Below are 88,792 nucleotides of genomic sequence, written 5' to 3' on the forward strand. Positions count from 1 at the left end.
CCTTTGGGCACGGCGGAGAATGCACTGCATCGTGTGCCGGCTTTATGGCGGGCGATGTGGGGGATCCCTGATCCGCCGGTTTTTTGGTTCTGTAGCCCGGTATGGCAACCCGCATCGCCCGCCACCTAGCGCCCTAGCGCAGGTGGCCTCAAGCCTTGTGAGGTACGCCGATGGATCCACACTACCCCCTCAGCGCAAAGCGTCTGTATGCCTTGATGGGCGACCGGATGATCGACTTCCCGCCGCATTTCATCGAGCGCCTGGAGCGCAGACTCGAGGAGTTCGAGACGTCACGCACCAACGCGCACCGCGTGATGCACCTGCGCGTGGTGCGGGACACCGAATCTGATGTGCCGCTGACCGCCTGCGGCTGCCCTGCCGAGCCTCAGCGGAAGGCTGATGTGGCCGTGTCCATCCGCACGCTGCAGGCGCTAGCCTCCATCTTTGAAGTGCTGCACTCGGTGCATATGGGGCAGCAGGACGGTCAGCAGGATAACGGGCTCGGCCGCTTGCTGATCGAAGAGCTGAGCGTCTGCGGACGAGAACTGGTCCGCACCTCGGCAGATGCCATGTGGGGCCAGCCATGAACGGGCCGGACAACAGATTCGCCAACGCACGCGTCACCAACCTGCGTGCAGCGGAAATGGCCGAGTACCTGGATGGCCGCCTGCATATGATCAACTACGATGAATCGACTTTCGCGCGATCCCTCCTGCTGGCGTCCGAACTGTACGGAATGAGCCACGTCGCGTACGAGTGCGGCCTGAGCAGCGACGCCATGCGCCGGCAGCTGAGCGGTACCCGCCCGCTCTACTTCGACAGCGTGCTGGGTGCCATGCGGGCGCTGGGTATCCGGTTGCGGATAGAGGTGGTTTGAGTGTCTGCTACAGCGACCACGCAGCCGACGTGTCTGGCTGCGTTTTGATGCAACGCTGGTGCTCTGTTCTACCAGCGGACAGTGGGTGGCCCCCTTCGTTACCTCGGCCCTCGTGACGTTCAAACTACGTTGATGAGATCATCCGGGCAGTCCACTCCGCCAGAAATCCATGCCGACGTACTTCCAACCCCGTTGCCTGCGCGAGCCCGCTGATGATCGAAGTATCCGCATTCTTCTGATGAGGGTGCAGGCTCCGCTGCCGGACGGAAGTGATCCTGCCCAGTACGAATTTCTTCTTTACCGCGGAGAGGACGAGTTCGGCTGCATGGGATTGAGCGGCGGCTCAAACTGGCTTGTGCGGGAGAACGACAAGCGCGAGTGGGTCTATACGATCGACATGTCTCATCCGGCGAGGCTGAAGCGCATACTCACCTTCAAGAAGGATCTCCATAGCGACGAAGACGATCTCTCGTTCCTGCGCAGGTTCTCGCTGGCCGTGCTGCACGCGGTCACCGAAAGGTCCCGCAGCGATGAAGACACGCGAGAGATCATCTTTACCTCTCAGGCAGCGCTCACCGAGATCGGCATATCGCCTGCCGATCAAGCCCTGTTGCCCGGCGGTGACGCGCCGATACTGGCAGATCTGCTGATCCCCGGAAGCACCGACTGACCTCGGCCAGGCACCGCTGGGCCGCGATCAGAATGACGCGGCACCATTGTTCGCAGCCTTCCGCGGACTTGTCCCCGTTGGATGGACACGGGACATCGACGCTGCAGTCATGTACCCAGCAGAAGGGCTGCATGGTCTCTCCAAGTGGCGGTCTGGTTCCGACCGCGTTGGTGAGTCAGATATCAGTCACATCCACGAAGGAGATGCCACTCACTCCTGCGTCCAACGAGATACCAGCAGCTTGGACAGCACTTCGGAAGGTTCTGTCGCAGAATGCGGAAGGGTTGAAAGGCGTCAAGAACACATGCGCGCCGGCCAGGATGTCGCGTTTGAACACGAGCCTCGCCCCGCCTCCCAAGGAGTAGAACTTGCCCCGGACGTAGTCATCATCGACCTTGATCCTGAGCTGGGAAGCCTCTTCGTCGAGTGCGTCCACCTCCCGCACGACATCGCACAAAAAACGGCGCGGTCCGGCTGATCCGTCGGCCAGGCGGACTTCGCATTCAACGAAAGCGAACGCTTCAGGATCCACTACTGACATCGCCCGCTGAAGCCGCTCGGACACCAGCCAGTAGCCGCCGAAGCCGCCTTCCAGGTCTCGAGGCGCAGGACCTTCAGATGGATCGAATACCACACGCGGCACTCCGTTGAGTGGCGGAAATCCTCCCGCATCTGGCCGCAGGATCAGTCGTTGGGCCACCTGAGGTTGCTGGATGTTTTCAAGGTGCGCACCGCGAAACCGCCTATTGCTCTCTGATTCCGGGCCAAACATGAAGAACACGCCTTCAGCAAACGGGTGCGTGCCTTTTCGCTTCATGCGGTCGGTCTCCTCTACTGGCGTATGGACCTTGCTACAGCCTGGACTCTGCGACTTCAAATATCTGCCGCATCGGTAAACCATACGCCATATGTTTCCTTTTCTGTCCCCATGCCTGCGTCCATGATGGCATCGCGCAGATGGCGATCACAGAAGACGAGGCGACCCGAGTACGGGGTCCTGAACACATGTGCCGCGCCCACGGCATCTCTCCGAAATATCAGACTGCTGCCGCCGGTCAGGTCATAAAACTTGCCAGCAGGGAACTCGTCGCTCAGTTCTATAGTCAGCTTCGAAGACGCTTCATCCAGCGCATCAAGCTCGCGGATGACGTCACACAAGTAGTAGGGCGGCCCCTTCTTATCGTCACTGAGGCGATAGTCAGCCGCAACGAACGCGAAGCCATCTGGATCTACCTGCGAGAGGACCCGCTGGAGTCTTTCCGAAACCATCCAGTAGCCGCTGATCCCACCCTCAAGGTCTTGCGGCGGGTCACCCTGTTCTGGCGAGTGCACGAGTCGCGGTGCTTCGCTCAATGTCGGGAAGCCGCCGCTGGCCGGGCGTAGGATCATTCGCGGTAGTGTCCGCAGCGTCTTGACGTTCTCGAAGACTACTCCGTGACCGCGACCACCACGGGTCGTGTCAGGTTGCAACAGGAAGAATTGCCCGCGTTGCGGCTGAGCCTGGTTCATTGTCTATTCTCCATCAGTGAGCCGAGACACGTACCAGTCGCCCTCAAAGGCCGGGTTGCGGACCGGCGTCTTACCGTACGCGTCCTCATACTTTCTGGCGTAGGCGGCCATCTTTGATTCGTCGATGGCGTACGGGATGAGTCCCATCACCTCAGCACCCGCCCTGCGCAGATCGAGGCGATCCCGGGGATCCCCTTCTTCTACGGAGCCGCCCTCGGTGACGGAATCATTGAAGAAAGTCGTTCCAGCATGCGCTCAATGGGCGCCCGATCAACGTAGTTGATGAGCACCGAAATCTCCTTCCGGAAATCATTGGTCCGCGGATTCGCCCGGGCACCTGGCGCCGTCGGCTTCATGTCCGGCCACTCGATCACCAGCGACACGCCCTCGCCCGGCCAAGGTGCAATCTGGCTGTCGAGGTAGTTGGCCGGAATACGGAAGGTGTTCGGGCCCAGCTTCACGTCCACGGGAGCATCAGTGTAGGTGTGGCCGTTGATGGTGCGACCGGTCTGGGGGGCGTCCGACATGGCGGGATTCTTACTGTTTTCGGTGGACGGCGGCCGGGCACAGGCGCCCGCGCTCAGTGCGACGGCGAGTGCACATGCCAGCAGGCGGCAGTAAGACATCAGGTGCATTCTTGTGCGGATCCATTGCGGGGATTGTGGGTGGAGACAGGCAACCGCGCTCAGCTCGTTCGCATATTTGCCGCATCCCGTGTCACCAGTTCTTGCTGATATCCATCGTGCGTTTATAGAGGGGCTTCTGGGACTGCTCTGCATCGGAGTCTTGGGTCTTGCCGGGCCCGGCGATGATGCCGTGCTCTACGGGCGCAAAGCCGAAGCTCTTGCGGTCTGTTTCGCGTGTTATGTCGTAGTAGACATGGCCAGCAGCTGAGGTTCCGCCATCCAGCAGAGGTGTACCCGGAGCTGCCACGTAAACGGAGAGGGTGTACCTGCCGTCCATAGGCGCTCCTACTTCGACCTGTGCCTGTAGGCCACCAGCAGCTCTGAATTCACGTCCGAAAAGTCAGCAGATGCCTCGCCGATGCGTACGCTGATTCTGTATCTGCCTGGCGCAAGGTCCTGTGCCGATGCAAAGGAAAGGTATCTCGAGTGCCCAGCGGTACTGGCACGACCCACTTGCTCGATCGAAATATCGTCCACATCATCTCGCCGCACACCACGCACATGGCCTTCGGGTCCTACGGGGACAAGCGTGGCAGGGGCGTTTCCGCTTGAAATGACGCGAACCAGCGGTACGTCCACCGGCGCTGTGTTATCGATTCGTACGAGACTCACATCCGCCTCCAGCCCCGCCGCGATGACTTTTTCGGCGACCTCAGCCGACTGGATGGCGCTCTCTGCATTCACGCGAAGACCGAGAAACAACGTGCCAGTTGCGCTTGGCCCCGGCGGGCGCAGTTCGAAATCGACGACAAGCGGCGCCTCCATTTCTACGAGCTGGAGGGGACGGACCAGAGGAGCCACGTGTCCTTCCGGGGCAGGCGACATGGCCTTTGTATCGGCGAGAATATCAAGCCTCTTGGGATCCTGAGCCGCCCCAGTGCATGCCGTCAGAGCCAGGCATATAGAGAGCGTCGCCCTTCTCCACTTCCCCGCCAGTAGCGGCCTTTGGCGGGCGCCCCGCAAAGGCACATCGGTGTATCGGTTTAGCAAGGTCACCATCATCTCCTTGGCTGAGTCGTGCACTACCGGCCTTGACCCAATGTATCAAGTGAGCAATCGATCAGCGCACGGAGGCGGATGGAGAGTATCCCGGAAAGCCCGTTGCTTTATCCCATGATGCTCTTGAAACAAAGGACCATTGCGCCGCGTGCGACCTCTCCTTGTCTCGGAGCGCGCGCTCAGTAATCAGCTGCGTCTTCAAACCAAAGTCCCGCAGAATCGTCTTCACGAGCAATTCCAGCGGCCTCCACGGCAGAGCGCATCACACTGTCGCAGATCACGTAATTACCGGAATAAGGTGTGCGAAACACATGCGCGTCTCCGACGACGTCGGTGCGGAACACCAGACTGATTCCGCCTGCGAAGTTGTAATATTTTCCACCCACGAAGTCATCGCTCACTTCGATCAGGAACTTCGATTTTTGCTCATCCAACGCATCCAAAACGCGCACAACATCGCACAGGAAGAATCGCGGCCCTGGGCTACCGTCTTGAAGTCTGTAGTCACATTCAGCGAAGGCGAACGCACTGGCATCTACTTGCTCGAACGCGTCCTTCAGTCGTTCTGAAACCAACCAATAGCCGCTGAGTCCACCTTCAAGATCCTGAGGCGGATCGCCCACGGCCGGGTCGTGGTAGAGCTTCGGCTTCTCTCTCAGCTCAGGGAATCCACCCGTGACAGGCCTTAGGACACGCCTTGGAGAACTGAGCAACCGGTCCAGGTTTTCGAAGACAACCCCATGCCCCTTGCCAGGGCGCCGCATGTCTGGGGCAAGAATGAAATACTCACCTTTCCGTGCACGTTGAAGTGTCGTCATGCCCTGATCATAGAGCCGATTTTCGCTCATGGGACACCTCTCCAGCGCCGCGCGAGCGCCCGTAACTGCAGCCCCCTCCCTGCAAAGGAGTGGCAGTGTCCAGCAATCGCCCACGCCATCCTTCGTCTTGGGCAGTCCTCGGGGCGCCGCGCAGCACCCGCCCTACCCGCTCCATGGCCAATCATTATCGCGAGGATCGGCGTGCTGATCGACTAAGTGGACGGAGTTCCAATCACAGGGCTGCTGGAGATGGCCTCGTACCGCCAAGACTATCTGAAGGAGTTCCGTAGCAAGCATCTGGACCGGCGGTGACGCCCCGATATTGGCTGAGCTGGTGATCAGGTGAGCCCCTGCAGGGTGATCCTTCGAGGCCTCAGCAACGCGCCATTTACGACGTGGCTGGCTATCGTCAACTGGACGTGCATCGGTCTCACTCCCTATAGGCCACGACCAGATCTCCATTGATCAACGCCACTTTTACCGTATCACGCAGCCGCCTTATGGCATTCACGGTCCGAACAGTAGAACCCAGGTCGCCTGCAAGCGCTCCCTGCCCGTCTGGCGAAGCCTCCAAAGCAGACAATTGCTGGAGCATGCCCTCCGTGTAAGGACCAATCGGTTCCTTTGCATAGCGTGAGCAACCTAGTTTGTCTGCAAAGGCCTGGTCGATGGGCAGGTAGAGCACATTTTCTTGGTCGTCGATGTCAAATTCGCCCGCCGCATGCAGGTGGCGAAGCAGCGGACTCCCAGCAACGATGGTCGGACCGATGATCAGCTGAGAATCGAACAGTGCGTCAGTTTCATCTTTGTCATTCATGGATGTCCTTTCCTGTGGCCAGACCTAACGAGTCTTGCTTGTTTTAACCCAGTTCTTTTCCAATAGGCAACCAGGTCACTTGCCGATTCGGTGCAGCGTCGGATCAAGCTCCACTCCGCACAAGCGGCCATGGACCATCTGCCGGTTCCTCACGCGTCTGCACTAGCCCAATGGATACCGAGGAGTCTGTTGGGTGCCGCGTCCAAGCCCAGTCTGCGAGTCTGTACTCCACGATTGAGTGAGACCGTTGTTTAATTGGGGATGTCGCGGAGGCTTTGCGGGAGCTCCTTGGTCGGGCGCTTGGCGTAGAAGCGTGACCGCTTACCGGGATGTTGACGGACCTGCTCTTATAGTTGGGCCGATCAAATGCACGGGAATGGCTTCATGTGCGTCATGCCACCGAGCCGATGCCTCGCCTTGGCAATGACCGCGGCCCTCAGCGCTACGGCCTGCGCCAAGGCCCCCACCACTGGGAAGGGTGAAAAGGAAGCTGCCATATCAGAGAACACTGCCGAAAGCCGCACCTTGGATGGTTACACGTATACAACCAAGCCCGTGGAGGCACGCATTGGACCGCACCGGTTCGCGTTCCCCGCGAATTATTACGATGACCAGATCGGCCCTGCCATCGGCGGTGGCGTTGGACTTACCCTCATGTGGCCACGCCTGCAGGCGGCACCACCGGGCACGCGCCCTACCCGCTCCATGGCGGATCACTACCGCGCTATCAGCGTTTCGATCGACTACGTGCGCAAGGTTCCGATATCTGGGCTGCTGCAGCGCATGGCCAGTAACGAGGCGACGACTGAAGACGGCGCGATCGAGCGGACAGACCCCCGACGGCGGCTGGATCTACGGACTCCCGGTACTCCGCGGTTCGGCCTCATCCCATACGCTATTGATGAAACGAGAATGGAAGCCTACGCCCAGGCGTACTCGAAGCAACGTGGCGAGGCGCCAGCGCGGAATCCGCGGACGGAGAAGGACTGGTATGTCGCCCGCTCCGGGGATGATGAGCTGACCACGTTCATCCGGTGCGACCAACCGCTCAACGGTCTGAACGGCCTAGTTATCGAGGGTGAACTGCTGGTCCCCGACGATGCACCCGAGGTCGCCAGCTGTACCCACAACGTGGTCGATGCCCCTGACAGACTCTCGATGACGATCCGCTATCCGCGCGTGGTGCTCAAGGACTGGAAGGCCATTGAGGATGCTGTGCGGGTGGTCTTGCTTAGATACATAGTTCGCTGATTCAGTCAGTCCATCATGCGGTTGGCGACGATAACGATACGAAGACAAACATTTCTGAAGTTGCCAAGCGCTGACGTGAGCTGCCCCTCGAGCGTGAGGTGCGAAGCGTGACCGCTTACCGAATCGTTGACGGAGCGGGCTCTACAATCCGGCCGATGAGCCACAAAGGATTGGTCCCATGAGTGTCCTGTCACCCAGTCGGTGCATTGCCCTGGCATTGGCCGCGGCCCTCAATACGGCGTGCGCCCAGGGACCGTCGTCTGACAAGGCTGAAAAGGAAGCTGCCATGACCGAAAATTCCGCTGAGAGCCGTACCGTTGACGGATACACCTACACGACACATCCCGTAGAGACGCGCATTGGCCCGCACCGATTCGCGTTTCCTGCGAACTACTACGATGACCAGATCGGCCCCGCGGTTGGGGGCGGCGTCGGACTGACCTTCCTGTGGCCATCAATGGAGGCCGCGCAGCCGGGATCGCGCACTGATCGCTCTATGGAGGATCAGTATCGCAGCGTCGTCGTATCGATCGATCATGTCGATAAGACTCCCATCGGAGAGTTCCTTGAGCGGTTGACGACCACGGACCCCACGACCGCTGAGGGCTCCCTTTCGCAACGGGATCCGCTGCGTCGATTGGATCAACGAGTGGCAGGTGAGCCGACCATGGGCCTTACACCGTACCTGATTGATGAAGCAAAGATCCCGACCTTCGCCGCGGCCTTCGAGCAGGAGACGGGGATGCCTTACAAAGGCGATTCGCTGAACTCCGACGACTGGTACATCTCACAAACGGCAGGCGATCCCGTTGAGACGTTCATCAAATGCGACAGCAGAAAGCGCATTGACGATGGACTCACTATTGAGGGTAATCGGTTGGTCTCGCAGCAGACCGGCAGAGTCGCCGCATGCACTCATTATTTCGTGGATGTGCCGGACAGCCTTGCCGTCCGGATGAACTACAGCAGGGCCGTGCTGGCTGATTGGAAGCGAATGCAGAGCGACGTGCGCGCCGTGTTGGCACGCTACAAGGTGAGTTGACGCGGCGTGGATGCCGATGGCCCTTACGATACAAACCGTGATCGCTTACCGCGTCATTGACACTGCGGCCCCTACAATTCCGCCGATGATCCAAAAAGGATTGGCCCCATGAGTGTCCTGTCACCCAGTCGATGCCTTGCCGTGGCACTGGTCGCAGCTCTCAACACAACGGCGTGTGCCCAGCGACCATCGTTTGACACAGCGGAAAAGGACGCTGTCCTGACTGAAGATCCGGCCGAGAGCCGCACCGTTGGCGGGTACACCTACACCACCAAGCCCGTTGCAGCGAAGATCGGCCCGCACCGGTTCGCGTTTCCAGCCAACTATTACGATGACCAGATCGGCCCTGCTATAGGCGGTGGGGTGGGGTTGACGTTGATGTGGCCGGACCTTGATGCTGCGCCTCCTGGGACGCGCTCGACGCGCTCAATGTCCGATCATCACCGTGCGATCAGTATGTCCATCGACCACGTAGATGCAGTACCCATCGGCAATTTACTGCAACGGATAACCAGTACCGAATCCAAGACCGAAGATGGCTCAATCGAGCGGCAAGACCCACGTAATCGACTGGACATGCGTAGGCCTTCGCCTGAGCAGTTCGGGCTTACCCCGTACGTCATCGATGAGGAGCGGATGGCAGCCTATTCCAAGAATTACTTGGACCAGCGAGGCAGTCCACCTGTCCGTAACGTCAGGACCGAGGATGACTGGTACGTCGCCCGCTCCAGCGACGACACACTGTCGACTTTCATCAAGTGTGACCAGCCCCAGAACGGTCGCCAAGGTCTGGAGATCAAAGGCACAGCGCTGGTATCCGATGGTGCAGATATAGTTGCCAGTTGTTCTCACTATCTTGTGGACCAAGCTGACAACCTATCGGTGACCCTTTTCTATCCCAGCGTGCTGCTCAAGGACTGGAAATCCATCGAAGATGCGGCGCGGAGCGTACTTTCCCGTTACAAGGTTCATTAACCCAGCTATGAGCGGATGCGCTGTTATGCGTTCAAGCCGCAATCGAACTTCGAAGATGAACGATGAGCAGACTGACCCCAATGGACATTGATGAAGGAGTGGCCATCGAAATGGACGCACTTGTGTACGTTGGACGTTCTTGGGCTAATGCCCTGCCTACCCTGCTCTTCGCGCGGCTCACGTAGATGGCCCACCGCATAGCGCCGCGATCAGCTCACGCCCTAATGGCCGTAGGATTGTCGTCCCTGCTCGCGGTGCTGCCCGCATGTGCTCCAGCGTCCGACGTGATTGCCATCAGCGCACCGCCTCAGCCAGAGGCGGGCGCGCCATCAAACGGCCCGGCAGCTGTGCGCACGCTCAGTGCAAGCAACTTGCAGCAACGTCTTGTCGCCTACGCGGCCTCCTTGCATGAGCCCTCTGATGCCTCGGAAGGAAAGTTTTCCCGAGCCATGGAGATCACTCTGACACCAGTCGAAGAAGGAAGGGGTGGCGGGGAAGCCAAGGATCAGCCCATGGCGGATGGCTACGCGTTCTATGCCAGCTACGGGAGCCCTACGCGAGGCATGAAGGCGCCCTACCATGGCGTTTCCATTTACAGGCCCGGCAAGAAGGCGCTCACGGAGGACCCGCAAGCTCCCTGCTTCTGGGCTGCATCGACTGCAGGAGAGGCCCTGGCAGCGAGCGGATATGAGCGTGGCGGCGAGCGTGGTTACCAGAGAGGCCGCCTGCAGCAGTACCGCCGCACCTCTTCCGATGGCAGCACAGTGTTCTACGCCGACCTGCTGACCTACACCACGGGCGCCCCGTCGCCGAAAGTCTGCGTTTACGAGGTGCGATTTTCAGGAGATGTACCATGAAGGACATGGATGCGCGTGTAGAGGCGCTGCTTTCTCAACTGCCCCAAGACCCTCGACTTCCCAAGGGCGCTGAGCACGTTATTCGGCAGGCCATAGCGGAATCTCCGTATCTGCATGCACTTCTGGGCAACGCTGCCTCTGAAAAGCAGATTGGTGCGATCGGAGTCTCCTATGGCGAACATAACGGCGGGCACTTCGAAGCCGGTCAGAACGGCCAGCCAGGCACTGTGTACGTCAGCGCCACCAACTTCACCGAGTGGAGCGGGAACGCGCGCCTTGGCCTGATTACGGAAGTGCTGGGCCACGAAGGCATGCATGGTGTGCTGACCTCTTTCCGGCAGGATGCGCTGGCTGACTTCAACCTTGCCTACGGCAAGGCAATGACGCAGGCCTACCGGGACTATGACGAGCGTGTTGACTTGACCGAGCCGGTACGAAAGTACCTCGATGGCGGGCGCAGAGAAGAGGCTTTGGCTGAGATCAGCGGGCTGCGAGCTCTCAACAGTCGCAACAGGAACCTATCGCCTGATGCATCAGAGGCCGAACTCGAACGGCTGCTTGCCCAGGACTCCACCTCGCGATGCATCGACCGATCTGGTCACGCCCCTCAACTGGCAGCGGGAATTGGTTACGAAGATCTGACGACGGGACCCTACCAAGATGGCCCAAGACTGACGCCCGCAGTAGAAAGATGCTTCTACGATGGCTCGGGGACGCTGGGCCGCAACGGCGATTCGGATTACCGGAACTACTACGGTACCTCACCAATTTCCTCTATCGCACAAGGCTACGAAGGGCTCTGGCGCGGCAGGCCCCCTGCGGAGATCCGGGTGGACCTGCACGAGCTGGGCTTGGACCCTCGCCAGCTTGAACGCAATGGATTGGACCTCGGCAACGCCAGGGTGTTTCCCATCATCGATCTCGGCAAGGAAGGGTACGGTCGAATCGAGCTGAACAACACTGCCGATCTCACGCAGAAGCCGCGGGACAAGTCAGACCGTGCCGTGGGCGACGCGCCCCCCACGGCATCAGGACTGAGCCCAAGCGATCAAACATTACTTGACGAGATCCGCAGCAAGGTCGAAATTCTTGACAAGGCCAACGGCCGCACCTTCGACGAAACCAGCGAGCGTATGTCGGCCAGCCTGCTGGCCAGTGCCAAGGATGCGGGCATCACCCGCGCAGACCATGTGGTGCTGAGCAAGCAAACTGCAAATTCGCCTGCAGCGCAGAACATCTTCGTGGTTCAGGGTGACATGTCCGACCCCGCCGCACTGCGTACGCATATGGCAGCGGCGGACGCAGCCCAGCGCCCGGTACAGGAGAGTCTGAGCCAGGTGGAGGCAATTGGGCAGCGCCAAGCGCACGAGCAGGCGGCAGAAGTGCAGCGCACGCAGGACCAACAGCAGCGTGCTTCTTCGCCGTCGATCTAAATAGTTGCCACCACTAGATCGACTGCCCTGACAATGAAGCCACCTCGATGGCGCGACGTTTTTCTTCGTCCAACAAAAGACACCCGGCATACGTCTCGTTGAGCCGCAGCACCTCCTTCTGCAGATCCGGGATGCCGGTGAGGATGGCGAGGTGCTGCCCCGCCATCATCGACATATTGTTGCTCATGCGGACGACATTGATCACCAAGGGCGTCGGGAAACCATCCCGGCTCCGGCTCAATGCGTGTACACCCGCGTGCACGAAGGAGTTCAGTGATGACCAAGCATGCGCCTTCAGTTCGATGAGGTGTGGCAGCAGGTTGGCCAGAAAAGGGGCCTGCGCGAGTGCCTCCAGCATCTTCGACAGCATCGGCAGTCTTTTCTCGCTCGTTCCGACTTCCGGCGGACAGGACAGCAACTCGACCTGCTCCTCGGTTGCACAGTGCAGAATCCAGATGGACCGCGCGAAGGCCTCGTACTGGCAGCGCATCAATGCCACAGAGGAGGACGCCATGCCTCCCGCCATCAGCGTGCGAAGGGCGTCTGCGTGTTCGAGGCTGAGCAACGCTGCATCCGCAGAGGCCAGTAGCCTAGGGGAGTCATCCGCAGGAGGATGATCCACCGTGGAGAGGAGCGCCTGGCTGAGCAGCGCGGATCGATTGAGCAGGTCGTCCATGACGGTGACTCCTGATATCTGCGGGGGGAGCTTAACGAGAGAGCGGTGCCGTGCGCCAGAGTCGACCCCCTGCCCGGCAACATCTTCTGAGACCTGCCGCGACCATCTTCACTCCTTCCGCTGGGAGATGACCATGACGGCCTCGACCGGCCTGCAATCAGGTAGTGCGGCTCGATCAGCGCCAACAGTCGCTGCCATGGCACCACCTGATCCATCTCGTTGAGGAACAGCTCGCGGCGCGTTCTCGTTCGCTGGCCCAAGCCTTCCGCATCATCGAATGTCAGCTGGATGGAGGTCCTTCAACTTGATCTGACGGACGTCAAGCTTGCGGATTAGCGGCCGGCACCACCCTAAATTTTCGCTTAGATATGTTATGAGCGTTCCTAAGGGTTGATCTCGCAGCCATTGAGAAAAGCTCGATTAGGCATCACCATCAGATGGCAGCCCCTCCGCACTCAATCCCGACGATGAGTGTCCTTAACTCAAGTATTTTCACAAGGAATTGAAGATGAAGGATCCGGGCTCCGTGTCCGAAGCTCACAGTCATGACTGGACTAACGAGTTGCGATCTATACAAGCATGGATACAGGCACACCCGGTGCTCTTGGCTACGCTGGGAATATTTCTTCCAAGTGCCGCTTTGTTCAATTATTCGATCTTCGGACGAGCACCGCTGAACCTGGCCTCAACTGATGTAATTTCCTCGTTACCAACATTGTTGGCAGCTATCGCGCTGTTGTCAGTATGCTGCAGCGTTCTGATGGTAGCGCCCGTCCTCGTCCTAATTGAGGGCGCGCCACGTGATGAGAAGGGCGAGCTCGTAATTTTCCCACTGGAAAGGAAAGCGCGCAAAAGATCGGCTTTGCAGTGGATCGCTCTGCTCCTGATGCCAGCCGCAGTCATCGCAGGCACTATAATAGTTTCGGCCCTGAGTGATGCCGTAAGCGATTGGATGTACCTTCCAATTATTTGTCTCACAGCTCTACTCTACGGAATCTGCGGCGCGTTCATACGTAGTGCTGATCGAGGGGTTGTATTTTCAGAGTCGACACTTAGAACAACGTTCGCTGGTGTCGCGCAGATGCTTATCAGCGTTTTTGTAATGCAGTCAATTCTGAGCGCGTTGCGTGACGACAGCCCCTCAAGAATTTTATTGATAGTCATCTGCGCTATGATCCTACTCGCCCTTCTGCAGGTAGGGTGCGTGATGGCTATACAGTTGACGAGCAGATACGCCGGGCCTGCGCGTCAAGCATTCTTGGCAGCCATGGGGATTGTGACGTTTGTGTGCATTTTTCCGCCGACAGGAGCTTGGCTGGCCGGCGCGGTGCTCGGCTCGAGCGCCACCGGAGGAAACTCCTGCGCGCGACTTTTTCTGTCACCTGACACGAGCTTCGCTCAACTACTGCTGGAGGCCCCAACCTCTGAACGCCACACGAGCGACTTAAGGGTGCTAGCGAAGGTAGATGGAATTTACTTGGTGAGAAAATATGGCGCGGCCGAAGGAAGCGTCTATCTAATTCCAGAACTTCAGGTTTTAGCACTCACTCCATGCACATCGACGCGGAAGAGTGGAAGTTAATCTATCTCCTGGCACGCCAGTTTTCCCAAGCCATGCTCCGGCCATACAACCTGACCAAATTTAGTTTAGCTTACGGAGACGACTTTAGCCTATACTGTCGCGTTGAACACGCCGAGCATGGCAGCCAAGATTCAGAGACCTGCTTGGAACAAAGTTAATGCTGCGCCCACTGTCGCGGCGCGACGCTAGGGATCAATCGGCCTGATCTTTCTCAACGCCCTCCCCAGCGTCCAATTTTCTGATTGATCAGGACCAGAACGCGAAAGCGCTGCGCAGCGCTATCTCAGGCGAGCTAGGGGTTGCCGAGGCCACCAATGCGCGCTAATGCGTAAGCAGCATGCCTCGCTAGTCCAGCCGCCCCCGGCCGCTGTTCGGCACTTTCAGGAAGGCGTAGTTCCTTCCCTTCAAAAGCGCAGTAATCTCCGCCCTGGAGGGGCAAAGCGAACCTCACGTGGAAGTCCGCGTCTATCCACAGGTAGCCAAGGTCGAATAATGTATGAAGGTCCGAACGGAGAAGTAGGCCATTGTCAGCACGGTTGGTATGCTCGCCTTTGTAGGGCGAAATGTGAGCAGCCTCGAGGACTGACTCGGTGGCACAATCTGAAATTGCGCACCTTCCTTTATACGCAGTAAGCAGTTCCTTCCGAAAGGCACCCTGCCCCTTTCGCATGGCCACAGCCTTCATGATCCAGAGACGCGCATCATCCTCATCGGTGAGCGGCGATGGATGCCGCTCGATCTCCGAGGCTCCCTGTGCCTCGGCCGCACCAAGTACGTCCTTGCTCAAAGCCACTGCGTACCAGCTCTTATCCTCGCCCTGCCTCAGATCGTAATGGCCGTGTAGAGCTGGATCGAAGCTCTGGTATCGAATAGGACTTCCTTCCAATCTGACTAAGCGGTCCCGTGGATGCCTGGGTACGGCATCGCTCCGCCAGTCTCGCCGAACTCGGTCATAGTGGACTCGGCTGGGAGAATTGACTGTCAGATGCGCGAGGTTCTCCCTCAAATCAGTTTGCATGTCTTCTGGATAACGCGAAGACAGCCAGCCCCCTATTTCGGCAATGGTGGGCGTGCCGAGCTCATCAACTGCATCGGCCACGTGCCAATACTTTGCACTCCTCCGATTGACAGAGGTGCCGCTGCTCTTAGCAGCACTCAGTCGCCCTCGTCTTGCCACAAAAGCCTGCGGCTCATGCGAAGGTCTCCATTCGTAGAGTTCCGCAAGCTGACCCGTGGGCGACTCTTGGAAGTCCAATTGCTCAAACAGACACGTTACGGGCTTCTCCCCCTCCATCAGGGGAACGCCAAGCCGTCCGCAGTACACAAAGGGCTGTCGGTCACGGACGCGGGCGAATAGATGCGGAACAAGCTCTCCGGCGCCCATCTTTTGGATCACCGGACTCTGTTGACGCTGACTGCGCTGGCTTTCCCAGTAGAAGATGTCACCGTCGAATTCATCGAGGTAGTCATCTTCACTACTCTTCTGCAGGGTGACGAACAACAGGACAGCGTTCTGCAGTTCGAGCACCCCCGTCCCCCACTGGCTGGTCCGGATGCTCTCCGGTACCGGTAACCCGCCCAACTTTGCTATCTCTTGGCGCGTGTACTCGGCTCCAACCTCAAAGCCACTGAGTTCGATTTCTGCGTCGAGCTTTGCCATTGCCATTGCCATCCCTAGCTTCCGATTGAGGAAGTCTATTGCAGCAATGGTCGATTGCGCTAATGCGAGACGCTTTTGTCCTGCGAGTGCTGCGCGTGGGATGCAACCGGGCGTACCATAGAGTTAGCTGAAGCTGTGCCATGCCCTTCCGTCAGTGGACCCTCAGCAAGCATTGCCGGTGCCTGCATTAGCTTCTTGTGGTTCGCGCCGTTCAGCTTTACCGAAATCGCGTGAAAGCCGTTCCCCGGGCCGATCATGTCCAGGAACCGTTAACGACTTAGCTACAACGTTACGGGGTAGCAAAAGGCAAAGACAGGCACTATCACAAGAGCTCCGAAACACTCGACTTTAGCGTCGTCGATTAAAACTTAAGCAGCTACTAACGCCTCTTCTTTCGGCGCGGGGTTGAGTCTGAGCGCCTAACGTCAGACTGGCCCGAGGCATAAAGCCTAACGTACGGGTCTAAGAGACGCTCCAGAGCCAAATCACCTGCATCGACATGCGCGATGTAGCGCTGGTCAGCTACGAAGAACCGACGCAGGTTCTCACGCGTATCCGAACGACCGAAGCCATCCGTACGCAGCACCGTGTAGTGCGCCGAGATGAACGCACGGATCTGGTCCGCATACGCACGCACATAGTCTGTCGCCGCAAACAAGGGGTACTGGCGTCCTTTCAGCAGCGCGGTCACGTAAGCCTTGCGCTGTTGGCCTTACGGGGCTTGCAGTTGTAACGCTCCGCATCGAAACCATCGCGACGCAGTTCGTGAAGCTTGGGCAGCTCCAGATATCGCCGGTCACGCCGAAGTCCTTGTCCAGCACCTCGGCCGCGGCAATCGCTTCGCGCAGAGCCCGTCCGAACCCAGCAGCTGCACGTGCGGCTCGTTCTTCTCCGGCTTGCCGGCGTCGGCCTGCAGGTGCGCTACTCAATCTGGGGGGCGTAGACAGAAGGAGAAGTAACAGCCAAGCCACTCACTGAACCCGAAGCGCCCCGTTCTCTGCCGCGGCAAACCAAGCACTGTAAGCGCCAGCATCATGGAACGAGGCCGACTCAACCTCTTTCAGCGGGATCACCTTCACCCAGTCCTGGACGTCGAAGTCGCGTCCGTTGAGCATGCCCCCGATCTGGGCTTCGAGCTCATTGATCTCGTCCTTCAGGCCGCTCTCGTACTTGCGGACAGCCGCCATATGCGCCTCAATCATCGGACCTGCCTTGCGTAACGCGAACTGCGCAAACGTTCCGCGAAACAGCCCCAGTTTTTCCTTCAAGGAGTACACACGCTGCGTGGCCACCCAAAGATCGATGATCGGGTACTCGGTGCGCTCGTCCCCCATCTTGAGGGTGTCTTTGTCCCGATAGGCGGAGAAGGATGGCAGGATCTCCAGGCACGCCTCAGCCGAGTCGATATCCGGCGACACTTCAAAGATCCGGCCGCAGTAGATCTTGCGCGACTTCAGCGTCAGCATGACCAGCTTCTGCTGGTCTGCCGCTCTGCGAAGCAGCTGCGCCATTGGCGTTCCGTGCCGCTCGGTCAACGTGTCGTACACGCACTGGGCGGATGACTTTGCCTTGCCCCCTGAACTGAGCAGGTGGCTGGCATGCTTGCCGCGAACCATGCGGACCGAAGCAAGGTTCAGCACGTAGGCCAGCAGCGCGGCTACGGCAAGCGTCAGGAAAAGCTTGTTGGCATGCGGGACTGGCACTGCAGAAGCGAAGGCGTGTGCGAGCAGCATCGGCCAGCTGTCGGCTGGCAGGAGATGTTTCAGGACTGCCGCGGCCGGAAATACCAGTGCTGCCAACGCTATCCCGGAACCGGCCGACATGAAGAACAATCGCTGCCCTTCAGCGCGCCGGGTAAAGAACCGGAACGGGTGGAAGATGAAGTTGAAGAGATAGCCACTGGTGAGCAACGACATCAGTACGATCGCCGAGCCACCGGGTCCCATCGCGGCTTACTTCCTTACGGCAGAGAATCGGCGGAGGTTTTCCAGAGACCGTGTCGCCTCTCCCGCATCGATATACACCTTCGTCGGGTCAACCTTCAGGGATCCATCCGGGCGCTGGGTGGCCTGTCGCCCCCGCAGCTCATGCGCAACCAGTTGCTCGAACTCTTCCAGAACGGCGTAAAACGCAGCGTCATGGTTCGGGTCGGACATGGTGAGTGTTCCTGTCATAAGGGCGAGTCTAGCCTTCCCAGGTCTCACCAACGGAGACGCGGAGCTCACTCCGCGCCTCCATCGGATCAATCAATCAAACCCCAACAGGGTTCGACTTCTCCACATCAATCTTGTACTGCTTGATCGCCCGGGCCACATCCTTGCCCGTCATCTTCCCTTCCTTGGCCAGCGCCGCAATCGCAGCATGCGCGATGTAGTACCGGTCAACCTCGAAGAACCGGCGCAGGTTCGCACGCGTGTCCGAACGGCCGAAGCCATCCGTACCCAGCACGGTGTAGTGCCCCGGGATGAACGCACGGATCTGGTCCGCATACGCCCGCACATAGTCGGTCGCGGCAATCACCGGGCCCTGACGGCCTTCCAGCAGCTCGGTCACGTACGCCTTGCGCTGCTCGCCTTCCGGGTGCATGCGGTTGTAACGCTCCACGTCGAAACCATCGCGACGCAGTTCGTTGAAGCTCGGGCAGCTCCAGATGTCGGCGGTCACGCCGAAGTCCTTGTCCAGCAGCTCGGCCGCGGCAATCGCTTCACGCAGGATCGTGCCCGAACCCAGCAGCTGCACGCGCAGCTCGTTCTTCTTCGGCTTGCCGGCGTCGGTCAGCAGGTACATGCCCTTGACGATGCCTTCGGCCGCACCTTCCGGCATTTCCGGGTGGGTGTAGTTTTCGTTCATCAGGGTGATGTAGTAGTACTCATCCACCTGGTCTTCCATCATCGCCTTGGTGCCGTGCTGCAGGATCACCGTCACTTCGAAGCCGAAGGTCGGGTCATAGCTGCGCACGTTCGGGATGCCACCAGCAGCCAGGTGGCTGTGGCCATCTTCGTGCTGCAGGCCTTCACCGTTCAGCGTGGTGCGGCCGGCGGTGCCACCCAGCAGGAAGCCGCGGGTACGCATGTCGGCGGCCTGCCAGGCGATGTCGCCCACGCGCTGGAAGCCGAACATCGAGTAATAGATGTAGAACGGCAGCATCGGCACGTTGGAAACCGAATAGCTGGTACCGGCGGCCATCCACGATGCAATCGCACCCGGCTCGCTGATGCCCTGCTGCAGCACCTGGCCGCTCTGGTCTTCGCGGTAGAACATCAGCTGGTCCGCATCCACCGGCTTGTACTTCTGGCCGAACGGGGCGTAGATGCCGATCTGCCGGAACAGGCCTTCCATGCCGAAGGTACGCGCCTCGTCGGCCACGATCGGCACGATGTGCGGGCCCAGTTCCTTGTCACGCAGGGTGATGTTCAGGCTCTGCACGAAGGCCATCGTGGTGGAGTACGAACGTTCGCCGCTGCTCTTCAGCAGGCGCTCGTAGGTTTCCAGCTTCGGTGCGTTGAAGCTCTTGCTGGCCTTGCGGCGACGCTGCGGCAGGTAGCCGCCCAGCGCGGCACGACGTTCCTGCAGGTACTTCACTTCCGGCGAATCCGGGCCGGGGTGGTAGAACGGCACCTGGCCATCCTTCAGCTGCTCGTCGGTCACCGGAATGTTGAAACGGTCGCGGAAGTGGCGCACCGCTTCGTCGTCCAGCTTCTTGGTCTGGTGGGTCGGGTTCAGTGCCTCGCCGGCGCTGCCCATGCCGTAGCCCTTGACCGTCTTGGCCAGGATCACCGTCGGCATGCCCTTGGTGTTCACGGCCTGGTGGTAGGCGGCGAACACCTTGTGCGGGTCGTGGCCACCACGGTTCAGGCGCCAGATGTCGTCGTCGGAAAGGCCCGAAACCATCGCTGCGGTTTCCGGGTACTTGCCGAAGAAATGCTCGCGGGTATACGCGCCGCCGAAGGCCTTGCAGTTCTGGTATTCGCCGTCGACGGTTTCCATCATCAGCTTCTTCAGGACGCCATCGGTGTCCTTGGCCAGCAGGGCATCCCAGTAACCGCCCCACAGCAGCTTGATCACGTTCCAGCCGCCGCCACGGAACACGCCTTCCAGTTCCTGGATGATCTTGCCGTTGCCGCGCACCGGGCCATCAAGGCGCTGCAGGTTGCAGTTCACCACGAAGATCAGGTTGTCCAGGCCTTCGCGGCCGGCCAGCGCGATGGCGCCCAGGGTTTCCGGCTCGTCGCTCTCGCCATCGCCGATGAAGCACCACACCTTGCGGTCGGACTTTTCGATCAGGCCACGGTTTTCCAGGTAACGCAGGAACTGCGCCTGGTAGATCGCGGCGAGCGGGCCCAGGCCCATGGAAACGGTCGGGGTCTGCCAGTAATCCGGCATCAGCCACGGGTGCGGGTAGCTGGAAAGGCCACCGCCGTCGACTTCCATGCGGAACTTGTCCAGCTGCGCTTCGTCGATGCGGCCTTCCAGGTAGGAACGCGCATAGATGCCCGGGGCGCTGTGGCCCTGGATGAACAGCAGGTCGCCGGGGTGGTTGTCACTCGGCGCGCGCCAGAAGTGATTGAAGCCGACGTCATACAGCGTGGCGCCCGATGCGAAGCTGGCGATGTGGCCGCCCAGGTCGCCCGGCTTGCGGTTGGCGCGCACCACGGTGGCCATCGCATTCCAGCGGATGATCGAACGGATGCGCCATTCCAGGTCGGCGTCGCCCGGGCTCTTGGCCTCCAGGTTCGGCGCGATGGTGTTCACGTATTCGGTGGTGGGAGAGAACGGCAGGTACGCACCCGAACGACGGGTCAGCTCCACCATGCCTTCCAACAGTTGATGCGCGCGCTCGGGGCCCTCGACATCAATCACGGCCTTCAACGACTCGATCCACTCCTGGCTTTCCACCGGGTTCGGGTCGTTGTTCAGCAGCTCGTTCAACCAGTTCATTAGCGCTCCCATTACCGCACGCACGCGCGCGACTGTTATTGATTTCTAGACCGCAAAGTGTAGCGCACCAGTGGCTTCCATCACTTGGCTACGCCTGCGTATGGTCGTAAATGGCCTGTGTCCCTGCGGACTGTCCGAAGTTGTCCCGGCCAATGTTTCCAAGGTGTTACGCGCGCGGCGGAACCTGTTCCTTGCCCGGCCGGCCCCGGCCATGCCATTGATCCGGGACGGAAAACCAAGGATCACGCCGTGGTTGGTCGCCCTACGCCGCTTGCCCCCACCCGACCCGCTGGCCGCAGCCTGCGCACGCGGCTGATGCTGTGGTCAAGCCTTGTGCAGGCCGCATTGTTGCTGCTGCTGGTGACACTGTTCTATCTGGGTGCGCGAACGCTCGTGCACCAGCAGGCCACCGAACAGCTGCGCTCGCTGGCCGACCAGACCGCCCGCAGCCTGGGCAATTCGCTGCGTTCGGCGGAGATTACCGGCGATATGCTGCTGTCCCCGCTGGGCCGCCAGGCCTTCGATGCCATCCAGCTGGATGGCCTGCTGCGCGCGGCGGTGGTGGCCGACCCCAACGTGGACGGGGCCACGGTGATCATCGAACCGGACCGCGTGGCCGGCCTGCCCGATGGCTACGCGTGCAATGACATGCTGCACGATGGCAGCGTGCACCAGTCCTGCAGCGGCCAGCTGGGCTTTGATACGCACCAGCGCAGTTGGTACCGCGACGCGCTGCGCGCCAGTGGCCCGTGGTGGTCGGCGCCGTACACCAACCCGCAGGCCGAGGGGCGCCTGTTCATCACTTACAGCAATCCGCTGCGGCTGGCTGGCGAGCTGCTGCCGGCCGGGCTGGTCAGCGTGGACGTGCCACTGGCACGGCTGCAGCAGGATCTGGGCGAACTGCCGCGCAGCGTCGGCCTGCGCGCCACCCTGCTCGGCCCGGACCACCGCGTGGTGCTCAGTTCGGTGCCGGAAATCGAGCCGGGCATGTCCTTGCAGCAGTACCTGCAGCTGCGTCCGGACCTGGCACCGCTGTTCGACCTGCGCCGCCCCCTGCTCCAGCCGGAGCGCGGCCTGGAACACCGCGGCAGCGACGGCACGCGCTTCCTCAGCCGGGTCGCCCCGTTGCAGCAGCCCGGCTGGCAGGTGGTGCTGTCGGCGGACCGTGCGCTGTTGCTGGCCGACCTGCGCCGCGTGGCGCATTGGGCAATCGGGCTGGGCTTGCTGGGCGTGGTGGTGTGGCTGCTGCTGGTGCGCCGCCATGCGCTGCGGCTGCTGCAGCCGATGGAAGCGCTCACCGCCGCCGCGCGCCGTTTCAGTGCCGGCCAGTTCCACGAACCGCTGCCGGTACCACGCCACGATGATGAGGTTGGCGAGATGGCCCGTTCATTCGAAAGCGCGCGCCGTTCCATCCTGCAGCAGATGGACACCATCGCGCGGATGGCCAGCGCGCGCGAACGCACCGAAAGCGAAATGCGCATCGCCCATGGCATCCAGCAGGGCATGCTGGCGCCACCGCCGCGCCTGCAGGCCGATGGCTTCCAGCTGCGCAGTGCGGCGCTGCTGGTGCCCGCGCGTGAGGTCGGCGGGGATTTCCAGCATATCGCCCAGCTGGACCGCACCACGCTGTGCTTCGTCATCGGCGATGTGTCCGGCAACGGCGTGCCGGCGGCGTTGTTCATGACCCGCGTACTGACCGTGCTGGAAGCTTCAATGCTGCGCCATCGCCATCCGCCGACCATCCTGGCCGAAGCCGGCCGCCATATCGCTGAGCGCAACCAGGCCTGCATGTTCGCCACGGTGTTGTGCGGGGTGGTGGATGTAGCCAGTGGCCGCTTCGAACTGGCCAGTGCCGGGCATGAATCGCCGCTGCTGCGCCAGGCCGATGGCCGCGTGCGGGTGCAGGCGATGCACAGCGGCCCGGCGCTGGGCATCAGCGCTGATGCCTCCTACCCGTGCGCGCGCGGCCTGCTGGCACCGGGCGATTACCTGCTGGCCTACACCGATGGCATCAGCGAGGCGCAGTGTCCGCGCGAGCGCTGGTTCGGGCTGGAGCGACTGCGCGAGGTACTGGCGGCCGAACCCGACGACCGCCGCGTCTGCGCCCGCGTGGTGGATGCCCTGCACGCGTTCTGCGAAGGCGCCGGCAACCCGGACGACCTGGCGCTGGTCAGCGTGGGGCGGCAGGCGCTGGCGGCACCGCTGCGGCTGCGCGCGGCGGCTACCCCCGATGGGCTGGCCTACCTGCTGCAGCGGCTGGTGGCGGGATTGCACGGGATGCACCTGGACAGCACGCGCATCAGCGTGGCGCGGCTGATCGTGGAAGAGCTGGGCACCAATGCCATGGCGTATCAGCGCGTTGTGTCGGATGTGACTCTCGACGTCCTCGCGACCCTGGATGAGGATGGCCTCGCACTGGACGTGCGCGATGACGGGCAGGCATTCGACCCCACCGTTGCGCCCGTGCCAGACCTGGACGAGGCGATGGAACGCCGCGCCATCGGGGGCTGGGGCCTGCACCTGGTGCGCTCGCTGAGCGACCACATCGAGTACTGCCGTCGCGATGGCAGCAATCACGTCCATCTTCTGCTGCTGCCACCGGCAGCGCGTACGGAGTAGTTGCCCATGTCCCGCCTGACCCTGCGAATCGATCCCGGTGACAGCCCGTACCAGCGCGTGTTCGTGGCCGGCTGGCTCGATGGCAGCACCCATGCCGAACTGGACGCTGCACTGGCGCCGCTGCTGCACGATGGCACCCACATCCTGGAACTCAACCTGGCCGGGCTGGAGTACATATCCAGCGCCGGGCTGCGATCCATCTTCCGTGCCCGCAAGGCCCTGCACCCGCACGCCGGCCGCGTACTGGTGATGCAGCCCCGCCCGGGCGTGCGCAAGGTCTTCGAGCTGGTCAAAGCCGTCCCGGTGGAAGAAGTCTTCGCCTCCCAGGAAGAACTGGACAACTACCTGTCCGTCATCCAGCACAAAGTAGCCAACGGCGAACTTTAAGCCAGCACACCCGATAGTGACGACCGCATGTCGTCAGCTGCCCCGGTGGGTGACGACCCCCCACTCCGGTGGGTGACGACCCCCCACTCCGGTGGGTGACGACCCCACACTTCGGTGGGTGGCGACCCCACACCCCGGTGGGTGACGACCGTTGGTCGTCACAGCCCCACCCCTTGCACCCAACCCCCTATCGATATATCGTTTCGCAACCCGATACCGATATATCGAAATGACCCCGCCGCGCCCCACCGCCGCCACCACCCGCCTGCTCAGCCGCGGTGACCTGCGCCTGCTGGTGCTGGCGCTGCTAGGCGACCAGCCGCGCCACGGCTACGAGCTCATCCAGCACGTCAGTGAGCTGTTCGTGCGCGCCTACACGCCCAGCGCCGGCACCATGTATCCCTTGTTGGCCAGCTTCGAACAGGCCGGCTGGGTGCTCGCCGAAGACGACGCCGGGCGCCGCCGCTTCCGAATCACCGAAAGCGGCCGCGCCGAACTGCTGGCCCGCCGCGATGAAGTGAAAGCCGCCCAGCACCGCGCCTGGCACCGTGCCCGCGAGATCGCCAAGGCCGACATGCCGCCGGACCTGCGCGATGCCCTGCGCCAGTTCAAGAGTGCGCTGGTGCGCCACCACGGACGCTGGCAGGAAGGCGAAACCACCCAGGTATCCGCCCTGCTGCTGCAGGCGGCCGCGCTGTTGAACGGCCAGCCGCCTGCGCCGGCCGAATCCCCCGAACCTGCGACCCCGCCCGCCTGAGCCAGCCCGGTCGCCCCGCGCCTGTCGCGCCCCCTCCCTCTTCAGGAATCCCCTATGTCTTCCCATGAAAACAAGCGCCTGCGCCTGGATGTCCGCTTCCGCGAACTGACCGTGCTGCGCACCGAAGAAGTCACCCCGAACATGCGCCGCGTGGTGCTGGGTAGCGCCGACCTGGCTGGCTTCGATTCACCCGGCCCGGATGACCACATCAAGCTGTTCTTCCCCAACCGCAGCGGCGAGATGGTGCTGCCGACCATGACCCCCGAGGGCCCGCGCTACCCGGAGGGCAAGGAACCTTCGCCCGCCCGCGATTACACCCCGCGCGGCTGGGACCACGAGGCCGGCGAGCTGGCCATCGACTTCGTGCTGCACGGCGACCACGGCGTGGCCGGGCCGTGGGCCGCACGCGCGCAGCCGGGCGACACGCTGGCGGTCGGCGGTCCGCGTGGTTCCTTCCAGGTGGCCGATGATTACGATGGCTATGTGCTGATCGGCGATGAAACCGCGCTGCCGGCGATTGCCCGCTGGCTGGAGATCCTGCCGGAGGAGGCGGAAGTGCAGGTGCTGATCGAAGTGGCCGACGAGGCCGAGCGCCAGGACCTGCCGCAGGGTGACAACGTGCGCATCCAGTGGCTGGAACGCAATGGCTTCCCGGCCGCAAGCAGTTCGCTGCTGGAAGATGCGCTGGTGGACTTCGAGGCGCCGGAGGGCGATGTGTTTTATTGGATCGCCACCGAATCACGCCGAGCGCGGATGATGCGCAAGTTCTTCGAAGGTCACCATGCGGTGCCGCGCGACTGGATCCGGTCCACCGGGTACTGGAAAGCGCACGCGGACGAGACTGACGGCGACTGAAACTGCAAAGCAAAGGCGTGACGACCAACGGTCGTCACCCACCAGGGGCAGCAATCGTCGCCCACCAGGGGCGGCACTAGTCGCACGCCAGGAGCGGCAATAGTCGGTCCGGTAATGACGGCCAGCGGCCGTCACTACCGAATTGACGCGATAATGGCCGCATGACCGACCTCTTTGCTGCCACCGTCGCCGCGGCGCTTTCGCGCCTGCAGACCGACCCCTCCGCCTTTGACACCGTGCTCGCCCCCCATGGCGAGGCCGGCGCACTGCGCCCCACGCTGCTCGAGCTGCTGGCAACCCGCCAGCTGGCGCTGAAGGCCGATGCCGATGTCGGCCTGGTCGCCGACATGCTGCGCCGCGACCAGAAATTCGCCCCGCCGGGCCGTCCTTCCATCCACCTGGTGCAGCTGCGCAAGCAGCAGGCCAGTGCCAAACAGGCGGCGTTGATCGCGCGCCAGGCGTACGGCCGCGCCGCGCAGGATTTCGTGCGGGCGCTGTCGTTGAAGATCACCCCGCGGCTGACCCCGATCGCCGTGGCCGACCGCTGGATGCAGACGCAGTTGGGGTGATTCGCCGCCGCTGCGCTCGCCGAGCATGGCTCGGCGCTACCCCGGTACCAAAGCCGCAAAAAAAAACCCGCCGTCGCCGGCGGGTTTTTTCATTCAACACACCTTGGATCAGGCAGCCGGCTTTTCGCCGGTGGCTTCGGTGGTGATGCGGATCTTCACTTCATCGCTGACGTTCGGGGCGTACGCGCCGACGCCGAAATCGCTGCGCTTGATGGTGGTGGTGGCATCGAAGCCCGCCGCCGGCACCTTGGCCATCGGGTGCTCGCCGCCGCCATTGATGGTGACGTCCAGGGTGACCGGCTTGGTCTGGTCCTTGATGGTCAGGTCGCCAGTCACGGTCAGCTTGTTGGTGCCGGCCGATTCCACCTTGGTGCTCTTGAACGAAGCAGCCGGGAACTTGGCGGCATCGAAGAAGTCGGCGCTCTTCAGGTGCTCGTCGAACTTGGCGGTGAAGCTGTTCAGGCCGGTCAGCGGCAGCTTCACTTCCACGGTGGACTTGGTCACGTCGGCCGCGTCATACACCAGGGTGCCTTCGGCGCTGCCGAAGTGCGCGGTCGGGTTGGAGAAGCCGAAGTGGCTCCACTGCGCCAGCACGTCGGTGTGGCTCGGGTCCAGCTTGTAGGTGCCCGAAGCGATCTGGATCGCCTCGGCAGCCGGAGCGGCAGCGGCGGCGTCAGCAGCCGGGGTGGCGGCCGGTTCGGTCGCGGCCGGGGTCGCGGCGGCATCGGCGGCCGGGGTGGCTTCGTCGGCCGGCTTGGAGCAGGCGGCGATCGCCAGGGTCAGGGCCAGCGGCAGCAGCAGCTTGGTGGTCTTGGTCATGTTCAGGACTCTCTCTCGATTGTTTCGCTAAGGGAATGGACTGCAAACATCGACCCGTCCACGGGACCGGCCGATTCAAACATAAACACGGTTCAGACGATGCGAGCGGCTTCGTCGAAGGACAGGCGCGGCGAACGCGGGAACAGGCCGGCGGTGTCGCCGTAGCCCAGGTTGACCAGGAAGTTGCTGCGCAGCGAGGTGCCGGCGAAGAACGCCTCATCCACCTTGGCCGGATCGAAACCGGTCATCGGGCCGGCGTCCAGGCCCAGCGCGCGCGCGGCCAGGATCAGGTACGCGCCCTGCAGGCTGCCGTTGAGGAAGGCCGGCTTCTGGCGGTTTTCCTGCGGGCCGTCGAACCACGCCTTGGCATCGGTGTGCGGGAACAGGTAGGGCAGCTTTTCGTGGAAGTCCAGGTCGTGGGCGATGATCACCGTGACCGGGGCGGCCATCGTCTTGGCCAGGTTGCCTTCGGACAGCGCCGGGGCCAGCTTGGCCTTGCCTTCCTTCGAGGTGACGAACACGAAGCGGGCCGGGCTGGAATTGGCCGAGGTCGGGCCGAACTTCACCAGGTCGTACAGCGCGCGCAGCGTGGATTCGTCCACCGGCTTGTCGTGGAAGTCATTCGCGGTGCGGGCAGTGCGGAACAACTGGTCAAGCGCGGCAGCGTCGAGTTCGTGCGACATGCATCCTCCAGGTAAAGAGCGTCAGCCCGGTGCTGCCTGCCAACAGGCCTGCAGCCGGGTCCATGCGGGGCAGTGTAGAGTGTCGCGTCTGTTGCAACACCCAGCAGGGCTGAAACGAATTAATGCCAATCGTGAAACGATCGAGTGCGCCCTCGACGATTACCGATGGCCGCGCCGGCAACGTCCGGCAGGCCGTGGCGCTGGCCGGCGCGCTGCGTCGGGGCACCCACCAACCCCTGATGCTGGTGCCGCAGGCGCCCTGGCGCTGGCTGTCGCCCCGGCGCCTGCCCGGTGACATCCGGCACGGGTACGGCGAGGCATTCGCGGCGCTGGCCGAGACTCCCCCGACACTGGCGATAGGCTGTGGCCGACAGGCCGCCGGCGCATTACGGGTGCTGCGTGCGCGGGGAAGCCGGGTGGTGCAGATCCTGGATCCGCGCATCAGCGCGCGCCACTGGGATCTGGTGATCGTGCCCGAACACGACCGCCTGCGTGGCGGTAACGTGCTGACGCTGCTCGGCAGCCTGAACCCGGTGGATGATGACTGGCTGTCGCTGGGGCGGGCCGCCTTTGCCGATTTCCGCAGCCTGCCCGGCCCGCGCACCGCGCTGCTGGTGGGCGGGCCGACCGCCCATGCGGCATGGGACGAACAGGACATGCGCGGGGTGTTCGCGCAGCTCGCCGCGCAGATCCGCGCAGAGGGTGGCAGCCTGCTGGCGACCACTTCGCGGCGCACGCCGCCGGCACTGGCCGATGCGCTGCGTGACACCTTCGCCGACATCCCCAACGTGATCTGGGGCGATGGCGGCGACGGGGTGAATCCGTATGCCGGGCTGCTGGGCTGGGCCGACCGGGTGGTGGTATCACCGGATTCGGTGAACCTGCTGTCCGAAGCCAGCGCCACGCGCGCGCCGGTGATGGTGGCGCTGGCGGCCAGCGCGCAGGGCCGCATGCGTCACTTCCAGCAGGCGCTGCACGAACGCGGCCGGCTGCAGCCGCGCTGGCTGGACTGGGGCCACGGGCCCATCGAACCGCTGCGTGAGACCACGCGCGTAGCCGCCGAAGTGAAGCAGCGCCTGGGCCTGTGATGTTGGTAGCGCCGAGCCACGCTCGGCGAGCGCAGCGCAGCGCAGCGCAGCGCAGCGCGAACAGCGTGACGACCAACGGTCGTCACCCACCACAGCCGCCACTGTCGGGGACCCGGTGGGCGGCGACCGTTGGTCGTCACCCACCACAGCCGTCACTGCCGGGGACCCGGTGGGCGGCGACCGTTGGTCGTCACCCACCACAGCCGTCACTGCCGGGGACCCGGTGGGTGACGACCGTTGGTCGTCACGCTGTTCGCGCTGCACCCACCGAGCACGGCTCGGCGCTACCGGCTTCAGTCTATGATGCCCTCGACATGGACCGTCCTTTCTTATCCCTCGCCCTGCTCCTGCTGCTCGCTCCGGCCACCGCCCGGGCCGACAGCGGCACCTGCCGCGAACGCTATCCCACCCCCGCCGCCGAAGCGGCGATGTTCGACGTGGCCTGGACCACCGCCGAGCGCCTGGACACCCTGCCCGACGTGGAGGTGGTGATCGCCGCGCGCGGCGGACAGGACCTGAGCCGTTACGGCCTGCGCCACAGCCACCTGGCCTTCCTGCTGCGCGAGGACGACGGACGCTGGCGCGCCGTGCACCTGCTCAACCGCTGCAAGACCGACCGCTCGCTTCTGTATTACGAAGGCCTGGCCAACTTCATCGGTGAAACCGGCGGTCATACCGACCTGCGCATCGGCCTGCTCGAGCCCGCCCTGGCGGCCCGCCTGAAGGCGATGCTGCAGTCACCGGCCACCGCCGCGCACGCCTTGCACGAACCACGCTACAACGTGATCGCCTACCCGTACCGCACCGATTTCCAGAACTCCAACGGTTGGGTGCTGGAAGTGCTGGCCGCCGCGATGGCCAGCGCCGATGGCGCCGCGCCGCTGCAGGATCGCGCCGGGGTACAGGAGTGGCTGCGCGCCAACGGCTACCTGCCCAGCGTGCTGCATATCAGTCTGGGCAAACGCGTAGGCGCGCGCGTGGCGGTGGCCAATGCCACTACCACCGACCATCCGCTGGCCGAGCGCGTGTCCGGCAACTATTCGGTGGTGACCGTGGAATCGGTGTTCGACTTCCTGCGCGCACGCCAGCAGCTGCCGCAGGAACTTTCCATTCCGCATGTTCCCGTGGCCGGTGCCACGGCCGCTACGCCCTGACCCCATTTCCGCAGGAGACACGCATGTCCCGTTCCTTTGCCACGCCGGCCCTTGCCCTGATCCTCGCCTCATCGCTGCTGGCCCCGCCTGCACGCGCCGGCGACCTCAACAGCAGCGAAACCACGATGCTGATCTCCATCGTGTTCACCGTATCGGTGCCATTCGCCGCTTCGGTGGGCCTGGCCGAACTGTCCGCCGCCCCGTTCAAGGCCAGCGCGAAGCGCAACGCCGCCAAGCGGGTGCCGGCCAAGCCGCTGCCGGAAATGGAAGTCAAAGCGGTGACCACCAACACCGAAGGCGGCCGTACCGTGCAGCTGCAGGTGCCGGGCAAGGACGACCAGACCGCCACGCTGGAATGGCCGGCACGCGCGGATGATCCCGGTGCGGGCTTCGTGGTCGGGCAGACGGTGGCCTTCGTTCCGACCCCGGCCGGCGCCGGCTGGAACGTCCACGATGCCGCCGGCCGCCAGCTGGCCTACGTACCCACTGCCTACGCCGCGGCAGACAGCGCCAGCACCACCTGGTAATGGCTGCCGGCTGAACGCTACCGGTTGGCCGCGTGCCCTGCCGGGGCGGATAATGCGCGTCTTCCTTTGAATCCGTGGCTCGCCATGCCTGTGCGTCCTGCCCCTGTGTTTGCCCCGATGACCCTGCGCGCGCTGCTGCTGGCGGTGCTGGCGATGGGCGCGGTGGTGCTGGGTTCGAACGTGCTGGTGCAGTACCCGATCAACGACTGGCTGACCTGGGGTGCCTTCAGCTATCCGGTCGCGTTCTTGGTGAGCAACCTGATCAACCGCCGCTTCGGCCCGGGCCCGGCCCGCCGGGTGGCGTGGGCCGGCTTCGCGCTGGCGGTGGTGCTGTCGTTCTGGGTGGCCACGCCGCGCATCGCGGTGGCGTCCTGTTCGGCGTTCATCGTGGCGCAATTGCTGGACATCACTGTGTTCGATCGGCTGCGTCGGGGCAGCTGGTGGCGCGCGCCGATGGTGGCCACCACCTGCAGTGCCACGGTGGATACCGCGATCTTCTGGAGCATCGCGTTTGCCGGTTCGACGCTGCCGTGGATGAGCTGGGCACTGGGCGACCTGGCGGTGAAGCTGGCGATCGGCGTGTGCCTGCTGGCGCCGTTCCGCGCGTTGTTGTGGAAGATGGCGCCGGTGCACGGCGCGAGGTAACCCGGTAGCGCCGAGCCGTGCTCGGCGAGCGCAGCGGCAACGCAACAGCGTGACGACCAACGGTCGTCACCCACCAGAGCCGGGCAACGGCGTGACGACCAACGGTGGTCACTACCGGAGCAACAGCGGTAGCGCCGAGCCGTGCTCGGCGAGCGCAGCGGCAACGCAACAGCGTGACGACCAACGGTCGTCACCCTCCAGAGCCGGGCAACGGCGTGACGACCAACGGTCGTCACTACCGGAGCAACAGCGGTAGCGCCGAGCCGTGCTCGGCGAGCGCAGCGGCAACGCAACAGCGTGACGACCAACGGTCGTCACCCACTAGAGCCTGGCCTCCCCCCCTACGGCAACGGCCGTCATTACCCCGGCATCAGGCGTCGAACGGGAGGCCTGCTTCCACGCACGCGGCGCTGATGCTCGCGCGTGCCTGTTCCAGCGCATCACTCGGCGCGGCCATGCGCGGGCGGCGGTCCAGCGTGCAGGCCAGTCCCAACTCCAGCAGGGTGGCGTGCGCGGCCTGCAGTGCAGTGGCGCGTTCGCACGGCAGCCAGCCGCTGGCAGCCAGTGCGTCGATCAGCCCCCGCGTATCACGGGGTGCAAGCAGCGCCGGATGCGCGGACGCTGCCCCCAACACGCCGGCCTGCAGCAGGAACTCCAGGTCCACCACCCCGCCTGCGCCCTGCTTGAGGTCCATCCGCGCGGCATCGCTGCGGTCCAGTTCGGCGCGCATGCGCTGGCGCATCTTGATGATGTCTGCGTACAGCACCTCGCGGTCACGCGCGCGGCCCACCGTCTGCGCGCGTACGTCTTCAAAGGCTTCCAGCAGGCCGGCATCACCGGCCACGCCGCGCGCGCGCACCAGCGCCTGGTGTTCCCAGGTCCATGCGCGTTCGCGCTGGTATTCGCGATAGCTCGCCAGCGATGACACCAGCGCGCCCTTTCCACCATCCGGGCGCAGCCGCACGTCGATGTCATACAGCCGTCCGCCGGCGGTCACCGCGCCCAGCAGGGCCATTACTTTCTGCGCAAGGCGTGCATACCAGCGCCCGGGCTCCAGCGGACGGGCGCCATCGCTGGCCTCCACGTCGGCGGGATTGTCGTGCAGGAACACCAGATCCAGGTCCGACCCGAACCCCAGTTCCAGCCCGCCCAGGCTGCCGTAACCGATGATCGCAAAGCGCCCGCCGGGGATGTCACCGTGCGCGCGGCGCATGTCCGCCTGTGCCAGCTGCAGCACGACATCCACCACCACCTGCGCCAGTTCGGCCAGCTGGCGGGTGCTGTCCACCGCGCCCTGGCGGCCATCCAGGCTGGCCATCGCCATGCGGAAGCTCAGTGCCAAGCGGATCTCGTTGAGCCAGCGCAGCGCCGATTCGGGGTCTTCCACCGCCAGCACCTGCGCGCACTCGGCCTGCATTTCTTCGCGGCTGGGCAACGGCCCGGACACGCGCACGTCCAGCAGTTCGTCCAGCAGCAGCGGGTAGGCTTCCAGCCGTTCGGCCAGCAGCGCGCTGCGTGCCAGCACGTCCACCAGCCGCGCCATCGAACTGGGTTGTTCGTCCAGCAGCGCCAGGTAGCTGGTGCGGCGCAGGATCGCCTGCAGCAGGCCCAGCACGCGCTTGAGCGCGGCATCGGGCTGCGGTGACCGGGTAGCGGCATGCAGCAGCGCCGGCAGCACCCGGTCCAGTCGCGTGCGCGCCCCATCGGACAGCGACTTCACCCCGGATGACTGCGCGAAATCACGCAGCATCTGGTCGGCGCCGTGGGCATCGGCGAAGCCGGCTTCCACCAGCAGTTGCGCGTCGCCGTGTTCGGGCAGGCCGCGCCAGTAGCTGGCCACCGCATCCGGCGCGGCCTTGCCCTTGCGCGGGGCCAGCAGCGCACCGAATTCGGTACTGACGCGCTGCTGCTGCACGGCCAACGCATCGCGCAGGCTGTCGAAGTCCGGGTAACCCAGCCCGATCGCAATCCGCAGCCGGTCCAGCGGATCGGCCGGCAGGGTGTGGGTCTGCGCGTCGCGCAGCATCTGCAGCCGGTTTTCCAGCCGGCGCAGGAACAGGTAAGCCTCGTGCAGCGCCGCCCCGTCTTCGGCGGCGATCTGCCCCGCGTCCACCAACGCGGCCAGGGCATGCAGCAGCCGCCGCTCGCGCAGCACGGGTTCACGGCCGGCACGGATCAACTGCAGCGACTGGCACAGGAACTCTATTTCGCGGATGCCACCGGCACCGCGCTTTATGTCTTCGTGCATGTCACGCCGCGCCACTTCGGCGGTGATCGCCGCCTTCATGTCGCGCAGTCCATCCAGCGCGGTGAAGTCCAGGTAGCGCCGGTATACGAAGGGACGCAGCGACGCCAGCCACTCTTCGCCCGCGTCGATGTCACCGGCCACGGTGCGTGCCTTCAGCCAGGCATAGCGTTCCCAGTCGCGGCCTTCGCGCTGGAAATACTGGTCCATCGCTGCGAACGACATCGCCACCCGGCCGGCCCGGCCGAACGGGCGCAGGCGCAGGTCCACGCGATGGCTGAAGCCATCGGCGGTGGTGTCATCGAGCAGTTTGGCCAGCCGCTGGCCGAGCCGGGCGAAGTATTCATCGGCATCCAGCGGGCGCGCGCCATCGGATTCACCGCGCTGCGCGAAGGCGTACACCAGGTCCACGTCGGAACTGAAATTCAGTTCGCCGCCGCCTAGTTTGCCCAGCCCGAACACCACCAGCCGTTGCGCTTTGCCGGCGTCATCGCGGACCACGCCGTGGCGGCTGGCGAACTCGATTTCCAGCGCGCCCAGCGCCAGCTGCAGGCACTGTTCGGCCAGTCCGGTGGACCCGGCCAGGGTCTGCTGCACGCTGTCCATCCCGGCCAGGTCACGCCACACCAGACGGGTGGACATCGCCGCGCGGTAGCGTCGCAGCAGGCCCGGCCAGTCGGCCGGCTGCTGCGGTTCCAGCACCGGCGGAGCCAGCGGCGGGCAGCCGTCTTGGGCCAGATGCGACAGCAAGGCAGGTTGCCGGCACAGGGTGTCGATGGCGAAATCGCTGGCGACGGCCAGTTGGCACAGGAAGGGTTGCAGGCCGGGGTCCGGCGCGGTGCCCAGTGCGACGGCCACGCGCGCAAGGGCACGGTCAGCCAATGGGACAAGGTCGTCGGGGAGCGGCGCGAAGGGATGGGTCATGGGAGGATTGTAGGGCGCTGCGGCCTGTTGACGGCCAGCGGCCGTCACTACCGAAGGCGGCAGCGGTAGCGCCGAGCCGTGCTCGGCGAGCGCAGCGGCAAGCAACAGCGTGACGACCAACGGTCGTCACCCACCCAAGGCGACAGCGTGACGACCAACCGTCGTCACCCACGAGCGGTCGTCACTACCGAAGGCGGGAGCGGTAGCGCCGAGCCGTGCTCGGCGAGCGCAGCGGCAAGCAACAGCGTGACGACCAACGGTCGTCACCCACCAGCGGCCGTCACTACCGGCGCGTATTCAGCTGTACGCTGCAGACGTAAAAAAGCCCGCTTGCAGCGAACTGCCAGCGGGCTCTGCTCCCTCCCCCACGTCGGGATGCAGGTCCATCGTGCCGACTGCAAAACCACATTGCACGCTGCACTGCAAAACAATACCGGAGGGTACAGAAGCCTTCACGCCGGAAGCGCCATCCCACCAAGGTCGCAGGTCCCGTACGGGTAGGTTTGGCCGATAATCAGGGTTTCCCCCACGAAACATCGTCGTCATGCCTGCAGATCGCATCGCCAACGCGCGTCTCCGTGACCGCGTGGTCTCCGCCGAGGCCGCAGCCGCGCTCATCCAGCCGGGTGAAACCGTCGCCATGAGCGGCTTCACCGGCTCCGGTTACCCCAAGGCGGTGCCGGTGGAACTGGCCCGCCGCATCGAGGCGGTGCACGCGCAGGGGCTGCCGTTCCAGATCAGCCTGATGACCGGCGCCTCCACCGCCCCGGAACTGGACGGGGCGCTGGCCAAGGCCGATGGCATCGCCATGCGCATGCCGTTCCAGAGCGATCCGGATGCGCGCAACCGCATCAACGAAGGCAAGCTGGATTACATCGACATCCACCTCAGTCACGTCGCCCAGCATGTGTGGTTCGGCTTTTACGGTGATATCGATACGGCGGTGGTGGAAGTGTCGGCGATCCGCGAGGACGGCTCGCTGGTGCCGTCCACCTCGGTCGGCAACAACAAGACCTGGCTGGACCTGGCCAAGAAGGTGATCATCGAGGTCAACGAGTGGCAGCCGGCCGGCGTGGACGGCATGCATGACATCTACTACGGCACCGCGCTGCCGCCACACCGCAAGCCGATCCCACTGGTGCAGGCCAACGACCGCATCGGTGAGACCACGCTGCGCTGCGACCCGGACAAGATCGTGGCGGTGGTGCGCACCAACGGGCCGGACCGCAACAGTCCGTTCAGTCCGATCGACGCCACCAGCGAACAGATCGCCGCGCACCTGATCGAATTCCTCAAGCACGAAGTGGCCAAGGGGCGCCTGCCGGCGAACCTGCTGCCGCTGCAGAGCGGCGTGGGCAACATCCCCAACGCGGTGCTGGCCGGGCTGGCCAAGAGCGGCTTCCGCGACCTGGCCGCGTTCACCGAAGTGATCCAGGATGGCATGCTCGACCTGCTGCGTGATGGCGTGCTGAGCTACGCCTCGTGCACCGGTTTCGCGCTGAGCCCGCAGGCCAACGAGACCTTCAAGAAGAACATCGACTTCTACCGCGAGCGCATCATCATGCGCACGCAGGAAATCTCCAACCATCCGGAACTTGTGCGACGCCTCGGCTGCATCGGCATGAACGGCATGATCGAGGTGGACCTGTACGGCAACGTCAATTCGACCCACGTGATGGGCACGCGGATCATGAACGGCATCGGCGGTTCTGGTGACTTCGCGCGCAACGGTTTCCTGTCGGCCTTCCTCAGCCCGTCCACCGCGAAGAACGGCAGCATTTCGGCCATCGTGCCGATGGTCAGCCATGTCGACCACACCGAGCACGATGTATCGGTGATCGTCACCGAACAGGGCCTGGCCGACCTGCGTGGGCTGACTCCGCGCAAGCGCGCGCAGGTGGTGATCGACAACTGCGCGCACCCGGATTTCCGCGCGCAGCTGCAGGATTACTTTGATCGCGCCAGCCGCGAAAGCTACGGCAAGCACACCCCGCACCTGCTGCCGGAGGCGCTGAGCTGGCACCAGCGCTGGCTGGATACCGGCACGATGAAGGCCTGAGTCTGCGGCGGGATGGTCAACCGCGCGAGCGCAATCTGGAAGCAACCAGGCCGGTCCGGGGGCGTAATGCCCCTATGCCTATCTCGCTCTCCACTTCGCCGCTCCCCGCGCTGCCGATTGCCCCGCCGGCGACGGTAACCGATGCCCCCCGACGCTCTGCGTTTGCCCAGGTGGAGCCGCGCAATGCGCCCGCCTCCACGGCGCGCACCGGCCCGGCGGGGAGCAGCAGCCTCCTCGATTCACTCCGCCTGCGCTGCATGCAGCGAGGTGCGCCTGCCACCATCGATAGATGTCTGCAGATCACATCGCAGCAGCCGTGCGCCACGCATCGCGCCCTGCTGCTGCAGCGACTGACGCTGGCGCTGGCCGATGACCGTCGCATCGACTCGCCTGCGGGCCCGGTCAATCCGCGCGCAGATGCCGGCGACACCTACAGGCTGGCGGCTTTCCCGGAGCCGCCCAGCTATGCAGGCTATCAGACCGCATTGACCAGGCTGCACGAAGCGGTACGCGCCTGCAAGGTGGTGCTGCCGGGAACCTATGGCTTCCTGCAGCGGTCCATCGCCTGCGAATCTGCGCTACGCACAGCCGTGAATGCAGACCAGGTACGTCGGGCAATGAGCGGTTGGCTGAACTGGCAGTGGGGCGCGTTGGCTGCCTATACCTCAGACCCGAACCTGCGTGCACTTGTCGGCCACACTCCACTGCGGCCGACCCATCTGGCCTATGCACTGGATGATGGCAGCGCGCTGTGCACCGAGGTCCGGCTGGCGCTGCTTGCTGCACCCGCCCCGCCCGCCGCAGCGGGCGACCCAGCGCCAGGCTCAACTCCGCAGCGCGACCAGTGAGTCCTGCTGCAGCTGTTCGTACAACGCGAACTCGTCGTGCACCCGCGCCCCCAGTGCGGCTTCAAATGCTTCGCGGTTGGCATGCGCTGCATACGCGCGCTGCTCGCCGCCGCCCAGGTTGGACTGGAAGATGCCCGCCGCGCTGACCGGCAGGAAGTCTTCGTAGATGATCGGATCGGCGGTGGCCAGGCCTTCGGCGATCAGCACTTCGGCCGGCAGTTCGGCCACGCGCGGCTGCGCTGCACGGCCGGCGTCGGTCAGCTGGTAACGGTAGTAGCCAAGCCCTTCGCTGCGCAGCGTGGCATCGTCGTCCGGGAAGCCGGCGAAGGCCGCTTGCAAGCGTTGGCCATAGTCGCCGCCGGTGCTGCCGGCCCCTTCGGTTTCGCGTGCCTGCGCCAGCAACTGGTCGTACAACGCGCGGCCTTTCGGGGTCAGCGCCAGGCCGCGCTGCTCGATCTCGCCGAAGCGCGCGGTGTGGGTACCGGTATCGCCGCCACCGTCCTTGGGGAAATGCACGGCCTCTTCCAGCGCCTTGAAGCTGGTCTGCCGCAGCAGGATCGGGCAGGCGCGGCGTGGCGGGCCTTCGATGACCGCCTTGGCGGCCATGCCGCGTTCGATCATCGCCGCCTGCGCCGCATCGATGTCCAGCGTGCGCGGGGTGAGATGGTTGATGTGCGGACCACGGAAGCTGACCACGTCGGCGATCAGCCGGTGCGCATTGCCCAGCGCGTGGTAAGTGTCCAGCGCCACCGTGGCATCGCTGTGCCAGCGGAAGGTTTCCAGCGCCTGCGCGACGAAGTGCTCGGCAGCGGTTGCCTGCAGCCCCCCTTCCCGCTCGGCCTGGTCGATCAGCGCCAGCGCGTCATCGGTGAAAATGCGGCGCTTGGACAGGATGTCTGCCGCCTGGGCACGCAGTGCCTCATCTTCGATCAGTTCCAGCCGCAGCAGCGAGGTGAACACGCGGAACGGATTGGCGGCCAGCGCCGCTGCGTCGATCGGGCGGAACGCGGTGGAATGCACCGGCACACCGGCCACGCTGAGGTCGTAGTAGGCGACCGGATACATGCCCATCACCGCGAACAGGCGGCGCAGGGTCGACAGTTCTTCAGCGGTGCCGACACGGATGGCGCCGTGGCGCTCTTCATCCAGCCGGCCGCGGCCGTCGTTGCGCTGCAGTTGCTCGGCAAGCGCGGTGTCTTCGGCCAGCACCTGCGCGTTGATCTGCGCGACCAGGTCGACCAGATCGCCGTACAGCGGCACTTCGCTGCGGTACATGCGGGACATCGCCTGGGCGAACAGGCGGCGGATGGCATCGGGCGAAACGAATTCAGCAGCGCTCATGGGATACCCAGCAAGGAACACGGAACATGCGTTGGCTGGCATTGTCGCCGGGCCCTGCCCGCTTTGGTAGCGGCTGAGGCAGCGACTCCCGCCGGCGCCTTCGGCGCTACTGCTCCGCGCCCAGCTGGCGGCGCAGCGTGGCATCCAACGTGATCGGCCGATCCCAATGCCGGTAACTGGCCACGATGGCGTGGCGCAGCGCGCGCTTGTGCAGGTTGTCCGGCGGCACCGGCAAGGCCTCCACGGCCGCTTGCCAGCCGCCTTCGCGGTGCGCGCTGAACGCCCTCACCACCTCGCGGCAGCTGACCTTGATGGCCTTCGCCCAGAAACAGGCGAAGTACACATCGGCGGCATGCCAGCCGTGGTTATTGACCAGCGCGGCGATATAGCCGCGATCCACGCCGCTGTAGCGCGCTACCTCGTCCAGGAAACTGTCCGGATAGCGCTCCGCGTAGTGGTTGATGTCCGCCAGCCAGGTATCGATCCACGCATCGCCGGTATCCACCGCGTAGGTGGCTGATTTCTCCGCCGTCTGCTGGGCCGGCGCGATCGCAGGCACCAGCAGCAGGGACAGCAACAGCAGCGTTGTCAGCAGGCGGTTCATGCCGGGATTGTGACGCAGCGGGGCCGTCGTGTCAGGTCACGCACCGCGCGCGGCCGCCGCCTTGGCTTCGATGGCCTGCAGCGCGGCCGGCCAGTCCCACGCGGTATCGGCGGTGACCATGCGCGGCTCATCGTCGGCCACGCCATGTTCGGTTTCGTGGGCCCAGGTGACCGCATACGGCGTATGCACGCCCCAGCCGCCCAGCGTGACCACCGGCTCGATGTCCGAGCGCAGCGAATTGCCCACCATGACGAACTCGTTGATCGGCAGATCGAACTCGGCCAGCACGCGGGCATAGGTTTCCGGATCCTTCTCCGACACGATTTCGATGCGCGGGAACAGATCGTGCAGCTGCGCCACCTTGATCTTGGCTTCCTGGTGGAACAGGTCACCCTTGGTGATCAGCACCACCGGATGATCCTGGGCGATCCTGGCGACCGATTCGCGCACACCGTCGATCAGCTCCACGGGATGGCGCAGGGTGTCATGGCCGATGTCCAGCATGCGCTGGATGTGCGCTGCACTGACACGGCTGTCGGTGATCTCGATGGCCGCTTCGATCATCGACAAGGTCATCGCCTTGACTCCGTAGCCGAACACCGCAAGGTTGCGCCGCTGCACATCCAGCAGGTGGCGGGCGGTCCGGGTGTCGTGCACGTCGATGTAGTGCGAGAGCAGGTCGAGGTAATCCTGTTCGGCCTTGCGGTAGTAATCCTCGCTCTTCCACAGCGTATCGTCACCGTCAAAACCAACCAGGCCGATGGCGCTGCCGCGCCCGGGCGTGGATATTTTCATGCGTGAAGAATAACAGGGCGGCCCACGCACTGGCCTGCGTGGTCCGCCCTGGGTGCTGCACCTACGGTAGCGCCGAGCCATGCTCGGCGGCTTCTGATGGTGCCGCGCGGTGCGCTAGCCGAGCACGGCTCGGCGCTACCGCGCCACCATCGCGGAACTCAGTTTCCCTGTGCGCCGGCGGCGCCCTGCTGGGCCTGCACGAAGGCCTTGTACTCATCGGCGGACAGCTCGCCGTCCTTGTTGGTATCGGCCTGGTCGAACACCTGCGCCAGGCCGGCATTGACCTGTGCCTCGGTCTTGCTGATGGTGCCGTTGCCATCGGTATCGATGCTGGCCCAGGTCTGGCCGCCGCCGCCGTTGGCCTGCGCTGCAGCCTGGCCAGCAGCATGCGTGGCCTGGTCTGCCGCATTGCCAGCTTCAGCAGCCTGGTTGCCGGCCGCAGCTGCAGCCTGCTGTGCCTGCACCGCCTGCGCCTGTGCAGCAGCGGCCTGATCCTGTGCGGCGCTCTGCGCCATGGCCGGAAGGGTGAACACACTGCCGGCGGCAACGAGGAGGGCGATCAGCGGCTTGCGGTTACGAAGAGTCATTGGGTGGTCTCCTTGGATGTGATGTTGCACGGCCATGTATTCCGTACGGGGCCTACGTTGGCAGCGTGCCGATGAACACAAATTGGGGCGCGGGCGGCCCTCACACGCGGCATTAACCACTCCACGGCGGCCATCGGCTACCGGCTTGGTTAGAAGCCGGTGAGCGCAACGTAAGGTGCCCATTCAGCGGGCTGGATTTTAACCCTCCCCAAACGAAAATCAGTCCGCGCCGCCCTGCTCCGCCGCTGACCGCGAACTGAACAAAAGCCATCCAAGCGCGACACCGGACAACGCGCCGATGATCTCCAGCACCACCCGGCTGCCCAGTTCGTTGGGATCGTGGATGGTGGAAAGATAGAGACGCGCGTAGAACGGCGATTCCATCCGCACGATGCCCATGTAGAACAGCTTCCACATGTCGATGCCGGCGGAGATGACCACCGCGATCCCACTGGCCCAGCCCAGTGCGTGGCCGTGCGCCCAGCGCAGCGCGCGGGCGAGATGATGGAACAGGAAATACACCAGCAGGCCGACCAGAAGGGCGATGCCAGCCGCTTCCAGGGTGCCCAGCAGGCCGAAATGGAGAGGAAGGTTCATGGCCACAGTGTAAAGGCCGGGCACCCCGCGCGAATCAGTCCACCGGGACGTCGTAGGCGGTGTGCGGATCCGGCTCGGGCTGGAAGGTGTAATGCCACCATTCCTGCGGATAGTTGACGAAGCCTGCGGCGGCCATCGCCTGCAACAGGCGCTGCCGGTTGGCCTGCTGCAACGGGGTGAGCCCATCGGCAGCGGTATGCGCACGCGTGCCGAAGAAGTCGAAGTCGGTGCCCATGTCCAGCGGCGTGCAGCGCCCGGCCCCGCACTGCATCAGGCCCACGTCCACGGTGGCCGCGCGACTATGGCCGGAGCGCTCGGCGATGTAGCCTTCGGCGAACAGGCGGGACTTGTCCACGTCCGGGTACTGGGTGGCCTTGCGCGAGGTTTCGTGTGGATCCCGTGCCCATGCCACGAAGGCCTGCACCGAACGCACCGGGCGGTAGCAGTCATGCACCTGCAACGCATGGCCCTGGCTGCGCAGCGTGCGTTCCACCCTGGCCAGCGCGCTGGCTGCCGGCGGCAGCAGATAGCAGGCAGGTGCCGCGTAGCCGGGCACCGGGCGGCCGGTGAAGTTGTTGGCAGTGGCATAGCGGACATCCAGCGCGATGCCGGGCGACAGCGTGCGGATCTCCACCAGCCCGGCCTCGGCAGCGCTGCGCGCGGGCGAAACGCTGGGCGCTTCAGCGGCGCGCGCGCTCGTTGCCAGGGCAATCGCCAGTACGAGTGAAGTGCAGGTCCTGGTAGTCATAGCTGAAGTCGATATCCGGGTCGATGGCGCGCAGGTCCAGCGTAGGTACGGGTGCCGCAGTGGGCTGCAGCCACGCTTGGGCGGCTGGTTCCAGCGTATCCCAGCGCAACACCCAGCGCGCCCCTTCCTGCAGCACGTCGGCCTGCAGGCGCGGCGATTTGTCCACGCTGAAACGCAGCCGGCCCTGCACCGGGCAAAGCGAGGCCTCGCCCAGCCACGGGTCGCGGTAGCGGCCCTGCAGGGCCACCAGCGCGGTTGCCGGCGCGGGCGCTGTGGTGCGGGTATCCGGCAGCGGACCGGCCTCTGTCGGTGATGGCGCGCGTGCCTGCGCGAGTTCGTCCAGCCAGCCATCGACACCTTGCGTGCCGCCGGGGGCGGTGTAGTGTTTCAACGCAGCCTGCATCAGCGCGGTGCGTGCGTCTTCGCCTTCCCCGTTGATCAGCAGCACCACACCGATCTTGCGCTCCGGCAGCAGCGCCAGCGAGGAGTACATGCCGGACAGCGTGCCGGTATGGGCCACCTTCCATTGCCCGTCCAGGTCGGACAGGCGCCAGCCGTAGCCGTAGCCGGCGAAGTGCGCGTTGTCCCAGCGCCGTTGGCGCTCGCCCAGGGGCATCGGCATCTGCAGCGTCCACAGTTGCCGGCGCTGCTCGGTGTCCAGCCAGCCCGGCGCACGCGACGGATCCAGCAGCACCTGCATCCAGCGCAGCATGTCGTTCAATGAACAGCGGATGCCGCCGGCTGCCATCGACGGTGAATCCGGGCTGGTATCGCCGTCCGCGGCGACGACCACGTTGCGCCCCTCCCGGCGCACGTGAGGCTGGGCGATGTTGCCGACCGCTACGGTGGACCATTCGCCTACCTGGCAGCGCGACAACCCGAGCGGGATGAACACCTGTTCGCGCATCAGCTGGTCGTACGGCTTTCCGCCTGCCGCCGCCGCCACTTCGCCGGCCACCACGTACATCAGGTTGTCGTAGGCATAGCCGCTGCGGAAGCTGGTGACCGGCTTGAGGTGCGCCAGCCCGGCAATGATGTCGGCGCGGGTGAAGTGGTTTGGCTCAGGCCACAGCATCAGGTCGCCGGCACCCAGGCCGAGTCCGCTGTTGTGGATCAGCAGGTCGCGTACCTGCATCTGTTCGCCCACCCAGGGGTCGAACATGGTGAACGAAGGCAGGTGGCGGCGGACCGGGTCATCCCAGCGCAGCTTTCCCTGTTCCACCAGGCGGGCGAGCAGGGCGGCGGTCATTGCCTTGCTGTTGGAGGCGATCTTGAACAGGGTTTCGTCGTCGATGCGCGCGTCCGGGGTGTCGCCGCGGCGGCCCTCGGCGCGGCGGTAAACCACCTTGCCGTCTTCCACCACGCCCATGGCGATGCCGGGCAACTGCTCGCGCTGCACCGTGCGTTCGAGCATGGCATCGAACGGGGACGCGGCCAGGGCGAACAGCAGCAGGGGCGCGTACATGGCGATCAACCTTTGAACGTGGGGAGGTGCCGGTCAGGACGACCGGCATAGCCATGCTCGGCGAGCGCAGCGGGAACAGCAACAGCGTGACGACCAACGGTCGTCACCCACCAGGGCAACAGCGTGACGGCCAGCGGTCGTCACCCACCACGGCAACAGCGTGACGGCCAGCGGCCGTCACTACCGGGTCAGAAGTTCCAGGCCACCACCAGTTGTGCGTAGCGCGGTGCCTGCCAGCGGGTGCCGGTTTTGAACGTGGCTTCGCGATAGACACCCGGTTGGCTTTCGTAGCGCTGGTGCACGTTGATCACGGTCTGGTTGTTGAACAGGTTGTAGACCGACAGCCGCGCGCTCAGGTCGATGCCATCCACCGGCAGGCGCCAGGTGACGTTGGCGCCCATGGTCCACGTCCACGGCAGGTTCCCGAACGCACCGCGGGCGGTGGGCTCGAACACGCGCTGGTCGTAGGTGCCGGTGCAGTTGGCCACGCACAGCCAGCCGGTGCCGCCACCGCTGCCCTCGCTGGAGGTGCTGCCGCCGGCCACGGTGTCGCCTGGCCACATCACGCCGAAGGCGGTGACCGGGCCACCAGACTGCACCTGCAGCGTGCTGCCGAACGACCACTGCTCGTTCAACGCATAGGCCGCGCGGAACTTGAACTGGTGGCGGAAGTCGTTGAACAGCGCGCCGTAGCGCTCGTTGTTGGAAGGGTGGTCCCAGTGCTGGACCATGCCGGTATCGCCGTAGTTGGTGTCCGAGTTCACCGGGCCTTCGAAATTGCCCTCGCTCTTGGACCACAGGTAGGACGCGTTGAACATCCACTTCTCGTCCCACGCGCGGTCCAGCTGGAACTCCAGCGCCTTGTAGGTGCGCTTGGGCTTGGAGTAGCCCACCACTTCGCCGCTGCCGCCCTTGCGGTAGCCGCTGTTGGCGGTGTCGATGGTGATCCAGCCTTCCTCGGCGCAGCCGATGCTGGAATCGCCCCAGATGGTCAGGCTTTCGCCGGGATTGGCGATCGGCCACAGCGTGCTGCCGGTCGGGCCGCACGGCGTATGGTTCAGGCGCATGTCATCCAGCGCGCGGGTCATCCGGCGGTAGGTGCCGTTGACGCCCCACGACCAGGCCTGGTTGATCATGGACTGGAAGCCGAGGATGTACTCGTCCTGGTAGACCGCCTTCAGGTCCTTGTCCACGCTCTGCCGCAGATCGGCCGCGCCGGTGTTCATGCGGGTATCGGTGGGACCGACCTGCTGGCCGATGACCGGCGCCATGTACGGCGCACCGGTGACCGGATTGCTCTGCTGCTGCCAGCCGTTGAGCACGTAGTAGCTGTATTCGTCGGTGAGCCCACCGGCGAAGTTGACGTTGATGTTGTTGGTCACCGGCAGGTAGTAGCGGCCCGCATTGCCGAACAGCTTGGTGCTGCCGTCGCCCTTGATGTCCCAGGCAAAGCCCACGCGCGGGGCGATCAGGTCGTCCATCTTGATGAAGGCATCGCCATCGGCGGTGCGGTTTTCGAAGCGGTCCCAGCGCACGCCCAGGTTCAACATCAGGGTAGAGGTGATGTTCCAGATGTCTTCCAGGTAGAAGGCGTTTGCTTCGGTTTCGAAGTTGCCGCCCGACACGCGGTTGCGCGCGCGCAGCATCTGGTTGACCCCCGCCGGTACGTAGGCGTTGGCGCCGTCCCAGACTTCATCGCCGGGCCGTGCCGCGTACGCGGTGTAGGTCATCTGGCTCGGCCCGGGATAGCGCGTGGACTGATCGGTGGTCATCAGTTCGCGATCCACGCCGAAGCGCAGCAGGTGCCTTCCAAGCGCCCATTCGAAGTCCAGGCGCGCGGCATCGCGGGTGTCGTCGCGTTCGGCGATGGCGGTGCCGGTGGGATGGCAGCCGGCGCGCAGGCCGTTCAACTGGCCCAGGTACGGCGCATAGGTGGCATCGGTGAACACCGCATCGCAGTACAGGTCCAGCGTGGAGTTGGAGAATGCACGCTGGTTGTTCTGGCCGACCATCGCCTTGGCGGTGAAGCTTTCGCCGAAGCGGCCGGTATAGGTCGCCGACCAGTTCTTGCCGCCGCCATCGGTCAGCGTGTCACCGCCCCACTGGCCCAGGGTCTGCGTGTCCCAGTTGTAACCGGACGAGGCCTGGGTGGTTTCGGTTTCGTCGGAGAATGCCAGCAGTTCCAGGGTGTGGTTGTCGGTGATGTTCCAGTCCAGCTTTGCCCCCCAGAAATCATCGTCGCCGGTGTTGTCGAACCAGGTGCGGCCATCTGAAGAGGTGTTGTTGCCGTCTGTATCGCGCTTTTCATACATCGCGAAAAGGAACAGCTTGTCCTTCACCAGCGCACCGGAACCCCAGACGTTGGTCTTGGTGAACGAGGTGGCATCGGTGCTGGCGTAGGAGTGCGGCGAGCCATCGCGGTGGAAATGATCGCGGGCGGCCGAGCGCCAGGCATTCGGTTCGAAGGTGACTTCCGCACCGCCTTCGAACTCGTTGCTGCCCGAGCGGGTGACGGCGTTGATCACACCGCCGGTGGAGCGGCCGAACTCCACTGAATAACCGCCGGTCTTGACCTGGAATTCCTGGAAGAAGCCGAACGGTGCGCTGGAGAAGCCACGCCGGGTGTACATGTCGGTGACGTTGAGGCCGTTGATGTAGACCGCGTTCTCGGCCACCGACGAGCCGGCGAAGGACAGCCCGCCGAACGAGGAATTGCCGCCCACCACGCCCGGTGCCAGCAGGGCCACCGCGGACAGGTCCTGCGCCACCGGCAGCCGCGAGATTTCCTGGCGGTTGACGTTGAAGGAGGTCTCGGTGGAATAGACGTCCACCCGGTTGATCACCCGCGAACCAACCACCTGCAGCGCATCCAGGTTGACCACCCCGCCGCCGCTGGCCAGGTTCACCGTGGTGGTGCCACCGACGGCCACGCTGACGCTGACCGGCTCGCCCAGGGCGGCACCGTCGCGGCTCAGCTGCAGGGTGTAGTCACCGACCGGCAGCTGGCCGAGCCGATAGCTGCCATCGCTGCCGGCAGTGGCCGAGCGGGTCAGCCCGGTACCGCGGTTGACCACGGTGACCAGGTCACCGGCGGTGGCCCGGCCGGCGACCGCGCCGGAAACGTTCTGTGCCGTTGCGACGCTGGGCACGATCATGCCCAGGCACGCGCCCAGGGCGACGGTCAACGCCGCCCGCTTGATGCTGATTGCCTTCATCCCCTGCTCTCTCCTGCAGAAATTGAACGGTGTGGTTGACTAGGGTGTCGCGCTGGGTTTGCCGCCTGCAGGCCGTACCGTCCACTGGAACCGGTCGTCCCACTGGTCGAAATACAGGTTGCCGCCTGCCCACTCGGCCTCGCCGCGCTGCGAGTCCACCGTTTCCGAGCGGAAGTGCTGTTTGGCCGGCACGAGGGCCTGGCCGAAATCATCGTTGAAGGCGATCCGGTAGCCGTCGATGCCACCGAGATAGAAGTCGCGCAGTGCTGGCTGATCGCTGTCCAGCGCGCCGGTGGTGACGTCCATCGGCAGCCAGCCGTAGGGCGCCAGATACACCGCGCCCCAGTCATGCAGGTTGCTGTAGCCGATCGCGTTGTCAGAGAACACGCGGCCGGACTGCCAGCGTGCGGGAATGCCGTTCATGCGCAGCAGGGAGATCAGCAGCAGGGTCTGCTGGCCGCAGTCGGCGTGGCCGGCCTGCAGCGCGTACTCGCTGATGTTGCTGATCGTGGAATATTCGCGCGCGCCGGCCCAAGGAATCTGGTCGACCGCATTGAACAGCCGCCGCACCACTTCATACGGCCGCCTCTCACCCTGCAGCGCCCGTTCGGAAAACGCGCGCAGTGCCGGGCTGAAGCGCACATGCGGTGGCTGCTCGGCCAGGTACGGTGCCAGCGCCGACTCGTCGGGCGTGGGCTGCACTGCGGCGGGATCAATCGCGGTATGGCGGGCGCTGATGGTCAGGGCATAGCGGATCTGGAAACGGGTCGGCTGCCCGGCCACGGCCGGCGCTTCCAGATAGGCCGTGCGCTGCAGCGTGCTGGCCGGGGCCAGCTGCGCGCCGGACGGTGAACTGCCGATCCACTGCAGCTGCTCCTGCTGGCCGGGAATCTCGCGCGGGTAGGGAATCCAGGCACGCACGGTTTCGCCGGCCGGCACCGCATCAGCCTTCACCACAAGTGACTGGGTGACCTCCACGCGTTGTGGCAGCACCGAATCCTTGCCACTGTGTCCGGCGGCGGCCACTACCTGCGCGTGGTACGGCGTCAGCGTTTCGTACGGGCCATCGGCCGGCATCGGGGCATCGGCACGGCGGCGTGCGCGGGCTTCGCTGCTGAGCCGGAACAGGTTGGACGGCGCACGGTTGAAGTACCGCCGCTCGCCATCGATATCCAGATGTTCCAACAGTCCCTGCGCGTCCCAGCGCGCGAACTCGTCATCGCGCAGGTCGGGGATCCAGTGGCGCAGTTTTTCCTTGGCCGCGGTTTCATCAAGGCTGAAGTCCAGGCGGATGCGCCGCATGCGCTCCTTCTGGAAGGCGGATGCTGCTTGGCGTGCCGCGCCCGGATCGCCTGCGAGCCAAGCATCCAGATGGGTGCCCGCTTCGGCGAATCGCCCCTGGTCGATCATTGCAATGACCGCGTCATCGGACACCGAACCGGGTATCGGCGTGCTCGCATCCGCTGCCGGCTGCGCCCACGCCACCGCCGCGCACAGGCAGGCAGCAGCAGGCAGCAACAGTTTGCGAACGACGGTATCCACAGCGACACTTCCCCAGCGCAGGTGGTAACAGCTGTGTAACACGCGGGGGATACCCGGTCAATAATTTATTCTTGCGTTTCGCGACGAAAGGAATAACTATTCCAACAGCTTTCAATGAGGGTAATCGCCGCATGATCCTGGCTTCCCGCCCCACACGCACTGCCCTGATGCTGGCCGTGTGCCTGGCCTTCGGCAGCAGCGCGGCGTCGGCGCTCACGCGCGCGCCGGCAGCCACGCCGGATCCCGGCCCCGCCCTGCCCTATGTCGTCGGCCTGCACGAGTCCTACCTGACGCCGCAGTACTGGGTCGCGCGGCTGCCTGATGCCGATGCGCTGATCCTGGACCGCGCGCAGATCGCCGTACAGAACGCGCGCATGCGCGCCGAAGACCCGCACATCCAGGACATCGCGGCATTGCCCGCATCGCTGCCCGCCGCTGCGCTGCGCGAATCGATCACCGCGCTGTCGCGCTGGCCGACGCGGACGCTGTACGACGCCCACGGCACCGCGATCCCCGCCGGCCAGCGCGCCGATATCGAAGCCAACCTGGCATTGGACGCACTGCCCGCCGCCACCACGCCGCAGTACGGGCTGGTGGTGCATCGCGCGGCGCTGCGCACCTTCCCGACCCGGCAGCGTGTTTTCAGCAGCCCCGAAAACGCCGATATCGACCGTTTCCAGGAATCTGCGCTGTTCCCCGGCGACAAGGTCGCGGTGGTCCACCGCAGCGCCGACGGGGCATGGCTGTTCGTGCACAGCGAGCGCTACAGCGCGTGGATCGAAGCGCAGTACGTGGCCACCGGTTCCAGGCAGACGGTGCTGGGTTACGGCGCAACGGGTCCGTACCGGGTGATCACCGGGGCGGTGGCGCATACCGCGTTCACGCCCGAAGAACCCCGCGTTTCGCGCCTGCAACTGGACATGGGCGTGCGCCTGCCGGTGCTGGCGCAGTGGTCGCCGGCACAGGCGGTCAACGGCCAGCAGGCGCATGCCAGCTGGGTGGTGCAGCTGCCCGTGCGCGAAGCCGATGGTGCGCTGAAGCTGGTGCCGGCGCTGTTGCCGCGTTCGCAGGACAGCAGCGCCGATTACCTGCCGCTGACCCCGCGCACCCTGCTGACCCAGGCCTACAAGTTCCTTGGCGAGCGCTACGGTTGGGGCCATGACTACGACACCCGCGACTGCAGCGGCTTCGTTTCGGAGATCTACCGCAGTGCCGGGGTGCTGCTGCCGCGCAATACCAGCGCGCAGGGCATCAGCCCGGCGCTGGACCGCATCGCCTTCACCGACAAGGACACCGCCGCCCGTCGCGACCGCGCCGTGGCTGAGTTGCAGGTGGGCGACCTGGTCTACATTCCGGGCCACGTGATGATGGCCATCGGCCATGTAGACGGCCGCACCTGGGTGATCCATGACACCGCCGGAGGCAGCTGGAAAGGTGAGGACGGCGCCCGCATCCAGGCGCACCTCAACGGCGTGTCGGTCACTCCGCTGGAGCCGATGATGGCCAGCGATGACCTGCGCTACATCGACCGCATCACCAACATCCAGCGGGTCCGCCCGCAGCGCACGCCCCGGACGCCTTGATGAAGATCACCGATATCGAACTGGGCATGCTGCGCGTGCCCTTGAAGACCCCGTTCAAGACCGCGCTGCGCACCGTCGACACCGTCGAGGACGTGGTGGTGATGGTCCGCACCGACACCGGCCACACCGGCTACGGCGAGGCGGCGGCGACTGCGGTGATCACCGGCGATACGCACGGATCGATCATCGAAGCGATCCGCCACTTCATCAAACCGCGGCTGGTCGGCCAGGACGTGGCCAACCTCAACCGACTGTGCGGGCTGGTGCAGTCCTCGATGGAGCGCAACAGCAGCGCCAAGGCGGCGGTGGAAATCGCCCTGTACGACCTGTGGGCGCAGCTGCACGGCGCACCCCTGTACCAGATGCTGGGCGGCGGCGATCCGGTGATCACCACCGACATCACCATCAGCGTGGACTACATCGACAAGATGGTGGCCGATTCGCTGTCCGCGCTGGACCGCGGATTCGAGTCGCTGAAGATCAAGGTCGGCAAGGACATCGGCCTGGACATCGAACGGGTCAAGGCCATCCACGCGGCGGTGGAAGGCCGCGCGCTGCTGCGGCTGGACGCCAACCAGGGCTGGACCGCCAAGCAGGCGGTGCATGCGATGCGTGCGCTGGAGGAGGCCGGGGTGGTGCTGGAGCTGCTGGAGCAGCCGGTCAAGGCCGCCGACATCGCCGGCCTGAAGTACGTCACCGACCGGGTCAACACGCCGGTGATGGCCGATGAAAGCGTGTTCAATCCCAGCCAGGTGATCGACCTGATCCAGCAGCGCGCCGCGGACATCGTCAACATCAAACTGATGAAGACCGGCGGGCTGTCCAATGCGATCCGCATCGCCGACATCGCCGCCATCCATGGCGTGCCGTGCATGATCGGCTGCATGATCGAATCCAGCATCAGCGTTGCCGCGGCCGTACATCTGGCCGTTGCCAAGAGCGATGTGATCACCAAGGTAGACCTGGATGGGCCGTCGCTGGGCCAGTTCGACCCGGTCAGCGGGGGGGTGACGTTCAACGAATCGGAAATCAGCATCAGCGACGCGCCGGGGCTGGGCATCACCGAGGTGCGTGGGCTGGAGATGCTCGCTTGAGTGCTACCCGCGCGTCCGCCGAGCATGGCTATGCCGGTCGTCCTGACCGGCACCCTGCGGGCCGTCGCAAGCGACGGTGGCAGCGGCTCCTGCCGCTGCCTTCGGCGCTACCACGCATGCCGGATGCTGCTGCATGCCGCCGCTGCTGAAGATCCGCGCCGAGCGCGGGCAGATGTCGGCGATCGAGCGCCGCATCGCCGATTTCATCCTTGAAAACGCCCACCTGCTGCGCGATTACTCGTCCCAGCAGTTGGCCAGCGCGCTGGGTATCAGCCAGTCCAGCGTGGTCAAGTTCGCGCAGAAGCTGGGTTTCAAGGGCTATCCGGACCTGAAGTTCTCCATCGGCCAGGACGTGGCGCGCAGCGGCGCCGCACCGTCCTCAGCGCCCGCGGTCGCCGAAGGGCGGGATGGTTACCTGCACATTGCCCAGGCCCTGCAGGCCAGCAAGGCAGCTGCCGAGGACGAAACGCGTGCGGCCAATCCGCAGGCCGACGTGGAGCGGATTGTCGCTCTGGTCGATGCTGCGCCGAAGCTGTTCGTGTACGGGCTGGGCGACGATGGCCTGTACGCGCGCGAGTTCGCGATGCGGCTGTCCCTGCTGGGCATGCTGGTGGTGCACCATGCAGACCCGATCCTGATGCTGGCCAACCTGTCGGCCGCACGCCCCGGTGACGTGATGCTGGTGTTCTCCGAGTTCGGCAAGCTGCCACAGCTGTCGATGCTGTCGCGGCAGTTCCAGGACCTCGGCGGCAAGGTGGTCTCCATTACCCGCCACACCGCCAACCCGCTGCGCGCGCATGCCGATGCCGCGCTGGCGGTATGCGCCGAGGACCGTGCGCCGCACATGGCGCAGGTGCTGTACCGTGCTTCCTTGCAGTCCCTGCTGGATTTTGTTTTCGTGCTGTTGTGCGACGCCAACCCGGATCGCAACCGCCAACTGGCGGTGAACCTGGAACGCATCGAACACCTGCTGGATACCTGACCGGAGCCGCCCATGAAGTCGCTGTTGCGTTGCCTTGCCGTTTCAGCTCTGTCGCTGGCCGGTCCGGTGTGGGCGGCCAGCCCGCTGGACGGTGCCGGGCAGGTGGTGGTGGTCACCAGTGAAGGCTGGGACAGCACGCACGGACGCCTGCAGGCGTTCACCCGCACCGACCGTGGCTGGAAGCCGGAAGGCGCCGCGTTCGATGTCGCCCTGGGCCGCAGCGGCAGCGCCTGGGGCATCGGCCTGCATCCGGCTGTCGCCGCAGATGCCGCTTCGGTGGGTGATGCCGCTTCGGTGGGTGACGACCGTTGGTCGTCACGCTCTTCGGCCAGCACCCGTGACGACCAACGGTCGTCACCCACCGATGCGACCGCGTCACCCACCGACGCCGCCGAGTCACCCACCGATGCAGCTGCGGCACGCGCCCCGGTCCAGGCCATCGGCGGCCCGCGCAAGCGCGAAGGCGATGGCCGCAGCCCGGCCGGGGTGTTCGCGCTGGGCACCGCGTTCGGCTACGCCGCGGAGGCCGACACCGCCCTGCCGTGGCAGCCGATGCAGGAAAGCAGCTACTGCATGGACGTACCGGATTCGCCGTACTACAACCGCATCGTCGATGCCGAACGGGTCGGTGCGGAGGCGGTGGAGGGCTCCACCGAACCGATGCGGCTGGACCTGCACAACAAGGGCGATGTGCGCTACCAGCAGGGCTTCGTCATCAACCACAATCCGCGCAATGTGCCGGGCCAGGGCAGCTGCATCTTCGCCCACCTGTGGCGCAGGGAAGGTGAGGCCACCGCCGGCTGCACCGCGATGACCGCCGCGCACATGCAGCAGCTGCTGGCCTGGCTGGATCCGCGCCAAGGCCCGTTGTTCGTGCTGCTGCCACGCGCCGAGTACGCGCGCCTGCAGCAGGCATGGCAGCTGCCGGCCCTGGCCGCCGCCCACGGCCCCTCGCCGTGAGCGCGCCGGACACCCAACCCACGCCCAGCCTGCAGCGTGCGGTCAGCCGCTGGCAGATCGTCGGCCTGTCCATCAACGATGTGATCGGCAGCGGGATCTACCTGCTGCCGGCCGCGACGGTGATGCTGCTTGGCCCCTTCAGCCTGTGGGGCGTGCTTGCTGCCGGCATCGTGGTCGCGCTGCTGGTGCTGTGCTACGCCCAGGCCGCCAGTTACTTCGACGAACCCGGCGGCAGCTACCTGTATGCCCGCGAGGCATTCGGCCGCTTCGCCGGGTTCGAGATCGGCTGGATGATCTGGCTGACCCGCATCAGTTCGGCAGCGGCACTGAGCAACGCGCTGGCCGATGCGGTGGCGCGCTTCTGGCCGCTGGCCGGCAGCGGCGGCGGGCGGATCGCAGTGATCGTGTTGTCGCTCGCCTTCCTGACCGGTGTGAACATCATCGGCGTGCGCTCGGCGGCGCGTACCGGCGTGGTGCTGGTGATCGGCAAGCTGGTGCCGCTGCTGCTGTTCGTGGCCATCGGCGCGTTGTACATCGATCCGCAGCTGGCCTTCTCCGGGCAGCGTCCGGATCCGCATGACCTGCAGCGCATGGGCGAGGCGGCGTTGTTGCTGCTTTATGCCTACGCCGGCTTCGAGAACATCCCGGCCGCGGCGGGCGAGTACCGCAATCCACGGCGTGACATCCCGTTCGCGCTGATCACCATGATCATCACCGTCACCGTGATCTACGCTGCGGTGCAGATCGTGGCGCAGGGCACCCTGCCCGGCCTGGCCGGCTCGGCCACGCCACTGGCCGATGCCGCCGCAGGCTTCGGCGGCGAGGCGCTGGCGCTGATCCTCACCGTGGGCGCGACGATCTCCATCCTGGGCACCAACAGCAACACGATGATGATGGGACCCCGCTTCCTGTACGCACTGGCCGCCGATGGCTACGGCCCGAAAGTGCTGGCACACGTGCACCCCCGCTTCCGCACCCCGGCCGCAGCGATCCTGTGCCAGGGGATCATCTCGCTGCTGCTGGCGCTGAGTGGTTCGTTCGTGCAGTTGGCGCTGCTGTCGATGACCACGCGGCTGTTCGCTTACATCGGCACGGCTGCGGCGGTGCTGGTGTTGGCCAAGCGCTATGCCGACCGCCCAGGCGCATTGAAGCTGCCCGGCGGCCCGCTGATCCCGGTGCTGGCGCTGGTGCTGTGCCTGGCGCTGTTTGCCAGCGCCAGCTGGGCCAACATCCTGGCTGCGCTGGCCGCATTCGCGGTGGGCGCGGTGATCTACCTGTTCCCGCGCAAGGGCGGTTGATGGAGCGCTCGCCGGCGTAGTGTCGGCTCTACGCTGCGCTCACGCGCCGGGCCCGGGCCGTTAACCGGCAGCTCGTCATGATGGAACCTCGAACAACGACGACACGGAGCCGACGAATGAGCCCTGATTACCAGATCCCCGGCCGCGTGCCCGAAGATGGTGTACAGCGCGATGCGTTCGCCGATTATTGGCGCGAACGTTACCCGAGCGAGCCCTACTACGACGCCAGCTCGTCCTTCGAGGACTATGAACCGGCGTACCGGCTGGGGCACCAGTCGCGTGCGCAGGATGTGATCCGCGCTTACGAGGAAGTGGAGCGCGAGCTGCAGACGCGCTGGGCGGCCGAGCGCGGCGAGAGCCGCCTGGAATGGCTGCAGGCACAGCATGCCGTCAAGCGCGGCTGGGAAGATGCGCTGCTCGCCGATCCGCGGCTGGACAAGGGTCCGACGCGCGGCATCTGATCCTTGCCCATGCTGCAGCGTCCCCTCATCCAGGGGGGACGCTGCGACATGCACGGTCGCAATGGTATACAGAGGGGGTTGGCCATCCGCATCCCCGCCTGGAGATACCCATGACCCGTAAGTTGCTTCTCACCCTGGCCATCGGCCTGACCCCGATGCTTGCCACCACTGCCTGCGGCGCCGCCAGTCCAGAGGCTGCCGCGCCCGCCGCCGCCGCTCCGGCGCAGAAATCCTTCAGCGCGTTCAACGCCACCGAGTTCGCCACGTTCGACGAGCCCTGGGCGATGACCTTCCTGCCCGACGGCAGCGTGCTGGTCACCGAGAAGGCCGGCAGATTGCAGCACCTGGACCTCACCAGCAGGGCCAAACATGAAATCACCGGCGGGCCGAAGGTTGCCTACGGCGGCCAGGGTGGTTTCGGTGACGTGGTGCTGCACCCGGACTTTGCCAGCAATCAGCTGGTGTACCTGAGCTACGCCGAAGAAGGCAGCAACAACACCCGCGGCGCCGCCGTGGCGCGCGCAAAGCTGGTGCTCGATGCCGATGGTGCCGGCGCGCTGCAGGATCTTTCAGTGATCTGGCGGCAGGACGCGAAAGTCAGCGGCAACGGCCACTACGGCCACCGCATCGCCTTCGGTCCCGACGGCAAGTTGTGGATCACCTCCAGCGAGCGGCAGAAGTTCGACCCGGCCCAGGACATGGCCAGCAACCTGGGCAAACTGATCCGCCTGAACGACAATGGCTCGGTGCCAGCCGACAATCCGTTCGCTTCGCAGGGTGGCGTGGCGGCGCAGGTATGGTCGCTGGGCCACCGCAACATGCTGGGCATCGCCTTCGATGCCAACAACAAGCTGTGGGTACACGAGATGGGCCCGGCTGGCGGCGATGAGTTGAACCTGATCACCCGCGGCGGGAACTACGGCTACCCGATCGTCTCCAATGGCGATCATTACGATGGTCGGTCGATACCCGACCATTCCACCCGCCCCGAATTCGCCGCGCCCAAGGTGACCTGGAACCCGGTAATTTCGCCGGCCGGCTTCATCATCTACAGCGGCGAGCTGTTCCCGCAGTGGAAGGGCAGTGGCTTCATCGGCGGCCTGTCATCGCAGGCGCTGGTACGGGTGAGCTTCGACGGCGACAGCGCGCGCGAAGCCGAACGCTTCGACATGGGCGCACGCATCCGCGAAGTCGAACAGGGCCCCGATGGCGCGGTGTGGGTCCTGGAAGACGGCAAGAACGGCAAGCTGCTGAAGCTGACCCCGAAGGGTTGACCCCGGTAGTGACGGCCGCTGGCCGTCATGCTGCTCCGCTTCCCGCTGCGCTCGCCGAGCATGGCTCGGCGCTACCCTCGGTGGGTGACGACCGTTGGTCGTCATGCTGCTCCGCCTCCCGCTGCGCTCGCCGAGCATGGCTCGGCGCTACCCTCGGTGGGTGACGACCGTTGGTCGTCACGCTCATCCCCTTCCCGCTGCGCTCGCCGAGCATGGCTCGGCGCTACCCTTGGTGGGTGACGACCGCTGGCCGTCATGCTGCTCCGCTTCCCGCTGCGCTCGCCGAGCATGGCTCGGCGCTACCCTTGGTGGGTGACGACCGTTGGTCGTCACGCTCACCCCCTTCCCGCTGCGCTCGCCGAGCATGGCTCGGCGCTACCCTTGGTGGGTGACGACCGTTGGTCGTCACGCTCATCCCCTTCCCGCTGCGCTCGCCGAGCATGGCTATGCGCTACCGGCATACGGGTCATTCCTGCAGGGCGACGACCTTGACCTCGGTGCGGCTGCAGGCTTTGTCCAGGCACGAACCATTCAACCAGGCCTGGCCGTTGCCGATCATCACGCCCTGCTGGTTGGCAAACACGGTATCGAAGGACTGCGCGCTGATCGCACGCGCCACCGGCGCGGTGACGATGCGCTCGTAATCGCGCTGGAAGGTCGCCGCGTCGGGCACCTCGCGCTTGCTGCCGCCGGTATCCACGCGCAGTGGATACCGCATCAGCGCGGCCACGGCGGCGCGGTCATCGCCAGCGATCCCCTGCTGCAACGCCTTGAACACGGTTTCGTACTGATCGGCATCGCCAAGCACGCGCTCGATCCGCCCGCGCGCATCGCCAGCGGCCGCTGCGGCGGTATCGGCCGGTGCGTTCGGACCGGATTCGGCCGGCGCTGCCTGGTCGGCATCGGCCGGCACGGACGGCGCGCTCGACCCGTTCGGCGACGGTGCCATGATCGGGTCATCCGGCGTGTCGGTCGGGCCCGCAGCGGCTGACATCGGCGCAGGTGCCGCCTCGGCAGGCGCGGCAGGCGCATCGGCCTGCGAACAAGCAACCAGCCAGAACGGGCTCGCCAGCAACAGCGGCAACTTCAATGAACGGGACAGGCGCATGCACGACTCCGGCAGGAACGAAGGCATCCAGCCTAGCCCGGCCAACGTGAGCCGGGCATGCATGACGCGTGCAGGGACGCTGCGCCAAGCCGTGGCGGCGACGACCCGCACGTCCGGACAGGCCGGACGCGTCACTCACTCAGCCAGCCAGCAGCTCGAACTGCACCGGGGAACCACTGATCGCCGATGCACACACCCACAGGTCGAACAGGCCCGCTTCAGCGCGCAGCACGCCATCGCGCCCGGTGAACGCCAGCTGCGAACGGTGCAGCGTGAAGCTCACTTCGGTGGATTCACCCGGCTGCAGCATCACCTTGCGGAAGTCCTTGAGCTCGCGCACCGGCCGCACGCGGCTGGCCACGCGGTCATGGATGTACAGCTGCACCACTTCTTCGCCGGCCACGCTGCCGGTGTTGGTCAGCGTGGTGGTGATGGTGAGGGTGTCATCCCAGCCCAGCTTGGCACTGCTCAGCTGCGGCACGCCGTAGGCGAAGCTGGTGTAGCTGATGCCGTGGCCGAAGGCGTACAGCGGCTCGTTGGGAATCTCGCGCCAGCGCGCCTTGAACTCGGACATGGTCGGCAGCTCCGGACGCCCGGTGCGCGGATGATTGTAGAAGTACGGCTGCTGCCCGGACACCTGCGGGAAACTCACCGGCAGGCGTGCGGACGGGTTGTAATCGCCGAACAGCACATCGGCCACGGCATGCCCGGTCTGGGTGCCCAGGTACCAGGTGATCGCCACGGCCTGCGCATTGCGCACCGCGCCCTGCAGGGCCAGCGCGCGACCATTGCGCAGCAGCACCACCATCGGTTTGCCGGCCATCGCGACCGCTTCGGCCAGCGCCTGCTGGGCCGGCGGCAAGGTGATTTCCACGCGCGACTGGGCCTCGCCGCTGTAACGCTGCGGTTCGCCCAGCGCCAGCACCACCACATCGGCGCGCAGCGCGGCGGCCACGGCCGCCTCGATGCCACCGGTGATGCCGCTTTCCAGATCGCAACCCGGCACCACTTCCAGCAACGCTTGATCGCTGATGGCCGCGCGCACGCCGGTTTCCAGGTCCACGTAACGGCTCTTGTCGCCGAATAGCGTCCAGCAGCCTTCGATGTTCTCGCGGTCCTGCACGAACGGACCGATCAGCGCGATCTTCTGGCCGTCACGGCGCAGCGGCAGCGCCGACTGTTCGTTCTTCAGCAGCACGATGGAGCGCCGTGCCGCGTCGCGCGACAGCTCGTCATGCGCGGCGATATGCGAGTCGTCGGCTTCGCGTGCCGGGTCCAGCGAGCGGTACGGATCATCGAACAGGCCGATGGTTTCCTTCAGCCACAGGATGCGGCGCACGCCTTCGTCCAGCACCGCCATCGGCACTTCGCCACTTTCCACCAGGCCCGGCAGGTGTTCGGCATAGAAGCCGCTCTGCATGCTCAGGTCCAGGCCGGCGGTGAACGCCTTGGCGGTGGCATCGCGGTCATCGGCGGCATAGCCGTGGGCGACCAGTTCCATGTCCGCGGTGTAATCGGAAATGACAACGCCGGGGAAGTTCCACTCACCGCGCAGGATGTCGGTCAGCAGTTCGGCGTTGGCACTGGCCGGCACGCCGTTGATGTCGTTGAAGGAGGACATCACGGTGACCGCGCCGGCATCGAAGGCGGCCTTGAACGGCGGCAGGTGCACATCGCGCAGGGTCTGCGGGGAGATGTCCACCATGTTGTATTCCATGCCGGCCATCACTGCGCCGTAGGCGGCGAAATGCTTGGGCGTGGCCAGCAGCGCGTCGTGCGCACGCAGGTCATCGCCCTGGAAGCCGCGCACGCGGGCGGCCGCGAACGCACAGCCCAGCACCACGTCTTCGCCGGCGCCTTCCGCGCCACGGCCCCAGCGCTGGTCGCGGGCGATATCCACGGCCGGCGCGTAGGTCCAGTGCAGGCCGGCCGCGGTGGCTTCCACGGCGGTGGCACGTGCGGTGCGGCGCGCCAGTTCGGGTTCGAAGCTGGCCGCTTCGCCCAGCGGGATCGGGAACACGGTACGCATGCCATGGATGACATCGGCGGCCAGGATCACCGGGATGCCGAGGCGGCTTTCTTCGATCGCCACCTGCTGGATGCGACGGCCGAGCTCTGCGCCGACGCCGTTGAACAGCGAGCCGACCTTGCCGTCACGCACCTGCTGCAGCACCTGGTCGGCGTTGCTGACGTTGGCTTCCGGGTTCACGTCCGGGGCAAAGGGACGAACCATGTCGGCGAACACGCCCAGCTGACCGACCTTTTCTTCCACGGTCATCTGCGCAATGAGGGATTCGATACGTTCGGAAGCCACCGGGTGTCCTTGATGTAAACGTTTTCAGTGCCGGCATTCTAAAGGTACCGGGCACAAAAGTGCGCATCTTCTGCGTTCATGTTTTCCGTCCGCGCGGATTGCGACGGCGCGGTCGGGGTCAGCTTAAAGCATGCCGGGGCTGGGGGTGGCAGGCGGTTGCTGGGCACGTTCGGCCCGCGCCTCCATCAGCATGGCGTCGCTGGAGGCCTGGAACACGCGCAGACCGAACGCCGGCAGGATCGCCAACAGGTGGTCGAAGATGTCCGACTGCACGCCTTCGTACTCGCCCCAGGCGGTGCTGCGGGTGAAGCAGTACAGCTCCAGCGGCAGGCCTTCGGTGGTGGGCTGCAGCTGGCGTACCAGCAGGGTCATGTCGGGGTTGATGCCGGGGTGGCTGCCCAGGTAGCGCTCCACGTACGCCCGGAAGGTGCCCAGGTTGGTGACGCGCCGGCTGTTGATGTCGCCCGCTCCGCGGGCGCGCAGTTCGGCGTTCCACTGCCCCAGTTCGGTGTCCTTGTCGCGCAGGTAATCAGCCAGCAGGGCGAACTGGCCGACCTGTGCCCGTGCCTGGTCATCCATGAAACCGACGCTGTGCTGGTCCAGGAACAGCGCGCGCTTGATCCGGCGGCCGCCGGACTCCTGCATGCCGCGCCAGTTCTTGAACGATTCGGTGACCAGCTTCTTGGTCGGGATGGTGGTGATGGTCTTGTCGAAGTTCTGCACGGTGACGGTGTGCAGGGCGATGTCGATGACATCGCCGTCGGCGTTCTGGCTGGGCATTTCGATCCAGTCGCCCAGGCGGATCCGGCCATCCCCGCTGATCTGCACGCTGGCCACCAGCGACAGGATGGTGTCCTGGAAAATCAACATCAGCACCGCCGTGGCCGCGCCCAGCCCGGTCACCAGGTAACGCAGTTCCACGCCGGCGAGTGTCGCCACGATCGCCAGCCCGGCAATCGCGAAAATGACGATCTTGGCGACCTGCAGGTAGCCCTTGATCGGCTTGTTGCGCGCGTCCGGCCGACGCTCGTACAGATCGTTGGCGGCATCCAGTGCGTGCGACAGCGCCATCGAGACGGTCAGGATGGCCCAGGCCTGGCAGGCCGCGACGACGAACGCCACCAGCCCGACCGGCAGGTCCGGAACGTAGGCGATGCCGGAGGCGATGACCTGGCTGGGCACCACGTTGGACAACCGGGAGATCACCCGCATCACATTGCTGCCACGGCCGGAGTCGGCCCCCGGCAGGCGGGCGAGCAGGCGGCGCAGGCCACGCAGCAGGATGCGCTTGGTGACCCAGTTGGCCAGCCCGGCGGCGATCACCAGCGCCGACAGCATCAGCGCGAGATAGGCACCGGGATACGGCGCCAGAGATTCCTGCAGGCTGTCCAGCCAGTTCACCACCACTACCGCATCCACCACCAGGTTGCCTCCTTCTTGTAGGTCGTTCATCGGGTTCCGGTTGCCGACCGCGGCCGGCGCGACCGGATTACCGGGTCCGTTCGCGTTCGATGATCACGCCGACGGCGCGCGCGCCGCGCACGGCACCGGGCTTGCTGAGCTTCAGCCGCAGCCATTGCACGTCGAATTCCTGCAGCACGATCTCCGCGCAGCGCTCGGCCAGGGTTTCCACCAGACCGAAGTCCGAGGCCCGCACGTATTCCTGCAGCCGATTGCTGACAGCCTTGTAGTTCAGCGTGTGCTCGATGTTGTCGGTGGCGGCCGGACGACGGTTGTCAAAGCCCATTTCCAGGTCGAATACCAGCGTCTGGCGGATCCGTCGTTCCCAGTCGTAGATACCGATCAGGGCGTCGATCTCCAGCCCTTCGATGAATACCTTGTCCATGATGCCTGCCGCACGAAAGAGGCCGTCATGGTAACGGGACCGGCCACGAGGTGCAGGGACGTGGGATGAACAGCGGGCCTGGGAAAAACAGAGGGCCCTGCTAGCGGGCCCTCTGGTACTGCCATTGTCCCCGGGGGAAGTCGCCTTGCAGCGGCCGCATGTCCCGAAGCCCACGCCAGAAATCTAGATAGCGGCGCGCCCCTCGTCAATTGCCATACGCGACATTCGTTTTGCCGGAATTGTCCGTATGTGGACGAGCGTTACCCCTATTCACCGGGACGCCCAATCGAAGCACATTGGGATACGAGTGGGGTAGCAACGGCCTTTTCGATGGAAAACAGCGACGTCTTCAGCAGGGTCCTTTCAGCTGCGCGGTGGGGCACGTTCCAGCGAATGGGGGCCGCCATGGCGCATGACGTTGGCCCTGCAACGCTCTACGCACGGAACATGGCCGTTTGCGCGGAGCTTCTTTCGTATCTACACATCTGTGAAGTTGCAATGCGCAACGCCGTGGCAGACGCGTTGTGCCTTCGCTATGGGCCACGGTGGCCTTGGCACGCGGCATTGCTACGAAGCCTTCCGGAAGCACGAGGCGCTGCATGTGCGCACAGCGAGCTTCAGCTGCTGGGCAGACGCCATCGCAGCGCTGACCAGTTGGTCCCCCACCTGCGCTTTGCGTTCTGGCAACAGATGTTCACCAGAAGGTTCGATGACTCACTATGGCATCCGTGCCTGACTCGGGTATTCCCCAATATCGGAGCGGGAGAGATCCCAGGCCTCCGCGCCAGATTGCACACGGATCTGGAGCATGTCCGCACCTTGCGGAACCGGATCGCCCACCATGAACCTGTGCTCGAACGGGACCTTCATCGGGATCTCGCCGCGATCGAGCGCATCATCCAGGCCCGATGCCCTTCCACGCTGTGCTGGCTGCAATGCAAGTACCCGGTTGACACCTTGCTGAGCACATCACGCGCGTTGCTACGCTGAGCCTGCCGGTACCGATCACACCGCCGGCAGCGTCGCCATGTCCCAGCGCGGGGTGACGTCCACGCGCGGCGGATTGTGCTGGCCGGCCTGCAGCCGCAGTGCACCGGCGAACGCGATCATCGCCCCGTTGTCGGTGCACAGTGCCGGGCGCGGGAAGCAGGCCCTGCCACCCAGCCTGGCGGCCATTTCCTGCAGCCGCACGCGCAGGCGCTTGTTCGCGCCCACACCGCCGGCCACCACGATGACATTGGTGCCGGCCGCTTCCAGCGCGCGTCCACATTTGATAACCAGCGTCTCGACCACGGCATCTTCAAAGCCGCGTGCGATGTCGGCACGGGTCTGCTCGCTCTGGTCGCTGTCGCGCCAGGCCAGCAGCACCTGGGTCTTCAGCCCGGAGAAGCTGAAATCCAGCCCGGGGCGGTCGGTCATCGGGCGCGAGAAACGGTAGGCGCCCGGACGGCCCTGTTCGGCCAGTGCGGCCAATTGCGGCCCCCCCGGATACGGCAGGCCCATCATCTTGGCGGTCTTGTCGAAGGCTTCGCCGGCGGCATCGTCCAGCGTCTCGCCCAGCAGCCGGTACCGGCCGATGGCCTCCACCGCCACCAGCTGGGTATGCCCACCGGACACCAGCAGGGCCACGAACGGCGCCTGCGGCGGGTCGTCTTCCATCAGCGGTGCCAGCAGGTGGCCTTCCATGTGGTGCACGCCCACGGCCGGCACCTCCAGCGCCCAGGCCAGCGAACGCGCCACCCCGGCACCGACCAGCAGCGCACCGACCAGGCCGGGACCGGCGGTGTAAGCCACCCCGTCGATGTCGCCGACGGTCATGCCGGCTTCGTCCAGCGTCTGCCGGATCAGTGGCAACAACTTGCGCACATGGTCACGGCTGGCCAGTTCCGGCACCACGCCACCGTATTCGGCGTGCAGCGCGATCTGGCTGTACACCGCGTGGGCGCGCAGGGCTTCGATGCCGGTGAGGTCGGTGTCATACACCGCCACGCCGGTCTCATCGCACGATGATTCAATACCAAGGACTCGCATGTGGTGTATTATGCGCCCCCTGCGTGCTCCTCAGGGGCGATGCAGGCCCTTGAGATGCAAGAAAACCGGCCCGTATTCAGGCCGGGATGCTTGCAGTTTGTCGAAGCGCCGCTATAATGTGCGGCTCGCCGGGTATAGACCCGGTTCTACACAGTGTCCGGAGATTCCATGCCCAGCGTCAAAGTCCGCGAGAACGAACCTTTTGAGTTTGCTCTTCGCCGCTTCAAGCGCACTTGCGAAAAGGCCGGTGTGCTGGCCGAAACCCGTAAGCGCGAGTTCTACGAAAAGCCGACCCAGGAACGTAAGCGCAAGGCTGCTGCTGCAGTGAAGCGTCAGCTGCGCCGTTCGTCGCGCGACGTCACCAAGCGTCAGCGCCTGTACTGATCGGACGCACTCATGGCGACAGGTTCTGCCTGTCGCGGTGGGGAAGAAGCCGGCACGCGCAAGCGTCGCCGGCTTTTTGCGTTCCCGGGCTGCCGCCAAGGCGCCCACCAATTAGCCTGACCCACGACATACGAGGTGCCCCATGAGCATGAAGCTGAAGCTGACCGACGACATGAAGGCCGCCATGAAGAGCGGCGACAAGCACACCCTGGGCGTGGTCCGCCTGATCAAGGCCGCCGTCCAGCAGAAGGAAGTGGACGAGCGCATCGAACTGGACGACACCGCCGTGGTCGCCGTGCTGGACAAGATGGTCAAGCAGCGCAAGGACTCGATCAGCCAGTACGAAGCAGCCAACCGTGAGGACCTGGCGCAGATCGAGCGCGAGGAAATGGTCGTGATCGAGCGTTACCTGCCGGCCAAGATGGGCGAAGCCGAGATCATCGCCGCCATCCAGGCCGCCGTGGCGGAAACCGGTGCGACCAGCCCGGCCGACATCGGCAAGCTGATGGGCGCGCTGAAGCCGAAGGTCGCCGGCAAGGCGGACATGGGCCTGGTGTCCAAGCTGGTCAAGCAGCAGCTCGCAGGCTGACGCGAACACCTGCCCCGGCAGCGCCGAGCCACGCTCGGCGTACTGCCTCGGAACGCTGCAAGGCAAAGCCGCCGGGCATGGCTGGGCGCTTACCCGTTCCACGCTTCACCCTTTCTTCGACCTGCGGCTGGTAAAACAGCCCGCATGCCAGATCCGAACACCGCCCCCGCCGCCACCGATCCGCACCGCGGCGTCCCGCATTCCATGCGCAAGTACGTGGACCGGCTCAACCGCAGCTTCCCGATGGCCGTGCTCAACCGCTTCATCGAAGTGGACGTGCTGAGCCAGGCCGCTGCCGTGTCCTTCTACGCCCTGCTGTCGATGGCACCGCTGCTGGTCCTGCTGTTGTGGCTGACCGCATCGCTGTACCCGCCGGCGCAGCAGGCGCTGGTCGAGCAGATCGGCACGGCCGCCGGCAACAGCGTGGCGGTGGTGGCCGAAACCGTGTTGAAGAACGCCGATCAGCAACCCAGCATCGGCTCGCTTGCCGGTATCTGGAGCACGCTGCTGCTGTTCATCGGTGCCACGGCGGTGTTCGCCCAGTTGCAGGGCGCGCTCAACCTGATCTTCCGCACCAGCGGCGAGCGCCTGGAAGGGCTGGCCGCCTGGCTGCGCAAGCGCGTGTTTTCCTTCGGCGTGGTACTGGCGCTGGGCCTGCTGCTGGTGGTGTCGATGACCGCCACCACCATGCTGCAGGTCGCGTTCGCGCAGCTGCCTTCGTTGCTGCCGGCGCTGGGTTACCTCAGCACGCTGCTGCTGTACACGGTGGCCTTCGCCTTCATGTACCACTACCTGCCGGACCGGCGCGTGGCGTGGCGCCAGGCCTTCATCGGCGGCGCCATCACCTCGGCGCTGTTCGCCCTTGGCCGCTATGGGATCGGCGTGTACATCGCACAGGTCGCACCGGGCAGCGCGTACGGTTCGATGGGCGCACTGGTGATCTCGCTGGTCTGGATCTACTACGCCATGGTGGTGTTCTTCGTCGGCGCGCTGATGACCTCGGTGATCGACGAACGCCTGCGCGCGCAGAACCACCTGGCTGCAGCCGGCATCGTGCCGCCCAAGCCGGGCGCGGCCGCCGGCAACGGGTAAACTAGGCGGACTTCCCGTTCGCCCGCACTGCCTTCCGGCGGTGCCCTGCCGGTTGCCATGGCCCGCATTCCAGACGCTTTCATCGACGACCTGCTGGCCCGCTCCGACATCGTCGAGGTGGTGGGCAGCCGCGTGCCGCTGAAGCGACAGGGCAAGGAATACGCGGCGCGTTGCCCGTTCCATGACGAACGCTCGGCCTCGTTCACCGTATCGCCCACCAAGCAGTTCTATCACTGCTTCGGCTGCGGCGCGCACGGCACCGCGATCAGCTTCCTGATGAACTACGACCGCCTCGAATTCCTCGATGCGGTGGACGAACTGGCCAAGCGGGTCGGCATGGAAGTGCCGCGCAGCGAGAACCCGCGCAGTGCGCAGCAGCAGGACGAAGGCCGCGAACTGTATTCGGCGCTGGATGCGGCCGCGCGCTTCTTCCAGAAGAACCTGGAAGACAGCGAGAAGGCCCGCACCTACCTGGACGGCCGCGGCGTGGACGAAGCCAACCGTACGCGTTTCCAGATCGGCTATGCGCCGGATGGGTACAGCGGGCTGCGCGACGCGCTGGGCAAGGACGAGCGTCGGATGAAGCTGCTCGACCGTGCCGGCCTGTTCTCCAAGAACGACCGCGGCCATGTCTACGACAAGTTCCGCGACCGGGTGATGTTCCCGATCTTCGACCGCCGCGGCCGGGTGATCGCCTTCGGCGGCCGCGTGTTCGAGAAGGACGACGGCCCGAAGTACCTCAACTCACCGGAAACCGCGCTGTTCCACAAGGGACGCGAACTGTATGGCCTGTGGCAGGTGCGCCAGGCCAACCAGAAGATCGAGCGGTTGATCGTGGTCGAAGGCTACATGGACGTGGTGTCGCTGTTCCAGTTCGGGGTCACCCAGGCGGTGGCCACGCTGGGCACGGCGACCACGCCGGACCATGCCGAGCTGCTGTTCCGCAACGCCCCGGATGTGTTCTTCTGCTTCGATGGCGATGCGGCCGGCCGGCGTGCCGGCTGGAAGGCGCTGGAATCGGTGCTGCCGCGCATGAAGGATGGCCGCCAGGCCTTCTTCCTGTTCCTGCCCGATGGCGAAGATCCGGACACCATCGTGCGCAAGGAAGGCGCCGAAGCCTTCGACGAGCGCCTGAAGCAGGCCACGCCGCTGTCGCAGTTCTTCTTCGACGAGCTGACCCGCGAGATCAACCTCGGCACCCTGGATGGCAAGGCCCGGCTGGCCGAGCGTGCCAAGCCGATGCTGGCGCAGATTCCCGACGGGGCCTTCGGTGACCTGATGAAGCAGCAGCTGGGCGTGTTGACCGGGCTGGGCGGCCAACCCGCGCAGCGTCCGCAGCAGGGCCCGCGCGCGACGTCGGGCCGCCCGGTCACGCCGGTGGCGAAACGCAGCCTGGTCCGCGCGGCGATCGCGATCCTGCTGCAGCAGCCTTCGCTGGCGATGTCGCTGGGTGGACAGCACCATTTCCACGGCCTGCGCCTGCCCGGCGTCGAGCTGCTGCTGGAGCTGCTGGCGCTGGTCGAACAACGCCCGGACATCAGCACAGGCGCGCTGCTGGAACACTTCGATGGCCGCGAAGAGCAGGCGTCGCTGCATACATTGGCGGCGCAGACGCTGGCCGGCGACGAAGCAAAATGGACCGAAGAGCTGCACGATGCAGTGGGCCAACTGGAAAAGCAGCTGCTGTTCCAGCGCATCGAAGACCTTAACGCCAAGCAGCGACAACACGGCTTGGACGATACTGACAAATTCGAAATGCGCGAGCTGCTGAAGGCCCGCGCCAGCCTGCGCATCTGATCGCGTGGGCGCCTGCCAAGGAGCCTGCCTGACATGACACGCTGGTGGTCGCGACTGCGACCGGACAACTTCACCCTGGCCCTGCTGGGCACCGTGCTGCTGGCCTCGTTGCTGCCGATGACCGGCCCCGCCGCGCTGGTACTGGACGATGTCACCAACGTGGCGATCGGATTGCTGTTCTTCCTGCACGGCGCGCGCCTGCCGCGTGAGGCCGTGATCGGCGGCCTGCTGCACTGGCGCCTGCACCTGCTGATCCTGGCCTGCACCTTCGTGCTGTTCCCGCTGCTGGGCCTGCTGTTCCATCCGCTGTCCGGCTGGCTGCTCACGCCGGAGCTGTACCTGGGCGTGCTGTTCCTGTGCACCCTGCCCTCCACGGTCCAGTCGTCCATCGCGTTCACTTCGATGGCGCGCGGCAATGTGCCCGCAGCGGTGTGCAGCGCGTCGCTGTCGTCCATCCTGGGGGTGTTCCTGACGCCGCTGCTGCTGACCGCGCTGGCCGGCACCCAGGGTGGCATCCACAATCCGCTGCAGGCCATCGGCGGCATCATGCTGCAGCTGCTGGTGCCGTTCGTGGCCGGCCACCTGCTGCGGCCGTGGATCGCCGGCTGGGTGGAACGCCAGCGCGCGCTGCTGCGCTACACCGACCAGGCCACCATCCTGCTGGTGGTGTATTCGGCCTTCGGCGCGGCGGTGACCGAAGGGCTGTGGTCGAAGACCCCGCTGATCTCACTGGCCGCGGTGGCGGTGGTGGCGGCGGTACTGCTGGGCATCGCGATGCCGCTGATCACGCTGGCCGCACGCAAGCTGCATTTCAGCCGCGAAGACGAGATCGCGATCGTGTTCTGCGGCTCCAAGAAGAGCCTCGCCACCGGCATCCCGATCGCCAAGGTGTTGTTCGCCGGCGGCAGCCTCGGCGCGATCGTGCTGCCGGTGATGATCTACCACCAGATCCAGCTGATCGTCTGCGGGGTCATCGCCCAGCGCTACGCGAAGGAAACGCGGTAGCCCGGTAACCCGGTAGCGCCGAGCCATGCTCGGCGGCTTTCTGCAGCGGCGCCTGAACCACCCCGCCGAGCATGGCTCGGCGCTACCAAGGCGGCTGGCTCCACGCGCGGGTAGTGACGGCCGCTGGCCGTCAATCCCAACCAGGCGTTACAGCCAGGGCAGGATCCAGTGGTCCACCAGCAGGAAGGCGAACAGCGCCATCAGGTATACCACCGACCAGTTGAACATCTTCATCGAGAACAGTTCATCCGGCGGGTCCTGCATGCGCCAGGCGTACCAGAGGAACACGGCGTTCAATATGATCGCCCCGCCCAGGTAGAACGGTCCGCTCATGCCGACCACGTACGGCAGCACGCAGATGATCGCCAGCACGATCGAGTAGGCCAGGATCTGCTTGCGGGTGTGCACCACGCCGTGGGTGACCGGCAGCATCGGAATCTTCGCCTTGGCGTAGTCTTCGCGGCGGAAGATCGCCAGCGCCCAGAAATGCGGCGGCGTCCAGATGAAGATGATCAGCACCAACAGTGCCGAATACCACCAGTCGGCCGAGGTCTGCATGCCGGTGACCGCGGCCCAGCCGAGCATCGGCGGCATCGCGCCGGCCAGTCCGCCGATGACGATGTTCTGCGAGGTGGCACGCTTGAGGTACACGGTGTAGATCACCGCATAGCCGATCAGCGAGGCGAAGGTGAGGATGGCGGTGATGACGTTGACCCACACCACCAGGATCGTCATCGACAACACGATCAGCACGCCGGCGAAGGCCAGCACCTGCCACGGCTTGACCTTGCCGACCACCAGCGGGCGCCACGAGGTGCGCGCCATCTGCGCATCGATCTTCGCATCCAGCAGCTGGTTGATCGCCGCCGCGGCAGAGGCCGACAGCCAGATGCCGAGGAAGCCGAGCGCGCCCAGGCGCACCTGCTCCCAGCTGGGTACGCCGGGAATGGCGAGGACCATGCCGACCAGCGCGGTGAATATGATGAGAGCGACGACCTTGGGCTTGGTCAGGTCCCAGTACTGACGATAGGTGGCCATGGCGTCAGTCCGGTGCCCGCAGGCGGGCCAGCAGGCTGACCATCACGAACAGCAGCAGCACCGCCCCGCCGTTGTGCAGCACCGCCACCGGCAGCGGCAGTGCCATCTTGACGTTGGCGATGCCCAGGCTGATCTGTGCGATGAGGCCGACGATCAACGCCACGGCCCAGCCGCGCATGCTCGGGGTCCGGAACAGACGCACGCCCAGCCACAGCAGGTACGCCGCCACCACGATGGCGAACATGCGGTGGCCCATCTGGATGGCGATGCGCGAAGCGCCATCGAGGATGCCGCCTTCGTAATCCACGCCGATGCCGCGCCACAGGGTGAAGCCCTCGGCGAAGTTCTGCTGCGGCCACCACTGGTTGGCACAGCGCGGGAAGTTGTCCAGCGACAGGCTGCCGCCACCACAGGCCAGCGCGGCGTAGTTGGCGCTGACCCAGCCGCCGAGTGCGATCTGCACGGTCAGCACGGCGACGCCGATGCGCAGCAGCCACTTCAGCTTCGGTGCTTCGGCCAGGGTGATCGGCAGGTGGGTCGCGCGCCAGGCCATCCAGGCCAGCATCGCGAACATCAGCATGCCGCCCAGCAGGTGGCCCATCACCACGATTGGCTTGAGCAGCCAGGTGACGGTCCACATGCCCAGCAGCGCCTGGAAGATCACCACGGCCAAGGTCAGCACGGCGGCGCGTGCGAGGTCGCTGTTGCTCCAGCGGAACGCGGCTACCAGCAGGATCACCTCGCCGAGCAGTGCCAGCACGCTGGCGGTGGCATGCCAGCCCAGCATGTACAGCGGGATGCCTGCGGCCACCAGCACGCAGGCGGTGACCACCGCGGTGCTGCCGAAACGACGTCGACGCGTGGCCAGCAGGGCTAGGGTGAGGATCTCGATGCCCAGCGCGCCGGCCAGGAAGCGGTGCACCTGCTCGCGCCACGCCTTGTGCGTTTCCAGCGGGCGGATGTCCGCGGCCGGATGGCCGATGGTTTCCTCCACATGCTGCGGCCAGGTGGCCTGGCCATAGCAGGTCGGCCAGTCCGGGCAGCTCAGGCCGGCATCGGACAGGCGCACGAAGGCACCGAACAGGATGGTGCTCGCGGTCATGATCATCGCGAACCACGCCAGGCGGTGGAAATTACGCTGCAGCGCCGGACGCGCGGAAAGGCTCATCAAACAAGGCTCACTTCAGTTTCAGCAACGTGGACAGGTCCTTGCGCAGGCCACCGAGGTCGGTGCCGGGCGCATGGCGCATGATCACGAAGCCGTTCGGATCGACGATGTAGACCGGCACGCCGGCCGGGTCGTCGACACCGGGCAATGCAGCGCGCAGTGCCGGCGAAGGGGCCAGCGCGCGCAGTGCAGGGGTTCCAGCCAGGGGCGCCGGCGGCGTTCCCAGCCAAAGTATCTCCACATTATCGGCGTTATGGCCGAACAGCTGCCACACCTTGGCCAGTCCCTGCGACAAAGTGACGCATGGTTCGGCGCACGCGACGGGCGGCGCGACCAGGATGCGCCAGATCTTTTCTTCGCCTTTCCAGGCATAGGGCACGCCGCTGGCCAACAGGGGCGGCTGCAGGCGCAGGTCCACCGGCGGCTGCAGCAGCTGGCCGACGTTCTTGTGCGCCGCCGGCTGCCAGCCGGAGAAGCGCAGCACCCCGGCCAGTGCCATCGCGCCGAAGAACAGGACGAACAGCAGCACCAGAGTCCGGCGACCCTTGCCGCGCCCGGTGTCCTGCGGTGACGTAGCAGCATTCATGGGCAGCATTTTCTCATGTTGGGAAGGGGTGTGCCGGTGGATTGGGTGCGGGTCCGGTGGGTGACGAGCGTTGGTCGTCGCGCTTCTGCTCCGGGCAAGAGCGTGACGACCAACGGTCGTCACCTACCAGGGAACCGCCGACGGCGGCGCCATTCCAGCACCAGCGCCACCACCAGCACGGTCAGGGCCAGGCCGAACCATTGCACGGCGTAACCCAGGTGACGCTGCGGCGGCAGCGTGTTGGGCAGCAGGTCGAGGTCGCGCTCGTCGCCGAACGGCAGCGCCGGATCCAGCCGCAGCACGCGCGCAGGCAGGCCAGGCAGGCCCAACAGCGGGGCCAGCGCGTCGGCCTGCAAGCGGCTGGCCAGCCAGCGCTGCGGGCCCGCCGGGGTCGTCACCGGCCCCATTGCCAGCCCCGGTGCCGGCGCGGGCGCCAGCAGCCCGCGTACGGCCACCGGCGAGGGCGGTGGCGCCACGTCGGGCAGCGCGCGATCGGCAGGCAGCGGACGCCAGCCCAGGTCCACCAGCAGCACCGCGCCATCATCGCTGCGGAACGGTCGATAGAGCTTCACTCCGGCACGGCCGTGGCGCATCTGGTTATCCAGCAGCACCAGCCCCGACAGGAAGCGGCCGTGGTCGAGGATGCCGTGCACCGGGCCGGCAGCGGCCAGCGCGCGCGACAGGGTAGTGGGCGGTTGCGCGGCCGCCACGGCCTGCGCCTGCAACAGCGCCTGCTTGTGCTGCATGCGCTGCAGCTGCCAGCAGCCGAGCAGGCAGAACACCGTCATCGCCACCAGGGCCAACAGCCAGCCCAGCGTCCGCGTGTGCCGTCGCATCATGACAAACGGCTGCAAACGCGGTCAGATAGGAGCATCCGCCCCGCCATCGAGCCGCGCATGAACGATTCGCTGAAGACCCTGCTGGTGATCGCGTTCCTCATCGTCATCGTCTGGAACCTGGGCGCCGGCCTGTACTACCTGCTGGTGGATCGGGGACAGACCAAGCGCACCGTCAATGCGCTGACCCGGCGCATCGCGGTGTCGGTGGCGCTCATCCTGCTGGTGGTCATCGGCATCTGGGGCGGCTGGATCCAGCCGCACGGCATCGCCCGCTGAAGCAATCGTTACGTAGATCAAAGCACGTAGACGAACAGGAACAGCATCAGCCACACCACGTCGACGAAATGCCAGTACCACGCCGCCGCTTCGAAGCCGAAATGGTTGTCGCGGGTGAAGTGGCCTTTGGCCGCGCGCAGCCACATCACGGCCAGCATGATCGTGCCCAGCAGCACGTGCGCGCCGTGGAAGCCGGTCAGCATGAAGAACGTGGAGCCGTAGATGCCCGAGCCGAGAGTGAGGTTGAGCTCGGTGTAGGCGTGGATGTACTCCTCCGCCTGCAGGGTCAGGAACACCAGTCCCAGCACCACGGTGATGCCCAGCCAGGTCAGCAGCTGGCGGCGATGGCCGGCCTTCAGTGCGTGGTGGGCGATGGTCAGGGTGACGCCGGAGGTCAGCAGGATCAGCGTATTGATCAGCGGCAGGCCCCACGCCGGGATGGTCTGGAACTGGCCACCGATGGCCGCCGGGCCGTTGGTCGGCCAGCCGGACGAATAGCCTTGCCACAGCAGTTCGTTGGTCATCACCCCGTCGCCCTCGCCGCCCAGCCACGGCAGCCCCAGCGCACGGGTGTAGAACAGCGCACCGAAGAAGGCGCCGAAGAACATCACTTCGGAGAAAATGAACCACACCATCCCCATCCGGAACGAACCATCCACCTGCCGGTTGTAGTGGCCGGCCTGCGATTCACGCACCACGTCGCTGAACCACCAGAACAGGGTCAGCACCAGCATCGCCAACCCGGTGAAGAAGCTCCACTTGCCCCACGTCGCGTCGTTGAGCCAACTGGCCACGCCGACCATGGTCACCATCATCGCGATGGAGCCGATGAACGGCCATCGGCTGTGGGTCGGCACGTAGTACGCGTTGGCATCGGAAGGAAGCTGGGCCATGGTCGTTGTCCGGTTCGGTGGCGCGCTCAGGGCGCGGCGTGCGCATCGGCCGGCACGCTGGCCGGTGCAAGGCGCGCGGAGAGCGCGTCGTTCTTGTAGAAGGTGTAGGACAGGGTGATGGTGCGGATCTCCGGCGGCAGCGAGGGATCCACGATGAAGCGCACCGGCATGTCGCGCTTCTCTCCGGCCTGCAGGGTCTGTGCGGTGAAGCAGAAGCATTCGGTCTTGCTGAAATAGCCCGAGGCACGCGCCGGCGCCACCGACGGTACGGCGCTGCCGACGATGGCGACCTTGCCATCGTTGCGCGCGAAATACAGCGCTTCGTTGAGCTCGCCGGGCACCACGTCCATGGTCAGCTGTTCGGGATGGAAGGCCCACGGCAACTGCGAGTTCACCCCGCCATCGAACTCCACCCGCACGGTGCGCTTGCCGGCTGCGGCGCCGACGCTGGCCTGTGCCCCGGGCCCGCGTTCCAGGCGCACGCCGAACACTTTTTCACAGGCGATGCGGTACAGCGGCACCAGCGAGAACGTCAGCAGGAACACCGCCACCGCCACGCCGATCAGGCGCGGCAGGCCGGCATGCCGGGACGGGGCGGCGGCCTGCGGTGCGCTCATCGGCCGATCACCCCGCTGAGGATGAAGCCGACATACACCGCCACCGCCACCGCGCCCACCCACAGGGCGGTGCGGCGTGCACGCTGGCGGCGCAGGGCGGTGTCATCGGATGATGGGTTCGCATCATGCATGTCGCACCTCAGTGACTGATGTCATCGTGGGCCAGGTCGCCCGGGCGGATCACCGGCGGGGTGGTGAAGGTATGCGCCGGCGCCGGTGACGGCACCGTCCATTCCAGCCCGCGCGCGCCTTCCCAGCTTCGCGCTTCGGCCTTTTCCCCGTTGCGCAGCGAGGCCAGCAGGATCGCGGCCATCATGAAGGGCGTGGCGAACATGCCGAACGCACCGATCGAGCTGATCAGGTTCCAGTCGGCGAAGGCCACGCTGTAATCCGGGATGCGCCGTGGCATGCCGGCCAGGCCGAGGAAATGCTGCGGGAAGAACAGCAGGTTGACGAACACGATCGACCACCAGAAGTGGAACTTGGCCCACTTCTCGCTGTACATGCGGCCGGTCCACTTCGGCCACCAGTAGTACACCGCCGCGATCAGCGCGAACACCGCACCGGTGACCAGCACGTAGTGGAAATGCGCGACCACGAAGTAAGTGTCGTGGTACTGGAAATCAGCCGCGACGATGGCCAGCATCAGGCCGGAAAAACCGCCGATGGTGAACAGGATGACGAAGGCGACCGACCACAGCATCGGCGCTTCGAAGGTGAGCGAACCGCGCCACATGGTGCTGACCCAGTTGAACACCTTCACCCCGGTCGGGATGGAGATCAGCATGGTGGCGAACATGAAGTAGATCTCGCCACCCAGCGGCATGCCCACGGTGAACATGTGGTGGGCCCACACGATGAAGGACAGGAAGGCGATCGCCGCGGTGGCGTAGACCATCGCCTGGTAGCCGAACAGCGGCTTGCGGCTGAAGGTGGGGATGATTTCACTGACCACGCCGAACGCCGGCAGGATCATGATGTAGACCTCCGGGTGCCCGAAGAACCAGAAGATGTGCTGGAACATCACCGGGTCACCGCCACCGGCGGCGTTGAAGAAACTGGTGCCGAAGAACTTGTCGGTCAGCAGCATGGTGACCGCGCCGGCCAGCACCGGCATCACCGCGATCAGCAGGAAGGCGGTGATCAGCCAGGCCCAGCAGAAGATCGGCATCTTCAGCAGGTCGATGCCCGGTGCGCGCATGTTGAGCACGGTGGCGATGATGTTGATCGCGCCCATGATGGAACTGATGCCGGCCACGTGGATGGCGAACACGGTGAAGGCCACGTTGTAGCCGCCCTGCAGCGACAGCGGCGGGTACAGGGTCCAGCCCCCGGCCGGTGCGCCGCCGGGCAGGAACAGGGTCAGCAGCAGCATGCCGAAGGCCACCGGCAGCAGCCAGAACGACCAGTTGTTCATGCGCGGCAGCGCCATGTCCGGCGCGCCGATCTGCAGCGGGATCATCCAGTTGGCCAGGCCGACGAAAGCCGGCATCACCCCGCCGAAGATCATCACCAGCGCATGCATGGTGGTCATCTGGTTGAAGAATTCCGGCTTGACGAACTGCAGGCCGGGCTGTGCCAGTTCGGTGCGGATCACCACGCTCATCGCCGCGCCGATGATGAACATGACGAAGCTGAAAAGCAGGTACAGCGTGCCGATGTCCTTGTGGTTGGTGCTGAACAGCCAGCGCTGGAAAAAGCCCTGCGCATGACCGTGGTGTTCGTCGTGCCCAACTGCCGAGTGCGCCATTGCAAAACACCTCTCAGATCGATTTGTCACAGTGGCCGCGATGCAGCCACGGGCGGTTGGGTCAGGCGTCGGTGGTGGGCGCCGGTGCAGCAGGCTCGGCCGGGGTTACCGGTTGCCGTGGCGCGGTGCCGTCGCCGGGCGGCGTGGTGGTCTCCGGCGCGTTCGGGGTGGCAGGCGCGGCAGGTGCAGCAGGCGCGGCGGCGGGCGCCGGCTTCTTCTGCGCCAGCCACTGCTTGAAGTCTTCCTTGGACACCGCTTCGACCACGATCGGCATGAAGCCGTGGTCCTTGCCGCACAGTTCGGCGCACTGCCCGCGGTAGACGCCGGGGGTGTCGATGCTGGTCCAGGCCTCGTTGATGAAGCCCGGGATGGCATCCTGCTTCCAGCCCAGCGCCGGTACCCACCAGGCGTGGATCACGTCGTCGGAGGTGATGACGAAGCGCACCTTGGTATCCACCGGCAGCACCAGCCGGTTGTCGACGTCGAGCAGGTAATGCGGATTGCTTTGGCGGGTGGGCACCTTGCCGCTCTGGCGCACGCGGTCGGACTCGCGGTCCAGCCGGCTGGTGAAGTCCACGCCCTCGCCCAGGTACTCATAGCGCCACATCCACTGGTAGCCGGTGACCTTGACGGTCATCTCGGCATCGCGGGTGTCGTACATCTTGATCAGGTTGGCGGTGGCCGGCCAAGCCATCACCACCAGGATCACCACCGGGATCACCGTCCAGATGATTTCGGCCTTGGTGTTGTGGCTGAAGGTGGCGGCGACCGCGCCCTTGGATTTGCGGAACTTGAAGATGGCGTAGGCCATCGCACCGAACACGATCACGCCGATGACCGTGACCACGATCAGCGAGAGCATGTTCGATTCCCAGGCCAATCGCGAGGTCTGGGTAACCCCCCGGCCCATGTTCAACTGCCATGGCTTGGGATCGGCGGACTGCGCCCATCCCAGTGCCGGAAACGCCATTCCGGCCGCCACCGTGGCGATCCCGGACACGCACCTGCCGCCCCACGCGCTGCTTTGCTTCATTGCCTAGACCCTTGACGTCATCGGTGACCGCCATCGCTGGCGGCGAGCAAGCTTTCAAGCTGGTTTCCGGGCATCAAGCGTCCGTGGGGGGGACGCCCTCGCCGTTGCGTATTCAGATCCCCTGCGGCGCATCCGCCGCCCTGATCCTGTCGCAACCGCGTTCCTGCCGCGGGTTACGTCTCGATGGTAGCCCTGCCCTCTCGACACTTACAAGGTCCATTCACGGTAAATACGATGCTGCAGCACAGCAATTGGTCGTCGGCCGATTTGCCGATTTCGGCACAAAAACGACCGCGCGACCAGATTCAGCTGAATCCTTTACGGGGCGGAGCTATGAGGATTACTGAAAGGCGCCATGCAAGGGCTTTCCGCGGGCCAAAATATGATTAAAATCGCCAAGTTTTCCACTGGCCGGACCGGCATGAACGCACCTACTCTTTCGCCCGCTGCCCCCGGCTCCGCGCCGCCGGCCGACGTGCTGCTGTCGCCGGAACTGCCGGCATCTCCCTCCGCTTTCCGCCAGGCCATCACCGACGCCTGGTTGAAGGACGAGGCGGCCCACGTGACCGAACTGCTGGCACAGGCGCGCCTGCCGGCCGACGAACAGGCGCAGGTGCAGGCGCTGGCCGCCGACCTGGTCGCCCGCGTGCGCGTGCGCGCCAAGGACCAGGGGGCGATCGAAGCCTTCATGCGCCAGTACGACCTGGGCAGCGAGGAAGGCGTGCTGCTGATGTGCGTGGCCGAAGCGCTGCTGCGCATCCCGGACCAGGACACCGCCGACAAGCTGATCCGCGACAAGCTGGCCGATGCGGACTGGAAGAAGCACATGGGCGGCAGCGACTCGGTGCTGGTCAATGCCTCCACCTGGGGCCTGATGCTGACCGGCAAGCTGGTACAGATCAACGACCTCACCCGTGCCGACGTGCCGGGCGCGTTCAAGCGCCTGATGGGCCGCGTGGGCGAGCCGGTGATCCGCCTGGCCGTGCGCCAGGCGATGAAGATCATGGGCCATCAGTTCGTCATGGGCCGCACCATCGGCGAGGCGCTGGAGCGTTCGCACAAGGGTGACAACGCCAGCTACCGCTATTCGTTCGACATGCTCGGCGAAGGCGCGCTGACCATGAAGGATGCCCTGCGTTACCTGGAGGACTACCGCCGCGCGATCCATGCCATCGGCGGTGACCACAAGGCACGCGGCGGCCGCCCGGATGGCGACGTCAACAATGCCCCGGGCATCTCGATCAAGCTGTCCGCGCTGTACCCGCGCTACGAGCACGCCAAGCGTGCCCGCGTGCTGCACGACCTGGTGCCCGGCGTGCTGGAGCTGGCACAGCTGGCGAAAAGCTACGGCATCGGCTGCACGGTGGACGCCGAAGAAGCCGACCGCCTGGAGCTGTCGCTGGACATCATCGATGCGGTGTTCTCAGATGCCTCGCTGAGCGGCTGGGATGGCTTCGGCGTGGTGGTGCAGGCGTACCAGAAGCGCACTCCGTACACGATCGATTTCCTCGCCGACATGGCCCGCCGCAACGGCCGTCGCCTGCAGGTGCGGCTGGTCAAGGGCGCGTACTGGGACGCGGAGATCAAGCGCGCGCAGATCGAAGGCTATCCGGGCTACCCGGTGTTCACCCGCAAGCAGAACACCGACGTGTCCTACCTTGCCTGCGCCAAGCGCCTGTTCGGTCATGGCGACGCGATCTATCCGATGTTCGCCACCCACAACGCGCACACCATCGCCGCGATCCGCAGCATCGCCAAGGGCGGTGTGTACGAGCACCAGAAGCTGCACGGCATGGGCGATGACCTGTACGCCGAAGTGGTGCCGGCCGATCGCCTTGGCCTGCCGTGCCGCGTCTACGCGCCGGTCGGTTCGCACGAGGACCTGCTGCCTTACCTGGTGCGTCGCCTGCTGGAAAACGGCGCCAACTCCAGCTTCGTCAACCGCATCACCGACGACCGCGTGGCGATTGCCGAGCTGGTCCGTGATCCGGTGGAAATGGTGGGTTCCTTCGCCTCCATCCCGCACCCCAAGATCCCGCTGCCGGTCGACCTGCTGCGCAGCCAGAACCACCACAGGACCAATTCCATGGGCATCAACCTCGCCAACGACAACGCACTGCGCGACCTTGCCGGGCAGCTCAACAGTGCCGTGAAAGCATGGCATGCCACCCCGCTGGTGCCCGGTGCCAACCTGACCGGACCGACGCTGCCGGTGACCAATCCGGCCGACAACCGCCAGGTGGTGGGCCAGTGGCAGGCGGCCGACGATGTGACCGTGCAGAAGGCCCTGACCAACGCGGTTGCAGCGCAGCCAGCCTGGAACCGCACCCCCGCTGCCAGCCGCGCGGCGATCCTGGAACACGCCGCCGACCAGCTGGAAGCACGCATCGCCGAGTTCATGGCGCTGTGCGTGAAGGAAGCCGGCAAGAGCCTGCCCGACGGCGTGGCCGAGGTGCGCGAGGCGGTCGACTTCCTGCGCTACTACGCCAAGCAGGCACGCGAGCAGTTCGCGCATGCTGAAAAGCTGCCCAGCCCGACCGGTGAATCCAACGAACTGCAGCTGCATGGCCGCGGCGTGTTCGTGTGCATCAGCCCGTGGAACTTCCCGCTGGCGATCTTCCTGGGCCAGGTCGCGGCGGCGCTGGCGGCGGGCAACAGCGTGATCGCCAAGCCGGCCGAACAGACCAACCTGATCGGCTACTACGCGGTGAAACTGCTGCTGGATGCCGGCGTGCCGGAAGGCGTGCTGCAGTTCCTGCCGGGCGACGGCGCCACTGTCGGTGCGGCGTTGACCGCCGACCCGCGCGTGGCCGGCGTGGCCTTCACCGGGTCCACTGATACCGCCCGTGCGATCAACCGCGCGATGGCCGCACGTGATGCCGCGATCGGTGTGCTGATCGCCGAGACCGGCGGCCAGAACGCCTTCATCGCCGATTCGTCGGCGCTGCCGGAACAGCTGGTCAAGGATGCGATCGGTTCGGCGTTCACCTCGGCCGGCCAGCGCTGTTCGGCCGCACGCGTGCTGTTCGTGCAGGACGACATCGCCGACAAGGTGATGACCATGCTGGCCGGCGCGATGAAGGAACTGAAGGTCGGCGACCCGGGCGAACTGTCCACCGACGTGGGTCCGGTGATCGACGCGGACGCGCTGCGGATCCTGCAGGACCATGCCGTGCGCATGGACGCCGAAGCCCGCCTGATCGCCGCTGCCACGCTCGGCGATGGCACGGCGCACGGCACCTTCTTCGCGCCGCGTGCGTACGAACTGAAGGACCTGGGCCAGCTGCACAGGGAGATCTTCGGACCGGTGCTGCACGTGATCCGCTGGAAGGGCGACCAGCTGCAGGCGGTGATCGACCAGATCAACGCGACCGGTTACGGCCTGACCCTGGGCGTACATTCGCGCATCGACGAGACCGTGGACCGCATCACCCACGGCATCCAGGTGGGCAACGTGTACGTCAACCGCAACCAGATCGGTGCGGTGGTGGGCGTGCAGCCGTTCGGCGGCCAGGGCCTGTCCGGCACCGGCCCGAAGGCGGGCGGCCCGCACTACCTGCTGCGGTTCGCCACGGAGAAAACCGTCACGGTGAACACCACCGCGGCCGGCGGCAACGCCTCGCTGCTGACATTGGGCGATTGATTTTTTCCGCTGTGCCGCGGGTGGATTCGTTGCCTGGGTGGGACCGGGTGGGTTGGCGGGAAACGCCGTGAATCCATCCCTGGAGGCTCGCCATCCGCATCCATGCGGATGAGCGTTCCCGCCAACGCACCCCGCCCCACCGCTGACGGTTTCCCGCGGCCGCCAGCGGGTGGGGAAGAGAAGAGCAGGGTCAGGGTCCTTTCACCATCGGTAGCGCCGAGCCATGCTCGGCGGAAACCATCAGGTCCCCTTTCTGCCGATATCCGCCGACCATGGGTCGGCGCTACCAAGGCCCCAAGGACCATGTTTGTCGATAGCCCTCATGGACCTGTCGAAGGTGGGGCGGGGTGGCTGTGCCGGACCGTCTTTTCGCATGGATGCGAAAAGCGAGCCTCCATGGACGGATTCACGGCGTGTCCTGCACAGCCACCCCGCCCCGCCAACAAACAGCCCTGCAGCTGTTGACGTTGACGTTGCCTGCGCTTCTGACCGTGCGCGCGTCAGCGCGCAGCCAGCATCAACCGCCGCCAGTGCAGCAGCGCGACGATTGCGTTGATCCAGTAGCCGACGTACAGCAGCGCCGTCAACTGCAGGCCCCCTGAGTAGTACAGCGGCACCGCCAGGGTGTTCACCAGCAACCACACCCACCAGCATTCCAGCTTGCGCCGCATCATCATCAACTGACCGACCATGCTCAGCAGCAGGATCCCCGCGTCCACGTAAGGCGCCTGTCCGTCCGTATGGCGGCTCAGCATCCAGCCATAGCCCCACGTGCCCGCGACTACCAGCACGACCAGCGCCGGCCACGCAGCGGCGCGCAGGCGGGTGATCGGCAGCGGCGCACCCTGGTTGCCGCGCAGCCACTGCCACCAGCCCAGTGCACCCACGACGATGAAGAACCCCTGCAGCGCCACCTGCCCGTACAACCGCGCCTGCAGGAACACCGCCGCGAACAGCAGCCCGGCAATGATGCTCATCCACCAGCCATGCACGCTGTTGCGCCCGGCCAGCAGTATCGAGACGGCCGCTGCGACATTGGCGGCGATTTCAAGCTGGAACGCGGGGTCTGAAAAATCCATGGGCCATTGTAGTGCGCAAAGAAAAAGCCCCGCTTGCGCGGGGCTTTCCGGTCCTGCTGTCACGCGTTGAAGCGTGGAATCAGAACTTGTACTGCATCGACGCAGCCAGCACGTCGCCGCGGACCTTGTACTTGCCGGTCAGCGAGTTGCCCTGGTTGTTGGTACCCGGCTGCACGAACAGGTTCGGGTCGCTGGTCAGCAGGTGGGTGTAGCCGAAGTTGTATTCGACGTTGTCCGACGGGGCCCAGCCCAGGCCAACCGACAGCCACTTGCGGCTGGTGTCCGGCACGCGCACGTCGCGGTGCGCGTCGGTGGTCGGGGTCTGGTCCAGTGCCACGCCGCCACGCAGGGTGACGGTGTCGCTCAGCTTGAAGTCGGTACCCAGCGACACGAAGGTGGTATCGCGGTAGCCGAATTCCAGCACCGAATCGGGCTGGGCCGAAGCGTAGTCGATGACCACCTGGTCGAACGCGGTCGACCATGCGGTACGGGTGACATCACCCATCACGGTCCAGCGGTCGTTGATGTTGTGGGTCACGCTCAGCGTGGCCGACGCCGGCAGGGTCACCGTGGCCTTGCCGCTGGTGGTCACGAAGCGGCCCGGCTGGGCAACGGCCAGCACGGCAGCGGCGTTGGACGGCACGTCGAAGGTGGCGTCGCCGCCGGTGATCTTGTGCTCGACCTTGGAACGGTAGCTGATGCCGATGTGGGTGTTCTCATCCGGGCTGAACAGGCCGCCGACGGTCCAGCCGACCGCGTTGTTGTCGCCTTCCACGGTCAGCTTGCCATCGGCGCTGCCCGGGGCGAAGCCCGGTACGCGGGACTGGGCCAGCGCGGTGCCGAAGTCGATGTTGTTGCTCAGTTCGATGGTCAGGTGTTCGACGAACACCGACGCGCCGAAGGACACGTGCGGGTTGACGTCATAAGACATCGCAAAGCCGAGGTCGATCGCCTTCAGGTCGGTCTTCAGGCCGCTGTAGCGACCCACCCAGCCGTCGTCGTAGTCGGTCTTGAAGCCGAACGGTGCGGTCAGCGACACGCCGAAGTGGGCCTTTTCGCCGATCGGCATGTGGAAGTAACCGGCCGGGACCGGCGCGATCATGCCGGCGTCGCCGCCGTCACCACCGGTCTGCGGGGCGCCGGTCGGCTTGCGGCCGGCACCTTCGAACTCGGCCTTGAAGCTGATCGCGCTCAGGTCACCCTGGATCACGCGGCCATCGAGCTGGCGCATGCCAGCCGGGTTGGCGGCGATGATCGAGGCATCACCCTCGGCGCTGCCCGAACCTGCGAAGGCGCGGCCGAGGCCCTTGGCACTCTTTTCCGCCAGCTGGAACGCGGCTGCGTTCGCATCGGTGGCGGCCAGTACGCCGGCAATGCCGACAGCCAGCATCGTAATGCGGGCAAAAGTAGAAGCGGTTTGCATCGTTTTATCTCTCCGGAAAGCGGTTGTTTGCTCTGCATGCGCCTGCGTCCCGCCGGGGCCAAGGCCCTGCAGGACGCGCCGGATTCCCCTCCCGACATACGACGCCGTATGCGAGTATTACCCAGACGTGTTAATGAAACAATAACAGATAGGGTGCATTTTCAGCTTGAAAACTGAATGCGCAGACCTCCGCCATCGGCTGTCGAGATACCCTAGCCCCCATGTTCCTGTCGCTGCCCTCCCGTCGCAAAGCCGCCTTCCGCTGGGCAACCCCGGTGCTGTTTGCGACAGTCTGGCTGGCGTTCCTGTGGTCGATCTCGCGTCCCCACGAAGCGCGCAACAGCCTGTGGATGGATTGGGGCGCCCTGTCGGCTGGCCTCATGCGGCCGCTGGACTGGTGGGCCACGCTGCAGGACGGCAGCGTGCTGCGGCTGTTCACCGCGCTGTTCCTGCATGCCGACTGGTCGCACCTGCTCGGCAACCTGGTGTTCCTGTTGATCTTCGGGCTACCGGCCGAGCGCGTGCTGGGGCCGTGGCGGCTGATCCTGCTGTTCCTGTTCGGCGGGGCCTTCTCCAACCTGGTGGCGATCTACACCATGGGCACGCCGGACCAGATCATCATCGGGGCGAGCGGCGCGGTATCGGCATTGATCGGGACCTACCTGGCGCTGTTCCCGGGCGCACGCCTGGGCGTGGTGATTCCGTTGGGCCTGTTCCTGGAATTCGTCCGCGCACCGGCCTACCTGCTGATCGGCTTCTGGGCGGTGCTGCAGGTGGTGTTCGCGCATATCGGCCCGAGCTTCGGCATGGTGGCCTGGTGGGCCCATATCGCCGGCTTCGGCTTCGGGGTGGTGTACGGCGTGTACGTGCGCGCCGCGATCGCCCGCCGGCTGCGCAAGCGCCAAGGTTTCTGACGCGCTTCCGGTAGTGACGGCCGCTGGCCGTCCTGCCTCTTCCGTCCGCTGCGCTCGCCGAGCATGGCTCGGCGCTACCAGGCCGCGGCCATCGGTAGTGACGGCTGCTGGCCGTCATGCGGTGGGTGACGGTGGGTGACGACCGTTGGTCGTCACGCCTTTGCCGCGGTCAGGGCTTGGCCGGCGCGTCCGCTGGCTTGGCTTCGGGCTTGGCTTCCGGCTTGGCTTCCGGCTTCGCTGCGGCCTTGTCCGCTGCCGCGTTGGCCGCTTCGGCCTTCACTCGTGTGGCGACCGAGCCCGGTGCCTTCAGCTCGGCCAGTGCGTCGTTGATCGGGCCGTCGCCCGGCAGTACGTCGCCGGCCTGGTAGCCTTCCTCGCCTTCGCCATCCCCATGCAGGTGGCCTGGCAGGGTCGCTTCGCTGAAGTCGGACAGGCTGGCCGGCAGGGCGTCTTCGCCTTCCACCGGTGCGGGCTTGAGCTCCACTTCCGGCACGATACCGGTCGCCTGGATCGACTTGCCGCTGGGGGTGAAGTAACGCGCGGTGGTCAGCTTGACCGAATCGCCGTTGTCCAGCGGCAGCACGGTCTGCACCGAGCCCTTGCCGAAGGTCCGGCTGCCGATCACCCGCGCACGCTGGTTGTCGCGCAGGGCGCCGGCCAGTACTTCCGATGCGCTGGCCGAACCGGCGTCCACCAGCACCACCACCGGAGCGCCCTTCAACAGGTCGCCGGGCGTGGCATCGAAGCGTGCATCGCTGATGCTGATGCGGCCGCGCGTGCTGACGATGTTGCCTTTCTCGATCAGGTCGTCGGCCACCTGCACCGCGGCGGTCAGCAGGCCACCGGGATTGCTGCGCAGGTCGAGCACCAGGCCCTTGAGCTGGCCACCGGCCTGCTTGGACAACTGCCGCGCATGCTTCTGGAAATCAGCTGCGGTATCGGCCTGGAAGGTGCTCAGGCGGATGTAGCCGTAGCCGGGTTCCAGCATGCGGCTGCGCACGCTGGTCACGCGGATGGTTTCGCGCGCCAGGCTGACATCGAAAGGCTTCGGCTTGCCGTCGCGCACGATGGTCAGCACCACCTTGCTGCCGGCCGGGCCACGCAGCGGTTCGCTGGCCTGGATGGCGCTGATCGGCTTGCCGTCGATGGCGATGATCAGGTCGCCGGCGAGGATGCCGGCGCGTGCGGCCGGGGTACCGTCGATCGGCGAGATGATCTTCAGGCTGGCATTGTCCGGCTGCTGCTGCAGCTCCACGCCGATGCCTTCGTAAGCGCCGTTGGCCTGCTCGTCGAAGGCTTCGGCATCTTCCTTGTCGAAGTAGGTGCTGTGCGGATCCAGGTCCAGCAGCAGGCCGCGCACCGCGTCCTGCATCAGCTTCTTGTCGTCCACCGGGTCCACGTAGGCCGCGCGCACTGCGTTGTACACCGCCACGAAGCGCCGGATTTCCTCCAGCGGCACTTTCGACGTCGCCGCCTCTTCGCTGCTCGCCGCGGTGGACGGCCTGGCATCGGCGGGGGCGTCGGCAGGGGCGGCCGCGGCAGGTTCGGCCTGCTGGGCCAGCGCCAGTGAAGGCATCATGGCCAGCAGCAGGGTGGCGGTTCGGGCTACACGCATGAAGCACTCCTGGGGTCGAATTCGAATGCTCCGGTGAAGTGCGCGCACGACCGATGCAGGTCCCGATTATGCGTCAGGTATCGGTAAATTCCCGTTGAATGTACGACGACCTCGCGCGCGACGGTTCAGCGACGCTGCAACCAGCTGTCCGGGTTCACCGGCTGGCCGCCACGACGTAGTTCGAAGTACAGCGCGGTGACGCCCTGCCCGCCGGAATTGCCGACCTTGGCCAGCGGATCACCCCGCTTCACCGCAGCGCCGGCATCCTTGAGCAGGGTGTCGTTGTGCGCGTACAGGCTCATGTAGCCGTTGCCGTGGTCCACGATCAGGATCATGCCGTAGCCGGTCATCCAGTCGGAGAACACCACGGTGCCATCGGCCACGGCGGTGACGGTGCTGCCGGCCGCCGCGCCGATCAGCACGCCGCTGCTGGTGCGCCCGTCAGGCAGCTTGCCGCCGTAGCGGGCCAGCAGGTTGCCGGTCAACGGCCAGCCCAGGCCCCCCACCCGCGGTGCCGGTGCGGCGGCGGCCACCGGCGGCACTTTGGTGGCGCGCGGCGGCGGCGGCGGACGGCCTTCGGCCACCGCGCGATCAGCGGCCTCTTTTTCTGCCGCCTTTTCCGCAGCACGTTCGGCGGCCGCGCGCCGGGCCGCTGCACGCCGCTCGGCTTCAGCACGTGCGGCGGCGGCACGCAGGTTGGCCAGCAGGGTTTCCAGCGCTTTCGCATCCTGGCCTAGGGCCTTTTCGCGTTCGCTGCGGTCCTTGAACTGTTCGTCCAGCGCGGCGACGGCCTGCTCGCGCTGGCGACGATCGCTGGCCAGTGCGGTGGCCTGCTGCTTCTGCTGCTGGCGGGTGGACTGCAGTTGTTGCTGGCGTTGCCCGATCTGCGCCTGCAGCGTGTCCAGTTCCTTCAGGTCAGCGGTGATGTCATGGATGCGTTGGCTGCGCTCGCGCTGCAGGTAACGGTGGTAGGCCAGCGAGCGGTTGCCATCGGCGACGGTGTCCTGGGACAGCAGCAGCTTCAACGGCGCATGGTTGCCCAGCCGGTAGGCTCCATTGAGCAGCCCGGCCAGTTCCGTGCGTTGCTTCTGCAGCCCGCCCTGCAGCGCAACGCGGCGTTTTTCCAGATCGGCCAGCGCGCTGTTCTGCGCCTGCAGCGCCGCTTCGGTTTCGGCCAGGGTGCGGCCGGTACGCGCGACCTTTTCATCCATTTCGCGCAGCTGCCGGCTGGCCTGGCCGCGCTGGTTGTCCAGCTGCCTGCGCTCCTGTGCAACGCCCTTCAGTTCGGTACGCAGCTTCTGCAGCTTGCGCTCCGCTTCGCGGGTGGACTGGGCACCGGCGGGCAGCGCCGGCAGCAGGGCAGCGGCGATGGCCAGCAGCACGCCTCCAGCCAGCACGGGCCAGCGGGTGTTAGCGATGCGTGAGGGAAAAGCATTGTCGCGCAAGGGCGTTCCAGTGACTTCAGGCAGATGCGGTTTCCAGTGCAACATGGTGACATCTTTGCCGGGCGGCCGGCCAGCCGCATGTGACTGACAAGGAACCTCTCATGAAAGCCCCAACCCTGACCCTGGCGCTCGCGCTCAGCCTTGCCGCGGTCGCCAGCACGGCGGCGGCGCAGGAAGACATCAGCAAGGTCAACGGCAGCATCAGCGCCGAACCGGGCCAGCGCTACGGTGACCTGGATACGGTCAACGGCAGCATCCGGGTAGACGACGGCGTGGAAACCGGCGACATCGAAACCGTCAACGGCGGCATCAAGGTCGGCGATGGCGCGCGCACCGGCAGCATTTCCACGGTCAACGGCGGTGTGCGGCTGGCGGGCGGGGTGATCGCACGCGGCAACGTGGAGACGGTCAACGGCAGCATCTTCGCCGACCGCCGCAGCCAGATCGAGGGCAGCGTGGAGACGGTGAACGGAGGTATCGGCCTGGTCGAAACCCGCCTGGCCGGCGATATCGAGACCGTCAACGGCGACGTCACCGTCGGCGTCGGTTCGGTGGTCAACGGCGGTATCCACATCAAGAAGCCCAGCTTCAGCATTTCGTTGACGCCGAACCGCAAGCCGCGGGTGATCATCGGACCCAATGCGGTGGTCAACGGCGCGCTGCAGTTCGAACGCGAGGTGGTGCTGTACGTGCACCGCAGTGCCAAGACCGGCACGGTGACCGGCGCCACCCCGGTGGCGTTCGACACCGACACCGCCCCGGAAAACTGATTCCATGCCAGGCCTGCGCCTGCAGGCCGGCTCCCCTCCCTGCAGGACCTGATGATGCCCCGTAAATTACTGCTCTGCCTTGCCCTCACCGCAGCACTGACCGCGTGCAAGGGCGAAGACGCCACCCCGGCGGCGACCGCCCCGGCCGCCGATGCCAGCGCCGCCACCGCGCCGGCCAGCACGCACACGTTCTCTCCGGAGATCAACGCCGCTGACTTCGCCGAACTGGTCAAGACGCTGGCTTCGGACGAGTTCGAGGGCCGCGCGCCCGGCAGCAAAGGCGAAGAATTGACCGTCAACTACATCCGCGACCAGATGCAGCGGATCGGCCTGCAGCCCGGCAACGGCGACAGCTGGTTCCAGGACGTGGCGATGACCGAGACCACGGCCGACGAAACCACCTCGCTGAAGATCGACCAGGCCGGCAAGGCCAGCGAGCTGAAGTTCGGCACCGACATGGTGGTAGGCACCCGGACCGGCCAGACCGAAGTGAAGGTGGACGGCAGTGACATCGTGTTCGTGGGCTACGGCGTGGACGCACCGGAGCAGCAGTGGAACGACTACGCCGGCCAGGACTGGAAGGGCAAGACGGTGGTGATGTTCGTCAACGATCCGGGCTTCCATGTCGACGATGCGAAGCTGTTCGATGGCAAGCGCATGACCTACTACGGCCGCTGGACGTACAAGTTCGAAGAAGCCGCGCGCAAGGGCGCGGCCGCCGCGCTGATCGTGCACGACACCGCCGGCGCGTCGTATGGCTGGGACGTGGTCAAGAATTCCTGGGCCGGACCGCAGTACGACCTGCCGGCCAAGAATGATCCCGAAGCCCGCCTGCCGGTGCAGGGCTGGCTGAGTGCCGAGGCCGCCAAGGCACTGTTCGCCGGTGCCGGCCTGGATCTTGCGCAGGCTTACAAGGATGCCAACAAGCGTGGTTTCAAGCCGGTGCCGCTGAACGCCAAGCTGTCGGTGGACCTGAAGAGCACCACCGCCGAGAAGACGTCCCGCAACGTGGTGGGCGTGCTGCCGGGCAGCAGCCGGGCCGATGAAGCCGTGCTCTACATGGCGCACTGGGACCACCTGGGCAAGCATGAAGGCGAAGCAGACGACAACATCTACAACGGTGCGGTGGACAACGCCACCGGCGTGGCCGGCATCCTGGAAGTGGCCGACGCGATGATGCACCAGGATCCGAAGCCGGTCCGTTCGGCGGTGTTCCTGGCGGTAACGCTGGAAGAATCGGGCCTGCTCGGCTCCAAGTACTACGTGGCCCATCCGACCTTCCCGCTGGACAAGATCGCCGGCGTGATCAACATCGATGCGATGTCGGTCGCTGGCCGTGCCAAGGACATGACGGTGACCGGTTTCGGCAGTTCCGAGCTGGAAGACATCCTCAAGCCGCTGGCCGCGGCGCAGGGCCGCACGCTGCATGGTGAGTCGGCAGTGCAGAGCGGGTTCTACTTCCGCTCGGATCACTTCAACTTCGCCAAGGCGGGCGTGCCGGCGCTGTATGCCGATGGCGGCGAGGACCTGCTGGACGGCGGCGTGGAAGCGGGCCGCAAGGCCGGTGAAGACTACGGGCGCAATCGTTACCACGGCCCGAAGGATGAGTTCGACGCCGCGACGTGGAAGCTGGACGGCACCATCGAGGACCTGCAGTTGCTGCACGGTGTGGGCAAGGAACTGGCTGCAGGCGATCGCTGGCCGAACTGGTACGAAGGCAACCCGTTCAAGGCGGCGCGCGATGAGATGATGAAGGGCAAGGCCGCTCCGGCAGGCAAGTAAACGCCGGGTTGGCTGATGTGTATCTGCGGCGCCCTTCGGGGCGCCGTTTTTTTTGCGCGTGTTTGACGGCCAGCGGCCGTCACTACCGGGCATGCGTACGCGCAAGAAAAAACCCCGCTGCGTTAGCAGCGGGGTTTCTGGTTTGAACCCTGGCGATGACCTACTCTCGCATGGCTTGAGCCACACTACCATCGGCGCAGCTGCGTTTCACTTCCGAGTTCGGGATGGGATCGGGTGGTT

Annotated in this window: 79 protein-coding genes, 1 rRNA gene and 3 pseudogenes; 38 read left to right on the forward strand and 45 right to left on the reverse strand. The window is 65.3% G+C overall.

The features are described 5' to 3' along the window. Positions 1-170: 170 nt before the first annotated feature. The 3 genes from ACI2JH_RS09510 (at position 171) to ACI2JH_RS09520 (ending at position 1,547) form a co-directional block, all read left to right on the forward strand. The gene (locus tag ACI2JH_RS09510; RefSeq protein ID WP_404736057.1) at positions 171-587 is read left to right on the forward strand and encodes a hypothetical protein; all 417 of its coding nucleotides are present in this window, start codon (positions 171-173) and stop codon (positions 585-587) included. Beyond that, positions 584-877 carry a hypothetical protein gene (locus ACI2JH_RS09515; protein ID WP_182657253.1) on the forward strand — a complete coding sequence of 98 codons (294 nt, stop codon included), beginning with the start codon at positions 584-586 and terminating at the stop codon, positions 875-877. The genes ACI2JH_RS09510 and ACI2JH_RS09515 overlap by 4 nt, the downstream gene beginning before the upstream one ends. Positions 878-1,046: 169 nt before the next feature. After that, entirely contained in the window at positions 1,047-1,547 is a 501-nt protein-coding gene (locus ACI2JH_RS09520; protein WP_404736058.1) for a hypothetical protein, read from the forward strand. Between the two features lie 175 nt (positions 1,548-1,722). Here the strand turns inward: ACI2JH_RS09520 and ACI2JH_RS09525 are convergent, their stop codons facing one another. From ACI2JH_RS09525 to ACI2JH_RS09555, 7 genes and pseudogenes are all read right to left on the reverse strand, one after another. Then, positions 1,723-2,364, reverse strand: coding sequence for an imm11 family protein (locus ACI2JH_RS09525; protein ID WP_404736059.1), 642 nt, complete (start codon positions 2,362-2,364; stop codon positions 1,723-1,725). Positions 2,365-2,420: 56 nt separating this feature from the next. Beyond that, on the reverse strand, positions 2,421-3,056 hold the full coding sequence (locus tag ACI2JH_RS09530) for a DUF1629 domain-containing protein (RefSeq protein ID WP_404736060.1): 636 nt from the start codon (positions 3,054-3,056) through the stop codon (positions 2,421-2,423). Positions 3,057-3,065: 9 nt separating this feature from the next. Further along, positions 3,066-3,691, reverse strand: a pseudogene (locus ACI2JH_RS09535) (hypothetical protein); the annotation flags it as partial. Between the two features lie 82 nt (positions 3,692-3,773). Continuing rightward, the gene (locus ACI2JH_RS09540; RefSeq protein WP_101099780.1) at positions 3,774-4,019 is read right to left on the reverse strand and encodes a hypothetical protein; all 246 of its coding nucleotides are present in this window, start codon (positions 4,017-4,019) and stop codon (positions 3,774-3,776) included. Between the two features lie 8 nt (positions 4,020-4,027). Further along, positions 4,028-4,543: a hypothetical protein gene (locus ACI2JH_RS09545; protein WP_157825157.1), complete on the reverse strand. Its 516-nt coding sequence runs from the start codon at positions 4,541-4,543 to the stop codon at positions 4,028-4,030. A 377-nt stretch (positions 4,544-4,920) separates the two neighbouring features. After that, positions 4,921-5,589 (reverse strand): DUF1629 domain-containing protein, encoded by a 669-nt coding sequence (locus ACI2JH_RS09550; protein ID WP_404736061.1) that lies wholly within the window; start codon positions 5,587-5,589, stop codon positions 4,921-4,923. 400 nt (positions 5,590-5,989) lie between these two features. After that, the gene (locus tag ACI2JH_RS09555; protein ID WP_404736062.1) at positions 5,990-6,376 is read right to left on the reverse strand and encodes a hypothetical protein; all 387 of its coding nucleotides are present in this window, start codon (positions 6,374-6,376) and stop codon (positions 5,990-5,992) included. A 423-nt stretch (positions 6,377-6,799) separates the two neighbouring features. Here ACI2JH_RS09555 and ACI2JH_RS09560 point away from each other — a divergent pair, with 423 nt between their 5' ends. The 5 genes from ACI2JH_RS09560 (at position 6,800) to ACI2JH_RS09580 (ending at position 11,934) form a co-directional block, all read left to right on the forward strand. After that, complete coding sequence (locus tag ACI2JH_RS09560; RefSeq protein ID WP_404736063.1) at positions 6,800-7,627, forward strand: hypothetical protein; 828 nt, start codon at positions 6,800-6,802, stop codon at positions 7,625-7,627. Between the two features lie 178 nt (positions 7,628-7,805). Continuing rightward, complete coding sequence (locus ACI2JH_RS09565) at positions 7,806-8,669, forward strand: hypothetical protein (RefSeq protein ID WP_404736064.1); 864 nt, start codon at positions 7,806-7,808, stop codon at positions 8,667-8,669. A 108-nt stretch (positions 8,670-8,777) separates the two neighbouring features. Next, a complete protein-coding gene (locus ACI2JH_RS09570) occupies positions 8,778-9,644 on the forward strand; it encodes a hypothetical protein (RefSeq protein WP_404736065.1) in 867 nt (288 codons plus the stop codon). A gap of 236 nt (positions 9,645-9,880) precedes the next feature. Then, complete coding sequence (locus ACI2JH_RS09575) at positions 9,881-10,501, forward strand: hypothetical protein (RefSeq protein WP_404736066.1); 621 nt, start codon at positions 9,881-9,883, stop codon at positions 10,499-10,501. Further along, on the forward strand, positions 10,498-11,934 hold the full coding sequence (locus ACI2JH_RS09580; RefSeq protein ID WP_404736067.1) for an XVIPCD domain-containing protein: 1,437 nt from the start codon (positions 10,498-10,500) through the stop codon (positions 11,932-11,934). Before ACI2JH_RS09575 ends, ACI2JH_RS09580 begins: the two co-directional genes overlap by 4 nt. Before the next feature lie 13 nt (positions 11,935-11,947). Here ACI2JH_RS09580 and ACI2JH_RS09585 read toward each other — a convergent pair whose 3' ends face one another. Together ACI2JH_RS09585 and ACI2JH_RS09590 are read right to left on the reverse strand one after the other, a co-directional pair. After that, the gene (locus ACI2JH_RS09585) at positions 11,948-12,610 is read right to left on the reverse strand and encodes a DUF6988 family protein (protein WP_404736068.1); all 663 of its coding nucleotides are present in this window, start codon (positions 12,608-12,610) and stop codon (positions 11,948-11,950) included. 146 nt (positions 12,611-12,756) lie between these two features. After that, a pseudogene (locus tag ACI2JH_RS09590) lies at positions 12,757-12,900 on the reverse strand (IS5/IS1182 family transposase); the annotation flags it as partial. A gap of 218 nt (positions 12,901-13,118) precedes the next feature. Here ACI2JH_RS09590 and ACI2JH_RS09595 point away from each other — a divergent pair. After that, a complete protein-coding gene (locus ACI2JH_RS09595; RefSeq protein WP_404736069.1) occupies positions 13,119-14,192 on the forward strand; it encodes a hypothetical protein in 1,074 nt (357 codons plus the stop codon). A 292-nt stretch (positions 14,193-14,484) separates the two neighbouring features. On the opposite strand, the gene ACI2JH_RS09600 is transcribed toward ACI2JH_RS09595, so the two are convergent. The 5 genes and pseudogenes from ACI2JH_RS09600 to aceE form a co-directional block, all read right to left on the reverse strand. Further along, positions 14,485-15,852: an HNH endonuclease gene (locus tag ACI2JH_RS09600; RefSeq protein WP_404736070.1), complete on the reverse strand. Its 1,368-nt coding sequence runs from the start codon at positions 15,850-15,852 to the stop codon at positions 14,485-14,487. A gap of 472 nt (positions 15,853-16,324) precedes the next feature. Continuing rightward, positions 16,325-16,771: pseudogene (locus ACI2JH_RS09605) on the reverse strand (transketolase-like TK C-terminal-containing protein); the annotation flags it as partial. A 52-nt stretch (positions 16,772-16,823) separates the two neighbouring features. After that, a complete protein-coding gene (locus tag ACI2JH_RS09610) occupies positions 16,824-17,768 on the reverse strand; it encodes a hypothetical protein (protein WP_404736071.1) in 945 nt (314 codons plus the stop codon). Between the two features lie 36 nt (positions 17,769-17,804). Continuing rightward, positions 17,805-18,008, reverse strand: a complete 204-nt coding sequence (locus ACI2JH_RS09615; protein ID WP_101115958.1) for a hypothetical protein — start codon at positions 18,006-18,008, stop codon at positions 17,805-17,807. A gap of 94 nt (positions 18,009-18,102) precedes the next feature. Further along, positions 18,103-20,790 (reverse strand): pyruvate dehydrogenase (acetyl-transferring), homodimeric type, encoded by a 2,688-nt coding sequence (aceE, locus tag ACI2JH_RS09620; protein WP_192084245.1) that lies wholly within the window; start codon positions 20,788-20,790, stop codon positions 18,103-18,105. A 249-nt stretch (positions 20,791-21,039) separates the two neighbouring features. Here aceE and ACI2JH_RS09625 point away from each other — a divergent pair, with 249 nt between their 5' ends. The 5 genes from ACI2JH_RS09625 (at position 21,040) to ACI2JH_RS09645 (ending at position 25,977) form a co-directional block, all read left to right on the forward strand. Then, the gene (locus ACI2JH_RS09625) at positions 21,040-23,409 is read left to right on the forward strand and encodes a SpoIIE family protein phosphatase (protein WP_349999343.1); all 2,370 of its coding nucleotides are present in this window, start codon (positions 21,040-21,042) and stop codon (positions 23,407-23,409) included. Between the two features lie 6 nt (positions 23,410-23,415). Continuing rightward, positions 23,416-23,796 (forward strand): STAS domain-containing protein, encoded by a 381-nt coding sequence (locus ACI2JH_RS09630; RefSeq protein WP_101099763.1) that lies wholly within the window; start codon positions 23,416-23,418, stop codon positions 23,794-23,796. Positions 23,797-24,025: 229 nt separating this feature from the next. After that, positions 24,026-24,553 carry a PadR family transcriptional regulator gene (locus ACI2JH_RS09635; RefSeq protein ID WP_404736072.1) on the forward strand — a complete coding sequence of 176 codons (528 nt, stop codon included), beginning with the start codon at positions 24,026-24,028 and terminating at the stop codon, positions 24,551-24,553. A 54-nt stretch (positions 24,554-24,607) separates the two neighbouring features. Further along, positions 24,608-25,408 carry a siderophore-interacting protein gene (locus ACI2JH_RS09640; protein WP_404736073.1) on the forward strand — a complete coding sequence of 267 codons (801 nt, stop codon included), beginning with the start codon at positions 24,608-24,610 and terminating at the stop codon, positions 25,406-25,408. 161 nt (positions 25,409-25,569) lie between these two features. Continuing rightward, positions 25,570-25,977 carry a hypothetical protein gene (locus ACI2JH_RS09645; RefSeq protein WP_232767570.1) on the forward strand — a complete coding sequence of 136 codons (408 nt, stop codon included), beginning with the start codon at positions 25,570-25,572 and terminating at the stop codon, positions 25,975-25,977. A 108-nt stretch (positions 25,978-26,085) separates the two neighbouring features. On the opposite strand, the gene ACI2JH_RS09650 is transcribed toward ACI2JH_RS09645, so the two are convergent. Beyond that, positions 26,086-26,796: a YceI family protein gene (locus ACI2JH_RS09650; RefSeq protein ID WP_101098689.1), complete on the reverse strand. Its 711-nt coding sequence runs from the start codon at positions 26,794-26,796 to the stop codon at positions 26,086-26,088. Between the two features lie 92 nt (positions 26,797-26,888). Beyond that, positions 26,889-27,479, reverse strand: a complete 591-nt coding sequence (locus ACI2JH_RS09655) for a malonic semialdehyde reductase (RefSeq protein WP_101098688.1) — start codon at positions 27,477-27,479, stop codon at positions 26,889-26,891. Positions 27,480-27,607: 128 nt separating this feature from the next. On the opposite strand from ACI2JH_RS09655, the gene ACI2JH_RS09660 reads away from it, so the two are divergent. From ACI2JH_RS09660 to ACI2JH_RS09675, 4 genes are all read left to right on the forward strand, one after another. Then, positions 27,608-28,567 (forward strand): mitochondrial fission ELM1 family protein, encoded by a 960-nt coding sequence (locus ACI2JH_RS09660; RefSeq protein ID WP_404736101.1) that lies wholly within the window; start codon positions 27,608-27,610, stop codon positions 28,565-28,567. Positions 28,568-28,881: 314 nt separating this feature from the next. After that, the gene (locus ACI2JH_RS09665) at positions 28,882-29,721 is read left to right on the forward strand and encodes a DUF2145 domain-containing protein (RefSeq protein ID WP_404736074.1); all 840 of its coding nucleotides are present in this window, start codon (positions 28,882-28,884) and stop codon (positions 29,719-29,721) included. Positions 29,722-29,744: 23 nt separating this feature from the next. Continuing rightward, positions 29,745-30,248, forward strand: a complete 504-nt coding sequence (locus ACI2JH_RS09670) for a hypothetical protein (protein WP_101098686.1) — start codon at positions 29,745-29,747, stop codon at positions 30,246-30,248. Between the two features lie 84 nt (positions 30,249-30,332). After that, complete coding sequence (locus ACI2JH_RS09675) at positions 30,333-30,893, forward strand: queuosine precursor transporter (protein WP_182657266.1); 561 nt, start codon at positions 30,333-30,335, stop codon at positions 30,891-30,893. Between the two features lie 370 nt (positions 30,894-31,263). On the opposite strand, the gene glnE is transcribed toward ACI2JH_RS09675, so the two are convergent. Continuing rightward, the gene (glnE, locus tag ACI2JH_RS09680) at positions 31,264-34,062 is read right to left on the reverse strand and encodes a bifunctional [glutamate--ammonia ligase]-adenylyl-L-tyrosine phosphorylase/[glutamate--ammonia-ligase] adenylyltransferase (protein ID WP_404736075.1); all 2,799 of its coding nucleotides are present in this window, start codon (positions 34,060-34,062) and stop codon (positions 31,264-31,266) included. 544 nt (positions 34,063-34,606) lie between these two features. On the opposite strand from glnE, the gene ACI2JH_RS09685 reads away from it, so the two are divergent. After that, positions 34,607-36,121, forward strand: coding sequence for an acetyl-CoA hydrolase/transferase family protein (locus ACI2JH_RS09685; protein WP_404736076.1), 1,515 nt, complete (start codon positions 34,607-34,609; stop codon positions 36,119-36,121). Between the two features lie 74 nt (positions 36,122-36,195). After that, on the forward strand, positions 36,196-36,969 hold the full coding sequence (locus ACI2JH_RS09690; RefSeq protein ID WP_404736077.1) for a hypothetical protein: 774 nt from the start codon (positions 36,196-36,198) through the stop codon (positions 36,967-36,969). Here the strand turns inward: ACI2JH_RS09690 and ACI2JH_RS09695 are convergent. From ACI2JH_RS09695 to ACI2JH_RS09735, 9 genes are all read right to left on the reverse strand, one after another. After that, entirely contained in the window at positions 36,946-38,310 is a 1,365-nt protein-coding gene (locus tag ACI2JH_RS09695; RefSeq protein ID WP_404736078.1) for a VOC family protein, read from the reverse strand. The genes ACI2JH_RS09690 and ACI2JH_RS09695 overlap by 24 nt on opposite strands. Positions 38,311-38,416: 106 nt before the next feature. Continuing rightward, positions 38,417-38,914, reverse strand: coding sequence for a hypothetical protein (locus ACI2JH_RS09700; protein WP_101098680.1), 498 nt, complete (start codon positions 38,912-38,914; stop codon positions 38,417-38,419). 36 nt (positions 38,915-38,950) lie between these two features. Next, positions 38,951-39,709 carry an HAD family hydrolase gene (locus ACI2JH_RS09705; protein WP_404736079.1) on the reverse strand — a complete coding sequence of 253 codons (759 nt, stop codon included), beginning with the start codon at positions 39,707-39,709 and terminating at the stop codon, positions 38,951-38,953. 158 nt (positions 39,710-39,867) lie between these two features. Then, positions 39,868-40,296 (reverse strand): EF-hand domain-containing protein, encoded by a 429-nt coding sequence (locus ACI2JH_RS09710; RefSeq protein WP_101098678.1) that lies wholly within the window; start codon positions 40,294-40,296, stop codon positions 39,868-39,870. Positions 40,297-40,515: 219 nt separating this feature from the next. Further along, complete coding sequence (locus ACI2JH_RS09715; protein WP_319275397.1) at positions 40,516-40,893, reverse strand: hypothetical protein; 378 nt, start codon at positions 40,891-40,893, stop codon at positions 40,516-40,518. A 34-nt stretch (positions 40,894-40,927) separates the two neighbouring features. Next, positions 40,928-41,641 (reverse strand): M15 family metallopeptidase, encoded by a 714-nt coding sequence (locus ACI2JH_RS09720; protein ID WP_404736080.1) that lies wholly within the window; start codon positions 41,639-41,641, stop codon positions 40,928-40,930. After that, positions 41,574-43,106, reverse strand: coding sequence for a serine hydrolase (locus ACI2JH_RS09725; protein WP_404736081.1), 1,533 nt, complete (start codon positions 43,104-43,106; stop codon positions 41,574-41,576). Before ACI2JH_RS09725 ends, ACI2JH_RS09720 begins: the two co-directional genes overlap by 68 nt. A gap of 188 nt (positions 43,107-43,294) precedes the next feature. Next, a complete protein-coding gene (locus ACI2JH_RS09730) occupies positions 43,295-46,321 on the reverse strand; it encodes a carboxypeptidase regulatory-like domain-containing protein (protein WP_404736082.1) in 3,027 nt (1,008 codons plus the stop codon). A gap of 39 nt (positions 46,322-46,360) precedes the next feature. Then, entirely contained in the window at positions 46,361-47,863 is a 1,503-nt protein-coding gene (locus ACI2JH_RS09735; RefSeq protein ID WP_404736083.1) for a transglutaminase-like domain-containing protein, read from the reverse strand. Between the two features lie 131 nt (positions 47,864-47,994). Between ACI2JH_RS09735 and ACI2JH_RS09740 the strand changes: the two genes are divergently transcribed. The 7 genes from ACI2JH_RS09740 (at position 47,995) to ACI2JH_RS09770 (ending at position 55,515) form a co-directional block, all read left to right on the forward strand. After that, positions 47,995-49,446 (forward strand): SH3 domain-containing protein, encoded by a 1,452-nt coding sequence (locus ACI2JH_RS09740; RefSeq protein ID WP_404736084.1) that lies wholly within the window; start codon positions 47,995-47,997, stop codon positions 49,444-49,446. Further along, on the forward strand, positions 49,446-50,540 hold the full coding sequence (locus tag ACI2JH_RS09745) for a dipeptide epimerase (protein WP_101098693.1): 1,095 nt from the start codon (positions 49,446-49,448) through the stop codon (positions 50,538-50,540). The genes ACI2JH_RS09740 and ACI2JH_RS09745 overlap by 1 nt, the downstream gene beginning before the upstream one ends. A 133-nt stretch (positions 50,541-50,673) precedes the next feature. Further along, positions 50,674-51,522, forward strand: coding sequence for a MurR/RpiR family transcriptional regulator (locus ACI2JH_RS09750; protein ID WP_182657279.1), 849 nt, complete (start codon positions 50,674-50,676; stop codon positions 51,520-51,522). A 12-nt stretch (positions 51,523-51,534) separates the two neighbouring features. Beyond that, positions 51,535-52,482, forward strand: a complete 948-nt coding sequence (locus tag ACI2JH_RS09755) for a L,D-transpeptidase (protein ID WP_404736085.1) — start codon at positions 51,535-51,537, stop codon at positions 52,480-52,482. After that, positions 52,437-53,780 carry an APC family permease gene (locus ACI2JH_RS09760; protein ID WP_404736086.1) on the forward strand — a complete coding sequence of 448 codons (1,344 nt, stop codon included), beginning with the start codon at positions 52,437-52,439 and terminating at the stop codon, positions 53,778-53,780. Before ACI2JH_RS09755 ends, ACI2JH_RS09760 begins: the two co-directional genes overlap by 46 nt. A gap of 116 nt (positions 53,781-53,896) precedes the next feature. Then, positions 53,897-54,241, forward strand: a complete 345-nt coding sequence (locus ACI2JH_RS09765) for a hypothetical protein (RefSeq protein ID WP_101098670.1) — start codon at positions 53,897-53,899, stop codon at positions 54,239-54,241. Between the two features lie 110 nt (positions 54,242-54,351). After that, positions 54,352-55,515 (forward strand): PQQ-dependent sugar dehydrogenase, encoded by a 1,164-nt coding sequence (locus ACI2JH_RS09770; RefSeq protein ID WP_404736087.1) that lies wholly within the window; start codon positions 54,352-54,354, stop codon positions 55,513-55,515. Positions 55,516-55,981: 466 nt separating this feature from the next. Here ACI2JH_RS09770 and ACI2JH_RS09775 read toward each other — a convergent pair whose 3' ends face one another. From ACI2JH_RS09775 to tsaD, 5 genes are all read right to left on the reverse strand, one after another. Further along, a complete protein-coding gene (locus tag ACI2JH_RS09775; protein ID WP_404736088.1) occupies positions 55,982-56,623 on the reverse strand; it encodes a hypothetical protein in 642 nt (213 codons plus the stop codon). A gap of 139 nt (positions 56,624-56,762) precedes the next feature. After that, positions 56,763-58,937 (reverse strand): glycoside hydrolase family 3 N-terminal domain-containing protein, encoded by a 2,175-nt coding sequence (locus ACI2JH_RS09780; protein WP_404736089.1) that lies wholly within the window; start codon positions 58,935-58,937, stop codon positions 56,763-56,765. Positions 58,938-59,060: 123 nt separating this feature from the next. Continuing rightward, on the reverse strand, positions 59,061-60,359 hold the full coding sequence (locus ACI2JH_RS09785) for a mechanosensitive ion channel family protein (protein ID WP_101098667.1): 1,299 nt from the start codon (positions 60,357-60,359) through the stop codon (positions 59,061-59,063). A 67-nt stretch (positions 60,360-60,426) separates the two neighbouring features. Continuing rightward, positions 60,427-60,783, reverse strand: coding sequence for a dihydroneopterin aldolase (gene folB / locus ACI2JH_RS09790; RefSeq protein WP_182657285.1), 357 nt, complete (start codon positions 60,781-60,783; stop codon positions 60,427-60,429). 1,005 nt (positions 60,784-61,788) lie between these two features. Next, positions 61,789-62,814: a tRNA (adenosine(37)-N6)-threonylcarbamoyltransferase complex transferase subunit TsaD gene (gene tsaD / locus ACI2JH_RS09795; RefSeq protein WP_101098660.1), complete on the reverse strand. Its 1,026-nt coding sequence runs from the start codon at positions 62,812-62,814 to the stop codon at positions 61,789-61,791. A 168-nt stretch (positions 62,815-62,982) separates the two neighbouring features. On the opposite strand from tsaD, the gene rpsU reads away from it, so the two are divergent. The 5 genes from rpsU to ACI2JH_RS09820 all read left to right on the forward strand — a co-directional run bounded on the left by rpsU (position 62,983) and on the right by ACI2JH_RS09820 (position 67,681). Next, positions 62,983-63,198: a 30S ribosomal protein S21 gene (gene rpsU, locus ACI2JH_RS09800; protein ID WP_002808376.1), complete on the forward strand. Its 216-nt coding sequence runs from the start codon at positions 62,983-62,985 to the stop codon at positions 63,196-63,198. 142 nt (positions 63,199-63,340) lie between these two features. Then, positions 63,341-63,787: a GatB/YqeY domain-containing protein gene (locus tag ACI2JH_RS09805; RefSeq protein ID WP_101098659.1), complete on the forward strand. Its 447-nt coding sequence runs from the start codon at positions 63,341-63,343 to the stop codon at positions 63,785-63,787. Positions 63,788-63,931: 144 nt separating this feature from the next. Then, on the forward strand, positions 63,932-64,879 hold the full coding sequence (locus ACI2JH_RS09810; RefSeq protein ID WP_404736090.1) for a YihY/virulence factor BrkB family protein: 948 nt from the start codon (positions 63,932-63,934) through the stop codon (positions 64,877-64,879). Positions 64,880-64,936: 57 nt separating this feature from the next. Continuing rightward, on the forward strand, positions 64,937-66,676 hold the full coding sequence (gene dnaG, locus ACI2JH_RS09815; protein ID WP_191770898.1) for a DNA primase: 1,740 nt from the start codon (positions 64,937-64,939) through the stop codon (positions 66,674-66,676). 33 nt (positions 66,677-66,709) lie between these two features. After that, entirely contained in the window at positions 66,710-67,681 is a 972-nt protein-coding gene (locus ACI2JH_RS09820; protein ID WP_101098656.1) for a bile acid:sodium symporter family protein, read from the forward strand. 147 nt (positions 67,682-67,828) lie between these two features. On the opposite strand, the gene cyoE is transcribed toward ACI2JH_RS09820, so the two are convergent. From cyoE to ACI2JH_RS09840, 4 genes are all read right to left on the reverse strand, one after another. Continuing rightward, positions 67,829-68,719, reverse strand: a complete 891-nt coding sequence (gene cyoE / locus ACI2JH_RS09825; protein WP_042611974.1) for a heme o synthase — start codon at positions 68,717-68,719, stop codon at positions 67,829-67,831. A gap of 4 nt (positions 68,720-68,723) precedes the next feature. Further along, complete coding sequence (locus tag ACI2JH_RS09830; protein ID WP_101098655.1) at positions 68,724-69,887, reverse strand: heme A synthase; 1,164 nt, start codon at positions 69,885-69,887, stop codon at positions 68,724-68,726. 10 nt (positions 69,888-69,897) lie between these two features. Continuing rightward, entirely contained in the window at positions 69,898-70,473 is a 576-nt protein-coding gene (locus tag ACI2JH_RS09835) for a hypothetical protein (protein WP_101098666.1), read from the reverse strand. A gap of 119 nt (positions 70,474-70,592) precedes the next feature. Further along, positions 70,593-71,312: an SURF1 family protein gene (locus ACI2JH_RS09840; protein WP_404736091.1), complete on the reverse strand. Its 720-nt coding sequence runs from the start codon at positions 71,310-71,312 to the stop codon at positions 70,593-70,595. 57 nt (positions 71,313-71,369) lie between these two features. Here ACI2JH_RS09840 and ACI2JH_RS09845 point away from each other — a divergent pair, with 57 nt between their 5' ends. Further along, a complete protein-coding gene (locus ACI2JH_RS09845; RefSeq protein WP_042611977.1) occupies positions 71,370-71,588 on the forward strand; it encodes a twin transmembrane helix small protein in 219 nt (72 codons plus the stop codon). Positions 71,589-71,605: 17 nt separating this feature from the next. Here the strand turns inward: ACI2JH_RS09845 and ACI2JH_RS09850 are convergent, their stop codons facing one another. The 5 genes from ACI2JH_RS09850 to coxB form a co-directional block, all read right to left on the reverse strand. Beyond that, the gene (locus tag ACI2JH_RS09850) at positions 71,606-72,481 is read right to left on the reverse strand and encodes a cytochrome c oxidase subunit 3 (protein ID WP_404736092.1); all 876 of its coding nucleotides are present in this window, start codon (positions 72,479-72,481) and stop codon (positions 71,606-71,608) included. Between the two features lie 26 nt (positions 72,482-72,507). Continuing rightward, the gene (locus ACI2JH_RS09855) at positions 72,508-73,098 is read right to left on the reverse strand and encodes a cytochrome c oxidase assembly protein (protein WP_101098651.1); all 591 of its coding nucleotides are present in this window, start codon (positions 73,096-73,098) and stop codon (positions 72,508-72,510) included. Then, a complete protein-coding gene (locus ACI2JH_RS09860) occupies positions 73,095-73,229 on the reverse strand; it encodes a hypothetical protein (RefSeq protein ID WP_404736102.1) in 135 nt (44 codons plus the stop codon). Before ACI2JH_RS09860 ends, ACI2JH_RS09855 begins: the two co-directional genes overlap by 4 nt. Positions 73,230-73,237: 8 nt before the next feature. Further along, complete coding sequence (gene ctaD / locus ACI2JH_RS09865; protein ID WP_042611980.1) at positions 73,238-74,848, reverse strand: cytochrome c oxidase subunit I; 1,611 nt, start codon at positions 74,846-74,848, stop codon at positions 73,238-73,240. 61 nt (positions 74,849-74,909) lie between these two features. Next, positions 74,910-75,881, reverse strand: coding sequence for a cytochrome c oxidase subunit II (gene coxB / locus ACI2JH_RS09870; protein ID WP_404736093.1), 972 nt, complete (start codon positions 75,879-75,881; stop codon positions 74,910-74,912). Positions 75,882-75,904: 23 nt separating this feature from the next. Here coxB and ACI2JH_RS09875 point away from each other — a divergent pair, with 23 nt between their 5' ends. Both ACI2JH_RS09875 and putA read left to right on the forward strand, forming a co-directional pair. Next, positions 75,905-76,228 (forward strand): hypothetical protein, encoded by a 324-nt coding sequence (locus ACI2JH_RS09875; RefSeq protein WP_319275413.1) that lies wholly within the window; start codon positions 75,905-75,907, stop codon positions 76,226-76,228. A gap of 74 nt (positions 76,229-76,302) precedes the next feature. Further along, the gene (putA, locus tag ACI2JH_RS09880) at positions 76,303-79,524 is read left to right on the forward strand and encodes a bifunctional proline dehydrogenase/L-glutamate gamma-semialdehyde dehydrogenase PutA (RefSeq protein ID WP_404736094.1); all 3,222 of its coding nucleotides are present in this window, start codon (positions 76,303-76,305) and stop codon (positions 79,522-79,524) included. Positions 79,525-80,024: 500 nt separating this feature from the next. On the opposite strand, the gene pnuC is transcribed toward putA, so the two are convergent. Both pnuC and ACI2JH_RS09890 read right to left on the reverse strand, forming a co-directional pair. After that, a complete protein-coding gene (gene pnuC, locus ACI2JH_RS09885; protein ID WP_404736095.1) occupies positions 80,025-80,603 on the reverse strand; it encodes a nicotinamide riboside transporter PnuC in 579 nt (192 codons plus the stop codon). Positions 80,604-80,682: 79 nt separating this feature from the next. Next, on the reverse strand, positions 80,683-82,026 hold the full coding sequence (locus ACI2JH_RS09890) for an outer membrane protein transport protein (protein ID WP_404736096.1): 1,344 nt from the start codon (positions 82,024-82,026) through the stop codon (positions 80,683-80,685). 221 nt (positions 82,027-82,247) lie between these two features. Here ACI2JH_RS09890 and ACI2JH_RS09895 point away from each other — a divergent pair, with 221 nt between their 5' ends. After that, entirely contained in the window at positions 82,248-82,940 is a 693-nt protein-coding gene (locus ACI2JH_RS09895; RefSeq protein WP_101098647.1) for a rhomboid family intramembrane serine protease, read from the forward strand. A 169-nt stretch (positions 82,941-83,109) separates the two neighbouring features. On the opposite strand, the gene ACI2JH_RS09900 is transcribed toward ACI2JH_RS09895, so the two are convergent. Beyond that, the gene (locus ACI2JH_RS09900) at positions 83,110-84,555 is read right to left on the reverse strand and encodes a S41 family peptidase (protein WP_404736097.1); all 1,446 of its coding nucleotides are present in this window, start codon (positions 84,553-84,555) and stop codon (positions 83,110-83,112) included. Between the two features lie 125 nt (positions 84,556-84,680). Further along, the gene (locus ACI2JH_RS09905; RefSeq protein WP_404736098.1) at positions 84,681-86,000 is read right to left on the reverse strand and encodes a murein hydrolase activator EnvC family protein; all 1,320 of its coding nucleotides are present in this window, start codon (positions 85,998-86,000) and stop codon (positions 84,681-84,683) included. A 101-nt stretch (positions 86,001-86,101) separates the two neighbouring features. On the opposite strand from ACI2JH_RS09905, the gene ACI2JH_RS09910 reads away from it, so the two are divergent. Together ACI2JH_RS09910 and ACI2JH_RS09915 are read left to right on the forward strand one after the other, a co-directional pair. Next, positions 86,102-86,770 (forward strand): hypothetical protein, encoded by a 669-nt coding sequence (locus ACI2JH_RS09910; RefSeq protein ID WP_319279107.1) that lies wholly within the window; start codon positions 86,102-86,104, stop codon positions 86,768-86,770. A gap of 54 nt (positions 86,771-86,824) precedes the next feature. Continuing rightward, the gene (locus ACI2JH_RS09915; protein WP_404736099.1) at positions 86,825-88,552 is read left to right on the forward strand and encodes a M28 family metallopeptidase; all 1,728 of its coding nucleotides are present in this window, start codon (positions 86,825-86,827) and stop codon (positions 88,550-88,552) included. Between the two features lie 147 nt (positions 88,553-88,699). Here the strand turns inward: ACI2JH_RS09915 and rrf are convergent. After that, positions 88,700-88,792: ribosomal RNA gene (rrf, locus tag ACI2JH_RS09920) — 5S ribosomal RNA — on the reverse strand; the annotation flags it as partial.

It is taken from the genome of Stenotrophomonas sp. NPDC078853, assembly GCF_044901215.1.
GTDB classification, from domain to species: domain Bacteria; phylum Pseudomonadota; class Gammaproteobacteria; order Xanthomonadales; family Xanthomonadaceae; genus Stenotrophomonas; species Stenotrophomonas lacuserhaii.

What these genes read in the sequence shown, in the direction of transcription:
- ACI2JH_RS09510 (WP_404736057.1), top strand. Translation starts at nt 171, where the DNA reads ATGGATCCACACTACCCCCTCAGCGCAAAGCGTCTGTATGCCTTGATG.
- ACI2JH_RS09515 (WP_182657253.1), top strand. Translation starts at nt 584, where the DNA reads ATGAACGGGCCGGACAACAGATTCGCCAACGCACGCGTCACCAACCTG.
- ACI2JH_RS09520 (WP_404736058.1), top strand. Translation starts at nt 1,047, where the DNA reads ATGCCGACGTACTTCCAACCCCGTTGCCTGCGCGAGCCCGCTGATGAT.
- ACI2JH_RS09525 (WP_404736059.1), bottom strand. Translation starts at nt 2,364, where the DNA reads ATGAAGCGAAAAGGCACGCACCCGTTTGCTGAAGGCGTGTTCTTCATG.
- ACI2JH_RS09530 (WP_404736060.1), bottom strand. Translation starts at nt 3,056, where the DNA reads ATGAACCAGGCTCAGCCGCAACGCGGGCAATTCTTCCTGTTGCAACCT.
- ACI2JH_RS09540 (WP_101099780.1), bottom strand. Translation starts at nt 4,019, where the DNA reads ATGGACGGCAGGTACACCCTCTCCGTTTACGTGGCAGCTCCGGGTACA.
- ACI2JH_RS09550 (WP_404736061.1), bottom strand. Translation starts at nt 5,589, where the DNA reads ATGAGCGAAAATCGGCTCTATGATCAGGGCATGACGACACTTCAACGT.
- ACI2JH_RS09555 (WP_404736062.1), bottom strand. Translation starts at nt 6,376, where the DNA reads ATGAATGACAAAGATGAAACTGACGCACTGTTCGATTCTCAGCTGATC.
- ACI2JH_RS09560 (WP_404736063.1), top strand. Translation starts at nt 6,800, where the DNA reads ATGACCGCGGCCCTCAGCGCTACGGCCTGCGCCAAGGCCCCCACCACT.
- ACI2JH_RS09565 (WP_404736064.1), top strand. Translation starts at nt 7,806, where the DNA reads ATGAGTGTCCTGTCACCCAGTCGGTGCATTGCCCTGGCATTGGCCGCG.
- ACI2JH_RS09570 (WP_404736065.1), top strand. Translation starts at nt 8,778, where the DNA reads ATGAGTGTCCTGTCACCCAGTCGATGCCTTGCCGTGGCACTGGTCGCA.
- ACI2JH_RS09580 (WP_404736067.1), top strand. Translation starts at nt 10,498, where the DNA reads ATGAAGGACATGGATGCGCGTGTAGAGGCGCTGCTTTCTCAACTGCCC.
- ACI2JH_RS09585 (WP_404736068.1), bottom strand. Translation starts at nt 12,610, where the DNA reads ATGGACGACCTGCTCAATCGATCCGCGCTGCTCAGCCAGGCGCTCCTC.
- ACI2JH_RS09595 (WP_404736069.1), top strand. Translation starts at nt 13,119, where the DNA reads ATGAAGGATCCGGGCTCCGTGTCCGAAGCTCACAGTCATGACTGGACT.
- ACI2JH_RS09600 (WP_404736070.1), bottom strand. Translation starts at nt 15,852, where the DNA reads ATGGCAAAGCTCGACGCAGAAATCGAACTCAGTGGCTTTGAGGTTGGA.
- ACI2JH_RS09610 (WP_404736071.1), bottom strand. Translation starts at nt 17,768, where the DNA reads ATGTCGTTGCTCACCAGTGGCTATCTCTTCAACTTCATCTTCCACCCG.
- ACI2JH_RS09615 (WP_101115958.1), bottom strand. Translation starts at nt 18,008, where the DNA reads ATGTCCGACCCGAACCATGACGCTGCGTTTTACGCCGTTCTGGAAGAG.
- aceE (WP_192084245.1), bottom strand. Translation starts at nt 20,790, where the DNA reads ATGAACTGGTTGAACGAGCTGCTGAACAACGACCCGAACCCGGTGGAA.
- ACI2JH_RS09630 (WP_101099763.1), top strand. Translation starts at nt 23,416, where the DNA reads ATGTCCCGCCTGACCCTGCGAATCGATCCCGGTGACAGCCCGTACCAG.
- ACI2JH_RS09635 (WP_404736072.1), top strand. Translation starts at nt 24,026, where the DNA reads ATGACCCCGCCGCGCCCCACCGCCGCCACCACCCGCCTGCTCAGCCGC.
- ACI2JH_RS09640 (WP_404736073.1), top strand. Translation starts at nt 24,608, where the DNA reads ATGTCTTCCCATGAAAACAAGCGCCTGCGCCTGGATGTCCGCTTCCGC.
- ACI2JH_RS09645 (WP_232767570.1), top strand. Translation starts at nt 25,570, where the DNA reads ATGACCGACCTCTTTGCTGCCACCGTCGCCGCGGCGCTTTCGCGCCTG.
- ACI2JH_RS09650 (WP_101098689.1), bottom strand. Translation starts at nt 26,796, where the DNA reads ATGACCAAGACCACCAAGCTGCTGCTGCCGCTGGCCCTGACCCTGGCG.
- ACI2JH_RS09655 (WP_101098688.1), bottom strand. Translation starts at nt 27,479, where the DNA reads ATGTCGCACGAACTCGACGCTGCCGCGCTTGACCAGTTGTTCCGCACT.
- ACI2JH_RS09665 (WP_404736074.1), top strand. Translation starts at nt 28,882, where the DNA reads ATGGACCGTCCTTTCTTATCCCTCGCCCTGCTCCTGCTGCTCGCTCCG.
- ACI2JH_RS09670 (WP_101098686.1), top strand. Translation starts at nt 29,745, where the DNA reads ATGTCCCGTTCCTTTGCCACGCCGGCCCTTGCCCTGATCCTCGCCTCA.
- ACI2JH_RS09675 (WP_182657266.1), top strand. Translation starts at nt 30,333, where the DNA reads ATGCCTGTGCGTCCTGCCCCTGTGTTTGCCCCGATGACCCTGCGCGCG.
- glnE (WP_404736075.1), bottom strand. Translation starts at nt 34,062, where the DNA reads ATGACCCATCCCTTCGCGCCGCTCCCCGACGACCTTGTCCCATTGGCT.
- ACI2JH_RS09685 (WP_404736076.1), top strand. Translation starts at nt 34,607, where the DNA reads ATGCCTGCAGATCGCATCGCCAACGCGCGTCTCCGTGACCGCGTGGTC.
- ACI2JH_RS09690 (WP_404736077.1), top strand. Translation starts at nt 36,196, where the DNA reads ATGCCTATCTCGCTCTCCACTTCGCCGCTCCCCGCGCTGCCGATTGCC.
- ACI2JH_RS09695 (WP_404736078.1), bottom strand. Translation starts at nt 38,310, where the DNA reads ATGAGCGCTGCTGAATTCGTTTCGCCCGATGCCATCCGCCGCCTGTTC.
- ACI2JH_RS09700 (WP_101098680.1), bottom strand. Translation starts at nt 38,914, where the DNA reads ATGAACCGCCTGCTGACAACGCTGCTGTTGCTGTCCCTGCTGCTGGTG.
- ACI2JH_RS09705 (WP_404736079.1), bottom strand. Translation starts at nt 39,709, where the DNA reads ATGAAAATATCCACGCCCGGGCGCGGCAGCGCCATCGGCCTGGTTGGT.
- ACI2JH_RS09710 (WP_101098678.1), bottom strand. Translation starts at nt 40,296, where the DNA reads ATGACTCTTCGTAACCGCAAGCCGCTGATCGCCCTCCTCGTTGCCGCC.
- ACI2JH_RS09715 (WP_319275397.1), bottom strand. Translation starts at nt 40,893, where the DNA reads ATGAACCTTCCTCTCCATTTCGGCCTGCTGGGCACCCTGGAAGCGGCT.
- ACI2JH_RS09720 (WP_404736080.1), bottom strand. Translation starts at nt 41,641, where the DNA reads ATGACTACCAGGACCTGCACTTCACTCGTACTGGCGATTGCCCTGGCA.
- ACI2JH_RS09725 (WP_404736081.1), bottom strand. Translation starts at nt 43,106, where the DNA reads ATGTACGCGCCCCTGCTGCTGTTCGCCCTGGCCGCGTCCCCGTTCGAT.
- ACI2JH_RS09730 (WP_404736082.1), bottom strand. Translation starts at nt 46,321, where the DNA reads ATGAAGGCAATCAGCATCAAGCGGGCGGCGTTGACCGTCGCCCTGGGC.
- ACI2JH_RS09740 (WP_404736084.1), top strand. Translation starts at nt 47,995, where the DNA reads ATGATCCTGGCTTCCCGCCCCACACGCACTGCCCTGATGCTGGCCGTG.
- ACI2JH_RS09745 (WP_101098693.1), top strand. Translation starts at nt 49,446, where the DNA reads ATGAAGATCACCGATATCGAACTGGGCATGCTGCGCGTGCCCTTGAAG.
- ACI2JH_RS09750 (WP_182657279.1), top strand. Translation starts at nt 50,674, where the DNA reads ATGCCGCCGCTGCTGAAGATCCGCGCCGAGCGCGGGCAGATGTCGGCG.
- ACI2JH_RS09755 (WP_404736085.1), top strand. Translation starts at nt 51,535, where the DNA reads ATGAAGTCGCTGTTGCGTTGCCTTGCCGTTTCAGCTCTGTCGCTGGCC.
- ACI2JH_RS09760 (WP_404736086.1), top strand. Translation starts at nt 52,437, where the DNA reads ATGGCAGCTGCCGGCCCTGGCCGCCGCCCACGGCCCCTCGCCGTGAGC.
- ACI2JH_RS09765 (WP_101098670.1), top strand. Translation starts at nt 53,897, where the DNA reads ATGAGCCCTGATTACCAGATCCCCGGCCGCGTGCCCGAAGATGGTGTA.
- ACI2JH_RS09770 (WP_404736087.1), top strand. Translation starts at nt 54,352, where the DNA reads ATGACCCGTAAGTTGCTTCTCACCCTGGCCATCGGCCTGACCCCGATG.
- ACI2JH_RS09775 (WP_404736088.1), bottom strand. Translation starts at nt 56,623, where the DNA reads ATGCGCCTGTCCCGTTCATTGAAGTTGCCGCTGTTGCTGGCGAGCCCG.
- folB (WP_182657285.1), bottom strand. Translation starts at nt 60,783, where the DNA reads ATGGACAAGGTATTCATCGAAGGGCTGGAGATCGACGCCCTGATCGGT.
- tsaD (WP_101098660.1), bottom strand. Translation starts at nt 62,814, where the DNA reads ATGCGAGTCCTTGGTATTGAATCATCGTGCGATGAGACCGGCGTGGCG.
- rpsU (WP_002808376.1), top strand. Translation starts at nt 62,983, where the DNA reads ATGCCCAGCGTCAAAGTCCGCGAGAACGAACCTTTTGAGTTTGCTCTT.
- ACI2JH_RS09805 (WP_101098659.1), top strand. Translation starts at nt 63,341, where the DNA reads ATGAGCATGAAGCTGAAGCTGACCGACGACATGAAGGCCGCCATGAAG.
- ACI2JH_RS09810 (WP_404736090.1), top strand. Translation starts at nt 63,932, where the DNA reads ATGCCAGATCCGAACACCGCCCCCGCCGCCACCGATCCGCACCGCGGC.
- dnaG (WP_191770898.1), top strand. Translation starts at nt 64,937, where the DNA reads ATGGCCCGCATTCCAGACGCTTTCATCGACGACCTGCTGGCCCGCTCC.
- ACI2JH_RS09820 (WP_101098656.1), top strand. Translation starts at nt 66,710, where the DNA reads ATGACACGCTGGTGGTCGCGACTGCGACCGGACAACTTCACCCTGGCC.
- cyoE (WP_042611974.1), bottom strand. Translation starts at nt 68,719, where the DNA reads ATGGCCACCTATCGTCAGTACTGGGACCTGACCAAGCCCAAGGTCGTC.
- ACI2JH_RS09830 (WP_101098655.1), bottom strand. Translation starts at nt 69,887, where the DNA reads ATGAGCCTTTCCGCGCGTCCGGCGCTGCAGCGTAATTTCCACCGCCTG.
- ACI2JH_RS09835 (WP_101098666.1), bottom strand. Translation starts at nt 70,473, where the DNA reads ATGAATGCTGCTACGTCACCGCAGGACACCGGGCGCGGCAAGGGTCGC.
- ACI2JH_RS09840 (WP_404736091.1), bottom strand. Translation starts at nt 71,312, where the DNA reads ATGATGCGACGGCACACGCGGACGCTGGGCTGGCTGTTGGCCCTGGTG.
- ACI2JH_RS09845 (WP_042611977.1), top strand. Translation starts at nt 71,370, where the DNA reads ATGAACGATTCGCTGAAGACCCTGCTGGTGATCGCGTTCCTCATCGTC.
- ACI2JH_RS09850 (WP_404736092.1), bottom strand. Translation starts at nt 72,481, where the DNA reads ATGGCCCAGCTTCCTTCCGATGCCAACGCGTACTACGTGCCGACCCAC.
- ACI2JH_RS09855 (WP_101098651.1), bottom strand. Translation starts at nt 73,098, where the DNA reads ATGAGCGCACCGCAGGCCGCCGCCCCGTCCCGGCATGCCGGCCTGCCG.
- ACI2JH_RS09860 (WP_404736102.1), bottom strand. Translation starts at nt 73,229, where the DNA reads ATGCATGATGCGAACCCATCATCCGATGACACCGCCCTGCGCCGCCAG.
- ctaD (WP_042611980.1), bottom strand. Translation starts at nt 74,848, where the DNA reads ATGGCGCACTCGGCAGTTGGGCACGACGAACACCACGGTCATGCGCAG.
- coxB (WP_404736093.1), bottom strand. Translation starts at nt 75,881, where the DNA reads ATGAAGCAAAGCAGCGCGTGGGGCGGCAGGTGCGTGTCCGGGATCGCC.
- putA (WP_404736094.1), top strand. Translation starts at nt 76,303, where the DNA reads ATGAACGCACCTACTCTTTCGCCCGCTGCCCCCGGCTCCGCGCCGCCG.
- pnuC (WP_404736095.1), bottom strand. Translation starts at nt 80,603, where the DNA reads ATGGATTTTTCAGACCCCGCGTTCCAGCTTGAAATCGCCGCCAATGTC.
- ACI2JH_RS09890 (WP_404736096.1), bottom strand. Translation starts at nt 82,026, where the DNA reads ATGCAAACCGCTTCTACTTTTGCCCGCATTACGATGCTGGCTGTCGGC.
- ACI2JH_RS09895 (WP_101098647.1), top strand. Translation starts at nt 82,248, where the DNA reads ATGTTCCTGTCGCTGCCCTCCCGTCGCAAAGCCGCCTTCCGCTGGGCA.
- ACI2JH_RS09900 (WP_404736097.1), bottom strand. Translation starts at nt 84,555, where the DNA reads ATGCGTGTAGCCCGAACCGCCACCCTGCTGCTGGCCATGATGCCTTCA.
- ACI2JH_RS09910 (WP_319279107.1), top strand. Translation starts at nt 86,102, where the DNA reads ATGAAAGCCCCAACCCTGACCCTGGCGCTCGCGCTCAGCCTTGCCGCG.
- ACI2JH_RS09915 (WP_404736099.1), top strand. Translation starts at nt 86,825, where the DNA reads ATGCCCCGTAAATTACTGCTCTGCCTTGCCCTCACCGCAGCACTGACC.